General features: G+C 70.8%; 104 protein-coding genes and 1 tRNA gene (1 of these 105 cut by a window edge). 53 read left to right on the top strand and 52 right to left on the bottom strand.

What is annotated here, in order from left to right; genetic code table 11:
• The first annotated feature begins 227 nt into the window (after positions 1-227).
• Positions 228-1,814: a DUF6350 family protein gene (locus ACIBO8_RS11880; RefSeq protein WP_396115125.1), complete on the top strand. Its 1,587-nt coding sequence runs from the start codon at positions 228-230 to the stop codon at positions 1,812-1,814.
• A gap of 296 nt (positions 1,815-2,110) precedes the next feature.
• Here the strand turns inward: ACIBO8_RS11880 and ACIBO8_RS11885 are convergent, their stop codons facing one another.
• Positions 2,111-2,377, bottom strand: coding sequence for a DUF4190 domain-containing protein (locus ACIBO8_RS11885; protein ID WP_396115126.1), 267 nt, complete (start codon positions 2,375-2,377; stop codon positions 2,111-2,113).
• A 165-nt stretch (positions 2,378-2,542) separates the two neighbouring features.
• Between ACIBO8_RS11885 and purN the strand changes: the two genes are divergently transcribed.
• From purN to mdh, 4 genes are all read left to right on the top strand, one after another.
• Positions 2,543-3,160, top strand: a complete 618-nt coding sequence (purN, locus tag ACIBO8_RS11890; protein WP_396115127.1) for a phosphoribosylglycinamide formyltransferase — start codon at positions 2,543-2,545, stop codon at positions 3,158-3,160.
• Positions 3,157-4,713, top strand: coding sequence for a bifunctional phosphoribosylaminoimidazolecarboxamide formyltransferase/IMP cyclohydrolase (gene purH, locus ACIBO8_RS11895; RefSeq protein WP_396115128.1), 1,557 nt, complete (start codon positions 3,157-3,159; stop codon positions 4,711-4,713). The genes purN and purH overlap by 4 nt, the downstream gene beginning before the upstream one ends.
• Before the next feature lies 1 nt (position 4,714).
• Complete coding sequence (locus ACIBO8_RS11900; RefSeq protein ID WP_396115129.1) at positions 4,715-5,314, top strand: pentapeptide repeat-containing protein; 600 nt, start codon at positions 4,715-4,717, stop codon at positions 5,312-5,314.
• Positions 5,315-5,433: 119 nt separating this feature from the next.
• A complete protein-coding gene (gene mdh, locus ACIBO8_RS11905; protein WP_396115130.1) occupies positions 5,434-6,384 on the top strand; it encodes a malate dehydrogenase in 951 nt (316 codons plus the stop codon).
• Between the two features lie 265 nt (positions 6,385-6,649).
• On the opposite strand, the gene ACIBO8_RS11910 is transcribed toward mdh, so the two are convergent.
• Positions 6,650-6,904, bottom strand: coding sequence for a hypothetical protein (locus ACIBO8_RS11910; protein ID WP_396115131.1), 255 nt, complete (start codon positions 6,902-6,904; stop codon positions 6,650-6,652).
• A gap of 111 nt (positions 6,905-7,015) precedes the next feature.
• Between ACIBO8_RS11910 and ACIBO8_RS11915 the strand changes: the two genes are divergently transcribed.
• Positions 7,016-8,230, top strand: coding sequence for an NADP-dependent isocitrate dehydrogenase (locus tag ACIBO8_RS11915; RefSeq protein WP_396115132.1), 1,215 nt, complete (start codon positions 7,016-7,018; stop codon positions 8,228-8,230).
• 451 nt (positions 8,231-8,681) lie between these two features.
• Here the strand turns inward: ACIBO8_RS11915 and galT are convergent, their stop codons facing one another.
• The 4 genes from galT to ACIBO8_RS11935 all read right to left on the bottom strand — a co-directional run bounded on the left by galT (position 8,682) and on the right by ACIBO8_RS11935 (position 12,492).
• Complete coding sequence (galT, locus tag ACIBO8_RS11920) at positions 8,682-9,773, bottom strand: galactose-1-phosphate uridylyltransferase (RefSeq protein WP_396115133.1); 1,092 nt, start codon at positions 9,771-9,773, stop codon at positions 8,682-8,684.
• Positions 9,770-10,546 carry a DeoR/GlpR family DNA-binding transcription regulator gene (locus ACIBO8_RS11925; RefSeq protein WP_396115134.1) on the bottom strand — a complete coding sequence of 259 codons (777 nt, stop codon included), beginning with the start codon at positions 10,544-10,546 and terminating at the stop codon, positions 9,770-9,772. Before ACIBO8_RS11925 ends, galT begins: the two co-directional genes overlap by 4 nt.
• Positions 10,547-10,627: 81 nt before the next feature.
• A complete protein-coding gene (locus ACIBO8_RS11930; protein ID WP_396115135.1) occupies positions 10,628-11,542 on the bottom strand; it encodes a glycosyltransferase family 2 protein in 915 nt (304 codons plus the stop codon).
• Positions 11,542-12,492 carry a sulfotransferase family protein gene (locus tag ACIBO8_RS11935; protein ID WP_396115136.1) on the bottom strand — a complete coding sequence of 317 codons (951 nt, stop codon included), beginning with the start codon at positions 12,490-12,492 and terminating at the stop codon, positions 11,542-11,544. Before ACIBO8_RS11935 ends, ACIBO8_RS11930 begins: the two co-directional genes overlap by 1 nt.
• Positions 12,493-12,555: 63 nt before the next feature.
• Between ACIBO8_RS11935 and ACIBO8_RS11940 the strand changes: the two genes are divergently transcribed.
• Positions 12,556-13,332, top strand: a complete 777-nt coding sequence (locus ACIBO8_RS11940; RefSeq protein ID WP_396115137.1) for a WecB/TagA/CpsF family glycosyltransferase — start codon at positions 12,556-12,558, stop codon at positions 13,330-13,332.
• Here ACIBO8_RS11940 and ACIBO8_RS11945 read toward each other — a convergent pair.
• The 8 genes from ACIBO8_RS11945 to cysC form a co-directional block, all read right to left on the bottom strand.
• A complete protein-coding gene (locus ACIBO8_RS11945; RefSeq protein WP_396115138.1) occupies positions 13,301-14,317 on the bottom strand; it encodes a glycoside hydrolase family 26 protein in 1,017 nt (338 codons plus the stop codon). The two genes, ACIBO8_RS11940 and ACIBO8_RS11945, sit on opposite strands and share 32 nt — an antisense overlap.
• Positions 14,318-14,322: 5 nt before the next feature.
• Positions 14,323-15,054 (bottom strand): methyltransferase domain-containing protein, encoded by a 732-nt coding sequence (locus ACIBO8_RS11950; protein ID WP_396115139.1) that lies wholly within the window; start codon positions 15,052-15,054, stop codon positions 14,323-14,325.
• Entirely contained in the window at positions 15,051-16,589 is a 1,539-nt protein-coding gene (locus ACIBO8_RS11955) for a lipopolysaccharide biosynthesis protein (RefSeq protein ID WP_396115140.1), read from the bottom strand. The genes ACIBO8_RS11950 and ACIBO8_RS11955 overlap by 4 nt, the downstream gene beginning before the upstream one ends.
• A 5-nt stretch (positions 16,590-16,594) precedes the next feature.
• The gene (locus ACIBO8_RS11960; protein ID WP_396115141.1) at positions 16,595-17,473 is read right to left on the bottom strand and encodes a sulfotransferase family protein; all 879 of its coding nucleotides are present in this window, start codon (positions 17,471-17,473) and stop codon (positions 16,595-16,597) included.
• A 52-nt stretch (positions 17,474-17,525) separates the two neighbouring features.
• On the bottom strand, positions 17,526-18,752 hold the full coding sequence (locus tag ACIBO8_RS11965) for a hypothetical protein (protein WP_396115142.1): 1,227 nt from the start codon (positions 18,750-18,752) through the stop codon (positions 17,526-17,528).
• On the bottom strand, positions 18,742-20,118 hold the full coding sequence (locus ACIBO8_RS11970; RefSeq protein ID WP_396115143.1) for an O-antigen ligase family protein: 1,377 nt from the start codon (positions 20,116-20,118) through the stop codon (positions 18,742-18,744). Before ACIBO8_RS11970 ends, ACIBO8_RS11965 begins: the two co-directional genes overlap by 11 nt.
• A complete protein-coding gene (locus ACIBO8_RS11975) occupies positions 20,115-21,866 on the bottom strand; it encodes a Wzz/FepE/Etk N-terminal domain-containing protein (RefSeq protein WP_396115144.1) in 1,752 nt (583 codons plus the stop codon). The genes ACIBO8_RS11970 and ACIBO8_RS11975 overlap by 4 nt, the downstream gene beginning before the upstream one ends.
• Positions 21,867-21,977: 111 nt before the next feature.
• On the bottom strand, positions 21,978-23,501 hold the full coding sequence (gene cysC / locus ACIBO8_RS11980; protein ID WP_396115145.1) for an adenylyl-sulfate kinase: 1,524 nt from the start codon (positions 23,499-23,501) through the stop codon (positions 21,978-21,980).
• 147 nt (positions 23,502-23,648) lie between these two features.
• On the opposite strand from cysC, the gene ACIBO8_RS11985 reads away from it, so the two are divergent.
• Together ACIBO8_RS11985 and ACIBO8_RS11990 are read left to right on the top strand one after the other, a co-directional pair.
• The gene (locus ACIBO8_RS11985; RefSeq protein ID WP_396115146.1) at positions 23,649-24,935 is read left to right on the top strand and encodes a glycoside hydrolase family 26 protein; all 1,287 of its coding nucleotides are present in this window, start codon (positions 23,649-23,651) and stop codon (positions 24,933-24,935) included.
• A 71-nt stretch (positions 24,936-25,006) separates the two neighbouring features.
• Positions 25,007-25,960, top strand: coding sequence for a hypothetical protein (locus tag ACIBO8_RS11990; RefSeq protein WP_396115147.1), 954 nt, complete (start codon positions 25,007-25,009; stop codon positions 25,958-25,960).
• Between the two features lie 72 nt (positions 25,961-26,032).
• Here ACIBO8_RS11990 and ACIBO8_RS11995 read toward each other — a convergent pair whose 3' ends face one another.
• From ACIBO8_RS11995 to ACIBO8_RS12010, 4 genes are read right to left on the bottom strand one after another with little or no spacing between them, the layout of a single operon-like run.
• On the bottom strand, positions 26,033-26,743 hold the full coding sequence (locus tag ACIBO8_RS11995) for an ABC transporter permease (RefSeq protein ID WP_396115148.1): 711 nt from the start codon (positions 26,741-26,743) through the stop codon (positions 26,033-26,035).
• A gap of 1 nt (position 26,744) precedes the next feature.
• Positions 26,745-27,656: an ABC transporter ATP-binding protein gene (locus tag ACIBO8_RS12000; RefSeq protein WP_396115149.1), complete on the bottom strand. Its 912-nt coding sequence runs from the start codon at positions 27,654-27,656 to the stop codon at positions 26,745-26,747.
• Entirely contained in the window at positions 27,653-28,516 is an 864-nt protein-coding gene (locus tag ACIBO8_RS12005) for an ABC transporter permease (RefSeq protein WP_396115150.1), read from the bottom strand. The genes ACIBO8_RS12000 and ACIBO8_RS12005 overlap by 4 nt, the downstream gene beginning before the upstream one ends.
• Entirely contained in the window at positions 28,509-29,423 is a 915-nt protein-coding gene (locus tag ACIBO8_RS12010) for an ABC transporter ATP-binding protein (protein WP_396115151.1), read from the bottom strand. The genes ACIBO8_RS12005 and ACIBO8_RS12010 overlap by 8 nt, the downstream gene beginning before the upstream one ends.
• A 723-nt stretch (positions 29,424-30,146) precedes the next feature.
• Here ACIBO8_RS12010 and ACIBO8_RS12015 point away from each other — a divergent pair.
• On the top strand, positions 30,147-31,376 hold the full coding sequence (locus tag ACIBO8_RS12015) for an XRE family transcriptional regulator (RefSeq protein WP_396115152.1): 1,230 nt from the start codon (positions 30,147-30,149) through the stop codon (positions 31,374-31,376).
• Here ACIBO8_RS12015 and cutA read toward each other — a convergent pair.
• From cutA to ACIBO8_RS12045, 6 genes are all read right to left on the bottom strand, one after another.
• On the bottom strand, positions 31,373-31,735 hold the full coding sequence (gene cutA / locus ACIBO8_RS12020; protein WP_396115153.1) for a divalent-cation tolerance protein CutA: 363 nt from the start codon (positions 31,733-31,735) through the stop codon (positions 31,373-31,375). The two genes, ACIBO8_RS12015 and cutA, sit on opposite strands and share 4 nt — an antisense overlap.
• A 123-nt stretch (positions 31,736-31,858) precedes the next feature.
• Entirely contained in the window at positions 31,859-34,654 is a 2,796-nt protein-coding gene (ppc, locus tag ACIBO8_RS12025) for a phosphoenolpyruvate carboxylase (RefSeq protein ID WP_396115154.1), read from the bottom strand.
• A 116-nt stretch (positions 34,655-34,770) separates the two neighbouring features.
• On the bottom strand, positions 34,771-35,799 hold the full coding sequence (locus tag ACIBO8_RS12030) for a glycoside hydrolase family 6 protein (protein ID WP_396115155.1): 1,029 nt from the start codon (positions 35,797-35,799) through the stop codon (positions 34,771-34,773).
• A complete protein-coding gene (locus tag ACIBO8_RS12035) occupies positions 35,799-37,748 on the bottom strand; it encodes a galactose oxidase-like domain-containing protein (RefSeq protein ID WP_396115156.1) in 1,950 nt (649 codons plus the stop codon). Before ACIBO8_RS12035 ends, ACIBO8_RS12030 begins: the two co-directional genes overlap by 1 nt.
• The gene (locus ACIBO8_RS12040) at positions 37,745-39,559 is read right to left on the bottom strand and encodes a glycosyltransferase family 2 protein (RefSeq protein WP_396115157.1); all 1,815 of its coding nucleotides are present in this window, start codon (positions 39,557-39,559) and stop codon (positions 37,745-37,747) included. The genes ACIBO8_RS12035 and ACIBO8_RS12040 overlap by 4 nt, the downstream gene beginning before the upstream one ends.
• A gap of 78 nt (positions 39,560-39,637) precedes the next feature.
• A complete protein-coding gene (locus ACIBO8_RS12045) occupies positions 39,638-41,422 on the bottom strand; it encodes an enoyl-CoA hydratase-related protein (protein ID WP_396115158.1) in 1,785 nt (594 codons plus the stop codon).
• Between the two features lie 192 nt (positions 41,423-41,614).
• On the opposite strand from ACIBO8_RS12045, the gene mfd reads away from it, so the two are divergent.
• Genes mfd through ACIBO8_RS12065 form a run of 4 tightly spaced genes read left to right on the top strand, consistent with a single transcriptional unit; the run spans position 41,615 to position 48,646 of the window.
• Positions 41,615-45,253 carry a transcription-repair coupling factor gene (mfd, locus tag ACIBO8_RS12050; protein ID WP_396115159.1) on the top strand — a complete coding sequence of 1,213 codons (3,639 nt, stop codon included), beginning with the start codon at positions 41,615-41,617 and terminating at the stop codon, positions 45,251-45,253.
• A 13-nt stretch (positions 45,254-45,266) separates the two neighbouring features.
• Positions 45,267-46,055 carry a hypothetical protein gene (locus tag ACIBO8_RS12055; RefSeq protein WP_396115160.1) on the top strand — a complete coding sequence of 263 codons (789 nt, stop codon included), beginning with the start codon at positions 45,267-45,269 and terminating at the stop codon, positions 46,053-46,055.
• Complete coding sequence (locus tag ACIBO8_RS12060; RefSeq protein ID WP_396115161.1) at positions 46,055-47,020, top strand: nucleoside triphosphate pyrophosphohydrolase; 966 nt, start codon at positions 46,055-46,057, stop codon at positions 47,018-47,020. The genes ACIBO8_RS12055 and ACIBO8_RS12060 overlap by 1 nt, the downstream gene beginning before the upstream one ends.
• Before the next feature lie 9 nt (positions 47,021-47,029).
• Positions 47,030-48,646, top strand: coding sequence for a DUF885 domain-containing protein (locus ACIBO8_RS12065; protein WP_396115162.1), 1,617 nt, complete (start codon positions 47,030-47,032; stop codon positions 48,644-48,646).
• Between the two features lie 7 nt (positions 48,647-48,653).
• On the opposite strand, the gene ACIBO8_RS12070 is transcribed toward ACIBO8_RS12065, so the two are convergent.
• A complete protein-coding gene (locus ACIBO8_RS12070; protein ID WP_396115163.1) occupies positions 48,654-49,352 on the bottom strand; it encodes a hypothetical protein in 699 nt (232 codons plus the stop codon).
• A gap of 69 nt (positions 49,353-49,421) precedes the next feature.
• Positions 49,422-50,039, bottom strand: coding sequence for a hypothetical protein (locus ACIBO8_RS12075; protein WP_396115164.1), 618 nt, complete (start codon positions 50,037-50,039; stop codon positions 49,422-49,424).
• Positions 50,040-50,210: 171 nt separating this feature from the next.
• Here ACIBO8_RS12075 and eno point away from each other — a divergent pair, with 171 nt between their 5' ends.
• The 5 genes from eno (at position 50,211) to ACIBO8_RS12100 (ending at position 54,156) form a co-directional block, all read left to right on the top strand.
• Positions 50,211-51,494 (top strand): phosphopyruvate hydratase, encoded by a 1,284-nt coding sequence (eno, locus tag ACIBO8_RS12080; RefSeq protein WP_396115165.1) that lies wholly within the window; start codon positions 50,211-50,213, stop codon positions 51,492-51,494.
• Between the two features lie 108 nt (positions 51,495-51,602).
• Complete coding sequence (locus ACIBO8_RS12085) at positions 51,603-52,235, top strand: septum formation initiator family protein (RefSeq protein WP_396115167.1); 633 nt, start codon at positions 51,603-51,605, stop codon at positions 52,233-52,235.
• Positions 52,232-52,732 (top strand): DUF501 domain-containing protein, encoded by a 501-nt coding sequence (locus ACIBO8_RS12090; RefSeq protein ID WP_396115168.1) that lies wholly within the window; start codon positions 52,232-52,234, stop codon positions 52,730-52,732. Before ACIBO8_RS12085 ends, ACIBO8_RS12090 begins: the two co-directional genes overlap by 4 nt.
• A complete protein-coding gene (locus ACIBO8_RS12095; protein ID WP_396115169.1) occupies positions 52,729-53,241 on the top strand; it encodes an amino-acid N-acetyltransferase in 513 nt (170 codons plus the stop codon). Before ACIBO8_RS12090 ends, ACIBO8_RS12095 begins: the two co-directional genes overlap by 4 nt.
• Before the next feature lie 9 nt (positions 53,242-53,250).
• Positions 53,251-54,156 carry an exopolyphosphatase gene (locus ACIBO8_RS12100; RefSeq protein ID WP_396115170.1) on the top strand — a complete coding sequence of 302 codons (906 nt, stop codon included), beginning with the start codon at positions 53,251-53,253 and terminating at the stop codon, positions 54,154-54,156.
• 1 nt (position 54,157) lies between these two features.
• Here the strand turns inward: ACIBO8_RS12100 and ACIBO8_RS12105 are convergent, their stop codons facing one another.
• Positions 54,158-54,568: a MarR family winged helix-turn-helix transcriptional regulator gene (locus ACIBO8_RS12105; RefSeq protein WP_396115171.1), complete on the bottom strand. Its 411-nt coding sequence runs from the start codon at positions 54,566-54,568 to the stop codon at positions 54,158-54,160.
• Positions 54,569-54,622: 54 nt separating this feature from the next.
• Here ACIBO8_RS12105 and ACIBO8_RS12110 point away from each other — a divergent pair, with 54 nt between their 5' ends.
• From ACIBO8_RS12110 to ACIBO8_RS12170, 13 genes are all read left to right on the top strand, one after another.
• A complete protein-coding gene (locus ACIBO8_RS12110; protein ID WP_396115172.1) occupies positions 54,623-55,027 on the top strand; it encodes an MFS transporter in 405 nt (134 codons plus the stop codon).
• Positions 55,028-55,262: 235 nt separating this feature from the next.
• Complete coding sequence (locus ACIBO8_RS12115; protein ID WP_396115173.1) at positions 55,263-56,030, top strand: alpha/beta fold hydrolase; 768 nt, start codon at positions 55,263-55,265, stop codon at positions 56,028-56,030.
• 38 nt (positions 56,031-56,068) lie between these two features.
• Positions 56,069-56,398, top strand: a complete 330-nt coding sequence (locus ACIBO8_RS12120; RefSeq protein WP_396115174.1) for a PadR family transcriptional regulator — start codon at positions 56,069-56,071, stop codon at positions 56,396-56,398.
• Entirely contained in the window at positions 56,395-57,339 is a 945-nt protein-coding gene (locus ACIBO8_RS12125) for an HAAS signaling domain-containing protein (RefSeq protein WP_396115175.1), read from the top strand. The genes ACIBO8_RS12120 and ACIBO8_RS12125 overlap by 4 nt, the downstream gene beginning before the upstream one ends.
• 7 nt (positions 57,340-57,346) lie before the next feature.
• A complete protein-coding gene (locus tag ACIBO8_RS12130) occupies positions 57,347-57,685 on the top strand; it encodes a porin (protein ID WP_396115176.1) in 339 nt (112 codons plus the stop codon).
• A 14-nt stretch (positions 57,686-57,699) separates the two neighbouring features.
• Positions 57,700-58,437 (top strand): uracil-DNA glycosylase, encoded by a 738-nt coding sequence (locus ACIBO8_RS12135; RefSeq protein ID WP_396115177.1) that lies wholly within the window; start codon positions 57,700-57,702, stop codon positions 58,435-58,437.
• 47 nt (positions 58,438-58,484) lie between these two features.
• Positions 58,485-59,189, top strand: a complete 705-nt coding sequence (locus ACIBO8_RS12140) for a DUF4129 domain-containing protein (protein ID WP_396115178.1) — start codon at positions 58,485-58,487, stop codon at positions 59,187-59,189.
• Entirely contained in the window at positions 59,186-59,788 is a 603-nt protein-coding gene (locus ACIBO8_RS12145) for a hypothetical protein (protein ID WP_396115179.1), read from the top strand. The genes ACIBO8_RS12140 and ACIBO8_RS12145 overlap by 4 nt, the downstream gene beginning before the upstream one ends.
• A gap of 13 nt (positions 59,789-59,801) precedes the next feature.
• Positions 59,802-60,812 carry an AAA family ATPase gene (locus tag ACIBO8_RS12150; RefSeq protein WP_396115180.1) on the top strand — a complete coding sequence of 337 codons (1,011 nt, stop codon included), beginning with the start codon at positions 59,802-59,804 and terminating at the stop codon, positions 60,810-60,812.
• 2 nt (positions 60,813-60,814) lie between these two features.
• Positions 60,815-62,176, top strand: a complete 1,362-nt coding sequence (locus tag ACIBO8_RS12155) for a DUF58 domain-containing protein (protein ID WP_396115626.1) — start codon at positions 60,815-60,817, stop codon at positions 62,174-62,176.
• Between the two features lies 1 nt (position 62,177).
• Positions 62,178-62,741, top strand: coding sequence for a hypothetical protein (locus ACIBO8_RS12160; protein WP_396115181.1), 564 nt, complete (start codon positions 62,178-62,180; stop codon positions 62,739-62,741).
• A 109-nt stretch (positions 62,742-62,850) separates the two neighbouring features.
• Positions 62,851-64,206, top strand: a complete 1,356-nt coding sequence (locus ACIBO8_RS12165) for an NAD(P)/FAD-dependent oxidoreductase (protein ID WP_396115182.1) — start codon at positions 62,851-62,853, stop codon at positions 64,204-64,206.
• Positions 64,207-64,343: 137 nt separating this feature from the next.
• Positions 64,344-64,425, top strand: a tRNA-Leu gene (locus ACIBO8_RS12170).
• 371 nt (positions 64,426-64,796) lie between these two features.
• Here the strand turns inward: ACIBO8_RS12170 and ACIBO8_RS12175 are convergent.
• The 3 genes from ACIBO8_RS12175 to ACIBO8_RS12185 all read right to left on the bottom strand — a co-directional run bounded on the left by ACIBO8_RS12175 (position 64,797) and on the right by ACIBO8_RS12185 (position 67,476).
• Positions 64,797-65,828, bottom strand: coding sequence for an ABC transporter substrate-binding protein (locus ACIBO8_RS12175; RefSeq protein WP_396115183.1), 1,032 nt, complete (start codon positions 65,826-65,828; stop codon positions 64,797-64,799).
• A 9-nt stretch (positions 65,829-65,837) separates the two neighbouring features.
• Positions 65,838-66,587, bottom strand: coding sequence for an ABC transporter permease (locus tag ACIBO8_RS12180; RefSeq protein WP_396115627.1), 750 nt, complete (start codon positions 66,585-66,587; stop codon positions 65,838-65,840).
• A 91-nt stretch (positions 66,588-66,678) separates the two neighbouring features.
• Complete coding sequence (locus ACIBO8_RS12185; RefSeq protein ID WP_396115184.1) at positions 66,679-67,476, bottom strand: ABC transporter ATP-binding protein; 798 nt, start codon at positions 67,474-67,476, stop codon at positions 66,679-66,681.
• A 167-nt stretch (positions 67,477-67,643) separates the two neighbouring features.
• Here ACIBO8_RS12185 and ACIBO8_RS12190 point away from each other — a divergent pair, with 167 nt between their 5' ends.
• The 3 genes from ACIBO8_RS12190 (at position 67,644) to ACIBO8_RS12200 (ending at position 71,938) form a co-directional block, all read left to right on the top strand.
• Positions 67,644-69,233, top strand: coding sequence for an ATP-binding protein (locus tag ACIBO8_RS12190; RefSeq protein ID WP_396115185.1), 1,590 nt, complete (start codon positions 67,644-67,646; stop codon positions 69,231-69,233).
• Positions 69,230-69,892, top strand: coding sequence for a response regulator (locus ACIBO8_RS12195; RefSeq protein WP_396115186.1), 663 nt, complete (start codon positions 69,230-69,232; stop codon positions 69,890-69,892). Before ACIBO8_RS12190 ends, ACIBO8_RS12195 begins: the two co-directional genes overlap by 4 nt.
• A gap of 468 nt (positions 69,893-70,360) precedes the next feature.
• Entirely contained in the window at positions 70,361-71,938 is a 1,578-nt protein-coding gene (locus ACIBO8_RS12200; RefSeq protein ID WP_396115187.1) for a M4 family metallopeptidase, read from the top strand.
• A gap of 67 nt (positions 71,939-72,005) precedes the next feature.
• On the opposite strand, the gene ACIBO8_RS12205 is transcribed toward ACIBO8_RS12200, so the two are convergent.
• Together ACIBO8_RS12205 and ACIBO8_RS12210 are read right to left on the bottom strand one after the other, a co-directional pair.
• Entirely contained in the window at positions 72,006-72,674 is a 669-nt protein-coding gene (locus tag ACIBO8_RS12205; protein WP_396115628.1) for a response regulator, read from the bottom strand.
• Between the two features lie 28 nt (positions 72,675-72,702).
• On the bottom strand, positions 72,703-74,367 hold the full coding sequence (locus tag ACIBO8_RS12210; protein WP_396115188.1) for a sensor histidine kinase: 1,665 nt from the start codon (positions 74,365-74,367) through the stop codon (positions 72,703-72,705).
• Positions 74,368-74,559: 192 nt separating this feature from the next.
• On the opposite strand from ACIBO8_RS12210, the gene ACIBO8_RS12215 reads away from it, so the two are divergent.
• The 3 genes from ACIBO8_RS12215 (at position 74,560) to ACIBO8_RS12225 (ending at position 76,396) form a co-directional block, all read left to right on the top strand.
• Positions 74,560-75,384, top strand: a complete 825-nt coding sequence (locus ACIBO8_RS12215) for a Bax inhibitor-1/YccA family protein (RefSeq protein ID WP_396115189.1) — start codon at positions 74,560-74,562, stop codon at positions 75,382-75,384.
• A 69-nt stretch (positions 75,385-75,453) separates the two neighbouring features.
• The gene (locus ACIBO8_RS12220) at positions 75,454-75,759 is read left to right on the top strand and encodes a hypothetical protein (RefSeq protein WP_396115190.1); all 306 of its coding nucleotides are present in this window, start codon (positions 75,454-75,456) and stop codon (positions 75,757-75,759) included.
• A 34-nt stretch (positions 75,760-75,793) separates the two neighbouring features.
• Positions 75,794-76,396: an HAD-IA family hydrolase gene (locus ACIBO8_RS12225; RefSeq protein ID WP_396115191.1), complete on the top strand. Its 603-nt coding sequence runs from the start codon at positions 75,794-75,796 to the stop codon at positions 76,394-76,396.
• 61 nt (positions 76,397-76,457) lie between these two features.
• Here ACIBO8_RS12225 and ACIBO8_RS12230 read toward each other — a convergent pair whose 3' ends face one another.
• The 3 genes from ACIBO8_RS12230 to ACIBO8_RS12240 all read right to left on the bottom strand — a co-directional run bounded on the left by ACIBO8_RS12230 (position 76,458) and on the right by ACIBO8_RS12240 (position 79,736).
• Complete coding sequence (locus ACIBO8_RS12230) at positions 76,458-77,702, bottom strand: acetyl-CoA C-acetyltransferase (protein WP_396115192.1); 1,245 nt, start codon at positions 77,700-77,702, stop codon at positions 76,458-76,460.
• Positions 77,703-77,771: 69 nt separating this feature from the next.
• Entirely contained in the window at positions 77,772-78,578 is an 807-nt protein-coding gene (locus ACIBO8_RS12235; RefSeq protein WP_396115193.1) for an SGNH/GDSL hydrolase family protein, read from the bottom strand.
• 36 nt (positions 78,579-78,614) lie between these two features.
• Positions 78,615-79,736 carry an SGNH/GDSL hydrolase family protein gene (locus ACIBO8_RS12240; RefSeq protein WP_396115194.1) on the bottom strand — a complete coding sequence of 374 codons (1,122 nt, stop codon included), beginning with the start codon at positions 79,734-79,736 and terminating at the stop codon, positions 78,615-78,617.
• A 152-nt stretch (positions 79,737-79,888) separates the two neighbouring features.
• On the opposite strand from ACIBO8_RS12240, the gene ACIBO8_RS12245 reads away from it, so the two are divergent.
• Positions 79,889-80,245, top strand: coding sequence for a YkvA family protein (locus ACIBO8_RS12245; protein ID WP_396115195.1), 357 nt, complete (start codon positions 79,889-79,891; stop codon positions 80,243-80,245).
• A 53-nt stretch (positions 80,246-80,298) separates the two neighbouring features.
• Positions 80,299-81,657 (top strand): cystathionine beta-synthase, encoded by a 1,359-nt coding sequence (locus ACIBO8_RS12250; protein WP_396115196.1) that lies wholly within the window; start codon positions 80,299-80,301, stop codon positions 81,655-81,657.
• Positions 81,658-81,701: 44 nt separating this feature from the next.
• On the opposite strand, the gene ACIBO8_RS12255 is transcribed toward ACIBO8_RS12250, so the two are convergent.
• Positions 81,702-82,646, bottom strand: a complete 945-nt coding sequence (locus tag ACIBO8_RS12255) for a S1C family serine protease (protein WP_396115197.1) — start codon at positions 82,644-82,646, stop codon at positions 81,702-81,704.
• 176 nt (positions 82,647-82,822) lie between these two features.
• On the opposite strand from ACIBO8_RS12255, the gene ACIBO8_RS12260 reads away from it, so the two are divergent.
• The gene (locus ACIBO8_RS12260) at positions 82,823-83,137 is read left to right on the top strand and encodes a hypothetical protein (protein WP_396115198.1); all 315 of its coding nucleotides are present in this window, start codon (positions 82,823-82,825) and stop codon (positions 83,135-83,137) included.
• A gap of 278 nt (positions 83,138-83,415) precedes the next feature.
• Here the strand turns inward: ACIBO8_RS12260 and ACIBO8_RS12265 are convergent, their stop codons facing one another.
• The 4 genes from ACIBO8_RS12265 to ACIBO8_RS12280 form a co-directional block, all read right to left on the bottom strand.
• Positions 83,416-83,916 carry a GNAT family N-acetyltransferase gene (locus ACIBO8_RS12265; RefSeq protein ID WP_396115199.1) on the bottom strand — a complete coding sequence of 167 codons (501 nt, stop codon included), beginning with the start codon at positions 83,914-83,916 and terminating at the stop codon, positions 83,416-83,418.
• Complete coding sequence (locus ACIBO8_RS12270) at positions 83,888-84,817, bottom strand: ribonuclease Z (RefSeq protein WP_396115200.1); 930 nt, start codon at positions 84,815-84,817, stop codon at positions 83,888-83,890. Before ACIBO8_RS12270 ends, ACIBO8_RS12265 begins: the two co-directional genes overlap by 29 nt.
• Positions 84,818-85,111: 294 nt before the next feature.
• The gene (gene ppk2, locus ACIBO8_RS12275; protein ID WP_396115201.1) at positions 85,112-86,068 is read right to left on the bottom strand and encodes a polyphosphate kinase 2; all 957 of its coding nucleotides are present in this window, start codon (positions 86,066-86,068) and stop codon (positions 85,112-85,114) included.
• A 53-nt stretch (positions 86,069-86,121) separates the two neighbouring features.
• On the bottom strand, positions 86,122-87,549 hold the full coding sequence (locus ACIBO8_RS12280; protein WP_396115202.1) for a CHAD domain-containing protein: 1,428 nt from the start codon (positions 87,547-87,549) through the stop codon (positions 86,122-86,124).
• 65 nt (positions 87,550-87,614) lie between these two features.
• On the opposite strand from ACIBO8_RS12280, the gene ACIBO8_RS12285 reads away from it, so the two are divergent.
• Positions 87,615-87,791, top strand: coding sequence for a hypothetical protein (locus tag ACIBO8_RS12285; protein WP_396115203.1), 177 nt, complete (start codon positions 87,615-87,617; stop codon positions 87,789-87,791).
• A 111-nt stretch (positions 87,792-87,902) separates the two neighbouring features.
• Here the strand turns inward: ACIBO8_RS12285 and ACIBO8_RS12290 are convergent, their stop codons facing one another.
• The 6 genes from ACIBO8_RS12290 to ACIBO8_RS12315 all read right to left on the bottom strand — a co-directional run bounded on the left by ACIBO8_RS12290 (position 87,903) and on the right by ACIBO8_RS12315 (position 93,712).
• A complete protein-coding gene (locus ACIBO8_RS12290; protein ID WP_396115204.1) occupies positions 87,903-88,229 on the bottom strand; it encodes a hypothetical protein in 327 nt (108 codons plus the stop codon).
• A gap of 516 nt (positions 88,230-88,745) precedes the next feature.
• Positions 88,746-89,183, bottom strand: a complete 438-nt coding sequence (locus ACIBO8_RS12295; protein WP_396115205.1) for a hypothetical protein — start codon at positions 89,181-89,183, stop codon at positions 88,746-88,748.
• Between the two features lie 579 nt (positions 89,184-89,762).
• Positions 89,763-91,424 (bottom strand): AAA family ATPase, encoded by a 1,662-nt coding sequence (locus ACIBO8_RS12300; protein WP_396115206.1) that lies wholly within the window; start codon positions 91,422-91,424, stop codon positions 89,763-89,765.
• 744 nt (positions 91,425-92,168) lie between these two features.
• Positions 92,169-92,396, bottom strand: coding sequence for a hypothetical protein (locus tag ACIBO8_RS12305; RefSeq protein WP_396115207.1), 228 nt, complete (start codon positions 92,394-92,396; stop codon positions 92,169-92,171).
• Between the two features lie 185 nt (positions 92,397-92,581).
• Positions 92,582-93,250, bottom strand: a complete 669-nt coding sequence (gene msrA / locus ACIBO8_RS12310; RefSeq protein WP_396115208.1) for a peptide-methionine (S)-S-oxide reductase MsrA — start codon at positions 93,248-93,250, stop codon at positions 92,582-92,584.
• A 48-nt stretch (positions 93,251-93,298) separates the two neighbouring features.
• On the bottom strand, positions 93,299-93,712 hold the full coding sequence (locus ACIBO8_RS12315) for an HIT family protein (protein WP_396115209.1): 414 nt from the start codon (positions 93,710-93,712) through the stop codon (positions 93,299-93,301).
• Positions 93,713-93,736: 24 nt separating this feature from the next.
• Here ACIBO8_RS12315 and ACIBO8_RS12320 point away from each other — a divergent pair, with 24 nt between their 5' ends.
• Genes ACIBO8_RS12320 through ilvA form a run of 3 tightly spaced genes read left to right on the top strand, consistent with a single transcriptional unit; the run spans position 93,737 to position 97,539 of the window.
• Positions 93,737-94,888 carry a cystathionine gamma-synthase gene (locus tag ACIBO8_RS12320; RefSeq protein ID WP_396115210.1) on the top strand — a complete coding sequence of 384 codons (1,152 nt, stop codon included), beginning with the start codon at positions 93,737-93,739 and terminating at the stop codon, positions 94,886-94,888.
• A gap of 38 nt (positions 94,889-94,926) precedes the next feature.
• A complete protein-coding gene (locus ACIBO8_RS12325; protein WP_396115211.1) occupies positions 94,927-96,294 on the top strand; it encodes an amidase in 1,368 nt (455 codons plus the stop codon).
• A 21-nt stretch (positions 96,295-96,315) separates the two neighbouring features.
• The gene (gene ilvA, locus ACIBO8_RS12330; RefSeq protein ID WP_396115212.1) at positions 96,316-97,539 is read left to right on the top strand and encodes a threonine ammonia-lyase; all 1,224 of its coding nucleotides are present in this window, start codon (positions 96,316-96,318) and stop codon (positions 97,537-97,539) included.
• 313 nt (positions 97,540-97,852) lie between these two features.
• On the opposite strand, the gene greA is transcribed toward ilvA, so the two are convergent.
• Together greA and ACIBO8_RS12340 are read right to left on the bottom strand one after the other, a co-directional pair.
• Positions 97,853-98,347 (bottom strand): transcription elongation factor GreA, encoded by a 495-nt coding sequence (gene greA / locus ACIBO8_RS12335; protein WP_396115213.1) that lies wholly within the window; start codon positions 98,345-98,347, stop codon positions 97,853-97,855.
• Between the two features lie 277 nt (positions 98,348-98,624).
• A complete protein-coding gene (locus ACIBO8_RS12340; protein ID WP_396115214.1) occupies positions 98,625-98,942 on the bottom strand; it encodes a DUF4307 domain-containing protein in 318 nt (105 codons plus the stop codon).
• Positions 98,943-99,155: 213 nt separating this feature from the next.
• On the opposite strand from ACIBO8_RS12340, the gene mca reads away from it, so the two are divergent.
• The 4 genes from mca (at position 99,156) to ACIBO8_RS12360 (ending at position 106,885) form a co-directional block, all read left to right on the top strand.
• Positions 99,156-100,037: a mycothiol conjugate amidase Mca gene (mca, locus tag ACIBO8_RS12345; protein WP_396115215.1), complete on the top strand. Its 882-nt coding sequence runs from the start codon at positions 99,156-99,158 to the stop codon at positions 100,035-100,037.
• Between the two features lie 1,028 nt (positions 100,038-101,065).
• Positions 101,066-101,359, top strand: coding sequence for a hypothetical protein (locus ACIBO8_RS12350; protein ID WP_396115629.1), 294 nt, complete (start codon positions 101,066-101,068; stop codon positions 101,357-101,359).
• A 720-nt stretch (positions 101,360-102,079) separates the two neighbouring features.
• Entirely contained in the window at positions 102,080-104,719 is a 2,640-nt protein-coding gene (locus tag ACIBO8_RS12355; RefSeq protein ID WP_396115216.1) for an EAL domain-containing protein, read from the top strand.
• 117 nt (positions 104,720-104,836) lie between these two features.
• Complete coding sequence (locus ACIBO8_RS12360; protein ID WP_396115217.1) at positions 104,837-106,885, top strand: thioredoxin domain-containing protein; 2,049 nt, start codon at positions 104,837-104,839, stop codon at positions 106,883-106,885.
• A gap of 255 nt (positions 106,886-107,140) precedes the next feature.
• On the opposite strand, the gene ACIBO8_RS12365 is transcribed toward ACIBO8_RS12360, so the two are convergent.
• Both ACIBO8_RS12365 and ACIBO8_RS12370 read right to left on the bottom strand, forming a co-directional pair.
• Positions 107,141-107,428: a hypothetical protein gene (locus ACIBO8_RS12365; protein WP_396115218.1), complete on the bottom strand. Its 288-nt coding sequence runs from the start codon at positions 107,426-107,428 to the stop codon at positions 107,141-107,143.
• Positions 107,429-107,560: 132 nt separating this feature from the next.
• Positions 107,561-108,226, bottom strand: a complete 666-nt coding sequence (locus ACIBO8_RS12370) for a hypothetical protein (protein ID WP_396115219.1) — start codon at positions 108,224-108,226, stop codon at positions 107,561-107,563.
• 85 nt (positions 108,227-108,311) lie between these two features.
• Between ACIBO8_RS12370 and ACIBO8_RS12375 the strand changes: the two genes are divergently transcribed.
• Together ACIBO8_RS12375 and ACIBO8_RS12380 are read left to right on the top strand one after the other, a co-directional pair.
• Positions 108,312-108,887 carry a hypothetical protein gene (locus ACIBO8_RS12375; protein ID WP_396115220.1) on the top strand — a complete coding sequence of 192 codons (576 nt, stop codon included), beginning with the start codon at positions 108,312-108,314 and terminating at the stop codon, positions 108,885-108,887.
• A gap of 1 nt (position 108,888) precedes the next feature.
• Entirely contained in the window at positions 108,889-109,479 is a 591-nt protein-coding gene (locus ACIBO8_RS12380) for a hypothetical protein (RefSeq protein ID WP_396115221.1), read from the top strand.
• Positions 109,480-109,487: 8 nt separating this feature from the next.
• Here ACIBO8_RS12380 and ACIBO8_RS12385 read toward each other — a convergent pair whose 3' ends face one another.
• Positions 109,488-109,841, bottom strand: a complete 354-nt coding sequence (locus ACIBO8_RS12385; RefSeq protein WP_396115222.1) for a hypothetical protein — start codon at positions 109,839-109,841, stop codon at positions 109,488-109,490.
• A 227-nt stretch (positions 109,842-110,068) separates the two neighbouring features.
• Between ACIBO8_RS12385 and ACIBO8_RS12390 the strand changes: the two genes are divergently transcribed.
• Positions 110,069-111,244: a 5-(carboxyamino)imidazole ribonucleotide synthase gene (locus ACIBO8_RS12390; protein ID WP_396115223.1), complete on the top strand. Its 1,176-nt coding sequence runs from the start codon at positions 110,069-110,071 to the stop codon at positions 111,242-111,244.
• Positions 111,244-111,741, top strand: a complete 498-nt coding sequence (gene purE, locus ACIBO8_RS12395; protein ID WP_396115630.1) for a 5-(carboxyamino)imidazole ribonucleotide mutase — start codon at positions 111,244-111,246, stop codon at positions 111,739-111,741. The genes ACIBO8_RS12390 and purE overlap by 1 nt, the downstream gene beginning before the upstream one ends.
• A gap of 108 nt (positions 111,742-111,849) precedes the next feature.
• Here purE and ACIBO8_RS12400 read toward each other — a convergent pair whose 3' ends face one another.
• Positions 111,850-114,983, bottom strand: partial view of an SCO7613 C-terminal domain-containing membrane protein gene (locus ACIBO8_RS12400; protein ID WP_396115224.1) — the 3' portion only. 2,020 nt of this gene lie beyond the right edge of the window; the window shows 3,134 of its 5,154 coding nt (coding positions 2,021-5,154); its start codon lies off the right edge, out of view; the stop codon is at positions 111,850-111,852.

Below are 114,983 nucleotides of genomic sequence, written 5' to 3' on the forward strand. Positions count from 1 at the left end.
GGGCCCCCGGCCTTCTGGGGCGCCACCCCCCCGGGCGTCCCGGGGGGGTTTTGGGGCGTGGTATTTGGTTTTTTTGCGCCCCCCCCCCCCCGCCCCCCCCCCCCCCCCCCCCGGCGCCCGCCGGCCCCGCGTCCGCATCTGCCCGCGGGCCTTTTCGCGCGGCCGGACGCGGCGAGTCGCGGTTTCTGCGTCGCCGCGGGCCGTCCGGCGTGGAAAAGTAGTCGGCGATGCCGATCTCACCCGACCGTCCCGACGGTCGACCCGCCGGCTCGGGGGACCCGCTGGAGGCCACCGAGACCTCCGACGACGCTGCCCGCCGCACGCCCGGCGCCGCCACGGGCCCGGAAGACGAGCTCGACATCATCCGGGATCTCGCCCCGGCCGGCGTGCGCCCCGCGGTGCCCGGCCACACCACCGTCCGCGTCGGTCCGTCCGGTTCGCGGCCCGGCCCCGGCTCCGAGGCCAAGCCCGCGCAACCGGACCAGCACCGGCCCACGGTCGCGATCGATCCGCGCAACCATCCGACCGTCCGCGTCGACACCGGCAAGCACCCGACCGTCAAGCTGCCCGGCCAGCGCCGCCCGGCCGACTCCCGCAACCGCGCGCCCCTGCCGGTAGCCGCCGCCTTCGCGACCCTCTGGGCGGCGCTGCTCTCGTACGTGCCGGTGGCCGCGGTCATCGGGCTCGCGCGCAGCCTCGAGGGCCAGGGCGGTCTCGGCGGGGCCGCGCACGCCGGGCTCGCGGGGTGGCTGCTCGGGCACGGCGTACCCATTGGGACGTCGATCGGTCCGCTGGGCCTGGCGCCGCTGCTGCTCACTCTCCTGGTGGGCTGGCGGCTCAACCGTGCCGGCCTGCACGTCACCCGGGCCATCGGCGCCCGGCGCAGCGGATCACCCCGGGCCGCCGTGCTGGTCGCGGTCACCATCGGGGCCGCGTACGGAATCCTCGGTCTGCTGGCCGCCCTCGCCGTCGACGGCCGCGGCACGGACGTCTCACCCGGGCGCGCCGCGTTCCATCTCTTCCTCGCCGGGCTCGCCTTTTCGCTGATCGGCTCCCTGCGCAGCACGGATGCCCTGGTGGTGGTCGCCCGCCGCATCCCGCAACCGGCACGCCACGGCCTGCGCACGGGCGTCGTGGCGGCCCTGCTGATCCTCGTAGCCGGCGCCGCGTTCGCCGGACTGTCCATCGCAGTCGGCGGCGGTCAGGCCGCGGACATGATCGGCGCCTACCGGACCGGCGTCGCGGGCCAGACGGGCATCACCCTGATCAGCCTCGCCTACGGCGCGAACGGCGTCATCTGGGCGGCGGCCTACCTGCTCGGCCCCGGCTTCCTGCTGGGCACCGACTCCGCCGTACGCCTGACCGAGGTGACCGTCGGCCCCCTGCCGACCCTCCCCCTGCTGGCAGGCCTCCCCAACGGCCCGATGGGAGCGAGCGGCGCGGCGTTGCTGGCGGTCCCCGTCCTGGCGGCGATGGCAGCGGGCTGGCTGCTGACCCGCCGGCTGATGGGCGTGCACCACGTCGTGGGCGGGCACCTCCGGGACAACCGCCACCCGGTACGCCCCGGAGAGCCGGTGCCGGCCGAACCATCGTGGTCGCTGGTGCTCGCGTCGGCGCTGCTGGCGGGCCCGGTCGCGGGGCTGGTGCTGGGTGTGCTGTCGTGGCTTTCCGGCGGGTCGCTGGGCAACGGCAGGCTGGCGGAGATCGGACCGGTGCCGTGGCACGTCGCCCTGATCGCGACGGTGGTGGTCGGCGTGTCGTGCAGCATCGGAGCGGCGGCGGGACGGGCGTTCCGGGCGCCGGTCCACAAGTAGAACCGGGCCGACCGCGTCCCGGGCCGACCGAGCGTGGGTCGAGCTGGGGCGGGGCTTCGCGGCAGTTCGTTTGCTGGCGTGCGCCGAGTTGCGGCGGGGCTTCCCGGAGGCCCCTTTTGCCGGCCTGCGTCGAACCTGCCGCCCGGCCAGGGCTGTTCCTTCGGTGGCGTGCGCCGAACGGGCCGCTTGCTCCCCGGCCCCGCCTGCCGGGACGTGCCTCGTCGGGCGCGTCCCGGGGGTGGAAACGGCGACGGGCGCCCCGGCCGGAGCCGGAGCGCCCGTGCGGGCCCGCAGGATCAGGGCGAGGTGATGTTCGACAGCGCGCCGGTCGCGGCCAGGATGATGTTGATGATCAGGGCCAGGACGACGATGCCGAAGGTCACGTAGGCGAGCGTGGGCTGCTTGCCGACCTTGCGGGCCTCGAGCAGGCTCAGCACGCCGAACACGATGGCGAGCGGCCAGCAGCAGAACGCGAACACGATGCCGAGGACGCCCCAGAGCGTCGTCTTGTCGTTGCCGGCGGCAGCCGGGGGCTGCTGTCCGTAGTAGGGCGGTGGCGTCACGGGCGATTCCTCCAGATAACTCCGCGCTGGGGCGGTCGTGTGCAAATCCAGGCGCACGCGGACCATCGCGTGAGCGGGCGCAGCCTAACCGATGATCAGCTGTTTCCGCTGTCCGCGAATCGACCCGTTTGCGGCGGCGAACAGGCCCGGCGATAGGGTGCTCGCGTGACAGACCCCGCGCCCGCCCGCCTGGTCGTCCTCGTCTCCGGCTCCGGCAGCAACCTGCAGGCCCTCCTCGACGCCGCCGTGGATCCCGCGTACGGCGCGAAGGTCGTCGCCGTGGGCGCGGACCGGGACGGCATCGCCGGCCTCGATCGTGCCGCCGCTGCGGGAGTTCCCACGTTCGTGGACTCCGTCAAGGCGTATGCGACCCGGGACGACTGGGATGCCGCCCTCGCCGCGCACGTCGCCGAGCACAAGCCGGACCTGGTGATCTCGGCCGGCTTCCTCAAGCTCGTCGGCAAGCAGTTCCTCGCCGCGTTCGGTGACCGCTACGTCAACACCCACAACGCGCTGCTCCCCGCGTTCCCGGGCATTCACGGCCCGCGCGACGCCCTGGCGTACGGGGTGAAGATCGCCGGCGCCACCCTCTTCTTCGTCGACGCCGGAGTCGACACCGGGCCCATCATCGCCCAGGTCAGCGTGCCCGTGCTCGACGGCGACACGGAGGAGACGCTGACCGAGCGGATCAAGGAAGCCGAGCGCCGCCAGCTGGTGGAGTACGTCGGCAGGCTGGTCCGCGAAGGCTGGACCATCACGGACAGGAAGGTCACCATCCCATGAGCGCCGAAGGCCGACGCCCGATCAAGCGAGCGCTGCTGAGCGTCTACGACAAGACGGGCCTCGTCGAGCTCGCGCAGGCCCTGCACGCCGCCGGGGTGCAGATCGTGTCCACCGGTTCCACCGCGTCGACCGTCGAGGGTGCGGGCGTACCGGTGACCCGGGTCGAGGAGCTGACCGGTTTCCCGGAGTGCCTCGACGGCCGCGTCAAGACGTTGCACCCGCGGGTGCATGCCGGCCTGCTCGCCGACCTGCGCCTGCCGGCCCACGAGCAGCAGCTCGCCGAGCTCGAGGTGCAGCCCTTCGACCTGCTGGTCAGCAACCTCTACCCGTTCACCCAGACGGTGGCCTCGGGCGCGAGTGTGGACGAGTGCGTCGAGCAGATCGACATCGGCGGGCCGGCCATGGTGCGGGCGGCGGCCAAGAACCACCCGTCGGTCGCGGTGGTGACGGGCGTGGCGGCGTACCCGCTGATCCTGGACGCCCTGCGCGACGGCGGTTTCACGCTGACGCAGCGCAAGATGCTCGCGGCCCGTGCCTTCGCCGACATCGCGGAGTATGACGTCGCGGTCGCCAACTGGTGTGCGACGACCCTGGCCCCCTCGGAGTGGCCCGAGTTCGCCGGCCTGGCCCTCAAGCGGGACAACGCCCTGCGGTACGGCGAGAACCCCCACCAGCAGGCGGCCCTGTACGTCGACCCGAACGCGCCCGCCGGCCTCGCCCAGGCGCAGCAGTTGCACGGCAAGGAGATGTCGTACAACAACTACGTCGACGCGGACGCGGCCTGGCGCAGCGCCAACGACTTCACCGAGCCGTGCGTCGCGATCATCAAGCACGCCAACCCGTGCGGCATCGCGATCGGCGCGGACGTCGCCGACGCGCACCGCAAGGCCCACGCCTGCGACCCGGTGTCGGCGTTCGGCGGGGTCATCGCGGTCAACCGCGAGGTGACCCTGGAACTGGCGAAGCAGCTCGACGGCATCTTCACCGAGGTCGTCGTCGCCCCGTCGTTCGCCCCCGACGCGCTCGCGGTCTTCCAGGAGAAGAAGAACCTGCGCGTGCTGGTCGCCCCGGCCTGGAACCCGCCGCCGGCGGAGATCAAGCAGATCGGCGGCGGCGTGCTGGTGCAGATGGCCGACCGCATCGACGCCGAGGGCGACGACCCCGCCAACTGGACACTGGCGACCGGCGAGGCGGCATCGCCGGAGGACCTGCGTGACCTGGCGTTCGCCTGGCGGGCGATCCGCTCGGTGAAGAGCAACGCGATCCTGTTGGCGCACGACGGCGCCACGGTCGGTGTCGGCATGGGTCAGGTCAACCGGGTGGACTCGGCGCACCTCGCGGTCAACCGGGCCGGCGCGGACCGGGCCAAGGGCAGCGTGGCGGCGTCGGACGCGTTCTTCCCGTTCCCGGACGGGCTCGAGGTGCTGATCGCGGCCGGTGTCAAGGCGGTCGTGCAGCCGGGTGGGTCCATCCGCGACAACCTCGTGATCGAGGCCGCGGAGAAGGCCGGCCTCACCGTCTACCTGACCGGCACCCGGCACTTCTACCACTGACGTGCACGAGCCCGAGGTCGTCCGCAACCAGACCTTCTCCGGCAAGGACTGGGCGCTCGCCGACGTGGAACGCGCGGTGTACGAGGACTGCGCGTTCCACGACGTCGACTGGTCGGAGGCGCGGCTGAGCGGCTGCACGTTCACGCACTGCGAGTTCGGCAACGTCCGCTTCAACGCCGCCGAGCTGAGCACCTGCGCGATCCTCCAGTCGACGCTGCGCCGGTGCAATTTCTTCGACGCGAGGCTGAGCGACTGCAAACTCACCGGGAGCCAGTTCGTCGACTGTGGACTGCGTCCGCTGACCGTCGACGGCGGCGACTGGGGTTTCGTGTCGCTGCGTGGCCAGAACCTGACCGCCGTGAAGCTGGGCGGCCTGCGCCTGCGGGAGGCGGACCTCGAGGGGGCCGACCTGACCCGGGCCGATCTGCGCGGCGCGGACCTGTCGAACGCCCGGCTCAAGGACACGGTGCTGAAGGGCGCCGACCTGCGCGGAGCGGATCTGGACGGGGTCGCGCTGCGGGAAGCGGACCTCACCGGAGCGAAGATCGACATCGCCCAGGCGGGGCTGTTCGCCCGTGCGTACGGGGCGATCATCGGCTGACCTGCGGCCTCACGGGCGGGCGAGTGGCCTACTTCGCCGGATCCGGCCCTGCCGGGTATTGCGGCGTGAACCGACTGATACGGTCCGGAAAAACCGTCCCGCGGACTGGGAGTAAGAGCATGGGCAAGAAGGTCACCGTCGTAGGCGCCGGTTTCTACGGGTCCACGACCGCACAGCGTCTGGCCGAGTACGACATCTTCGAGACCGTGGTGCTCACCGACATCATCGAGGGCAAGCCGGAGGGTCTCGCGCTCGACCTCAACCAGTCGCGCCCGGTGGAGGGCTTCGAGACCAAGGTCATCGGCGCCACGACCGGCCCCAACGGCGAGGGTTACGAGGCCATCGAGGGTTCCGACGTCGTGGTGATCACCGCCGGCCTGCCCCGCAAGCCCGGCATGAGCCGCATGGACCTGCTCGGCGTCAACGCCAAGATCGTGCGCCAGGTGGCCGAGAACGTCGCGAAGTACGCCCCGAACGCCGTCGTGATCGTCGTCTCGAACCCGCTCGACGAGATGACCGCGCTCGCCCAGATCGCCACCCAGTTCCCCAAGAACCGGGTGCTCGGCCAGGCCGGCATGCTCGACTCCGCGCGCTTCACCAACTTCGTGGCCGAGGAGCTGAAGGTCCCGGTCGCCAGCGTGAAGACCCTGACACTGGGCTCGCACGGCGACACCATGGTGCCGGTCCCGTCCAAGTCCACGGTCAACGGCAAGCCGCTCGCCGAGCTGCTGCCCGCCGAGAAGGTCGAGGAGCTCGTCACCCGCACCCGCAACGGTGGGGCCGAGGTCGTGGCCCTCCTCAAGACCGGCTCCGCCTACTACGCGCCGTCCGCCGCGGCGGCTCGCATGGCCAAGGCCGTTGCCGAGGACTCCGGCGCGGTCATGCCGGTCTGCGCCTGGGTCGACGGCGAGTACGGCATCTCGGGCGTCTACCTGGGCGTCGAGGCCGAGATCGGTGCCGAGGGCGTGAAGCGCGTCGTCGAGACCGACCTCACCGAGTCCGAGCTGGCGGGCCTCAAGGAGGCGGCCGAGGCCGTGCGCGCCAAGCAGGCGGACGTCGCCGACCTCTGATCCACGTCGTCCGGCGCCGCACGCCGGCTTCGGAAGACCCTCTCGTCGAAGGCCGGGCCGTTTCGGTCCGGCCTTCACCCTTTTCCCGTACGGCTCCACACCGTTGCCAGGAGCAACACCGTGAGCAACGAGCCACAGCAGGCGATCCGCGTCATGGATGGGACCCTATCGACGCCGGCAGCGCCGCCCGGGGTTGTCCACAACGCGTGGTTATCCACAGGCCGTCCGGTCTCGCTGCGGCCGGGTCGCCGGGCATGCGAGGGTGTCAGGAGTGAGCGACGCCGAGCCCGAGGAGGATCAGACTGAGCGCGGCGGCCAGGATCGCGGCCGTCGACTTGGCGGCGAGCTCCGGTGACTGCTCCCGCAACACGTAGGCGGCCACCGGCACGACCGCGGCGGCCACGAGCCACAGGCTGTTCATCGTGACGGCGAGCAGGAACGCGAGCATCGCCGCCGCGATCAGGATCACCCTGGTCCGGGGCGGGTTGGGACGTTCGTCACGGTGCTCGGTGCGGTCCATCGGGAGAAAGCGTAGAACCCTCGCGCCAGGCCGGGGGCGACGGCGATCTTCAACCGACAGGCAGTACGCTCGTACTGCTAAGCATGAGTCCCGGGAGAGGAGCGCCGGCCGATGGCGAAAATCAAGGTCAACAACCCGGTGGTGGAGCTCGACGGCGACGAGATGACCCGGATCATCTGGAAGCAGATCCGTGAGCAGCTGATCCTGCCTTACCTCGACGTCAACCTCGAGTACTACGACCTGTCGATCCAGCACCGCGACGAGACCGACGACCAGGTGACGATCGACGCGGCCAACGCCATCAAGCGGCACGGCGTCGGCGTCAAGTGCGCGACGATCACGCCGGACGAGGCCCGCGTCGACGAGTTCGGGCTGAAGAAGATGTGGCGCTCGCCGAACGGCACGATCCGCAACATCCTCGGCGGCGTCGTGTTCCGCGAGCCGATCATCATGTCGAACGTACCGAGGCTCGTACCCGGCTGGACCAAGCCGATCATCATCGGCCGGCACGCCCACGGCGACCAGTACAAGGCGACCGACTTCGTGGCGCCCGGCCCGGGCAAGCTGACCCTGACCTTCACGCCGGCCGACGGCTCGCAGCCCATGGAGTTCCTGGTCAGCGACTTCCCGTCCGGCGGCGTCGCCATGGGCATGTACAACTACGACGAGTCGATCCGCGACTTCGCGCGCGCCTCGTTCCGCTACGGCCTGGCCCGCAACTACCCGGTCTACCTGTCGACCAAGAACACGATCCTCAAGGCGTACGACGGGCGCTTCAAGGACCTGTTCGCGGAGATCTTCGAGACCGAGTTCGCCGAGGACTTCAAGAAGGCCGGCCTGACGTACGAGCACCGCCTCATCGACGACATGGTCGCCGCCGCGATGAAGTGGGAGGGCGGCTACGTCTGGGCCTGCAAGAACTACGACGGCGACGTGCAGTCCGACACCGTGGCGCAGGGCTTCGGCTCGCTCGGCCTGATGACCTCGGTGCTGATGACGCCGGACGGCAAGACCGTCGAGGCGGAGGCCGCGCACGGCACGGTCACCCGGCACTACCGGCAGTGGCAGAAGGGCGAGAAGACCTCGACCAACCCGATCGCCTCGATCTTCGCGTGGACCGGCGGCCTCAAGCACCGCGGTGTGCTCGACGGGACCCCGGCCGTCACCGAGTTCGCGGAGACGCTGGAGAAGGTCTGCGTCGAGACGGTCGAGGGCGGCCAGATGACCAAGGACCTGGCCCTGCTCATCAGCCGGGACGCGCCCTGGCTGACCACCGACGAGTTCATGAACGCCCTGGACGAGAACCTGGCCCGCAAGCTGGCCTGATCCCGCTCCCGCAGAGGGCCCGCCGGCACCACGCCGGCGGGCCCTCGCGCGTCCACGGGGGAGTCGATGAGGCCGGGTGCGGTCGCGGGGTCGGTGACGCCGGGGCCGCGGTCGCGGGCTCGCGGAGTCGGTGGGGCTCGGGTGTGGGGGACGACCGCCTCATTCCTGCGGAGAGCCAGGGTCGCGAGCGTTCACACGGCCTATTTCCGTAAAACGGGCCGGTGACCCAAACGTGATGTTTAGGATGCGTAACCAGGGGGTACGCGGCTCGTTTCCCCTAGCAGAACGGATGACGGTCGCGTCGCACGAGGTGTCGCCCGCCGGTCCGGCAGCCTTGTCCCGGGCGCCGATCGGTTACCTCGAGCGTGGTGCGGCCTGTAGGCGGAACGCCTGCCGTCCCTTCCCTGCGGGGGGCCTTGTCCCGGGCCCCCCGCCCCCTAAATTCAGGCGGTCAGAGCGCGTCGCGCAGGATCTGCGCCGCCCTCTCCGGCACGATGTCGTTGATGAACGCGCCCATGGCTGATTCCGAGCCGGCCAGGAACTTCAGTTTGTCCGCTGCTCGGCGGATGCTGAAGAGCTGCAGGTGGAGGTAGCCGAGGTCGCGGCCGGGTCCGGTCACGGCCTGGTGCCAGGCCGCGATGTACGGCATCGGCTTGCCGAACAGGGCGTCGAAGCGCTCGAGGACGTCCAGGTACAGCTCGGCGAACGCGTCTCGTTCCTGGGCCGTCAGTGCCGGGATGTCCGGGACCTGGCGGTTGGGTGCGAGCTGCACCTCGAACGGCCAGCGGGCCGCGGCCGGCACGTACGCGGTCCAGTGGGCATTGGAGCCGATGACCCTGATCTCCGCCTTCTGTTCCGCGGCCAGGACGTCGGCGTAGAGGTTGCGGCCTCCGGTGCGGTCGGCGTGCTGCCGGGCCGCCTCGAGCATGGCCGCCGTGCGGGGCGGGACCACCGGGTACGCGTAGATCTGGCCGTGCGGGTGGCTGAGGGTCACACCGATCTCGATGCCACGGTTCTCGAACGGGAAGACCTGGGCCACGCCGGGCAGGGCCGACATCTCCTCCGTACGGTCGGCGAGGGCGTCGACCACCGTACGGATGCGTTCGGGTGACAGGGCTCCGAAGGAGCTGGTGTGGTCGCTGGTGAAGCAGACGACCTCGCAGCGGCCGACGCCCGGGCGGACCGGGACCATGTCCGTCAGCTCCGTGATCTCGTCCGGCTTCACCCGGTCGCTGAACGACGGGAACTGGTTCTCGAAGACCACGACGTCGTAGTCGGGCGCCGGGATCTCGCTGGCGAAGTCCGGGGTGGAGGGGCAGAGCGGGCACTTGTCCGACGGCGGCAGGAACGTGCGGGTCTGGCGGTGGGCCGCCACCGCGACCCATTCGTCGACGAGCGGGTCGTAGCGCAGCTGGGAGGTGGGCGGCGGCGGTGGCAGTTGCCGGGTGTCCTGCCACCGCATGCGGTCCTCGGCCGGGGATTCGTCGAAGTAGATCAGCTCACGGCCGTCCGACAGCTTGATCGCCGTCCGCTTCTCGATCACTGCGAGCTCACCACCACGAGTTCGTCGACCTGTTCGGCGAGGATCGCGCGGGCCGACTCGTCGAGGCCCTCGTCCGTGATCAGGACGTCGGCCCGGTGCAGCGGGACGATCGAGGAGATGCCGACCGTGCCCCACTTGGTGTGGTCGGCCAGGACGACGAGGCGTTCTGCCGCCTCCACGAGCGCCCGGTTGACGTCCGCCTCCATGAGGTTGGGCGTCGTGTAGCCGGCTCGTTCGCTCATGCCGTGCACGCCGAGGAACAGCATGTCGAGGTGGAGGGTGCCGATGGCGGCGACCGCGACCGGGCCGACCAGCGCGTCCGAGGGTGTTCTGGTGCCGCCGGTCAGCACCACCGTCTGGTCCGGGCGTCCCGCTCGGTAGAAGACGTCCGCGACCGGGATCGAGTTGGTCACCACGGTGAGTGCCGGGACGTCCACGAGGCGCTGGGCGAGGCCGGCGGTCGTGGTGCCGGCGGACAACGCGATGGCGTCGCCCGGTGAGACGAGGGCGGCCGCGCGCATGGCCATGGCCGCCTTCTCGGTGCGCTGGCGCACCGACTTCGCCGCGAAGCCCGGTTCGTGCGTCGAACCAGGGCTCACCGTGGTCGCCCCGCCGTGTACCTTCGCGAGAAGGCCCCGGTCCGCCAGGGACTCGAGGTCACGGCGGATGGTCATGTCGGACACGCCGTACTCGGCGGCGAGCTCGCTGACGCGGACGCCGCCGGCCGCACGGACCCGGTCCAGGATCGCGGCTTGACGCTGCTGGGCGAGCATCAGCAACCCCCCGAGGTGAACCGCACTATTTCGAACACGTGCGAACACTACCTGGTGATCGGGTGTGAGCAAAAGAGTGTGTTAGATACCTCGGCCGCGTTTGTGCAGGGCGGAGAGGACGTTCTCCACCTTCACCGCGCCGGTCATGGCCGCGAGGGCGATGGCCGTACGCGGTTCCTTCCAGTTGGCGCGGACCGCCTCCTTGCTGAACTGCCAGGCCTGGGAGCGGTTGCCGGTCGCCGCGGACCAGCACGCCAGCTGGCCGTACACGCGGGCCGCGCCCGGGCGGCAGCCGCTGATCTCGGGGTGGCGCTGCATCATCCACCTCAGCGACGAGATCTTCGTGGCGTACTCGTACGCGTAGTGCGAGGTGCGGCCCCACAACACCCGCACGAGCGGCTCGTCGAGGTGCACGATCGGGTTTCGGCGGGACGCCCGCAGCAGCAGGTCCCAGTCCTCGTTCTGGCTGCCCGGCGCGTCCTCGGCGACCAGGCCGATGGCGTCCTCGCGCAGCGCCTCGCGCCGTACGAGGAACGACGACGAGTGCAGCATCGCCATCCGCGAGCGGGCCAGCTCGTCGATGGTGACCCGGCTGCGCCCGGCCAGCCGGGGCGTGCACTTGCCCTCGTACTCGACCTCGATCGCACACGTGGCGAACTCGGCGTCGTCCTCGGCCACCAGGGCGGCGACCTGGCGGCGGAGCTTGTCGGGGGCCCACCGGTCGTCGTCGTCACAGAACGCCACGAGCTCGGTGTCCAGGGCCAGGATGCCGGTGTTGCGGGCGCCGGCCAGGCCGGACGTACGCCAGTTGGTCAGCACCAGGACCTGGATGCCCTCGGTGGAGGCGAGCAGGTAGTCGGGTTCCGTCTGGTCGTACACGACGACGATCTTGATCTCGCCCGGATAGCGCTGTTCGCGGACCGCGGCGATCGCCTTGCGCACGAGCTGCGGGCGGTTGCGGGTGGGGATCACGACGCCGACGGACGGCCAGTTCATCACGCCTCCTGGGGGGCTTCTGCGGGGTTGAGCGAATAGCCGTACGCGCGCAGCATCGGGGCGCACACCGCGCCGACGAGCCGCCGCTGGTTGCCGGGCAGGGCGCGGACCCAGGCGTCGTCGCGGCGCAGCGGCAGGCGCCCGACGGTGAAGCGCATGGGATTGCCGGCGGCGCTGTGGCCGACGCGCAGGTCCGCGTACCCGTCTCCGAGGAACGACAGGTCGCCGTCGGTGACCGGGACGCCGGCGTGGTCGGCCAGCTCGCGCAGGGTGCCGCGCGGATCGGTGAGGAACTGTTCGTAGCGGATGCGCCGGACCGGCACGCCGCGCCGCGCGAGCAGGCCGAAGGCCGCGTTGTGGGCGTTCCAGAGCAGCGCCGAGCGGCCGGGGGAGTAGCGCGTCATCTCCTCGCTGCCGTCCGTCTCCGGCCGGGCGACGGTCTTGGTCCACGAGTACGCGACCCCGCGCGCGTCCCGCACCACGTGCACGACCCGCAGGTCCACGTCCTCGGCCCAGCGCAGCACGTGAGCGAGCGCGCTGTGCTTGGAGGAGTCGACGACGACGGACGCGCCGGAGACCTCGGCCGCCGCGGCGTAGATCCGGGCGTAGAAGCTCGCGTATTCGCGGACGTCGGCGAGCTGGGCCGGGGGCAGCTGGGCCGCGGCGAGCCGGGGGATGAACCGGGTGCGTTCGACGGTGTCGCGCAGCGCGTGTACGCGGTCCACGTCGACGTTCTGCCAGCCGCCGTACGCCTGCTCGCCGACCCGCCGCCAGAACGTGCAGGCGGCGAAGCGTGCGCCGCACCCGCACCGCTCGTTGTCCCGGATGTCGCGCTGCCAGAGGTGGACGATCTCGCCGAGTGCGCACACCGAGGGCAGCTCGCCGAGCAGGCGTTCCACGAGCGTTGTCCCGCTCCGTCCCAATCCGCCCAGATAAACAACGCGTGCCACTTCTGCCCACCTTCGCTCGTTTCGCTCCTATAACGAGCGAACAAGCGCGAAGGAGGCGTTGGGGTGTCAATCGAGGCTTTCGACCGGGTCGAGCTCGACGGAACCGGCTTCGACCGGATCACCGAGGGCGAGGTGGTCGCCGTGGTCCGCGAGGCGATCTCGGCCGGGCGCGGGGGCCGGATCCTCACGCCGAACATCGACATCCTGCGGCAGTCGCGAGTGGACGACGAGGTGCGCACGTACCTCGACGATGCCGACCTCGTCGTCGCGGACGGCATGCCGCTGGTCTGGGCCAGCAAGCTGAGCGGCACGCCGCTGCCCGAGCGGGTGGCCGGTAGCAGCCTGATCTGGTCGCTGTCGCGCGGCCTGGGCCTCGACGGGCGGTCGATCTTCGTGATCGGCGGCAGCCCGGCGGGCGACGGTAAGGACGGCGCCACCCGGGCTGCCGACCGGCTCGCCGCGGAGTGCCCGGGCCTTCGGATCGCCGGAACGCTCTGTCCCGACTACGGCTTCGAGAACGACGAACAGGCGTACGCGGACCTCCGCGCGAAGGTCGCCGGCGCCGAGCCGGACCTGGTCTTCGTCGGCCTCGGCTTTCCCAAGCAGGAGGCGGTCGTCACGCGGCTGCGCGCCGAGATGCCGCAGGCCTGGTTCGTCGGCTGCGGCGCGGCGGTGAACTTCGTCGCCGGAGACGTCGAGCGGGCGCCGCGCTGGATGCAGCGCACCGGCCTGGAATGGGCTCACCGGCTCGGCACCGAGCCGCGCCGGCTGGCCGGGCGCTACCTCAAGCACGACGCCCCGTACGCGCTCAAGCTCCTGGCTCAGGCCCGTCGACGTTGAAGTAGGGGTCCCGGGTGAGCCGGGTGAAGGCCCGGAACGCGGGCCTGTCCCCGGCCAGCTGGAACTGCTGATTGGGCCCGTTCCCCGAGGGGTCCGACTCGAAGTAGACGACCGCCTTGATCTGCCGGTTGGCCTTGAAGGTGCGCTGGGCGTCCTGGAGCCAGGCCGCCCGGCCCGCCGAGCCCCACGCCTTCGCCACGCCGAACTCACCGATGATGATCGGTTTCGGGTGCTGCGCGGCGAACTGCAGGAACGGGCCCATGAGTTGGCCGATCGGCTGGAAGACGTTGCCGGCGTACACGTCCACGCAGGTCCAGTCGACCTGGTCGTCGCCCGGGTAGAAGGCTTGCGCGTCACCGCGGATGAAGCCCTCGGCGGTCGGGCACCACACCCAGGAGACGTTCCTGGCGCGCTCCTCGGCGAAGATCTCGCGGATGCGCTTGTACGCCGCGATGTAGTCCTCGGGCGACCACATCGTCGCGCGCAGGTTGGGCCGGTCCATCTCCCACCGGATGCGTAGCAGCACCGGCTTCTTCACCTTGCGGATCGCGCGCGCCTGCTCGCGGATCAGCTGGTCGTGCTCTCCCGCGGTGATCGAGCGGTTGTCGCCGGTCGCCCAGCTCACCATCAGCGTGGCGCCCCGGTCCAGGAACTCGGCGTCCGACGCGGTGCCGACCATCTGGTCGAAGCGGCGGTACGTGTTGACGATGTCCAGCGGCCGGCCGAGATCGTGCTCCAGGGCGTCGACCGCCTCCACGCGGCCGGCGTGGGTCAGGGCGTCCGGCTTGATCCACGCCCCCAGGTAGGCGCCCTTCGCCGGCGCCTCGAACGGTCCCGCCTCGAACGGCCCCGGATTCACCGCGACCGCGACCGGCGGGCTGGTCAGGTCGGGTGACGGCGTCGGCTCGGGCTCGGCCCGCCGGTGCGAGGTGCAACCGGCGAGCACGAGCGCGAGCAGCCCGGTCAGGGCGGCAGCACGGCGCACGGCGCTTACTTCTTCCGGCGCGCCGTGTACAGCACGTTGACCGCGAAACCGTCGGTGCCGGGCAGTGCGCGCGCCGCCGCGTCCGCGGCCCGGGCGAGGGGGATCTTGTTCAGCGACTCGGTCAGCATGGAGAAGCCGCGCCGCTCGACGATCTCGAAGCCGTGCCGGTCGAGCAGCTGCTCCACCTCGCCGTGCGAAAGCTCGGCGAACCACCGCTGACCGGAGTGCCGGCGGGCGCGCAGGTGCCGCAGGGAGCCGGCGTTGCCGTGGTTCTCCACCACCAGCAGGCCGGCGTCCGGTGTCGGCAGCGCCTTCGCGGCGAAGGCGATGGCCCGCTCGCGGACCTGCTCGTCGACGTTGAGCAGCAGCCGGAACATCGTGACGATCACCGGATGCCCCGCGGGCACCGGGTTCGGCACCGGGCCGTCGGCCGGGATCTGGTGCCACTCCGCCCGCGAGCCGACCTCCTCGGCCTTCGCCATCATCTCGGCCGACGTGTCGTAGCCGTGTGCCTCGCGGACCAGCCCGTGCAGGGTCCGGATGGCCCGGCCGGTCCCGCAGGCGAAGTCGTGCTGGACGGGCAGCTTAGCGCCGAACTCCCGCTGCACGAGCTTGCGCAGATACGCCTGCTGCCGCTCGTTGATCCGCGACGCGTAGCTGTCCGGCGCGTACGTGACGTGCTCGTACTTGGCGACGGCGTCGGCGTCCTGGAACACCTTGGTGTAGTCGGTGGTCAACCGGTCCTCCTTGACATGAGCTTGCGAGGCTTGAAGGCGTCGAGCGCGAGCGGTTCCCGCAGCAACCAGGCGCCGGCACCGAACACGGCCACGGCCAGGCCGGCCGAGAGCGCCAGGCCGAGGGGGCCGGTTCCGGTCACCGCGGTCACGATCCTGGGGAGTACGCCGAAACACCCGACCGACAACGCACCGGCGGTCAGCGTGCCGCGGCCGAACGGGTGCAGCCGCGCGGCGCGGGCCACCTGGACCAGGGGCAGCAGGTTGTTCGCGACCAGCGCGCAGGCCAGCCCGATCGCGGCGCCCGTCGCGCCGTACCGGGGAATCAGCAGTGCGTCGAGGCCGATCGTGACGACCAGAGCGACCAGGACGTTGTAGAGGTTCCACGACGTGCGCCCGGCCATCGCGAGAACCATGTCGACCATGCCGCACCCGGTGGCGACGAGCATCGCGCAGGCGAGCACCACGACCACCGGCGTCCCGCTGCGGTAATGGCTGCCGAACAGTCCGAGGTAGAGCGGCGCGAACAGGATCACCAGCAGGCTGATCGGCCAGGTCACCAGCACCAGCCAGCCGGTCGCCGTCCGGTAGAGGTGGTTGGCGGTGTCCCGGTCGCCGACCGCGAGCGCCTCGGCGAGCCGGGGCTGCACCGACTGCGAGATGCCCTGGTTGGCGAACTGGATGAGCACCACGAACCGCCCGGCGACCGCGTACACGGCGGCGGCCGCCAGGCCGCCCAGCGCGGCGACGAGCAGGACGTCGACCCGCTGCAGCGCGAGCTGCGCGACGCTGGCCAGCGCTCGCGGGCCGGTGAAGCGCCAGAACTCGCGGCGCAGGTCCAGGCGCTCGCTGCGGCGGGAGCGGAACCGCTCCGGCTTGCCCGCCAGATAGATCTTCCGCAAGGCGAGCGCCGCCAGGATGGACACCGGCAGGTAGGGCACCGCCCACGCGAAGGCGAACGCCGGGAGCGAGGCACCGGTCCAGAGGGCGGCCACCCCGGCCGCGCCGACGCACAGCAACTGCAGCGTGCTGCGCAGGACGCGGTCCAGGGTGACCGTGGGGCGCATCGCCTTGTACCCGCGGGTCGCCGTCAGCAGGGCGTCGGTGAGCGCTTGCAGGGGCAGGAAGACGGCGAGTGTCCGCAGCCCGGTGACCACGTCCGCCGAGCCGCCCGCGGTGAGGCGGGCGATCGGGGCGGCCCCGAACCACATCCCGGCCCCGAGCAGCGTCGCCAGCACGAGCACCGGGACGAGGCCGGTGCGCAGGCAGGCACCCAGCAGATGGTCGCGACCGGTGGCGCGCAGCCGGGCCGGCCAGTAGACCAGCCCGGTCTGGGTGCCCAGCTTGGCCAGACCGCCGATCAGCACGAACGCCGCCGTGGCCGCGAAGAACGCGCCGGCGTGCTCGGCGCCGAGGGCGCGCGCGACGATCCAGGTGACCACCACGCCGGTGCCGCCCGCGAGCGCCGATCCGGCCATGTTGGCCAGCCCGCCCCGCGCGACGCTCCGCGTCCCGTTCTTCGCCGGGGCCTCGGCCACCGCCGTCACGTCTGGCGCCAGATCGGGATACGCCCGAGCCACGTCATCAGGGCCTCGTCGTGCGAGGCGTAGTGGCTGCTGAGTTCTCGCCGGATACCGGGGTCCATGTCGGACTGCCGGGGCCGCGCGTTGTGCCGTTCGAACGGCGGGTGGCCGAGGTTGATCGGTAGCCCCAGGAACGCGCACACCTCGTCGTAGACCTGCTCCGGCTGGCTGAAGAACCGCTCGCTCTCCACCACGTGGATGCGTTCCCGGCCGACGTGCTGGGCCATGACGCTCAGGTATCGGGCGTACTCGCCGCGGGCCCGGTACGCCTGGTGCTGGTGGGCGAAGGAGTAGTACTTCGGGTCGGCCGCCAGCCGGTCCTCCTGGCGGTGCAGCCGGGCCGGCTCGAGGGCCAGCGCGTTGCCGAAGTCGCGTTCGTGCTCGAAGCCGCGCGCCACCTCGTGATGGTGCTGCGAGTACGCCCGCTCCACCGGGTCGCGCACCAGCACCACGAGCTTCGTACCGGGCAGATCGGCGGCGATCCGCGCGGCCGCCTGCGGGTGGTACATGTAGTACGGGCTCGACTCGAACGTCTGGGCCGGCACCCCGTACTGCTCGTAGACCTTGTCGGCCTGCTTCTGCAGCGGGAAGTGCGCCTTGTACCAGCCCATGCCGCGCTCGTACGAGACGTCGAAGTAGTGCACACCCTTGTGCAGCACGGCTTTCAGCACGGCCGGATGCGCTGCGAGCGCCCGGTAGAGCGACGTCGTGCCGCACCGCTGGCCGCCGCAGATGAGGAACGAGGGCGTCATGCGGCTGGGCGCGGTCAGCCGCCCGTAGGACCGCGACCCGAGGTGCACGACCCGCTTGACGGGCGCCGGAACCTTGCGAACATCCATCAGAGTGCCCTCCCGCCCTCGTGGCGTTGCGCTGCGTAGATCGCGAACGGGCTCACAGCTCCTCAACCCTTCGAATAAGTACGGGCAGCAGCCAAGTCCCCAACACACCCAGCCGAGCACCGGCCTCGGCCTGGCGGTCGGTCAGGTACCGGGCGGCCAGGTCGACCAGGTAGAGCAGCGCCGTCAGCTCCCGTGCCTCCGGGGCGACGCCGAACGGCTGGAGCAGCTCGTCGGCGCGGCGTACGGTCGCCTCGACGGCCCCGGCCGCGTCCCCGTTGGACTGGATCCGCCGCTGCAGCTCGTAGTGCACGGCGTCGAACCCGACCGGCACACCCTTGGCGAACCGTTCCCAGTCCCACACCAGCAGCGCGTCCGCGAGGTTCGCCATGTTCCACGGTGCCCAGTCGCCGTGCCATGCGCCGTACTGCAGGGTGGTGCTCCCGGAGTGCGTCGCGAGGAGCTCGGCCGCCGACATGAGGGCGGCCCCCTCGGACCGGTCCGTCACCGCGGCGAGCCGCCCGCGCAGCTCGGCCCAGTACGCGCTGCCGACCAGCGTCCCCGTGGTGTAGCCGCAGCAACCGGCGATGTCGACCATGGCGGCGGTGAGCCGGCGCGGGGTCAGCGGCGCCCGCGGCAGCCACACCGGCAGCGCCGACTGGATCAGCACCTGCGAGCCGCGCCACTGCCCGGCGTGCAGGACCGTCGGCACGGTCAGCTTGGTGAGCCCCACCGTGCCGAGCGCGGCCAGTGCGGCGGTCTCGGCCTTGACCAGGCGCTGCGTGAGCGGGCCGGTGCCGAGCTTGCCGAAGCCGAACGTTTCGCCGTCGGGGCTGATGAGCTGCAGCACCGGCTTGCGGTTGGCGCGTGCCGGTCCGATGTGGATGCTCACGGCCAGCTCCCGGCCCAGCGCCTCGCTCAGGTAGCCGTCGATGCTCTCCGACGCCGGGCCGGTGACCCGGATCCGGTCGCGCAGCAGCACGCTCGACGCGCCGGTGCGGACGGCGGCCACCACGGCGTCGCGCTTGAGCCGGGCCGCGCGGGACTGCGGCTCGGCGTAACGGCGGACCGCGGCGGCCGACACGCGGCGCGACGTGGTCGGTACGAGGAGCCGGGGCCGCCGCGCGTCCGGCACGACGAGGTACTCGGCGATCGGCTCGCCGCGCCGGTCGTCGGTCGAGCAGGGCTCCGGATAGAGCAGGGCGAGTACCTCCGCGAGGTACTGCGTGCGCAGCGCCGAGTCGCCGGCGGTCAGCTCCGCCGGCGCGGTCTTAACGGGCATGTGCGTCCCCCTCTATGTGGTTGCGCCACAGCAGCGCGTAGGCCAGGAACATGAACGCCAGCGGGGTGGGGGTCGCGTTGTACCAGAGCATCGCGGAGAACGAGCTCACGATGGCGGCGCTGCCCGCGATGCCGATCGCCGTACGGTCGCGGCGGAAACGCCACAGGCCGTAGCAGAAGAACCCCAGGTACGCGACCGTGCCGACGGTGCCGTGGGCGTACATCAGCTGCCAGAGCTGGCCGTTACCGCCGACGGTGAAGTTGCCGCAGCGCTCGCACTCCGAGCTTTCGCCGACCGCGATCGAGTTGCGGCCGCCGATGGTGTTGCGGGTCGAGCCGTAGCCGATGATCGGGGACTCGACGAAGCCGTCCACCGCCCGCTGCACCAGGAACGAGCGCACGCCGTTGGACTTGCCGTTGTCCAACCGGGCGTTGACCACGTCGCCCAGCGGGGTGGCGAGCAGGGCGATGACCAGCCCGGCGGCGGCCAGCCCGACCGCGCCGATGATCCACAGGCGGCCCATGAGGACGTACCGGACGGCGACGTAGAGGACGACGACGCCGATGCCGATCCAGAGGCCGCGGTTGAGGGAGACCACCGCGGGCACGATCGCGATCCCGAGGCAGAGCACGGCGAGCAGCTTGGTGCCGGCGCGGCGGGTCGCCCACGCGGCCACCACCAGCCAGCCCATCAGCAGGCAGAAGTTGTTGCCCCACGTGTTGGTGTAGCCCCACGGCGCGGCCGGCCGGGGCTTCTCGCCGCCGACCAGGTCCATGATCTGCGCCGCGTACGGGTGCACCAGCGACTGCACGAAACCCTTGCCGCGTACCCCGCTGGGCAGCAGCCACTCGACCGGCGAGGTGAACTCGAACCGGCCCGCGACCATGCCCAGCAGGCCGCCGGCCACAGTCACCACGAACAGCCAGCCGAGCAGTCTCACCAGGCGCCGCCGGGGCAGTTCCGCCTCGGTCAGATTGCCGGTGTAGACGAGCAGGACGGTCAGGGACGCGTACATGCCGAACCGGTAGACGACCGCGACCAGGCGGTCGGTCGCGTGTTCGACCACCGTCCCGGCCGGATCGGCGCCCAGCGCCGCGATGCTGATGACGACCGCCGCCAGGAACAGCGCCCACCAGCCGAACCCGGGCGGCAGCCGCAGCGCGCGCCCGGCCGCCCGCCGGCGCACCAGCATCACCAGCATCGGCACGGCCATGATCGGGAAGATCAGCACCCCGAGGCCGAGCGCCCACCACAGCGGATAGAGGGCGAGGATGCTCGCGGCCGGCCACGCCGGCAGCCAGGTGGGTCGTTCCGGTGCCCTGCTGTGTGCCGCCCGCTGCGCCGCGCCGGGGACGACCAGCGTCACTTCTTCTCGTCCGGCTTCTCGGTGGTCGTGACCGCCGAGGACGACGGCTTGGTGGCGGGTGTCAGGTCGATGATCGCGGTGACCTCCTCGGTGCCGTCACCTTGCCGCGGCGGCCGGACCGGACCACCCTGCGGCAGCCGCAGCGGCTGGGTCCGGTCGCCGTCGATGACCGCCGTCTCGTCCGGCTTCTGTGCGCTCAGCGCCACCACCGGCAGGTTCTCCGCGGCGGTGACGCGCGGTACGGCACTGAGCTGCGGCAGGACCACGGCCCCCAGCAGCGGCGTGCCGACGCGGCTCAGCTGCTCGGCGGCGTCCAGCAGGGCCGGGCGCTTGGCGCGGCGCAGCTCGACCGCCAGGATCGCCGCGTCGGCGAGGCTGGCGAGGCTCTGGGCGTCGGCGCTGCTGCTGGTCGACGGTGCCTCGATGACCACGTATCCGGTCTGGCGGCGCAGCGCGTCCAGGGTGTCGCGCAGCCGCTGGGACTGCATCAACCCGGCCGCGGTGGCGGCGCCGCCGGTCGTGATGACCCGCAGCGAGGGGATCCGGGGGGTGCGCTGCAGCGCCTTCGCCAGGCCGATCCGGCCCGCGAGCAGGTCGGAGAGCCCCGGCATCGCGGCCACCCCGAGCATGCGCGCCAGCGGCGCGGCATCGACCACGCTGTCCGGCAGGTGCGCCCCGATCAGGACGACGTCGCTTCCGGTACGCGCGAGCGCCGCCGCCAGGTTCGCGGCGACGAGCGTGGTGGCCGACCCGCGGCTGGCGCCGGTGACGACGATGATCTGGTCGCCGGCGTTGAGGCTGGCCAGCACCTCGTTGCGGAGCCGGTTGAACACCCGCCCGCCCGGCCCGTACGGCTGGAGCACGTCGTCGAAGTGCGGGGTGGTCCGCTCGTCCAGGGCGGCGAGGACCGGGATGCGCCCGCGGTCGCGTACGTCGGCGGCGGTCCGCAACCGGCGGTCGAACCGTTCGCGCACGAACGCCAGGCCCAGCCCCGCGAGCAGGCCGATCATCGTGCCGCCGGCGATGTTGAGCATCGCGTTCGGGCTGGTGGGCTCCTCCGGCAGGCGGGCGTCGCTGATGATGCTGCCGGCGCCGACCGTGGCGGTGGTCAGCACGTTGAGCCGGCCGGTCAGGTTGTTCAGCTGGTTCTGCGAGTTGTTCCGCAGACTCTCCAGGTTGCTGCGTTCGGAGCTGCCGTTCTCCGCCTTGGCCAGCCGGTTGTTGATGCCGGTCAGGTTCGTGGTGAGCTGCCGGACCTTGAGGTTCAGGGTCTTGATCTGCTGGTCCAGCCCGGAGCGGGCGGTCTCCTCGCGGTTGCGCAGGTACGCCTCCGCGAAGGCGTGCGACCCGGCCTGGGCGTCCTTCGGGTTGTCGGCCTCGAACCGGATCACCAGCACCGTGGTGTTGGCCGGCACCTCGACCGAGACGCTCTTGGCCAGCTCGATCGGCGAGACCGGGGAGCGCAGCAGCGCCGCCGCCTTCGCCGCCACCGCGCCGGAGCCCACGAGCTGGGCCTCGGTGTCGAGGTTGATCGTGCCCTTGGTCCGGCCGCCGGAGGCGTTGGTGTCCCCGTCGACGGCCTGGACCAGCACCGACGTGGAGGATTCGTAGACCTTCGGCAGTGCCTGGGTGACGGTCGCCCCGACCGCCAGGCCGGCGCCGGTGGCGGCCAGCACGACCCACCAGTGCCGGCGGAACACGCCCAGGTAGTGCGAGAGGTCGGCGGACACCGGGCGAGTCGCTTCCATCGGTACGGCGGCCCTTTCGCAGGCGGAGTAGGAGTTGTCGGCTATCGGGCGTTTCGCCCCCGAGGGGTAAACGGCCCGTGCGCCGATGCGTAACTACTCCGCCGCCACCGGTTACTTCATCTCCGGCTCCACCCAGCCGTTCTCCACGAGGTACGCGAGCACCAGATCGATGGCCTCGGGCACGGTCATGTCGGTGGTGTCGACCACCAGCTCGGCATCCGTCGGCGTCTCGTACGGGTCGTCCACGCCCGTCATGCCGCGCAGCTGCCCGGCGCGGGCGCGGGCGTACAGGCCCTTGCGGTCGCGCTGCTCGCACACCTCCAGCGGGGTGGCGACGTGCACGAGGATGAACCCTGCCCCGGCCTCGGTGGCCATTCGGCGTACGGCGGCGCGGGCGTCCGCGTACGGGGCGATCGGGCAGGCGACCGCCATGCCGCGGTGGCGCGCGACCTCGGCCGCCACCCAGCCGATGCGCCGCACGTTGCGGTCCCGGTCCGCGCGGCTGAACCCCAGCCCGGCCGAGAGCTCACGCCGGACCACGTCGCCGTCGAGGAAGGTGATGGTGCGCTCGCCGCTCTCGCGCAGGGTGTCGGCCAGCCCGCGGGCGATCGTGGACTTGCCGGACCCGGAGAAGCCGGTGAAGAAGACGACCAGGCCGCGGTGCCGGCGCGGCGGGCGTACCCGGGTGAGTTCCTTCGCCACGGCCGGCGGGGTGTGCCACTCGGGCAGCGGGAAGCCCCGATCCAGCAGGTCGTTCACCTCGGCGGCGGACATGGCCAGGCGGCGGTTGCGCGGCGGGATGTCGTCGCGCCAGCGCCACTGACCGTCGCGGTTGTCGTACGCGAGCTCCCGCGGCACCAGCACGCGCAGGCCGGCCCCGGAGAGCATGTCGCCGGTGGACAGTACGTGGGTGACGCCGTACGCGGTGGCGACCTTGGCCCGCAGCAGCGCGTCGCGCATCTCGTCGCCGCGCGTCATCAGCGGGACGGCGACGATGGTCGCCGGCGGCATCCGGTCGCGGGCCGCGAAGATCGCCCGGACCAGCGCCTCCGGCGGCAGCCCGTCGGGGCCCGGGCCGGTGACCGGGATGAAGATCAGCAGGTGGGCCGCGAGGGTACGGGCGGCGTGCGCGATCTGGGCCAGCTGGGGGCGGTGCAGCGGACGGTCGGCGATCACGCCCAGCACGCGCCCCGGGGGCAGGAGCGCCTTGACCTCCTCGGGGGTCCGGCGCAGCCGCTGGAACGGCCCGTGGCCACCGTCGCCCATCCGGCGTACGGTGCCGCCGATCGCGTAGCGGCCCTCGGTCGTCGGCCAGGCGTCGGTGATCTCGATGGCGGCCACCGGCGCGCCCTCGGGGTCGGTGAGCACCACGGTGCGCCGCCGCGGGTCGTCCAGGTCGAGGCCGGTGGCGAGCTCGGCGGGGATCTCGCACGTCACGGCGACCGGCCAGGACGTGCCGTCGGCGAGCCGGCCACGGCGGCGTACGGACTGCAGGTCGGCGCGGCCGAGGAAGCCGGTCAGCGGCGCGTACGCGCCGGCCAGCAGCAACTCGAGGTCGGCCAGTTCGTGCGCGCGCGGCGTGTACGACGGCGCGTCACGCAACACGTCCTCGGGCAGCACAGAACCGTCGTTCACCTAAGACTCCCCCTGCAGTGACTTGAGGGACAGTTTCGCAGCCGGACCCCTCGGGGTCGAGCGCGGCCTCAGGCCCCGACCATGTCAGACGGATGCTCTGCGTCGGGTAGTCGACAAAACGGACTTTAGGTCCGATACTGGGCGATCGTGAGACGTCGACCCCGCCGCAACCTGTTCCTGCACCTCGCCGCCATCACGGCCGTCTTCAGCATCTCGGCCGTCGCCACGCTCTCGTGGGCCTGGACGGGTGGCGTCGACCAGCTCAGCCTCCCGTACGGTCCCGAGCCCGTGCTGATGCCCGGACCCGCCGTCACCGGGAAGGCCGGAGCCTCGCGAGGTGCGCCGTCGCCGGCCGAGCCCGGCGTGCCGATGTACCCGGGGTCGCCGTCCGCGCCCGGCTCGGCGCGCCCGTCCGGATCCACGTCGCCCGCCGCCGACCCGGCCCGTGTGGCGCCCCGGGCTCCGGTGCCGGCCGGCCCGTGCCGTACCGGGAAAAAGCTCGTCCCGACCTGCGGGGTGCTCTGGGGCGTGGCGCCCGGGGCCTTCACGGACGCCCGCGGCAAGCAGGCGCTGGCGGCCTTCGAGGAGAAGACCGAGCGCCACCAGGACATCTACCACGCCTACCACCGCGGCAACGGGCAGCTCTTCCCCACCAAGGACGAGATCGCCATCGCCCGCGAGCCAGGCCGTGAACGCCTGCTGTTCCTCAACTGGAAGCCGCGAGGCGCGTCCTGGGCCAAGATCGCTAAGGGCGACCCGGCCACGGACAAGTTCCTGGACAAGCTCGCCGCGCACATCAAGAAGGACTTCCCCGAGCAGTTCTTCTTCACGGTCCACCACGAGGCCGAGGACAACATCCGGGAGAAGGCCGGCTCCGGCTACACGGCGAAGGACTACGCCGCCATGTACCGCCACGTCGTCACCAGGCTGCGCGCGCACGGCGCCGACAACATCGTCACGGTGCTGGTGCACATGGCGTACGTGCCGCACACCAGCAAGAAGTGGTTCGCCGACATGTACCCCGGCGACGACGTGGTCGACTGGATCGGCTTCGACACGTACGCGTACAGCGAACCGGGCTACGGCCACGGCGACTTCGCCGAACTGCTGAACCGGCAGTCGTCGGCCCGGCCCACCTGGCCCGGCTTCTACAACTGGGCGACCGCCGAGCACCCCGACAAGCCGCTCATGGTCGCAGAATGGGGCGTCTGGTCGTCGAAGAAGAACCCGGGCCACAAGGCCGAGTTCTACCGGGAGGTCGGCAAGCAGATCCCGCGCTTCCCCGGCATCCGGGCGATGGTCCACTTCGACACGCCGCACAACCAGGAGGGCCGCGAGTCGTCCGTCGACTCGACGCCGGAGTCGCTCGCCGCGTACCGCCGGCTGGGGCGCCTGCCGATCTTCCAGGTGGAGGTCAAGCCCGCCCTGCCGTGAGGTGCGGACACTCACCGTTGCGTTCCCCCCGTTGATGCGCTGCAATTTCTGAAGGCGCTCGAGGGGGGATCGTGACGGAGGCGGACGTAAACGAGCTCGGGATCGCCCGCTCGGCCGTCACTCGGAAGATCCTCTATTCCGCCGCCTCGGGTGGGCTTACGTTCCTGATCGCCAACACTCTGGAACAGCCGGTCGCGACCAGCGTGACTCTTGCGATCCTGATTGGTGGCATCGCGCTCGTGATGCGCTCACTCGTGGACATCGAGCGGCGCCTGGCATCGGTGGAACGGCGGGAGCGCGCTGGACGGGAGAGACTGGAGCGCCTGGTCGTCGAGTCGTTCTCGAAGATCGGCGACGCCACCGAGCTGATGCAGCTGATCGAGGCGTCGACCATGGCGCCGGGCCTGGTGGAAGAACTCGTCCGGCACTCCGCGAGAATCGCGCCGGCGGCACCTGCGATCATCTCGCGCTTCGCCAACGACCACCTGGCGGAGACGTCGGAACTCCTCAAACAACTCGCCGAGGGTGGCAGAGCGACCCGCTACGGCGAGGATCGAGACTGGCTTCTGGCACTCACCCGATCGTCGGCCGTCTCGATCGATGCGGTCAGCCTGGCCGATGTGGACCGCGGACTCTGGTACAGCGAGATCGGGCAGCGGTATGCGGAGGCTCAGCGGCAGGCTGCCGAAAGAGGGGTCGTCATCCGGCGGATCTTCCTTCGCGATCCGAAGGCCGGCGATGAGGCCGACATCGTCCGGGCATGCCGGGAGCAGCAGCGGTTCGGGATTCGAGCCCGGATGGTGGAACGCGACCGGATCCCGTCCACGCTCCACGTCGAGGTGCTGGACTCCATCGTCTTCGACGGGGTGGTCAGCTATGAGACGACGCCGGCCCCGGTGGCGGCGGAGGCCGGTCGCCCCGCCATCGCGGAGACTCAGCTGATTCTGCGCGAACCGCGGGTGCTTCGCCGGGTCGAAGTCTTCAACGCGCTCTGGGAAGTCGCCGTCGAGCCCGACTCGGCCTAGGGCAATGAGCGAGCCGGACCCGGCACGAAGGCCTCCTGCCGGCGGAGCGCTAGCGGCAGGAGGCCTTCACAACTAGCTGGTCTCGCCGGCCATCGAGAAGGACCGCAGCCGGTCCACCGAGAACACCGCACAGCCCACCACGAAGATCGCCGCCATCACCGCGGCGACAGGTACGGACACCTTCGACTCCAGCAGGCCCGTCGGGGCGATCTTGTCGGCGATGCTGATGACGTACTGCTCGATGGAGAGCACCCGGGTGCCGCTGACGAAGCGGCCCAGGAGCCCCTCCCACACCAGGATGTAGACCAGGCCCAGCAGCACCGGGCGCCGCGTCAGCAGGCTGAGCAGCAGGAACAGCGCCGAGTACGCGAGCGCGCCCACCACCGCGGCCACCGCGAGGGCGCCGCCGAGCCGTACGGAGTCGGCCAGCCAGCCCGCCAGGAAGAGCGGGATCGCGGACGTCAGCGCGCTCACGCCGACCGCCACGCCGAGCTTCGCGGTGATGATGTCGCGGCGGGGGAGCGGCTTGGTCAGGATGTGCACGATGGTGCCGTCGTCCACCTCGGAGCCCAGCACGCCGGTGCCGACGATCAGGGACACCACCGGCAGCAGCACCGCCAGGCCGAGGCCCACGAGCACGGGCGTGCCCCAGTCGGAGGGCCTGACGTCGTACGCCCGGCACAGCGCGGCCAGGCCCACCAGCAGGATGGGCAGGGGCAGCAGGAGCAGGACCCGCCGGCGGCCGAAGAGGCCCCGGGCGGTGATCCACGCGACCGTCGACATGTCAGGCCTCCAGCAGGTAGGAGAAGACGCTCTCCAGGGATTCGTCGGACGGGATCAGCTTGCGCAGCCGGATGCCCGACTCGAGGGCGATGCGCGGCAGGGCGCGGGTGAAGCTGCCGTAGTCGCCGGCCCGGACCGTCATGCCGGTGCCGTCGATCTCCACGCCGGTGACGGACTTCTCGGCGATCAGGGCCACGGCCAGGCGGCGGTCGTCCGACGACTGCACCGCGAAGACGTGCGGGCGGTTCGTCATCAGCCGGCGGATCTTGCGGTAGTCGCCCGAGGCCGCGAGCCGGCCGGCCACGATCACCTGGACCGTGCCGGAGACCTGCTCGACCTCCTCGAGGATGTGCGAGCTGAACAGGATCGTGTGGCCGCGGTCGCCGAGCTCATGGAGCAGGCTCATCATGTGCATGCGCTGCCGGGGGTCCATGCCGTTGAACGGCTCGTCCAGGAGCAGCACCTGCGGGTTGTGCACCAGCGCCGCCGCCACCCGGGTGCGCTGGCGCATGCCCTTGGAATACGTCTCGATGCGGCGATCGGCGGCCGGCGCCATCTCGACCATGTTCAGCGCCCACTCGGTGGCGGCCTTCGGGTCGGACAGCTTCTGCATCTTCGCCGACGCCAGCACGAACTCGCGGGCGGTGAGGAACCCGTGCACCGCCTCGCGCTCCGCCACCAGGCCGAGCTGCCGGTAGACGGCCGGATTGCGCCAGGTCGGCGTGCCGTCCAGGGTCACCGTGCCCTTCGAGGGCGCCAGGAAGCCCGCCATCATGTGCAGGACGGTGGTCTTGCCCGCGCCGTTCGGGCCGAGCAGGCCGGTCACTCCCGGCTCGAGAGCCAGGCTGATGTCGTTGACGGCCACGACGTTGCCGTACCAGCGTGACACGTTCTTCAGGTCCACCGTGGTCACAGCGCGGCCACCCTCCGGTAGCGGGCGAGTAGGAGCAACAGGCACGTCACGACCAGGGTGAGCGCCTCGATGGCGTACACCGGGCCGTACCGGCCGATCATCAGACCGGGATGGGCGGACGGGACCAGCCACTCGCCGACGCCGCTGACCAGGCTCATCGGGCTGGCCAGGCCGGCCATCTCCTGCGCGTCGGTGGACGGCAGGATCGACAGCACGCCGACCACCGGGGTGGTCATCAGGAACACCGCGACGATGCCGCCGGCGGCGAACGCACGCTTACCGGTCAGCGAGGCGACCAGCAGGCCGATGCCGGTGAACACCAGCGCCCAGAGCAGGCTGTAGCCCCAGCCCGGCAGCAGGTCGCCGAGCTCGTGCCAGACGTCCGACATGCCCTTCTTGGTGGTGAAGGCCGCACCCAGGAACATGATGAATTGGGGTACGGCGAGCAGCGCCCAGACCGCCGTCACCATGGCGGCCACCTTCGCGCCGATGTAATCCGCGGCCCGCAGCGGCCGGCTGAAGTAGAGCGGCAGCACGCCGGCGCGCAGATCCCGGGAGACCAGCTCGGGCGCGACGATGGCCACGAAGAAGATGATCAGCCAGCTCATCGCGTCGGCGAACTCGAGATAGCCCAGCGGCACGATGCCGGTCTGCGACCGTACGGCCGCCAGGATCACCGCCACCAGGGTGACGATGCCGACCACCAGCCACGGGAAGATCTTGGCCTTGGCCGAGCGGCCGAGCCCGTACGCGGCCCGCAGCCCGTGCACGTAGATCGCGCCGAACACCGCGCCACGGCCCAACCGCGGGCCGGTGTAGCGCTGGTAGCCGATGTCATGGATGACGCTGGACTCAGACATCCGCGGTCTCCCTGGGGGCGAAGAGCTCGGCCACCCGGTGGCGTCGCTGGTCGAGGCGGTGCAACGGCAGGTCGAGGTCGGCCACCGCCCGCAGGATGCGGTCGTAGGTGTCCTCGTGGTCCAGCGGTACGAGCAGCAGCCGCCCGTCCACCTGAGGGGTGAGGCCGAGGCCGGTGAGCGCGGCCGCGAGTTCCTCCGTACCCTCGGAAACCTCGACCGCGAGCACGTCGCTGGCCGCGGTCATGGCCGAGATGCGGTCGGCGCGCAGCAGCCGGCCGCCCTCGATCGCGATGAGCGAGTCGCAGATCCGCTCGACCTCACCGAGCAGGTGCGAGCACACCACGACGGAGATGCCGAACTCGGTGCCGATGCGGTGCACCAGGGCCAGCATGGCGTCGCGGCCGGCCGGGTCGAGTCCGTTGGTCGGCTCGTCGAGCAGCAGCAGATCGGGGTCGTGCACCAGCGCCTGGGCCAGCTTGACCCGCTGCTTCATGCCGGTCGAGTAGCCACCGATCTGCCGGTAGCGCTCCTCGTAGAGCCCGACGTGCCGCAGCGCCTCGGAGGCCCGCTCCCGGGCGGCGGTGCGCGGCAGGCCGCTGATGCGGCCCAGGTGGGTGACGAACTCGGCCGCGGAGACGTCCGGCGGGAGCGCGTCGTGCTCGGGCATGTAACCGACCTTCGACCGGACCCGGTCCGGGTCGACCGTCGGATCGATGCCGAAGACCCGGACCTGCCCGCCGGAGGGTGGGATCAGGCCGAGCAGAATCTTGATGAAGGTCGACTTGCCGGCGCCGTTCGCGCCGACCAGTCCGATGATCCCGGGTTCGACGGAGACGCTCAGCTCGTGCAGGGCGGTCACCCGCCCGCCGTACGTCTTGGTCAACCCTTGGGTTTCGATGAGGCTCACGGGTGTCAGCCTAGGAAGAGAAGTCACCTGTACGGATCAGGTAATGACCCCGACTCACCCCTGAGTCGCCCCTATGCCTCAGGGTGGGTGGAGCTGGGCAGGCTCCGTAGCCGCGTCATGCGATCCACCCTGCGAATCGGTCGGACAGATCCCCCGGTATTGACCCGCAGGCCGCGAAGTCATCGAACGCTTCCCACTGGCGCAAGGCGAGGTAGACCCGCAGGGCCGATCGGCTGGTCAGGTACTCACTCAGCAGATCGGCCTTCGCGCTGGGGCACGGCCAGGTTCGCCCGCACTTGCCGCAGTCCCACGAAGGCCGTTCGGGAAGGTGCTCTCCCGGCTGTTGCGGAACCGGAAGAGGCCTCGTGATCATTTTGGCGGACGTGACCGCGCTCCCGAAGTGGTCTCGGGGACTGCCACATTGGTCAGCGAGCCACAGCGCGGGCACCATCGCTGTTTGACCTTGAACAGGCATAGTCCGGCTAGGAAGCCGACAACGAAGAACGCGACTGCTGTGCCTAGCATTGGTGCCCCCGACCGTGTGACATTCGATGTGGACTCGGACCACGATGCACGCCGGCAGGGACTGTCCTCTTCCCACTCGTGGGGGTACCCATGAAGGGGATAGGGAGGTCGGCCGCGGGCATTGCGAGCGGAGGCGTACGAGTGAGTACGGACAGGTCGCCCACCGGCATACCGGCACACGTTCTTGATCGCCCAGACATGAGCGATGCTCTTGCCCGGCACGACTTCGGACAGGTGTTCGCCCTGGCGAAGAAATGGGCCGGTTTCAGCTATTCCAAGATTGGTGCTGCCTGTGGCATGAAACCCGAACGAGTCGGGGCTCTGGCGCGCGGATCGGGAATTGTCACGTCGTATGAGAAAATAGCGCGGATCGCTGACGCTCTACGCATTCCTGGCCATATGGTTGGTCTCGCTCCCCGGGCGTGGGAGAGCGGGCGACAGGACGGAGGTAGTGGCGTGTTCCGCAGGGATTTGCTCAAGGCCTCCGCTGCTGTCGGAGCGGGATTCGCAGTCGGTCCTGGGCTTCAGGACGGAAGGCGTAGGCTCGGCTCGGAACTCCCGGGCATCCTGAGACAACGCGCGGCACGTCTCAGGCGCCTCGACAATGTGCTCGGCGGCGGCGACACTTTCCGCATCTATGCGGCCGAGTATCAAGCCACGGAGGCTCTTCTCAGCGACGGGTTCTGTTCGGACAAAACCCGCACCGGATTGCTGTCGGTGCTGGCTGAGCAAGCGCAACAAGCAGGATGGGCCGCATTCGATGCCGGCAACCACTCTGAAGCCGTGCGACTTTACGGCGCAAGCCGTGCAGCGGCGGGGCAGGCTGAAGACCGGCTGCTCGCCGGCAATGCCCTCGCCTTCCTCGCGTATCAACAGCTATCGGCCGATCCGGCCGCCGCTGTCCAGCTCGCCACGGCCTCGTGCGAGGTTGCCGGCTCGGCTGCGGTCGGTTCGGCCGGTGCCTTGTTGCATGAGCGTCGGGCCTGGACGCACGCGGTTCTTGGAAACGCGAGCCAGGCGGCGCGGGCGCTCGAAGACGCACAGACGGCCCTCGTGGCCGGGGGTTCGGATCCAGACCCGGACTGGTCGGCATGGGTCGACGAGACTGAGCTTCACATCATGGCGGGACGCTGCTGGACGGAATTACGGCGACCGCTCCGAGCCGTCCCGATCCTCAAGACCGTGCTCGCCGACTTCGATGACGCGCACGCCCGTGACAAGGCTCTCTATCTGTCATGGCTCGCGGACGCCTACCTCGATGCGGGAGAGGTCGAGGAAGCTGCCGTCACCGTGAGCCGTGCCCTCGACCTCTCGGCAGGCGTCGCCTCGGTCCGCCCCCGGCAGCAGCTTTCCAGGGCGCTCGATGCCCTCAGCGAACACCAAAATCTGTCCGAGGTGGCGCAGGTTTTCGAGAAGATTCGCGCCTAGCTTTCGGCACCGCGCGTCGATGCGCGGATCCATTCGAGGCACTCCGATGAGCCCGCGAGGATCTGCGTTGCGATGATTTCAGGATTCTTCCACGGGTGGTTCTGCATGAGCTTTTCCTGCAACTCTTCGAACAGATCGAGTCGTGTTCGCAGGGCGAGGCGCCATTCTTCACCGGTTCCGAACTCACCGAGATGCCAGAACACCGAAACGGCGGGTCCCGTGATCTGCGCCCCGGCGGCGAGGCGAGATTCGACGGCCATCCGAGCAAGCGCGACAGCGGCGTCCCGGGACTCGGTAGCCGTGGTTACTTCGATGTAGACCGTACCGGATTCCCCGTCGGGTCTTGCAGTCGTCGTCATTCAGCCATTCTCGCCGATCGGCCGGCGCTCGGCACTCGGTGCTTTGCGCCCCGCAGGCGGCCGGCCTGAAATGACCAGTGGCCGGGACACCACGAGGTGCCCGGCCACTTCGCAACCTAAGGTTCAGCCGGTGTTGCGCATGCCGGCGGCGATGCCGTTCACGGTGGTGAGCAGCGCCCGTTCCAGTGCCGTCGAGTCCGACGGGGCGCGGCGGGCGCCCGGCGCGGTGGCCATCTGCCGGTCGACGTCGCCGAGGTCGCGGTACTGCCGCAGCAGCGCCACCTGGAGGTGGTGCAGCGGCTCGAGGTAGGTGTCGCGGACCCCGAGTGTGCGGGTCAGCTCCGGCTGAGCGGACAAGAGCTTCTCGTTGCCGGTGATCGCGAGGACTTCCTGGACCGTCTTCTCGTACTCCTGCTCGATGGTCGCGAAGATCGGTTGGAGCCGGGCCGGCACCAGCGTCTCGACGTAGCGCCGGGCGATGGTCAGGTCGGTCTTGGTCAGCATCATCTCCACGTTCGAGATGAAGGTGCGGAAGAACTGCCAGTCGGCGAACATCTCCCGCAGGACGTCGCCCTGGCCGGCTTCGCGGACCGCGGCCAGGCCGGTGCCGACGCCGAACCAGCCGGGCACGATTTGACGCGTCTGGGTCCAGCCGAAGACCCACGGGATCGCCCGGAGGCCGCCCAGGCCCGCGTCGGCGTTGGGCCGCTTCGCCGGGCGGGAGCCGATGTTCAGGGCACCGAGCAGCTCGGTCGGGGTCGCCGCCCAGAAGTACGCCGGCAGGTCCGGGTTCTCCACCAGCTCCCGGTAGCGGCGGAAGGCCGCGCCCGAGGCGGTGTCCATGGCCGCGTCCCAGCGGGCCAGGGAGGTCAGGTCGACCGAGGGCTCCTTGTGCAGCAGGGTCGCCTGCAGCACCGCGGCCACGGTCAGTTCCAGGTTCTCCCGGGCCAGGGCCGGCAGCGTGTACTTGTCCGAGATGACCTCGCCCTGCTCGGTGACCTTGATCGGGCCGTCGAGCGTGCCGTACGGCTGGGCCAGGATCGCCTCGTGGGTAGGGCCGCCGCCCCGGCCGACCGTGCCACCACGGCCGTGGAACAGGCGCAGCCGGACGCCGTGCCGCGCCGCCACGTCGCGCAGCGCGCGCTGGGCCTTGTGGATCGACCACTGGCTGGTGGTGATCCCGCCTTCCTTGTTGCTGTCCGAGTAGCCGAGCATGACCTCCTGGAGGTCGCCGCGCGCCCGGACGATCTCGCGGTACGCCGGGAGGGAGAGCATCTCGTCCAGCAGCTCGCCACCGGCGTCCAGCTCGGCCGGCGTCTCGAGCAGCGGCACGATGCCGATCCGCGCGCGCCCGCTGTGGATCTCGATCAGCCCCGCCTCGCGCGCCAGCACGGCGGCGGCGAGCACGTCGTCGACGCCGAGGGTCATCGAGATGATGTACGACTCGATGACGTCCGAGCCGAATCGGTCCTGGGCCTCGCGGATGGTGTTGAAGACGTCGAAGGTCTTGCGGGCCGACTCGGTGAGCGGGGTGTCCGCCGACGACAACGGCCGGCGTCCGCCCAGCTCGGTGGCGAGCAGCTTGGTGCGCTCCTCGCGGCTCAGCGACGCGTAGTCGCCGACCTCGCCGACCTGCGTGTACATCTGGGCCAGCACCTCGTGGTGCTTCTCCGCGTGCTCGCGCACGTCGAGGGTGGCCAGCTGGAGGCCGAACGCCGAGACGGTCCGGATGGCCGACGCGACCGTGCCGACCGCCGTGAGCTGGCCGGAGTTGCGGGCCAGCGAGGCCCGGATCAGCTCCAGGTCGGCGATGAGCTCGTCGGTGCCCAGGTAGTCGCGGCCCGGTACGTGGGCGGTGCCCTGCCGCAGCCGCATGCGGGTGTTGGCCAGCTTGGCCTTCACGCAGCGGACCTTCAGGCGGTACGGCTCCTCGGCGTTGACCCGCCGGAACCGCGGCGCCACCTCGGGCAGCGCGTCCAGGTCCGCCGCGAGGCTCGCCGAGAGGTCGAGAGAGACGCCGCGTAGCCGCCGCGACACCGAGAGCTCGTCGATGAGCGCGTCCATCGCCGCCTCGGTGGCCTGGATGCCGTGCTCGTGCTGGATGATCAGCACGTCCTTGGTGACGGCCGGGGTGACGAACGGGTTGCCGTCACGGTCGCCGCCGATCCAGGAGCCGAAGGTCAGCGGCCGGGCGGTCGGCGCGGTCTCGACGCCGAGCTGGCGCAGCGTCTCGGCGAGGTCGTCGAGCACCTGCGGCGCGGCCTCGGCGTAGAGGTCCTTCAGGTAGTAGACGGCGTTGCGGGCCTCGTCGGTCGGGTCCGGCCGGTCCAGGCGCAGCTCGTCGGTCTGCCAGAGCAGGTCGATGAGCTCGGCGAAGCGGCGGGTCGAGGCGGTGGTGTCCGACGCGCCGTAGAGGACCGCGGCGGCGGCCTCGGCGTCCAGCGAGTCGGCGAGCTGGCGCAGCTTGGACAGGATCGAGCGGCGCGCGGCCTCGGTGGGGTGGGCGGTGAAGACCGGGCGTACGGCCAGCCGGCGGGCGGCCGCGGCGATCTCGTCGGCCGGCACACCCCGCTCGGCGATCCGCTTGGCGGCCTGGTCCAGCCATCCGCCGTCGCGGGCGCGGCGGCGCTGCAGGTCGCGGGCCCGGTGCACCTGCTCGGTGATGTTCGCCAGGTGGAAATACGTGGAGAACGCCCGCGCCAGCTTGGTGCCGGTCGTGACGTCCATGGCGGCGAGCCGGCCGGCGGCGGCCGTGGCGTCCGCGCGGACCAGCGCACGAACCTCCTCGACCAGGTCGAGCAGGGGCTTGCCCTCCTGCCGGGCGAGGGTCTGGCCGAGCAGCGTGCCGATGCGGCGGATGTCGGCGCGCAGGGCGGCGTCGGGGCCGTCGGGGTCGAGCTGGCCGTGCTGGTCTGTCACCGGGGCGCTCCTTTGCATGACGTGCGGAGGACAGCGCTGTCCCGACTCCCGCGATCGTATCGGTGCCGTGCCCCGGCTGCGTCATTTGAGGCAAGTCTCATAGCCCCTTACAGGGCTCAGCGGGCGAGTGCGAGGGCGTACTCGGGCCACCATCGGCCCGCTTCGGGAGCGCCGCTGCCGCAGGCGCCGTCGGACTCGCCCGGCCGCTTCACCCACAGGTACGCGTCCACCAGCGGCACCCCGGTCCGCATGGTGGGCGGCTCGCCGAGCGCTCGCCCGGTGGGGTTGCACCAGTGCCGGTCCCCGGCGCCCTTCTGCGCCGGGCCGTTGCCGTTGCGGCTGGTGTCCACGACGAAGTGGGCGCCCCCGAGCAGGGCGGACAGCCGGGTCCCGTACGCGACGTTGTCGGCCGTCGTCTCGAAGTTGGCGACGTTCAGCGAGAAGCCCGTGGCGCGGCCTATGCCGGACTTGCGCAGCGCGGACAGCATCTCGGCGGGCTCGGCGATCCAGCCCGGGTTGCCGGCGTCGAGGTAGACGAGCACGCCCGGGGTGGCCCGCAGCGCGCCGACCGCCTCCGCGAGCAGCTCGTAGCGTTCCCGGGTGTCCTGGTCGTCGAGGCAGCCCCGGACGGCCTGCGGGATGGCGTCCGGCTCCAGCACGATCAGGGCCCGGTGCCCGTGCAGGGACGCCGCGATCGCGCGTACCCATGCCCGGTAGGCCTCCCCGTCGGCGGCGCCGCCCGCCGACTGCCCGGAGCAGTCCCGATCGGGGATGTTGTAGAGCGTGAGCACCGGCAGCCGGCCGGCCGCGGTCGCGGCCGTGACGAGCTGCCGGACCCGGTCGGCGTAGCCGGGGCTGTCGTCGGCGAACCAGGTGGCCACCGGCCGGTCCGCGATCCGGCGGATGACGGCGGCGTCGGCGTGCCGCCCGGCCGCCTCCCACTTCCGGGCCTGCTCCGCGGCGGCACCGTTCGGGTCGACGTAGAGCTCGGCGCGGGGTGCGGGCGCGCTGGCCCGCACCGCCGCGGGCCCGGCGACCACCGGCCAGTCATCGCCGCGCCTCGAGAGCACCACGATCGCGGTGAGAACGAGGGTCAGGGTCAGACCGGCGGCGGCAAGCGACCACCGGGCGGCGTGCCTCGGCATCAGCGCACCTGGATCCAGCGGGCCACGGACGGCACGCCCTTGCCGTCGACGAGGAACAGCATGTACCAGCCCGACGGCACCAGACCCTTGGCTTTCGGTACGGACAGAGCCAGCCCGCCCGTCGCCGGCGTGATGTCGAGCGCCACCGAGCGCTGGTCGAGGTCGGTGACGTGGGTGACGGCGCTGGGCCGCATCAGCCGGGCCGCCCGGATCCGGGCCGCGTCGCGGGTGGCGACGGCGAAGGTGGTCCCGCGCTGCACGGACTTCGGTCCGCCGCTGATCACCGGACGCGGGCCCCGGAACAGGTACGGCGGGGAGTACACCTCGATCCGCTGCTCGAACGTGCCCGGGTTGCGCCCGCTCGGGTCGTACAGCGGGTCGGACCCCATCGTGACGACCCGGCCGTCGGGCAGCAGCAGCGCCTCGGAGTGGTAGTTGCGCCCGACCGTGGAGTCCGCCGCCGTCTCGAACTTGCCGGTGGCGGGACGGTAGATCTGCGCGTTGAACAGGTCGCTGCGGGTCTTGGTGCCGTACCGGCCGCCGCGGTAGCCGGAGGAGCCGCCGGTGGTGAAGACGGTGTCGTCGGGAAGCAGCACCGTGCTGAGATAGCGGGCCGGCCGCGGCAGGTCCGGGCCGGGCCGATACTCGGGCTTCGGCTCGTCCAGGTCGGCGATCGCCGTGCGGGCGGTCGAGACGGCCGACTCACCGACCTCCCCGCCGCCGAAGATCATCACCCGCTGGTCCTGCGCCGGCGGCAGCAGCACCGACGAGCTGGTCTCGGTCATCCGCGGGTCGCGCAGGCCGGGCACCTCACGGAAGGTGTTGTTCTTCAGGTTCCAGAGCCCGGGGGTACGTCCCTCGGTGTCGGAACCGTATCCCGCGTTCGAGCCGGAGAAGAACAGCTTGCCGTCCTCCATGAGGTGCAGCGCGGGGTACGTCGGGAAGACCCGCTTCAGCTCGGGCGCGTCCACCCAGCGCTTCTGGTCGCGGACGTAGCGCTCGTTGCGGCCGGGCAGCATCCGGCCGAACTGGTCCAGGCCGGAGACGGCGAGAACGTCCCCGCCCGGCAGTTCCGCCAGCGTCGGGTACCACCGGTGCTGCACCATGTCGCCGGTGCGGACATAGCGCTCGGCTCGCGGGTCGAACTCGTACGACGTGTTGTCGCCGCCGTACTCCTGCTTCTCCCGGGTGATCTTGTCCGCGAGGCCGTACACGTTCCGCTCGTCCTCGCCGGTGAGCCCGGCGACCGTGTACTGCGCCGGGTTGTCCACGACCGGCCCGTCGCCGGCCTCGACGGCGTCGACCCAGACCTCGGCCTCGCCGGCGTGGGTCATCACCTCGTCGCCGTGATTCATCGTGGTGGCGGCCGGCACGGTCAGATCGTCGCGGGTGCGGTAGGCGGTCCCGTCCCGGGAGAGCAGGGTCGTGCCCTTGGGAAAGGTACGCGGCCCGCCGTCCGGGTCCTCGTTCTTGATCTTCATGACCCCGGCCGCATGGGTGATGTTCTTCTCCAGCACCTCGTACGACTTCGTCCCGCCCGCCACCAGCAGGTTGCCGTTGGGCAGGAACGTGTGCCCGGAGCAGAACACGTCGGTCGGCGTCGGGACCTCGTTGAACGCGTCCTTCGCGGGGTCGTACAGGACCGTACGGAACGTGCCGGCCTCGAAGTTGTCGCGGTTGTTGCCACTGCCCGCGATGATCAGGACCTTGCCGGTGCTCAGCATCGCGGCGTGGATGGCGTTGACCCGGAAGCCCGTCGGTACGGGCAGCCGCGACCAGTGGCCGTACTTCTCCTTGTAGGACTCGCGGTTGATCGTGAAGTCGTGGTAGGCGTCGGCGCCGAAGGCGACCATCGGCCGGTTCACGAACACGAGCACGCTCAGGACGACGACGGCGATCCCGGCGCTCAGCAGGCGCCGGGGCGTCGACGGGCGGGGACGGGGTTTCATGCGTACGACTCCACGGCTTCTTCGGTGTTGTTGGTGTCGGCGGTTTGCGGCGCCCTTCGGCGCTGGAGTTCCTGCCCGGCCCAGATCGCGGGCGGAGCGAGGCAGACGATGAGGTTGAGCACGGGCCACAGCGACATCGCGCCGTCGACGTGGCCGCCGATCGGGGCCGAGATCAGCAGCGCGACGTAGAAGGCGGCCCAGCGCAGGCTCTGATGGAAGGTCAGCAGCCGGTCCGGGCTGGCCGAGTCGCCCTTCGGCGTCACGACGAACCCGGTACGGCGGCCCAGCAGCGCTCCGATGAACGAGGAGACGTAGACGGGCGTGGACAGCGTCGAGATGACCATGCCGGCGAGCCCCGACGACCCGGCCTCCTCGTGCGGGCTCGTGTTGTGCCGGCGGTTCCACAGGTAGAGCCCGATCTGGATCAGCGCGGCGTCGACGTACAGCATCAGCCACACCTGCTGCGGCACCTGGACGCCCTTGGCTCCGAGCACGAGGTAGCAGACCGCGTTCATCGCGCCGAGCAGCCAGGCCAGCGCCGTCAGCGGGTAGTACGACATCAGCAGCGCATAGTGCAGCCCCCGGCGGAACCCGAGCCGCCAGGCGAACCGCGCGAACGACCGGACCACGACCTCGTCGGTCCCGCGCGACCACCGTTGCTGCTGGGTGAAGTAGTCGGTCCACGACGAGGGTCCCTCGCCGACCGCGAGCACGTCCGGCGTGTAGACCGAACGCCAGCGCTCGCCGGACTCGGGGTTGCGGGCACTGTGGACGGCCAGGCTCGTCGCCATGTCCTCGGTGATGGAGTCCTGCAGGCCACCGATGGCGCGCAGGGCCGCGATCCGCACGGCGTTGTTGGTGCCGACCAGCATCGAGATCCCGAGCCGGTTGCCCGCCCGCTGCAGCAGCGAGTGGAAGAGGTACTGCTGCGACTCCGCCCAGCGCGTCACGACGTTGTCGTAGTTGCCGTAGATCTGCGGGCCCACGACGAACGCCACGTCCGGGTCGCGGAAGTAGCCCAGCAGCCGCTCGCAGAAGTTCGGCGACGGCACGTGGTCCGGATCCACCGAGACGAAGACGTCGTAGTCGTCGCCGTGCGCATCGACCCACGAGTTGTAGTTGCCGTGCTTGGTCTTCGCCTTGTACGCGCCCGCCTCGGTGTTGTAGCGCTCGACACCCTTGCGGCTGAAGTGCTTGGCCCCGATCCGGGCGCACATCGCCTTCACCGCGTCGTCGTCGCCCTCGTCGAGCAGCCAGACGTCGTACGGCCCGGCGTGCCGGATCACCCGCGCCGCCCGGAGCGTGCGCTCGACCATCTCGATCGGTTCCTTGCCGGGCACGATCGTCGTGAGGAACGCGACGCGCAGGCCGGCGTCGGGAACCATCGGCACGGGATCGCGGGCCCAGAGGGTGGCAAGGCAGAGCGTGACCACGTTGACGAGCCGGAACAGTTCGATCAGGCCGGTCGCCGCGATCATCACGACGGTCGCCGCGTACAGCCAGAGATGCAGGCCCGCGTCCGGAACCTCCATCGAGGACAGCAGCCAGGCGAAGAACGTGCTCTCGAAGGCGAACGCGAACAGCGTGATGAGGACGGTGAGCACCGGGCGGCGCTGGGCCAGCGGGCGCATCCGCACCCGCTGCGGGCCGTCCCCGGGCACCTCGGCAGGCCCGGCCAGCACGCTGTACCCGCTGTACTCGTAGCGGCCCGGCAGCAGCTCGGTGGGGGCGTTGAGGGCCCGTACGAGCGCGGGATCCGCCGGCGTGCGCGGCGCGGGTATCTCGGTGGAAGGGTGGGCAGGGTCGCTCATCGCGTCCTCTCGCATCGAACCCGGGCAGCAGGAGACGAGCACGGCGGATCACCGCCGTGCTGCATCTGGTGTGGACTGTCAGGCGGACAGCGGGATGGCGGACCGGACCCGCACCGGGGCCTCGGCCACCGGGGCGGCGTTGCGCGCCCGGCCGATCTGACGCGGCCGGGCCGCATCCTTCGCCCCGGCCGGCAGGAGGCGGGCGGGGGTGGTCGTGGGCTTCGCCTTCGTGACGAACGCGTGGCGGGCGGCGGCGAAACCGGAGCGGTCGCCGAACATGTCGCTGCTCATCTCCGCGAGCTCCCGCGATTCGTACACGTCGAGCGGCACCCGTTCGCCCGCGAGCCGCCGGGACTTGTCCGCCCGGAGCTTGCGGGCCGTACGCGCGTCGGCGCACTTCATGGCCAGCGCGGTCAGCCACTCGGCGTACGCCTCGGGGTGCCGCGGTCCGACCTCGTCGACCAGCCCGAGCGAGCGCGCCTGCTGGGCGCTGACCGGGAGCTTGTCGTCGATGAGGCGCTGGGCGGTCTCGGCCCCCACGCGCCGCGGCAGGGTGTAGGTGTGCAGCTCGGAGCCGTACAGGCCCATGTCGTAGTAGGGGTTCAGCACGATGCCGTCGCGCGCGGCGACGACGTCGGCCCCGAGGCCGAGCATGGCGCCGCCGGCTCCGGCGCTGCCCGCGTACGCCGCCACGACGACCTGCCGGGTGCAGCGGATGAGCTCGGTGCAGACCTCGTTGATGGCCCGGATGTTCGCCCACGCCGAGGCGGCGGGGTCGGTGGCCGCCTCGATGACGTTGAGGTGGATGCCGTTGCTGAAGGCGTCGGTGCCGCCGCGCAGCACGAGCACCCGGGTGTCCTGGGCGGCGGCATGCCGCAGGGCGGCCAGCAGTCGCCGGCAGTGCCCGCTGGACATCGCGCCGTTGTAGAAGTCGAACGCCAGCCAGCCGACCGGCCCGGTGCGCCGGTAGCGGATCTGCCGGTACGACGGCGCCTCCGGCTCGATCCCGGCGGGCAGCGGCGACTGCGGTACGCCGCGCAGCCGCTTGCCGAGCAACGTGGTGGCGGGCAACTTGAACCGGCCCGGCTCGGACGCGTCACGCAGATGGCCGAGCCAGACGCTGCCGTCGCCCGTACCGACGAGCACGGCGCCCTGCCGGCGTGCGGCGATCGTGCCGGGACGGATGCCGCGGGTCAGCGCCAGGTGCACGTCGTACGCGAAGACCTCCAGCCCCGCCAGCTGCGTCCGTACGCCCGGAGCGCCGTCGGCCGCCCGGATCCGCCGGACGATGTGGTCGGTGGGCGCCGACCAGTCGAAGGCGCGGTCGGCCTGCTTCATCGCCGGCCGCGGCCGGGCGCCCTGCACCTCGACGGTCAGCTCGGTGGCGGCGGTGGGCCGGAACGCCGGATCGGCGGCCTTCGCCACGACCTCGAGGGCGCACTCCAGCGCCGCGTCGGCGACCGGGCCGTTGTAGAGCGAGGACTTGCGCGGTGCGGCGGGAATGGGGAAGGTCCGGGTGGCCCAGATCGGGCCGGCGTCCATCTCCTCGACCGCCTGCAGGGCGGTGACGCCCCAGGTCGAAGCCCCCTCGGTGATGGCCCAGTCGAGCGAGGACGGCCCGCGGTCGCCGACCGGGCCGGGGTGCAGGATCACGGTGGGGATGTGCTGCCAGACCTGCGCGGGCACGCGTTCCTTGAGGAACGGGCACAGGATCAGCTCGGGCCGGGCGGCGCGGACTCCCTCGATGATGTCCTGCGAACCGGTCGCGAGCAGAACGCCGACGTCATGGCCGGCCTCCCGCAACGCGCACCACACCCGCTGACTCAGCCCGTTGAACGCGGACACGAGAAGAAGAACCCGCACATTGCCTCCCCAGACAACACTTCCCCCAGACAAACGGGCAGTGTTGACTACCTGTTTGCCGCTATGTCGGACATGTTGTCCGATAGTGGTCCGTCACACCGGCCACCCGGTGCGGCGGACTAAGCTTGGGGGCATACCCCCCGTCCAACTGGCGTCGGGGTTTTTCGATGTGCCTTCGAGAGAGTCTTTTTCATGCAACTCAGTGGCCTCGTCCCGGCCGCCCTGCGTGACCGCGGGCTGGCGCGGGCCCGCGACCTGGCCCGCAAGGGCGGGGTCGACTCCGACGCGCTCGACCTGACCGCACCCGCCTCGCTGCGGCCGTTCGTCGTGGCCGCGGTCGCCGGACCGGCCGACATCGGCGGTGCCGACCGTCCCGTGCTCGCGGTGACCGCTACCAGCCGGGAGGCCGACGACCTCGCCGACGCCCTCGGCTGCCTGATCTCCGCCGACCGGGTCGCCGTCTACCCGTCCTGGGAGACGCTGCCGCACGAGCGCCTGTCGCCGCGCTCGGACACGGTCGGGCGGCGCCTGGCCGTCCTACGCCGGCTCGCCCATCCGGCGGAGGCCGGGGGCAGCCCGCTGCAGGTCGTCGTCGCGCCCGTCCGGTCGCTGCTCCAGCCGCAGCTCAAGGGCCTCGGCGACCTCGAGCCGGTCGAGCTGCGGCCCGGGGGAGAGGCCGAGCTGGAGGAGGTCGCGCGCCGCCTCTCCGACATGGCGTACGCCCGCGTCGACCTGGTCACCAAGCGCGGCGAGTTCGCGGTGCGCGGCGGCATCCTCGACGTCTTCCCGCCCACCGACGAGCATCCGTCCCGGGTGGAGTTCTGGGGCGACGAGGTGGAGGAGATCCGGACCTTCGCCGTCGCCGATCAGCGCACCATCGACCCCGCCGAACGCCTCTGGGCGCCGCCGTGCCGCGAGCTGCTGCTGACCCCGCAGGTGCGGGCCCGCGCGGCCGAGCTGGCGGCCCAGCATCCCGAGCTCGCCGAGATCCTCGACAAGCTGGCCGAGGGCATCCCGGTCGAGGGCATGGAGTCGCTAGCCCCGGCGCTGCTGCAGGGCACCGACAGCATGGAGCTGCTGATCGACTGCATGCCGGCCGGCACCCACGTGCTGCTCTGCGACCCGGAGCGGATCCGGACCCGGGCCCACGACCTCACCCGTACGTCCGACGAGTTCCTCGAGGCGAGCTGGGCCGCGGCGGCCGTGGGCGGGCAGGCGCCGATCGACGTCGGCGCCGTCGCCTTCCGCACCCTCGCCGACGTGCGGGCGCACGCCGCGACGATGCGCCAGCCGTGGTGGACGATCTCGCCGTTCGGCCTGGCCGAAGCCGACGAGAAGCCCGTCTCCGACCAGCCCTGGCTGGAGACCCCGGAGGTCGAGGTCAGCCCCGACACCGGCGACGCCGTCGCCCTCAAGGCCCAGCCGGTGCCGCTCTACCACGGCGACACCGCGCGTCTCGCCGGCGACCTGCAACGCTGGGCCGCCGACGGGTGGGCCATCACGCTCGTCTTCGAGGGCCACGGCACCGCCCAGCGCGCCACCGAGCTGCTGCGCGACGCCGGCCTCGGCGCCACCCCGGTCGACTCCGTGGCCGCCGCCGTCGAACCCGGCCAGATCCTGGTCACCTGCGGCGGCCTGAACCACGGCTTCGTCGACGACAGTTCCAAGCTCGCCGTCATCACCGGCAACGACATCAGCGGCGGCCGCGGCGCGTCCACCAAGGACATGCGCAAGATGCCCAGCCGGCGGCGCAACACCATCGACCCGCTGGAGCTCAAGCCCGGCGACTTCGTGGTGCACGAGCAGCACGGCATCGGCCGCTACGTCGAGCTCGTGCAGCGCACTGTCAACGGCGCCGACCGCGAATACCTGGTGATCGAGTACGCCCCCAGCAAGCGTGGCCAGCCCGGGGACCGGCTCTTCGTCCCCACCGACCAGCTCGACCAGCTCTCCCGCTACGTCGGCGGTGAGTCGCCGTCGCTGCACAAGATGGGCGGCGCCGACTGGCAGAAGAGCAAGGCGCGTGCCCGCAAGGCCGTCCGCGAGATCGCGGCCCAGCTCATCCAGCTGTACGCCGCCCGCCAGGCGTCCAAGGGCCACGCGTTCGGCCCGGACACGCCGTGGCAGCGCGAGCTCGAGGACGCGTTCCCGTACACGGAGACCCCGGACCAGCTGGCGGCGATCAGCGAGGTCAAGCACGACATGGAGCTGGCCGTACCGATGGACCGCCTGATCTGCGGCGACGTCGGCTACGGCAAGACCGAGATCGCCGTCCGCGCGGCCTTCAAGGCCGTGCAGGACGGCAAGCAGGTCGCCATCCTCGTGCCCACCACGCTGCTCGTGCAGCAGCACTACAACACGTTCGCCGAGCGGATGAGCCAGTTCCCGCTGAACATCAAGCAGCTCTCCCGGTTCCAGACGCCCAAGGAGGCGGCCCTGGCGCTGGAGCAGGCCGCCGACGGCACGGCGGACATCGTCATCGGCACCCACCGTCTGCTGGCGAACTCGACCCGGTTCAAGAACCTCGGCCTGATCATCGTCGACGAGGAGCAGCGCTTCGGCGTCGAGCACAAGGAGCAGCTCAAGGCCCTGCGAGCCTCCGTCGACGTGCTGACGATGTCCGCGACCCCGATCCCGCGCACCCTGGAGATGGCGATCACCGGCATCCGGGAGATGTCCACCATCGCCACTCCGCCGGAGGAGCGGCACCCGGTGCTCACGTTCGTCGGGGCGCAGGACGACAAGCAGGTCGCCGCCTCGATCCACCGTGAGCTGCTGCGCGACGGCCAGGTCTTCTACCTGCACAACCGGGTCGAGTCCATCGACAAGGCCGCCCGCAAGCTGCGCGAGCTGGTGCCCGAGGCCCGGGTCGCGGTGGCGCACGGGCAGATGAGCGAGGAGCAGCTCGAGAAGGTGATGGTCGGCTTCTGGGAGAAGGAGTTCGACGTCCTGGTCTGCACGACCATCGTGGAGTCCGGCATCGACATCCCGAACGCCAACACCCTCATCGTCGAGCGCGCCGACCTGCTCGGCCTCGCCCAGCTGCACCAGATCCGCGGCCGGGTCGGCCGGGGCCGGGAGCGGGCGTACGCGTATTTCCTCTACCCGCGCGAGAAGCCGCTGACCGAGCAGGCGCACGAGCGGCTCGCCACCATCGCCCAGCACACGGAGCTCGGCGCCGGCATGTACGTGGCGATGAAGGACCTCGAGATCCGCGGCGCGGGCAACCTGCTCGGCGGCGAGCAGTCCGGCCACATCGAGGGGGTCGGCTTCGACCTGTACGTCCGCATGGTCGGCGAGGCCGTGCAGGCGTTCAAGGGCGAGCGGCCGGAGGAGGAGCCGGAGGTCAAGGTCGACCTGCCGATCGACGCGCACCTGCCCACCGACTACATCGCCGTCGAGCGGCTGCGCCTGGAGATGTACCGCAAGCTCGCCGAGGCCCGCGACGACGCCCGCCTCGACGAGGTGGTCGCCGAGATGACCGACCGGTACGGCACCCCGCCGGAGCCCGTCGCCAACCTCATCGCGGTCGCCCGGTTCCGGCTCGTGGCCCGGGCGTACGGCCTCACCGACGTCTCGGTGCAGGGCAAGCACCTGCGCTTCTCGCCGCTGCCGCTGCCCGACTCGAAGCAGATGCGGCTCAAGCGCTACCACCCCGACTCGGTCTACAAGCAGGCGAACGACCAGGTCAGCGTGCCGCGGCCGAGCACCCGTCGGATCGGTGGGGAGCCGCTGCGCGACCAGGCGCTGCTGCAGTGGTGCACGCAGCTGCTCAAGGACGTATTGGGTGACATTCCGGCCCCCGTGCCGAGCGTCACATCCGGAGCGTGAGAGAGTCTTGACCATGCAGCGTGCTCGCCGACTCGCATCCACCGCCGTCGTCGCCGTCCTCGCCGTCAGCGGCCTGACCGCCTGTCAGCAGTCGCCGGACGTCGCCGCGTACATCGCGGGCGGCACGATCACCGAGGCGCGGATCCAGGGGATCTACGACCAGGTACGCGACGAACTGACCGCCGCGCGCACCAAGGCGCAGCAGCAGGGCGAGGCGAACGGTGCCTCGGCCGCGCCGCTGCCGCCGCTGACCATGCCGATCAAGCAGCGGGACATCCTGAACACGCTGCTGAGCGTGGACGTGCTGCGCAAGTCCGCGCAGGAGCACGGCGTGCAGCCGGCTGATGCCCCGACGGTCGAGCAGGTGGCCCAGGCGCGCAACTACTCGCCCCAGTGGGAATACACGCAGCTCTACGCGGAGACGTACAGGCTGCGTACCGCCCTGCAGAAGGCGATGACCCCGGCGCAGCTGACCGACGCCGACCTGCGCGACGTCCACCAGCGGCTGGTCCAGGGCGGCGCCGCCGACCCCAGCACCACGTTCGAGCAGTTCAAGAGCACCCTGTCGGAGCAGAACAGGGCGCTGCTGCAGTCGTACGTGGCCATGCGCACCGAGCTGGAGAAGATCGTCGAGAAGGACCACGTCAAGCTCAACCCCCGGTACGGCGCCCAGCAGGTCAGCCTCCTGTCGGCGCAGTCGGCGGACGGCAACGACGTGCCGCTGGTGGTGCTGACGCTGGCCGGCTCGGGCGGCGACGAGCCGTACGTCACCGACGTCTCCGCCGTGACCCGCGTCTCCTGATGCCGGAGGCCGCCCGGATCGTCCTGCTGGTCACCTCGCCGAGGCTCCCGGCCGGACTGCTCACGGCGGCCGCCTGGGATCTCGTCCGCGCCTGGCCCGTGTTCGCCGCGGCCGACAGCGACCAGGCCGCGGCCCTGAACGCCGCCGGGGTCACCGTCACGGTCGTCGAGCCGGACCCCGAGCGGCTGATCGCCGCGCTCGCCACCCACTCCACGGTCGTCTGGCTCGCCGGCGCGGCCGGTGACGAGGATTTCGCCCGGCGGCTGGGGCTGCGGCTGGCGCGCGAGCCCTCGCTCGCCGAGCTCGAGCTCTGCTACGGCTCCTGGGACCCGCCCGGCGCCCGGTTGCTCGACGCGGTCGCCGTCATGGACCGGCTCGCCTCGCCCGGCGGCGACCCGTGGAAGCGGCAGCAGACGCACGAGAGCCTGGCGCCGTACCTGCTGGAGGAGAGCTACGAGGCGTACGACGCCATCGTCTCGCACGACCTCGCCGCGCTGCGCGAGGAACTGGGAGACGTGCTGCTCCAGGTTGTGCTGCACGCCCGGCTCGCCGAGGAGCTGCCCGAGGACGAGCGCTGGACGGTCGACGACGTGGCCGGCGGGCTGGTGGACAAGATGGTGCGCCGCAACCCGCACGTCTTCGCCGGTGAGGCGGTCGACGGCGTCGAGGCGATCATCGACAACTGGGAGCGGATCAAGCGGCAGGAGAAGGCGCGCGACTCCGTCCTCGAGGGCATCGCGCTGAGCCAGCCCGCCCTGTCGCTCGCCGCCAAGATCCTGCAGCGGGCGAACCGGGCCGGGCTGGACGTACCCCTGCCCGCCGGTCCGGACCTCGGTGCCACGCTGCTACGGCTGGTGGCGCAGGCCCGCGCGGACGGTCTGGACCCCGAGGCCCTGCTGCGGCAGGCCGCGCTGAGCTACGCCGACGCCGTACGGACACGCGAAAGTGTCGGACCCGCCGAGTAGATTTCCCCCATGCCGGAGTTCGTCCCGCTCGCCGAGCGCATCGTCGACGCCATCCTCGACAGTGACCCCGCCCTGGCCTCGTCCGCAGGGGATCACCGCTACGACGACCGGCTGCCCGACCACTCACCCGGAGCCGTCGCCGAGCGCGTCACCATGCTCCGCGACGCGGCCGACGCCTTGGCCGGCATCGACCCGGACACGTTCGACCCGCAGGACCAGGTCGACCACGCCATCCTCACCGCGGTGGTCGAGCGGGGCGTGTTCGAGCTGACCGACGTGCGCGAGCACGAGTGGAACCCGCTCGCCCACAACCCCGGCCCGCTGCTGCACGCCCTCATCGCCCGCCCGTTCGCCCCCGTCGAGGAGCGGCTGGCGGCCCTCGGCGGTCGGCTCTCCGCGATACCCGACGCCCTCGCCACCGCCCGCGCGGTCCTGCGCGACGTGCCCCGCCTGCACGCCGAGACCGCCGTCGGGCAGTTCGCGGGGGCGGCGGCGCTGATCCGCGGCGAGCTGCCCGGCCTGCTCGCCGAGGCGCCCGGCCTGCGCTCCGCGATCGAGCCGGTCGCGGCCGCCGCCCTGGACGCGCTGGCCGAGTTCGACGGCTGGCTCGGCGCCCGGCTGGAGAGCGGCGAGCCGGGCCGTGACCCGCGCCTCGGCCGCCCGCTCTGGGAGGCGCGGCTGTGGCACACCCTCGACACCGAGCTACCCGCCGCCGAGATCCTGTCCCGCGCCCGGCAGAACCTCGACGAGGTCGGTGCGCAGCTCCGCGAGGCGGCGGCCGAGCTGGTCGGCGGCCCGGCCACCGACGAAACCGTCCGCCGCGCCCTCGACACCCTGGCGGCGGAGCACCCCGACGACGCGACGATCGTCGACCTGGCCAAGGTCACCATGTCCGAGGCCACCGACTTCGTCCGCGAGCACCACCTGATGACGCTCATCGACGACCCGTGCGTCATCGAGGAGATGCCCGAGTTCGCCCGCGGCGTGGCGGTCGCCTACTGCGATCCGCCGGGCCCGCTGGAGACGGCGGAGGTCCCGACCTTCTACTGCATCGCGCCGGCCCCGTCCGACTGGCCGCCCGAGCGGGTCGAGTCCTTCTACCGCGAATACAACGACCACATGCTCCGCAACCTGACGGTGCACGAGGCCATGCCGGGCCACTTCCTCCAGCTGGCCCACTCCCGCCGGTTCCGCGCCGCCACCCGGGTCCGGGCGCTCGGCTTCTCCGGTCCGTTCGTCGAGGGCTGGGCGGTGTATGCCGAGGAGCTCATGTCCGGGCTGGGCTTCGGCGGCCTGCCGGTCCGCCTCCAGCAGTTGAAGATGCAGCTCCGGATGAGCCTCAACGCGGTGATCGACCAGCTCGTGCACTGCGAGGACCTGCAGGAGTCCGAGGCCATGCACATGCTGACCGCCCAGGGTTTCCAGGAGGAGGGTGAGGCGGCGGGCAAGTGGAAACGGGCGCTGCTGACCTCGACTCAGCTCTCGACGTACTTCGTGGGCTACACGGAGGTGTCGGCGATCGCGGCAGCCCGCCCCTTCGGGGCAACACCGAAGGCCTGGCACGACGCGATGCTGGCGCACGGGTCCCCGCCGCCCCGGCACCTGCGGTTCCTGCTCGGCGTCTGACCGCCGCTCAAGAGCCGCGGCGGTCGATCAGCTTGGCGGCCTTGGGCATCGCGAAGACGTCGTCGGCCACCTGGTCCGCGTAGTGGGTCATCGCCACGTCGACCTGGGTCTGGTTGAGGACCCCGCTGAAGCTGCCCAGCACGCCCTCGTTCGTGATGCAGGTGCCGAAGTCGCGTGCCGCGGCGCCGTCCACGCCTTTCAGGTCGAGGCAGGTGGCGTGCCGGCCCGCGATGGTCGTGTCGTGCTGGTCGACCTCGAGGTCCGGGTCCAGGACCGCCCTGTTGAGCAGGCCCAGCACTGTGGCGGGCGTCACCATGCCCTTGGCATCGGCGCTGCGGAAGACCGCGGGCGGGGGCGGGCTGGTGGGGGTGGCCGGCGACGTCATGGTGCAGGTCGCGGGCTTGGCCGTGGTGCGGCACTCGGTCGTGGCGTCCACCGTGACGAGGACCTTGCCGCCCGGGTAGACGTACGCGGCCCGGGCGGGCTTCTGCGCCTGGGCGATCGTCGCCGTGCGGCCGCCGGAGAGCTGGTAGGTCGCCTCGTAGGTGCGGCTGGCCGCGCCGGCGAGCTGGGTGGCGAGATCCGCGACCAGGTCGGTGCGGCTCAGGCCCTGCTCCGGCGTCTCGTCCAGGTCCGAGCAGCCCGCCGCGGAGGCGAGCAGGAGGGCGGCCGCCACGAGGCAGAGGCGGGACTTGGGCGCGAGCACGTGCCCACCTTTGCCGATCCGCGCAACCCGGCGCAAACCGGTAATCAGGCGGTTGCGGAGCGTCTCCGGTCAGGCCCGCGAACGGCTGAGCAACTGCTGGCGCATGACGTACCGGCGGATGATCCGGGCCATCGACTCCTCGGTGTCGAAGATCGCGACGATCTCCACCGACATCGGGCCCGGCGGGACCTGCTGGGGCAGCATCGCCACGCGGGACGCCACCGCCGGGATGTCGACGATCTCGTTGCCGAGCTGGATCCAGAGCTGCACGTCCTCGCCCTCGGCCACGTTCGTGCCCTCGAAGTGGGCGCGCATGCTGTGCTCGCTGATGTCGCGGATCCAGCCGTGGGCGTCGTTCCAGCCGGGGCGGCGCATGATGACGCGCTCCCCGCCTCCGCCGCGGACGAAGTGCCGGTGCTGCTCGACCTCGGCCTCGCCGGACGCGCGCACCTCCACCTGGTTCTCCTGGATGCCGACCACCGCACAGGGCAGGGCGAACCTGCCGCGCGGGGCCGCCGACCAGCGCAGGGTGATCTCGTCCCCCACGTGCGGAACGTCCGCCAGCGGCGCCGACAGGGTCAGTCCCTCGTCCTCGGCGTGGAGCACGCGGACGCGGGCGGCCTGCTCGTCGGTGGCGGTCATCTCCACGTACGAGCCGGGATCGGGGAGGTGCGCGGGAGTAGTCATGGCAACCGGGGTGATCGGCACCGGCGCGCCCGGCATGAGGCAAGTGGCCGCCGAAGTTCACCGGCCGCCGCCACGGCCGCCATCCCGGCTCGATACCCTCAGGGTCGTGGTCGGCCGCAGGGTCGCGGTCTGAGGAATCCATCCGTACGAACAACTGAGGAGCCACGACAGATGGCCACCATTGAAGCGATCGTCGCCCGGGAGATCCTCGACTCGCGGGGCAACCCGACCGTCGAGGTCGAGGTCGGGCTGGACGACGGCACGATCGGCCGCGCCGCGGTCCCGTCGGGCGCGTCGACCGGCGCGTTCGAGGCGATCGAGCTGCGCGACGGCGACAAGGGCCGCTACCTCGGCAAGGGTGTCGAGAAGGCGGTCAGCAACGTCGAGGACAAGATCGCCGACGAGCTGATCGGGTACGAGGCCAGCGAGCAGCGCCTGATCGACGAGAAGATGCTCGACATCGACGGCAGCGCCGACAAGTCCGAGCTCGGCGCGAACGCGATCCTGGGTGTCTCCCTCGCCGTGGCCAAGGCCGCCGCGCAGAGTGCCGAGCTGCCGCTCTTCCGCTACGTCGGCGGCCCGAACGCGCACGTGCTGCCGGTGCCGATGATGAACATCCTCAACGGTGGCGCGCACGCCGACTCGAACGTCGACGTGCAGGAGTTCATGATCGCCCCGATCGGCGCGGCCTCCTTCCGCGAGGCGCTGCGCACCGGCGCGGAGGTCTACCACGCGCTGAAGTCGGTCCTCAAGAAGAAGGGCCTGTCGACCGGCCTGGGCGACGAGGGCGGCTTCGCCCCCAGCCTGCCGTCGAACGCCTCCGCCCTGGACCTGATCGCCGAGGCCGTGCAGGCCGCCGGCTTCTCCCTGGGCACCGACATCGTGCTGGCGATGGACGTCGCGGCGACCGAGTTCCACAAGGACGGCGCGTACGTCTTCGAGGGCTCGCCGAAGTCGACCGAGGAGATGATCAACTACTACGCCAAGCTCGCGGAGACGTACCCGATCGTCTCCATCGAGGACCCGCTGTCGGAGGAGGACTGGGCCGGCTGGTCCGCGATGACCGCGCAGCTCGGCGCGAAGCTCCAGATCGTCGGTGACGACCTCTTCGTGACGAACCCCACGCGCATCGGCCGGGGCATCGCCGAGGGTGCCGCCAACGCGGTCCTCGTCAAGGTCAACCAGATCGGCTCGCTGACCGAGACCCTGGACGCCGTGGACATGGCGCACCGGGCCGGCTTCAAGACCATGATGAGCCACCGGTCCGGCGAGACCGAGGACGTCACCATCGCCGACCTGGCCGTCGCCGTCGGCAGCGGTCAGATCAAGACCGGCGCGCCGGCCCGTTCCGACCGGGTCGCGAAGTACAACCAGCTCCTGCGCATCGAGGAGGAACTCGGCGACGCCGCGCGGTACGCCGGAGCGGGCGCGTTCCCGCGTTACCGCACCGCGTAACGCTGCGTCGACAGATCATGGAGTTGTGGCTCCACGTTCCGTGGGCATAGTGTCCTGGAGCAGGTGCCGCAACTCCATGGTCTTGGCGAGTGCCGGGGGAGGGCAGGGATGACGCAGCGCCGCACACCGAGTGGGCAGGGGCCGTCGCGCCGCCCCACCGGCCACGCGGGGCGTCCGGGGGTCCGCAGCGGGGCCCGGCCCACCCGTACCCGGGACACCGGGGCGACGCGCATCGAGCCGCGACGCAATCCCGCCACCCGGACCACCGGCAGCATCGGCCGCTCCGGCAGCAGGCCCGCGGCCGCTCGGCGGGCCGCCGCCTCGGGAGCCACCAAGCGCACCGTCGCCACGCGACCCAAGGCCTTCACCGGGCGCGCCACCGTCCTCATCGTCGTGCTGGTTGCGTTGGCCCTCGCGTACACCTATCCCGTGCGCGTCTACCTCGCCCAGGAGTCCCAGATCGCGCAGATGCAGGCCGCCCAGGCCGCGCAGCAGGCGCGGATCAAGGGTCTCGAGGAGGAGGTCGAGAAGTGGAAGGACCCGGAGTACGTCCGCATCCAGGCCCGTGACCGGCTCTTCTACGTCAAGCCGGGCGAGGTGCCGCTGCTGGTGCTGAACGACCCGGCCGGTGCCGCCCGCGACGCGGGTCAGGGCACCGCGGCGAGCACCCCCGACCGGTGGTACGACACACTGTGGGGAAGCGTCGCCGCCGCCAATGCAGAATCCGCGAAAGACAGATGACGACTCCTTCCGAGACCGATCTCGAGATCGTCGCCGAGCAGCTCGGCCGCCGCCCCCGCGGCACCCGCGCCGTCGCGCACCGTTGCCCCTGCGGCAATCCCGACGTGGTGGAGACCGAGCCCCGCCTGGACGACGGCACGCCGTTCCCCACGATGTTCTATCTGACCTGCCCGCGGGCCACGGCGGCGTGCAGCCGCCTGGAGTCCGCCGGGGTCATGCGCGACATGCAGGACCGGCTCACCACCGATCCCGAGCTGGCGAAGCGATACCAGGCGGCGCACGAGGACTACCTGGCCAGGCGCGAGGCGGTGCAGCACGTGCCGGAGATCGAGAAGATCTCCGCCGGCGGCATGCCCGACCGGGTCAAGTGCCTGCACGTCCACCTCGGGCACGCGCTCGCGGCGGGTCCCGGCGTCAATCCGTTCGGCGACGAGGTACGCGCCGCGGTCGAGCCGTGGTGGGCCGGGGGGCCCTGCGTGGACCCGGAGGCCCGGTGACCCCGGTGCCGGTCGAGATCCGCCGCGCCCGTACGACCGATGTGAAGGCCATCCGCGCGCTCGTGGACACGTACACGGCGGACCGGCGGCTGCTCAGCAAGGCCACGGTCACCCTGTACGAAAGCGTTCAGGAGTTCTGGGTCGCCGTGGACACCGGCCAGGACCGGGTCGTGGGGTGCGGTGCCCTGCACGTGATGTGGGAGGACCTGGCGGAGATCCGTACGGTCGCCGTCGACCCCGCGTACCGCGGCCAGAAGATCGGCCACCGCATCGTCACGGAGCTGCTCGGCGTCGCCCGTGAGCTCGGCGTGGCCCGGGTCTTCTGCCTGACCTTCGAGACCCGCTTCTTCGGCTCCTTCGGCTTCGCCGAGATCGACGGTGCCCCGGTGCCGCACGCCGTCTACGAGCAGCTGCTCCGCTCGTACGACGAGGGTGTTGCGGAGTTCCTCGACCTCGAACGGGTGAAGCCGAATACGCTCGGCAACAAGAGGATGTTGCTGCATCTATAGGAGTCCAGCGTGAGAGTCGCCGCCATCGACTGTGGCACCAACTCGGTCCGCCTGTTGATCGCCGATGTGGCGGGCGGCTCGCTGACCGAGGTCGCCCGGCGGATGGAGATCGTCCGGCTCGGCGAGGGCGTCGACCGCACCGGCCGGCTCGCGCCCGAGGCGATCGAGCGCACCCGCAAGGTCCTCGTCGGGTACGCGGCGGAGATCGCTGAGCTGGGCGTCTCCCGGGTTCGCATGTGCGCGACCTCGGCCTCGCGCGACGCCTCCAACGCCGAGGACTTCCGCGCGATGGTCCGCTCGGTGCTCGGCGTCGACCCCGAGGTGATCACGGGGGACGAGGAGGCGCGGCTGTCGTTCCGCGGGGCCCTGCACGGGCTCAACGCGGAGCCGCCGTACCTGGTCGTCGACATCGGCGGTGGCTCGACGGAATTCGTGGTGGGCTTCGAACGGGTCGAAGCCGCGGTCTCCGTGGACATCGGCTGCGTGCGCATGACCGAGCGCCACCTGCACGGCGACCCGCCCACCGCGGCGGAGGTGGCGGCCGCCGAGCGCGACATCACCAAGGCCGTCGACAACGCGCTGCGCAAGGTCTCGGGCCACGGCGCGATGACCCTCGTGGGCCTGGCGGGCTCGGTGACCACGGTCGCGGCGCTGGCCCTGCACCTGCCCGAGTACGACGCCACCCGCATCCACCACGCCCGGATCCCGTACGACGACGTGGCAAAGGTGACCGCCGACCTGCTGGGCTCGACGGTGGCCGACCGGCTCGACCTGCCGGTGATGCATCCCGGCCGGGCGGACGTGATCGGGGCGGGGGCGCTGATCCTGCGGGTCATCATGGACCGCGCGGGCAAGGCGTCGGTGGTCGCCAGCGAGCACGACATCCTGGACGGGATCGCCTTCTCGCTGGCCTGAGTCACCGGGCGAGCAGCCGGGCCAGCAGGTCGCCGAAGGTCTGCAGCTCCTCCTCCGAGAGCCCCGAGAACGAGTCCACCAATGCCGACCGGACCAGGTCTGCGCCGCGTCGCCGCAGGTCGTCGCCCTTCTCCGTGAGCCGATGCCGCACGGCCCGGCCGGGGCCCGGTATCCGCTCGATGAGTCCCCGCTCGATCATGCGGGTGGCCAGCGTGCCGAACGACTGATCGCGCTGGAAGGTCAGCTGAGCGAGGTCGTGCAGCGAGGCACCGGGGTTCTCGTGCAGGTGGCGCAGGGCGTCCCACTGCACGATCGAGATGCCGAGCGGGGCCAGCCGCTCATTGATGCTGCGGTGGTGCCGCATCTGCAGGCGCTTCACGGACAGGCCGATCTCGCCGATGTCTCGGGGCATGGGCAGCACAATACCAGGTTGCTTATATCAGCATACTGATCTAAGGTTCCTGATATGCTGATCTCGTACCTGCCGTTCAGCGCCGCGACCGGCGCGGATACGCCGGATCTGCCGTGGGTCACCGACGCCTTCGCCGTCGTCCTGGGCGCCACCGTCCTGTCCGCCGGCGTGCTGGGCGACCTGTTCGGCCGCCCCCGGATGGCCCTGCTCGGCCTGGTCCTGACGGTCGCCGGCGCGGCGCTCGACGTGGTGGCCGGCACGACGGCCACGCTCCGGCTCCTGTGGACCGGGCAGGCCGTCGCCGGCGTCGGCGGTGGCATGGTCATGTCGGCCACCCTGGTGCTCATCCCGGCGCGTCCGCGCGCCATCCCGCTGTGGGCCGTGGTCGCCGGCCTTGGCGGTCGTCCGCGCCCGAGGGCCGGCGACTGGACGTGCCCGGCCAGGTCGTCGCCGCGCTGACGTTCGCCGTCATCCACGGTTCGCCGGCTGGGGCTCCCCGGCCGCCGCTCGGCGCCCTGAGCCTGTTCACCGTCGAAGCGGGGTCGCGCCTGGGTGCGTACGCCTGGCGCCTGGTCGTCCTCGGCGCCGGCGCCGACCTGCTCGGCGCCGTTCACGCTGCCGCTGTCCTGCTGGCCGTCGTCCTCGCGGTCGCCGCGGCGGCCACCCTTCTGATCACCTCCGAAAGGACCGCATCATGCCCCCCGAGATCATCGACATCGCCGGCACGCCCGTCCCCGTCACCTACACCGAGACCGGAGAGGGTCGCCCGTTCCTCTTACTCCACGGCGGTGGTGGTCCGCAGACCGTCGCCGGGTTCGCCGACCGGCTGGCCGCCGAGCGTCCCGCCCGGGTGATCACCCCGATTCATCCCGGCTTCGGCGGCACGCCGCGTCCCGGCGAGGTCGCCACCATCGGCCGGCTCGCCGAGCTGTACGTTGCCCTGCTGGAGCGGCTGGCCCTCGACGACGTGGCGGTGATCGGCAACTCGATCGGTGGCTGGATCGCCGCCGAGATGGCGTTGCTCGACACCGCCCGGATCGGCAGCGTCACCCTGGTCGACGCCGTCGGTATCGAGGTGCCCGGCCACCCGGTGGTCGACTTCTTCGCGCTGACCTTCCCGGAGATCGCCGAGCGCAGCTACTACGAGCCCGCCAAGTTCCTCATCGACCCCGGCGCCATGACCTCGCAGCAGCAGGCGGTGCTGGCCGGCAACCGGGCCGCCCTGACCGCGTACACCGAGAAGACGTCCATGATGGACCCCACCCTTGCCGGGCGGTTGTCCGCGGTGACCATCCCGGTTCGCGTGATCTGGGGTGACCACGACCGCATCGCCGACGCGGACTACGGCCGTGCGTACGCCGACGCCATCCCGGGGGCCGAATTCGTCCTCCTCGCCGAGACGGGTCACCTCCCGCAGATGGAGTCACCGGAGCGGCTCGTCGCCGAAGTCTGGAGGCATTGATTGGACACTACTTCGCACCGCGCACTACTGTGCCACCCGTGGATACGACCCAGCTCCTGAAGGGAGTCCTGGATCTCGCCGTCCTCGCGGCCCTCCGCGAGGACGACGGCTACGGCTACGACATCCTCCGCCGGCTGCGGACCTCCGGACTCACCGAAGTCGGCGACGCCAGCGTCTACGGCACCCTGCGCCGGTTGTTCAATGCCGGCTTCCTCAACACGTACGTCGTGCCGAGCGTCGAGGGGCCGCACCGGAAGTACTACGCGCTCAATGCCGCCGGCCGGGCCGAGTTGCAGCGGTCAGGCAAGATCTGGCACGAGTTCGCATCAACGATGGACGATCTGCTTCGCGAGCGGGAGACGGCGTGAAACCCACGGCTCAGGACGAGATCACCGCGTACGTGTTCGCGGTCCGCGCAGCCCTCGGTGACCTGCCCGAGGCTCAGCGTGAGGAACTGCTCGAGGACCTGCACGAGCATTTGACCGAGGTCATGGCCGACGGCGAGGGGTCGCTGGTCGATCGGCTGGGCAGCCCGGAGGCGTACGCGGCGGAGCTGCGCGGCACGGCACCGTTCGTGGGCGGCTTCCCCGACCCGCCCCCGAGCCGGCACAACCCCCTGGCGGACCTGCAGGACCTGGTGGTTCCGCAGCTGCGCGAGCACGTCATGCCGAAGGTGCGGGCCGCCGACGCCCGGCTGGGCAAAGTCATCGGATACGAGCACGCCAGCGACTTCCTCGCCCTGCTCCGCCCGGCCTGGTGGATCCTGCGCGGCTACCTGGCCGCCATGGTCGTCGCCGCGATGCTCGACGACAGCGGTCAGCCGATCGGCCTGCTGCCGCGCATCGGAGGTAGCGATGCGGTGGCCCTCGTCCTGCTCGCCGCCGCGATCTTGGGCTCGGTGTGGCTGGGCCGCCGGGTGCCGCGTCTGCCGCGGGTTCCTCGCCTCTTCCTGTACGCGGGTTCGGTCGTCCTGGTGATGGTCGCGCTGGCCGGCTTCTTCGAGGCGGACAGCAGCACCCGCGACTCGTACTACTCGGACGTCAACTACGAGAACCCGTACAGCGGGGTCGAGGACGTCTTCGTCTACGACGAGCAGGGACGGCTGGTCACCAACGCCCGGCTGTTCGACCAGAACGGGCAGCCGATCCACCTCGGCAACGCGTACTGCACCGACGACGAGGGCAACTACGTCGAGAAGGACGGCGGCGTCTACCCGTACTGTCCGAGCCAGGCACCGTTCCGCATGCCCGGCGCGACGTCGTCCGCCAAGCCGAGCCCGAGCGCCTCGCAATCGAAGACTCCTCGTTGACAGACATGTGAGAGAACGGCATCTGGCCGCCGCGGTCGTCGTCCTCGCGGTCGCCGTGACCGTCGGGGTCCTCTCGGCGGGCGAGGACGAGGCGAAGGACGCCGCCGTCGGCGACTGCCTGGCGACCTCGGCGCGGGTACGGCAGGGCGAGGACGCGCAGGCCGACGCGACGGTGGTCGGCTGCTCCCAGGCGTCGGCCGCGTACACCGTGGTGGGCCGCGTCGACGGCCAGAGCGACTCCCGGAGCCGGGCCTGCGAGTCGTTCTTCGCCGCGGACGAGGAGTACTTCGTCTACAGCAGCACCGCCGGGGACGGATACCTGCTGTGCCTGCGGCGGGTGGGCTGAGCGATGCTGGACGCGTGCTCAGCCGTACCCCTGAGGACGTCGCCGCCCACGCGGCCGCGGCGCCCGGCCTGACCGCGCTGGACGCGGACGTAGCGGATTGTTTCGCCTGCCCACGGCTGGTCGCCTGGCGTGAGGAGGTCGCGGTCACGAAGCGTGCCTCCTTCCGCGACCAGGAGTATTGGGGGCGGCCCGTGCCGGGCTTCGGGCCCGCCGGCGCGTCGATCGGGATCCTCGGGCTGGCCCCGGCCGCGCACGGCGGTAACCGCACCGGACGGATCTTCACCGGCGACCGGTCGGGCGACGTGCTCTTCGCCGCCCTGCACCGGGCCGGCCTCGCCAACCAGCCGACGAGCGTCGCCGCCGACGACGGGCTCGCGCTGCGGCACACCCGGATCTTCTCGGCGGTCCGGTGCGCGCCGCCGGACAACAAGCCGCTGCCCGCCGAGCGGGACACCTGCGCGCCGTGGCTGCACCGCGAGGTGTCCCTGATCAGACCCACACTGCGGGTGGTGGTCGCGCTGGGCGGCTTCGCCTGGGCCGCGTGGTGGCCGATCCTGCGCCACGTGTACGCCCAGAGCCCGCCCGTACCGAGGCCCGCATTCGGCCACGGCGCCCACGTGACGATGGCCGGCCTCCCCGATCTCCTGGGCTGCTATCACGTGTCGCAGCAGAACACCTTCACCGGCCGGCTCACCCCCGCCATGCTCGACGACGTCTTCGACAGTGCGAAACGGCTCGCGGGCCTGGCATGATTCGTGTCCTGCCGACTTTCCCGCCGATCCGGATCAGGGCCTGAGCATTGGAACTCGCCGCACTGCGTCGCTGGTGGCCGCTCGCCGCCGTCCTCGCGCTGCTCTTCCTCGCCTCGCTCGCGGCCACCCGGTCGGCGCCTCAGCTCGAGCGCTTCAACCCGGACGCCGGTGCCGAGGCGGCGACGACCGCCGCGCCGCTGCTGCCGCCGAGCCCCGAGCCGATCCGGTCGGCCACCCCCGAGCCGGTCGAGGCGGCCCGCGGCCTGCCCGACTGGGTCGGCACCGCGGCCGCGATCGTCATCGGCATCGCCCTCGTCGCCGTTCTCGTGCTGGTGGTCTGGGCCGTGCTGCGGGAGCAGGGACGCCGGCGGGCGCGGCGCACCGGCCGCCGGGTCGCCCCGCGCACCGAGGCCCGTACGGCCGAGGACCTCGTCGCCGCCCTGGACGCCGGCCTGCAGGAGCTCTCGGACACCGACCGTGACCCGCGCCGGGCGGTGATCGCGTGCTGGGTGCGGCTGGAGCAGGCCGCGGCGGCGGCCGGCACCCCCCGGCACGCCGGTGACAGCCCCACCGACCTGGTCGCCCGCCTCCTGGCCGAGCAGCGGGTCGAGGCCGCCGTGCTGACGCCGTTCGCGGACGTCTACCGGCAGGCGCGATACGCGACCCACACGGTCGACGACCAGATGCGCCGCCAGGCGGTCAGCGCGCTGGAGCGGCTGCGCGCCGACCTGGACGCCGGGGTGCCGTCATGAGCCGCGACCCCGACGGCGGCCTCGAGGACCTGTTCGGCGGTGTCGCCGAGCGTTCCCCGGCCGAGGAACCGCTGGTCGCCGAGAGGAAACCGCGCTCACGGGCCTTCCGGATCGCCGGCAATGTGCTGCTGGTCGTCCTCGCCACCGTGGTCACCGTCGCGGTGCTGCGCTCGCGGGGCATCTCGGTCTCGGTGCTGCTGATCGTGGCCGCGTTCGCGGCGCTGCGCCTGCTCATGCTCGCGGTGTCTGAAGTGGCGCCGCCACCGCTGCCGCGCGTGAACCGCCGCCGCGGGGAGGAGAACGGCGACTATCGATGGGCCGGCAACGACACGCTGCGCGTCGCCGTACGCCGCTGGGAGCAGCAGCTGGACCGGGCGCAGCACGACGGCGAGCGCTTCTCGCGTATCGTCCAGCCGGCATTGGCGGAACTCGCGGACGAGCGCCTGCGGCTGCGGCACGGCATCACCCGCGCATCGGATCCGCGGCGGGCGCGCGAACTGCTGGGCGAGCCGCTGTGGCAGGTGCTGGACGACCCGGGACGGCGGCTGCCGAAGGCCCGGGAGCTGTCGGCGTACGTCGACGCGCTGGAGAGGATCTGAGAAGGGTGGATCGGTGACGGACGCGAGCGTGGAGGCCCTGCCGCCCTATGAGGTGGGCAGGCTGGCCGGCGCGGTCCTCGACTCGGTCGGCAGCGTGCTGGTCGGCAAACGGGACGCCCTCGAGCTCGTGCTCGCCGGCATCCTGGCCGGCGGCCACGTGCTGCTCGAGGACCTGCCCGGCCTGGGCAAGACGCTGACCGCCCGCTCCTTCGCGCAGGCGCTCGGCCTGGACTTCCGCCGGCTGCAGTTCACCCCGGACCTGCTGCCCGCCGACGTGACCGGCTCCTTCCTGTACGACCAGCGCAAGGGCGATTTCGCCTTCCGGGCCGGTCCGGTGTTCACCAACATGCTGCTCGCCGACGAGATCAACCGCACGCCGCCGAAGACCCAGGCCGCGCTGCTGGAGGCGATGCAGGAGAAGCAGGTGTCCGTCGAGGGCGTCACCTACCGCCTCGACCCGCCGTTCCACGTGCTCGCCACCGCCAACCCGATCGAGTACGAGGGCACGTACCCGCTGCCGGAGGCGCAGCTCGACCGGTTCATGCTGCGTGTCTCGTTCGGGTATCCGACCCAGGACGAGGAGTGGGAGGTCTTGCGCCGGCGCATGTCCCGCCGCCGGGAGGACGCTCAGCTGGCGCCGGTGGTGAACGCCCGCACCCTCCAGTCGATGCAGGCCGCGCTCGAGTCGGTCGCGGTCGAGGACTCCATCGGCCGCTACATCGTCGCCCTCACCGCGGCCACCCGCGAGCACGCCTCGGCGCTGGTCGGCTCGTCACCGCGCGGCTCGCTGGCGCTGCTGCTGCTCGCCCGGGCCCGGGCCGTGATGGCCGGCCGCGACTACGTGGTGCCGGAGGACGTCAAGGACGTCGCCGTGCCCGCCCTCGCACACCGGATCACCCTGCGGCCGGAGATGTGGCTGCGCCGGGTCGACCCGTCGTTCGTGGTCCAGGAGGTGCTGCAGAACGTCCCGGCCCCGGCCAGCGGCGCGCTGCCGACGTACGCCGGCGGGTACGCCGAGCAGTGACCATCACCGATCCGCCCCCGCTGCGGGCCGCGGTGCCTCCGGCGGAGGCGGCGGCCGACGAGGGCTGGGCGCCGCCGGTCTGGGTGCCCACCCGCGCGCTGGGCCGTACGGTCCTGCTCACCGGCCTGCTGCTGGTGCTCGGCGTCGCGCTGGGCCGGGTCGACCTGGTGCTGCTCGGCGCGCCGTTCGCCATCGGGGCGGCCGTCGGGTTGCGCCGCATGCCGCGGTCGGCGCCGGAGCTGCGGATCGACGCGGACGAGGACCACATCGTCGAGGGCGGCGCCGTGGAAGCCTCGGTGACTGTCACCAATCCCGACGTCATCAACTACGACCTCGTCGTGGTCCGCACCCGGACGTCGCCGTGGCTGCGGCTGGAGGACGCGGACCGCCCGTTCGCGATCAGCGTGGCGTCCGACGGCTGGACCGCGGTGGAGCTGCCCGGCACCGCCAACCGGTGGGGACGCCACGACGTGGGCCCGGCGGCCGCCCGCGTGGCCGCGTGCGGCGGCCTGCTCGCCTGCCGCCCGGTCGTGGTGCCGGCCCGGGGGGTGCGGGTCTACCCCGAGACCGAGCCGTTCGCGGCCACCGAGGCGATGCCCGCGGCGGCCGGCCTGGTCGGCAACCACCGCTCGCGGCGGCCGGGTGAGGGCGGCGAGCTGGCCGGCGTACGCCCGTTCGCGCCCGGCGACCGGCTGCGCCGCATCGACTGGCGGGTGTCGCTGCGTACCCGCGACCTGCACGTGGCCTCCACCCTGTCCGACCGGGACGCCGAGGTCCTGCTGCTGCTCGACGTCCTCGGCGAGGCCGGGGTGTCGGGCGGGGTGAAGGGCAAGGCGTCAGTGCTGGACACGACCGTGCGCGCGGCCGCCGCCATCGCCGAGCACTACCTTCAGCGCGGCGACCGCGTCTCCCTCGCCGAGTACGGCTCGACCGCCCGCCGCCTGCGCCCCGCCACCGGCCGCCGCCAGTACCTCACCGTCCTCGAGTGGCTGCTGGACGTCCGGGCCGACACCACCGACCAGGAGCCGTACGAGCACGGCTTCGGCGCGCACAACGTCTCGTCGGACGCCCTCGTGGTGGTGCTCACCCCGCTGGTGGATCCCCGGGCAGCCGACATGCTCGCGGGGCTCGTCCAGTCGGGCCGCTACACGGTGGCCGTCGACACGCTGCCGGAGGGCGCCGCGCCGCCGCAGCGCAGCCAGTGGACGCCGCTCGCCACCCGGCTGTGGCGGATGGAGCGGGAGAACGTGCTCGGGCGGCTGCGGGAGCACGGCGTACCCGTGGTGACCTGGGCCGGCGCGGGCAGCCTGGACCTCGTCCTGCGAGACGTCGCCCGGCTCGCTTCGGCCCCGAGGGGACGCTGACGTGCTCGGCGGCGTGGTGGGCCGCATCGACCGGGCGCGGACAGCGGTCAGCCGCGCCACGGTCATGCCCGTCCTCCTGCGGGGCGGGATCGGTCTGGCCTTCCTGGCCGCGATGCTCGTTGCATGGCCGGTCTCGCTGGTCCTGAGCCGAGTCGTCGTCCTCCTCGCGATCGTCGCGTGCTTTCCCGCGTTCGCGCCGCGCGGCAGGGGCGTCACCGTCACTGCCCTGGCCGTCGTCGGCGGCTGGATCCTGGACACCACCTGGTACGACGCCCGCGTGGCGCTGTGGCGGGTCCTCGCCGTGGCGACCCTCCTGTACGCCGGCCACAGCCTCGCGGCGCTGGCGGCGGTGCTCCCGTACGACGCGATCGTGAACCCGGACGTGGTGACGTCCTGGCTGGTCCGCGCCGGCGCGGTGATCCTCGGCTCGGCGGTGCTGACCGTCGTCGCGCTGGGCCTGACCGCCGAGCTGGCCGGGGGAGCGTTCGTCCTCGCGACCCTCGTGGGCCTCGCGGCGGCCGTCGGCGTGACGCTGCTCCTCGCCCGGCTGCTCCGCCGGCCGTAAATTCTCAGCGAAATGCAACCGAAACACGGGCGTTACGACTCTTGACTTTTGGACTTGTGATTGGTCACAGAACGAGGCACGGAGTCGGCCCGGCCACGACAATGAATACGTGAACCCGCAACGCATCGTGGTGGTAGGCGCAGGACACGTCGGCTTGTACGCGGCCCTTCGCCTGTCGAAGAAGCTCAACGCCCGCCGGGCCGAGGTGATCGTCATCGACCCTCAGCCGCACATGACGTACCAGCCGTTCCTCCCGGAGGCCGCGGCCGGCAACATCTCGCCGCGCCACTCGGTGGTGCCGCTGCGTCGCGAGCTGAAGCGCTGCCACATCGTCTCCGGCGAGGTCACGAAGATCGAGCACGCCCGCAAGACGGTCACCGTGCAGCCGATCGAGGGCCCGATCAAGGAGATTGCCTACGACCACATCATCGTGGCGCCGGGCTCGGTCTCCCGCACCCTGCCGATCCCCGGCCTGCGCGAGCGCGGCATCGGCTTCAAGACCATCGGTGAGGCCATCTACCTGCGCAACCACATCCTCGACCGGCTCGACGTCGCCGCCGTGACGCCGGACCCGGAGGTGCGCCGCGCATCGCTGGCCTTCGTCTTCGTCGGCGGCGGCTACGCGGGGGTCGAGGCGCTGGCCGAGATGGAGGACGTCGTCCGCGACGGCCTGAAGTACTACCCGGAGCTCAAGAAGGAGGAGGTCCGCTTCGTCCTGGTCGAGGCGTCCAACCGGATCCTCCCCGAGGTCGGCCCCGAGATGGGCGCCTATGCGGCCCGCCAGCTCCAGAAGCGCGGCATCGACATCCGCCTCGAGACCCGCATGGAGTCCTGCGTCGACGGCGAGGTCCACCTCTCCGACGGCGACGTCTTCCGCGCCGAGACGATCGTGTGGACGGCCGGCGTGAAGCCCTCGCCGATGCTCGACCACACCGACCTGCCCCGCGGGCCCCGCGGCCACGTCACCTGCCTGCCGACCCTGCAGGTGGTCGACGGCGACCGGGTCCTGGACGGCGCCTGGGCGGCCGGCGACTGCGCCCAGGTCCCCGACCTCACCAGCCCGGGCGCCTGGTGCTCGCCGAGCGCCCAGCACGCCGTCCGGCAGGCCGCGGTCCTCGCCGACAACATCCGCCAGGTCGTCTACGGCGGCGTCCCCAAGAACTACAAACACAAGTACGCGGGCAGCGTCGCCAGCCTCGGCCTCTACAAGGGCGTGGCGAAGATCTACGGCGTGAAGCTCAAGGGCCTCCCCGCGTGGCTGATGCACCGGACGTACCACATGAGCCGGATCCCCTCGTTCAACCGCAAGGTCCGCGTCCTGGCCGACTGGACGCTCGCCTTCGTGCTGAAGCGTGAGGTGATCTCGCTGGGGCAGCTGCACACGCCCCGCGAGGAGTTCACCCACGTCACGCCGCCGCTCGGCGACGACCGGGCGGCCGAGCCGGTGGGCGCCGGCTCGCGCTGACGAAGACTCGGCCCGCCCGGTGGTTCACCGGGCGGGCCGTGCACCATTTCCGCCCGGCCTGCCCGGGTGACCGATTCCGGCCGGTCCGGCGTCGTGCCGGGTGGGCGCCACCGGATACGGTGAGCATCAGCGCACCGGCCCGGGTGGTGGAACGGCAGACACGGCCGCCTTAAAAGCGGCTGCCCAAAAGGCGTGCGGGTTCGAGACCCGCCCCGGGCACACTGAGTAACCGCACGGAGATCATCAGCCGTTGGTTGAGGTCCCTGGCGCGCCCCACTGGGGGCACGCCACGGATTCGCAACGGGCTCGGGCGTGCCGTCGGGCGAGTCGAGGATTGCTTGCGCGGTGGCGCTGAGCATGTCTCCGGTGGGAGCTGGCCTTGCTCGGTGAGTTCTGCGAGCAGGCCAATCTTTTTCGTAGGTCGGCGAGGATTGTCCGGCACCGTTCCCGAATCCGACACCGCCATACGTGGTCGAAGCTCTCGCCTCCGGACGGCTCGGACTTTTCGAGCTCAGTGCTGAGGTTGGTCTGGCGGCGCTGAAGAGCGGCGATCTCTTCCGGCGTGCCCGTCTCCGGAATCGGTGGATCCTTCAGCCGGCCACCTTCGAGGTGTACTCGGTGGTGTAGGTCTTGCTCAGGTCGACTTGGTCCTTCTTGCCCTTGACGTTCGGGGAGAACCGGCTGAGCACCTCGAGGACGTTCTTGGCGCCTTCCTCCTTCATCAGGCCGTCGCCGTTGAACATGCCGATGCTGTCGTGGACCGCCTTGGCGTACAGCGTGGGATCGCCGGCCGCGTACTCCGCCGGCATCTTTGCAGCGATCTCCTCCGCGTCATGGCCCTTGATGTAGCGCAGGGTCTTGACCAGAGCGTTCGCCAGCTTCTGCACCTGCTCCTTGTGGCCGTCCACCCAGGCGCAGTCCATGTAGAGCGAGCTGGCTGGATAGAGCCCGCCGAGCGTGGCCCGCGCACCCGCCTCGGTCCGCATGTCCAGCAGGACCTTGCCCTTGCCGGTGCTGAGCAGTTTCGCTGCTGTCGGGTCGGTGGTCATCCCGGCGTCGATTCCGCCGTTGTCGATCGCCGCGATGAACGTCTGCCCGGCCCCGGCCTTGACCGTCGTGTAGTCGGCGCTGGTCAGCCCGCCCTTGGTCGCCAGGTACTGGGTGAGGAAGTCGGTGGACGAGCCGGGGCTGGTCACGCCGAGCTTGCGACCCTTGAAGTCGGCCGGGCCCTTGAGCGAGGCTGCCTGCGCGGTCGAGACGATCTCCACCTCTCCGGGCACGTCGGCGAACTGCACGACGCTGGTGATGCATTTGCCCTTGGTCTGAAGGTCGATGGTGTGGTCGTAGAAGCCGACCACTCCCTGCACGTCGCCGGCGATGAGCACGTTTTCCGCGGTCGCGCCGGACGGCTCGGTGAGCAGCTGCACGTCCAGGCCTTCGGCCTTGAAGCCGCCGAGCTGTTCGGTCAGCTTCGCGGGCAGGTAGATGACCTTGTCGATACCACCCACCATGATCTTGATCTGCTCGTTGCCGCCGCCGGCCTTCGCATCGTCAGGACTGGTTCCACGGCAACCTGCTACCGCGAACGCGACGACGCCGGCCACGGCCAAGAATTTACGCACGGAGGTCTCCTAGATTTGATTCGGTTCGGCTTGCATAGGGGGGCGCCACCGGAGCAACCGGCCCTCGAGCAGGGTGAGAAGCCATTCGGCGAGTAGCGCCACGACGGTGATGACGATCATTCCGGCGTAGATTCCGGCCGCGTCGAACGTGCCCTGTGCATTGGCGATGAGCAGTCCGAGGCCCTTGTCGGCGCCGGCGTATTCGCCGACCACGGCGCCGATCAGTGCGAATCCGAACGCGGCGTGCAGCGACGCGAAGATCCAGCTGGTGGCGCTGGGGACCACGATCGACGTGAGGACTTGAGTGCGCGAGGCGCCCAGGATTCGGGCGTTGTTGACCAGGTTCCGGTCAACTTCGCGGGCGCCCTGGAAGGCGTTGAAGAAGACTGCGAAGAAGACCAGCACGACCGCGGTGGCCACCTTGGAGGTCAGGCCGAGGCCGAACCAGATGATGAACAGCGAGGCCAGCACGATCCGGGGCACTGCGTTGGCGGCCTTGATGAAAGGTGCGGCAACCTCGGCGACGAAGCGGGCCCGGCCCAGCAGGATGCCCAGCACGACGCCGGCCAGCGCGCCGATCACGAAGCCGAGTACCGCCTCCTCGAGCGTTACGAACAGTTGTGTCCAGACCGAGCCGAACGCGGTGCCGGTGGTGAACCAGTCGACCAGCCGGTCCCAGATCGCCGACGGTCTCGAATAGAAGAACGGATCGATCCAATGGGTCGCGGCCAGCTCCCAGCCGGCCAGCCACAAGACCACGAGGACACATCGAACGGACCACAATTTCGTACGTCGATTGACTCTCTTCCTGGTTGCGACCGGAGCGACGTCAGGTGCGGTGGTGGTCATCTCAGCCTGCACGGCTAGCCTCCTGCCGGGCGCGCGCCACCTCGTCGCGGAGGCTGTCCCAGATCTCGCGGTAGGTGCTGATGAACGCCGGCGTCATCCGGATCTCCTCGACGTCCCGCGGCCGCTGCAGCGGCACGTCGAAGATCGCTTTGATGGTGGCCGGGCTCGAGGTCATCACGACCACCCGGTCGGCAAGCGCGATTGCCTCCTCGAGGTCGTGGGTCACGAAGATGACCGCCGCGCCGGTGCCCTGCCACAGCCGCAGCAGCTCGTCCTGCATCAGCTGCCGGGTCTGCACGTCGAGCGCGCTGAACGGCTCGTCCATCAGCAGGATCCGCGGCTCGTTGACCAAGGTCTGGGCGAGCGCGACCCGCTTGCGCATGCCGCCGGAGAGCTGGTGCGGGTAGTAGGCGGCGAACCCCGCCAGCCCGACCCGCTCGACCCAGACCATCGCCTTCTGCCGCGCCTCGGCCTTGGTCGCTCCGCGGTAGCGCGGTCCGGCTGCGACGTTGTCGACCACCGAACGCCACGGCAGCACGGCGTCGGCCTGGAACATGTAGCCGACGCCGTCCGGGATGCCCCGCACCGGCACCCCGTCCACGTCGACCTCGCCACTGGACGCCGGCTCCAGGCCGGAGACCAGCGACAGCGTCGTCGACTTACCGCATCCGGTCGGACCGACCACCGCGACGAACTCGCCGGCCTCGACATCGAGGGTGAGGTCCCGGACGGCGGTGTGCGGTTGACCACCTGTGCCGGGGAAACGCTTGGTAGCGTTCCGTAACGCTATTACCGTCAAGGTCAGCGCCTCCTGACTGTTACTCCGAAATTGCGTTTCCGAGACGGTAGGAAGTCCGGTCGCGGGCCGGAATCCTTGTGCAGGTTGCGGCGCTAACCCGCGTTGACCGCGTATTGCGCGTTTTGCTCAGCTGCTCGGATCGGTGTCACCGGCGTTACAGTGCCGTCATGTTTCGCCGCCCCGTCTCCGTCGCCTGGCAGGTCCTCGGCCTGCAGGTCGGTCTGCTGGTGGTCGTGTTCGGGATGGGCTGCACGCTGATCGGCTGGCTGTTCAACACCGAACTCACCGAGCAGTACGGCAGCCGTGCGCTGGCCGTCGCGCACACCCTCGCCGCCGACCCGGCGATCCCGGCAGCCGCCGCGGCCGGAGACCCGGCAGGTCTGCTTCAGGACCGGGCCGAGGCCGCCCGCAATGCCAGCGGCGCACTCTTCGTGGTGATCACCGATCGCAACGGCATCCGGCTGGCCCACCCGAACCCGGAACGTCTGCACGAACCGGTCAGCACCGACCCGTCGGCGGTACTCGCCGGCCGCGACACGATCAGCGTGGAACGCGGCACCCTGGGCCTGTCGGCCCGGGGCAAGACTCCGCTGCGCGCCGCCGACGGCAGCATCGTCGGCGAGGTCAGCGTCGGATTCCAGGCCGCGGAGATCCGCGGGTACGTGTGGCGCCAACTCGGCCTGGCCGGCGTCGTTGCCGGCTGCGCGCTGCTGCTCGGGGTGGCCGGTTCCGCGCTGCTCAGCCGCCGCCTCAAGCGGCTCACCTTGGGTCTCGAACCGGCTGAGCTCGCCGAGCTCATGCGCGAGCGCGAGGCCGTGCTGCGCGGCATCAGCGAAGGCGTGCTCGCCGTCGATGCCACCGGCCGGGTCACGGTCTGCAGCTCCGAGGCGGTACGGCTGCTCGGCACCGGCCCGGCACCCGGCTCCCCGGTCACCGCGGCCGGACTGCCACCCGGGTTGGTGACGGTCTTCGAACGGCGCGAGGCCGACAACGAGATCACCATCGCCGGCGACCGGGTCCTGGTCGTTAACTACCGCACGGTCCGCCGCAACGGCCGCGACCTGGGCGGCGTACTCACCCTGCGGGACCGCACCGACCTGGAGAACGTCACCCGGGAACTGGACTCGGTGCGCCAGCTCAGCAGCGCTCTGCGGGCGTCCCGGCACGAGTTCGCGAACCGCCTGCACGTACTCTCCGGACTGCTCCAGGGCGGTCACCGCGAGGAAGCCCTGGAATACCTGCACGCCGTCTCGGGCAGCGCGCTCGCCGCGGCTGGCCCGGTCGGGGCGGTCGACGATCCGTACCTGCAAGCGTTCGTCGCGGCCAAGACCGCCGAGGCCGCCGAGAAGGACGTACGCCTGACCTTGTCGGACACCAGCTGGGTCGGCGCCCGGGTGACCGCACCCGTCGAGGTCACCACGGTGCTGGGCATCCTGGTCGACAACGCCCTAGACGCGGCCCGCCGCGGCGCCCGCCGGCCCGCCTGGATCGACCTGGCTCTGCTATCCGACGACGACGCCCTGCACATCTCGGTCGTCGACTCCGGCGACGGGGTCGACCCGGTCCTCGGCGAACAAATCTTCACGGCCGGGATCACCACGTGCGCCGAGGAGGGACGGGGCCTCGGCCTGGCACTGGCCCGGCAGGCCGCGAGGCAGCTCGGCGGCGACGTCAGCCTGAGCGCCCCGGTCGGCGACGGCCACGGTGCAGTCTTCGAAGCCCGGCTGCCACACGCCCTCGTCGCGGTCTCCGCGTGATCCGGGTACTCGTCGTCGAGGACGACTTCCGAGTCGCGCAGGTGCATGTCGGCTTCACCACCCGGGTTGACGGATTCACGGTCGCCGGCACCGCCCGCACCGCAGCCGAAGCCCGGTCGTTCCTGGCCGCACAACCCGTCGACCTGGTGCTGCTGGACAGCTACCTGCCGGACACGCCGGGCCTCGACCTGCTCGCCGAGCTCAGCGTCGACACGATCATGCTGACCGCGGCCTCGGACACCACCTCGGTGCGTCTGGCGCTGGCTCGCGGAGCATTGAACTACCTGGTCAAACCATTCACCGCGGAACAGTTGGGCGACCGGCTGGCGGCCTACCGCCGATACCGGGCGGTCTTCGCCGGGCGACACAACCTGGCCCAGGACGAGATCGACCGGGTCTGGCGGCTCCTGCATGACGGTGACCGCCCGGCCGTCCCGAAAGGGCAGTCGCCGGTCACCGTGCACCTGGTCATCGAGGCCCTTCGGCACGCCGCCGAACCGCGCACGGCCGCCGAGATCGCCGACGAGTTGGGCATTTCCCGCGCGACCGCGCAGCGCTATCTGGCCGCACTGGCCCGCGACGGGGCGGCCGAGATGCGACTACGCTACGGCGCCACCGGGCGTCCCGAACACCGCTACCGCTGGCTGGCAGCCAGCTGATATTCCGATCGCGGATACACCGGCGCGCTGGGGCCGGGCTCTGCGTGACCCGCCCGGGCACGCAAGACCGACGGCACCGCTGTCCCATAGCCGATCGGGCGGGCTCGCGCAACTGCAGACCGTCTCGATCGCGGGGCGGGTCGTACCGCTTCCGTGCCGCACGAGTATGTCCCACTGCTGTGTGCCGTAGCCATTCCGGCGCACTTTCCTATGCCGGGCCGGTCGTATTGATCGACAGCGTGGTCCATTTCATTCCTGACGCGAATTGCCTGCGTTGAATCCCGCGATACTCGATTCCGTAGCGCACATCCACCGGAAGGAGAGATGGTCATGAAATGCCGCGTCAAACCTTCGGCGGTCGCTGTCACGGGACTGGCCCTGATGCTGAGTGCCGCAGCGGCGACCGCTCACGCAAGCACTCAAAGGGCACCGGCTCCCTCCGCGCCGTCTTCGCCGCGGAATGCTGCCATGGCAGCGTTGGAAGCGAACGCCGCGGAGATCGGCCGTGGACCGGGTGACCGGTTCACGGCCATGTCGATGACCACATTGCAGGGCGGCGCCGGACGTTCCTCGGCCTGGACGACCATGCGCTATGCCCGTACGTACCGGGGGCTGCCGGTTCTCGGTGGCGAAGTGGTCGTCAGTCTTCGCCCCGACCGGACCACGCAGCTCGTCTCCTCGTACCTGCACAGGGCTATCACGATGGGCACCGCACCAAAGCTGACCGCCGCGGCGGCGTCCCGTCGGGCCCGGGAACGTGTCCCCGGCGCCGGGCGGACGACCTCGGCGCCCCGGCTGGTGGTCGACGCCTACCACGCCGAACCCCGGCTCGCCTGGGAGGTTGTCGTTGCGGGCCACCGTCGTGCGGGGATCCCCTCCCGCGTCCATCTGACCGTGGACGCGCTGACCGGCGCGACGATTACGAGATACGACGAGGTCAAAGCCGCCGGCACCGGCGACTCGTTTTTTCACGGCACCGTAAGAATGAACACTGCACCGGGCGAATCCGGCTTCGAATTGCGCGACGAGGACCGCAGGTTCAAGGTCGGTGACGACAACAATCGCCAGGATCCCGCGGCGCCGTTCGGCGATCTGTTCCTCGACGAGGACAACAGGTGGGGCGACGGCAGTCAGGACGACCGGGCGACCGCGGGGGTGGACGCCTTCTTCGTCGGCCAGAAGACCGCCGACTATCTGACCGAGGTCCTCGGCCGGCCGGGACTGCCGTGCGGGCAGGACGACACACCGCTGTCGGCACATCTGGGTGAAGACGTGTTCGATGCGTTCTGGACCGGTTGCCAGGGTGGCGCCCACTTCGGCGACGGCGGAGCGCAGACCCGCAACAAGCCGATGGTGGCCTTCGACGTGGTCGCCCACGAGATCGGGCACGGGGTCGCGGAGCCCACCCTCGGAAACGCGACCCTGCAGAGCGCGGGGCTCCACGAGGCGACCGGCGACGTCCTGGGCAGCTCGGTGGAGTGCTGGGTCAACGAGCAGACCCCCATGCCGAAAGACCCGTGCGACTACCGGGTGGGCTCCGGGTTGGGCTTTGTCATCCGGGCCATGAACAAACCGTCGAGCGTCGACGGCCATCCGGACTGCTTCTCCGACAAGATCGATCAGTTGCAGGACGAGCATGAGGTGGCCGGTGTCGGGAACCACTTCTACTATCTGCTCGCCTTCGGTACGAGTCCCGGCGACGACCTTCCGGACAGCCCGACCTGCAACGACACCCGTCTGACCGGCATCGGCCGCGACGAGGCCACCAAGATCTGGTTCGGCGCGATCGACCTGGCCCAGGGTGAGGAGACCTACGCCAGCTTCCGGGGCAAGACGCTGGCGGCGGCGGAACGCCTGTACGGACGCGCCAGTGTGCAGTACGAGGCCGTACAGGCCGCCTGGGCCGCGGTGAACGTCGACTCCGGTGACGACCGCGGAGCGGGCAACCCCGACGGACCCGGCGGTTCGGATCAGCCCGGTGGGTCGAGGGAGCCGGGCGGCTCGGACCACCCGGACTACCCCGGCGATGCCGGCGCAGACGACTGACCTGACGAGGCGGTATCGGGCCGGGTGACGCGGATCGCGCCCCGGCCCGGCCGGCATGGGGCGACGCCTATTCCCCTTGCTCGCGGAGAATGCCGGCATCGTGGGCGAGCAACGCCGCTTGCAGCCGGTTGGCGCAACGCAGCTTGACGAGGACATGGCTGACGTGCGTCTTGACGGTGCCCTCGCCCATGTACAGCCGGTGGGCGATCTCGGCGTTGGACAGCCCGGCGCCCAGCATGACGAGCACCTCGCGCTCGCGGTCGGTGAGCGCGCCGATCAGTTTCCGCGCCTCGCCCGCCCGCGCCGCCAGCGCGCCGGTCACCGCCAGATAGTCGTCGACGATCTCTCTGGCCAGGCGCGGGGACAGGATCGCGCCACCGCTCGCGGCGCCGCGTACCGCTTGGATCAGTTCCTGGGGGCCGGTGTTCTTGAGGATGAAGCCGGTGGCGCCGCTGCCCAGCGCCCGCAGCACGTTCTCCCGCTCGCCGAAGGTCGTGAGCATGACGACCTTCACGCCGGGCGCCTGCTGGGCGATGCGCTCCATGGCGGTCAACCCGTCCATGACCGGCATGCGGATGTCCACCAACGCGACGTCGATCGCATCGCGGCACGCGATCTCCACCGCCTGCCGCCCGTCGCCGGCCTCGGCGACCACCTCGATGTCGCCGGCGTGCCGCAGCACCAGCCGGATGCCGGCGCGCACCAGCGCCTCGTCGTCGGCCAGCAGCACCCGAATCGGCCGCGCCGGCGGATCGCCGGGCCACTCAGGTGCGGAGGTTGCGCCCACGGAACTCCGTCCTGTTCGTCGGTACGGGGAATCGCGCCTTCTCGATGAGCTGGTCACCGCGGAAGCAGAACCGGTCCACGCTGGCGCTGTCGGCGCGGTGGAAGAGCGCGTACATGCAGAAGTCGGCGCGCGCCGGGCGGGCAGACTCCAGCTGGGCAGCGAGGAATTCAGCGGCCGGGTCGTTGCCCCCGGTCAGGTCCTCGAGGTAGTCCCGCGACGCGCCGACGGGAATCGCGGCGAAGTCGGCTCTCCGGACCGGAATCGAGTTGAACGTCACGATGACCACGGCGACCGCACCGATCACACCGAGCCCGAGCACGGCCCGCATGCCCAGGCGGGACCAGCGGCCGTCCAGCGTCAGGGCCGGCGGGGGCACCGCCGGAACCTGCTCGGGCCGCAGCACGTCACCGGTCGGGTCGGCCTCGGTGGTCGGCCCGGCGGTCGCCGCGATGCGCAGCGGCAGCTCCACCAGGAGCCGGAATCCGCCGTCCCGCGTGGGTCCGGCCTCGAACACCCCGCCCAGCAGCCGGGTCCGCTCCCGCACGCCGGCCAGTCCCCAGCCGGTCCCTGCCGTACGCACGGGCGGCAGCGGGAACGCGGCCGGTGCGACGCCGTTGGAGACCATGAGCCGGAGGCGATCGCCGGAGTGGTCGACCACCACCGTCGTCGGGGCACCGCCCGCGTACCGGCTGACGTTCGTGAGGCCCTCTCGCGCCACCCGGTGCACCGCGTGGCGTACCGGGTGGGGAATTCCCGTCAGGTCCGTGCCCAGCCACACCAGATCGACCGGAAGGCCGGCGGCCCGGAACTGTTCCACGATCTCGGTCACCTCGGCCCGGGTGCCGATCCGGTCGGCCGGCTGCACACCGTTGGTGCGCGTGTCCGAGCTGCGCAGGATGCCGAGGATCGAGTGCAGCTCTTCCATGGCCGTCTGTGCCGTGCCCCGGATGACCCGCGCCTCCTCGTTCACGGCGTGCGGCGCCGCCTCGGCATCCAGCTCCAGCGAGCCCGCGTGCAGCGAGATGAGGCTGAGCCGGTGGCCGAGCAGGTCGTGCATCTCCTGGGCGATGCGGGAACGTTCCTGTGACCGCGCGACCGATGCGGCCAGCCGGTGATTCGCCTCCAGGAAGCTCGTCTGCCGGCGTAGCGCCTCGACCAGCCGCTCGCGCTGTCCCAGCAGGCCCTGAACCAGGCCGGGGCCGATCAGGCAGGCCACGACGTTGATGCCGACGATGGCTACGGCCGGACGCCACTGGGGGCCGGCGGCCACGACAGCGACCGCGAAGCAGACGGCGGCCGCCACACCCAGGGCCAGCGCCGGCCGTAGCCGAGGGCGGTCACCACTGACCCGGTGCGCGGTCACCACGAGCGCTGCGGCGGTGGACGGAAGCCAGGCCGCCAGCATGGCCGCGGCGAACAGCGCGGGCACGGGCGCCCGGCGGCGCAGCGCGGCCGCTGCCATCGCGGCCGCGACGATCACCGGCAGGAGATGGTCGTTTCCGAGCCACCACGGCTCCCAGGCCGCCGACACGTATTGCCACGACAGGAACGTCACCCCACCGACGAAGCACAGCATGACGAGCTCACCGCCGGCCCGGCGTGGCCGCCCGCCCTGGGTGACCGCCGAAGCCCGACCATGCACGCCCTCCACCCCAGGAAGTACGCAATTCCCCGCCGAAAGTTTCACCACGACCGCCCCGGCACCCGGGATAGCCCGCACGTGCGGGGTTTTTCAGGTCGTTCACAGCTTCTGCGGACCGTTCCGAGCTGCTGGTGCGCTTACCCTGGAAGGGCACGACCCCTGCGTGCCTCGACCCCAAGGGAGCTGGACACAGTGAAGACGACGAACCCGGTGCTCTCGCGCCTCGGCCAGGCGGCCGAGCGGGAGCGCGCGGCCGGATACGGACCGTACGGACCGCCCGCCGGTCAGCCGGGTTACGGTCAGCCGTACCCGTCGGCCACGGGCTATCCCGCAGCCCCGCCCGCCGTGCAACCCATGACGATCGACGACGTCGTCGTCAAGACGGTGACGCTGCTGGGCATCACGGGCGTCTCCGCCGTCGCGGCCTGGAACCTGATTCCCACCAGCCTGATGGGCGCCGCCTGGATCGGCGCGGCCGTCGTCGGTCTGGTGCTCGGCTTCATCATCTCGTTCAGCCGGATGGCCAACCCGGCCCTGGTCGTCGCGTACGCGGTGGTCGAGGGGGCCTTCGTCGGCCTGGTCAGCAAGTTCTTCCAGGAGATCGCCGGCTACCAGGGCGTCGTCCTGCAGGCGGTGATCGCCACCTTCGGCGTCTTCTTCCTGATGGCGTTCCTCTACAAGGCCCGGGTGATCCGGGCGACGCCGAAGTTCGTCCGCGGCATGATCGCCATCATGGCGGGTCTCTTCGCCGTCATGCTGATCAACTTCGTGCTGGCGCTCTTCGACGTGCACACCGGCCTGCGTGACAACGGCCCGCTGGGCATCGTCTTCAGCCTCGTGTGCATCGTCGTGGCGTCGCTGAGCTTCATCCTCAGCTTCAACGAGATCGAGGAGGGGGTCCGGATGGGCCTCCCGCAGCGTTACTCGTGGACCGCGGCGTTCGGCATCCTGGTCAGCCTGATCTGGCTGTACATCGAGATCCTGCGCCTGCTGAGCTTCCTGCAGGGCGACGACTGATTGTCGGCCCCCGCACCGCCCGGCCCGCCTCGCGCGGGCCGGGCGGTTTTCTTTCGGTAGGGTCACCGCGTGGCAGCCGAGGAACTCCAAGTCGCCGTCCAGCGCCTGCTCTCGCAGGTCGGGCACTGGGAGACGGGCCGGTGGAGCGCGCCCGCCGGCTCCGGCACCCGCGGTGACCTCGTCTACGAGCTGGTCCAGCGCCTCGCCGACCACGCCGCCGACGCGGAGCACCGGCCCCGGCGGGCGGTGCCCCGGGAGCCGGACATGGTCCTGCCGGACCAGCTCCGGGTGATGACGGCCGACCTGACCGCCGCTTCCGACGCGATCCTCGAGGCCGCCACGGCTGACGTTCTTTCCGTACGCAAAAAGCTTTGACCTTGACCCTGGGGTAAGCCGCAGGGTGAACCACATGACGGAACGTTGTGTGCTTCTCGACATCGGGGGCGTCCTCGAGATCACCCCGCCGACGGGCTGGGGGGCGCGCTGGGAACGGCGCCTGGGACTGCCCTTCGGTGAGCTGAATCGCCGGCTCGCCGACGTGTGGGCCGCCGGCAGCGTCGGCGCGATCACGGAGGGGCAGGTGGGGCGGCGGATCGCCGAACGGCTCGGCCTCGACGACGCTGCGCTGGCCGCGTTCCTCGGCGACCTCTGGGAGCAGTACCTCGGCACCGCGAACGAGGAGCTCATCGACCACGTACGCGGGCTGCGGGGGCGCTGCCGGCTGGGGATCCTCAGCAACAGCTTCGTGGGGGCCCGTGAGCGTGAGGAGCGGGCGTACGCCTTCGGCAGCCTCGTCGACGAGATCGTCTACTCGCACGAGGCCGGGCTGCTCAAGCCCGACCCGGCGGTCTTCGCCCTGGCCTGCGACCGGCTCGGCACCCGCCCCGCCGACTGCCTCTTCGTCGACGACCACGGCCCGCACGTCGCCGCCGCCCGGGCCGCGGGCCTGCACGCGGTGCACTTCACCGGCAACGCCGGCACCATCAGCGCGATCGGGGAGTTCCTGAAATGAGATCCGCCGGAGCCGGCGCCCCGTTCGGCAGCCGGACCCGGCGGAAGATCGTGATGCGGTGTCAGCTGAGGCGCTCGAGCACCATCGCCATGCCCTGGCCGCCGCCGACGCACATCGTCTCCAGGCCGATGGACTTGTCGTGCCAGTCCAGCGCGTTGAGCAGCGTGCCGGTGATGCGGGCGCCGGTCATGCCGAACGGGTGGCCCACGGCGATCGCGCCGCCGTTGACGTTCAGCTTCTCCAGCGGGATGTTCAGCTCCCGGTACGACGGGATGACCTGCGCGGCGAACGCCTCGTTGATCTCGACCAGGTCGACGTCGTCGATGGTCATGCCGGCCCGCTTCAGCGCCTGGCGGGACGCCTCGACCGGACCCAGACCCATGATCTCGGGGGAGAGGGCGGTGACGCCGGTCGACACGATCCGGGCCAGCGGGGTGATGCCGAGCTCGCGGGCCTTGGTGTCGCTCATGATGACCACGGCCGCGGCGCCGTCGTTGAGCGGGCAGCAGTTGCCGGCGGTGATCCGGCCGTCGGGGCGGAAGACCGGCTTGAGCCCGGCCACGGCCTCCATCGTCACGCCCGGGCGGGGGCCGTCGTCGGTCGAGACCACCTTGCCGTCCGGGGTGGTCACCGGGGTGATCTCGCGCTGCCAGAAGCCGTTGGCGATGGCCTTCTCGGCGAGGTTCTGGCTGCGGACGCCGAACTCGTCCATGTCCGCGCGGCTCACGTCGTACGCCTGGGCGAGGTTCTCCGCGGTGTAGCCCATGCCGAGGTAGATGTCGGGGAGCTGGCCGTCCTCGCGGGGGTCGTGCCAGACGCCGCCGTTCGTGGCCGCCTCGGTGGTGCGTACCCGGGCCTCGGCGAACTTGGGGTTCTCCCAGCCGCCGCCGACGACCGCCTGGGCGTCCGGCGGGAGCGCGTCGGAGTTGCCGCGGAAGTAGCGGGAGACGGTCTCCACGCCGGCGGAGACGAAGACGTCACCCTCGCCGGCCTTGATCGCGTGGAACGCCATCCGCGTGGTCTGCAGCGAGCTGGCGCAGTAGCGGGTCGTGGTGGCGCCCGGAAGCCCGTCGAGGCCGAGCAGCGTCGCGACCACGCGGGCCATGTTGAAGCCCTGCTCGCCGCCGGGCAGACCGCAACCGAGGTAAAGGTCCTCGATCAGGGTCCGATCGAGCTGCGGCACCTTGCTGAGGGCGGCGTCGATGATGGTGGCGGCGAGATCGTCGGGGCGCAGGTCCTTCAACGAACCCTTGACGGCCCGGCCGATCGGGGAGCGGGCGGTGGCGACGATGACAGCTTCCGGCATGAGCCAACGTTAACGCGCCGGTAACTTATTGCGGAAGCGCCACTTCGTCACACCGTTATGTCTGTTTGATCACTCCTGGATCGAGCGCCTGCCGGCCGCCTGTGCCGCGTCCAGAACCGCCGGGAAGAGCGCGTGCGCCCACACCCTGTACCCGTCCGCGGAGGGGTGGAAGCCGTCGTAGCAGAGGGTGCCCGCGTCGGCCCGGAACACCGCACCGGTCTCGTCCGCGAGGTCCACGACCACACCGCCGGCCTCCTGCACCGCCGCCGCCTGGGCGCGCGCCACCCGGCGTCCCAGCCAGCCCGTGACCTGCCGCAGCGGCTGGGCGATCGAGCGTACGGCGCCGAGGTCGGGGCACGTGCCGACGACCACCTGCACGCCCGCGTCGCGCAGCCGGCGTACGGCGTTGCCGAGGTGCTGGGCCGCCTCCTCGGGCCCGCGCAGGCCGGTCGCGTCGTGGGCGCCGATCAGCACCACCGCCACGTCCGGGCGGTCGCCGAGCAGGGCCCGGGCCACCTGGGTGGCGAGGTCCGTCGACCGGGATCCGGCGACGCCGACGCTGGACAGCAGCACGTGGCGCTTCCCCGACTCCGGGGTGCCGTCGGCGAGCAACCGGGCCAGCTGGCCGCCGACCGTCTCCGACAGCCACTCCACGCCGACCCCGATCGCGGCCGAGTCGCCGAGCAGCACCAGGCGCAGCGCCGGGGCGGCCGACGGGCCCATCGACGTGCGCAGCGCGAGCCCCATGGTGGGCTTGGCGTACCGCCGGCTCTTCGCGGCGAGCGCCTCGCCGGCGAGCAGGGCGACCCCGCCCACGGCCGAGGCGAACAGCGTGGTCGCCGCCGCCCTGCCGATCCGTCCCGTCAGGCCCGTCATGTCGCCTCCCTGCCGCGTGGGGTGCTCGCCCGGCCGTCAGTCCACGGCCGCTTGATGATCCTCCGGAGTCCAGCCTACGGCGCCGGACGCCGCCCGGCTCGACCCACGCGTAACACCGGACCACCCGGGAATGCCCGAGGAGGTGGACAACAGCGCCGCCGCCCGGTTGCCGAACCAGGTGTGCGGCTCGCCGAACCACGGGTGCCGGCGCAGCTGCGCCCACCGGCCCGCCGGCCCGCGCTCCCGGCCGTCCACCTTCGCCGCGCTGACCTCGGTGCCGGCCGCGCGCACCGCCTCGTGGGCCGCCTGCGGGAGGCTGCGCACCCCGTCGGGCCCGGTGGCCGGCGACCGGTCGTCCTCACCGAGCACCGCCATCAGCGTCGGCATGATGACCGCCGCGGCCCGGGCGTACCCCTCGACCGACGGGTGGAAACGGTCGGCGCCGAACATCCGTACCGGATCTGCCACGAAATACGGGCCGAGCAGGTCGCCCAGCGAGACCGTACGCCCGCCCGCCTCGACCACCGCGACCGTCTGCTGCGCGGCGAGCTGGCGGCTCCAGGTGCGCGCCAGCCAGCGCAGCGGCGGCTTGATCGGCTGGATCGCGCCGAGGTCGGGGCACGTGCCCACGACGACCTTGCAACCCACGGCACGCAGGCGCCGCACCGCGTCGCTGAGATGGCGGATCGCGGCGGCCCGGACGGAGACGTGGGTGACGTCGTTGCCGCCGATGATGATGACCGCGACCTCGGGGTCGTACTCCAGCGCCGCGTCCACCTGGTGCGGCAGCCCCGCGGAGGTGGCGCCGACCACGGCGACCCGGTGCAGGCGCACCGGCCGGCGCAACCGGCGGGAGACGCCGGTGGCGAGCAGGGCGCCGGGCGTCTCGCGCGGCCGGTGCACGCCGTAGCCGGCCGCTGTGGAATCCCCGATGATCACCATGCTCAGCGGCTTGCCGGGGAACTTGGCGCCGTACAGCCCGTCGCCGCGTGGGGGAGGGGCCTCGGCCATGGGAATGACCCGGCGTGCGTCGGCCGCCTGGCGCAGCAGCACGCCCGCGGAGAGGAGCGTGAATCCCGCCGCGGCCCCCGTGACCCCGCCGGCCACCTGGCCGGCGAGCCTGATCCGGCGTCGATCCGCCTCTGTCCAGTTGCGCACCTTCTGCACGCTATCCCTCGCTCTCGCTCGAGTTCCGGCGATGGTGGGGTCTTCGAGATTAACGCGGGCGTGCGACAGAAGCCTGAACCCCGTGCCTAGCGGGCATAACTAGCGCATGGACGTCATGCTGAAACCAGCGAAAGGGGACGACCATGGCTAGGACCTTGCACCGCACCGCCGCCTTCACGGCGCTCGGGAGGGCCCTCATGAAGGGCTCACGCGGGGGCCCCTCGGTCGGCAAACGGCTGGCAGCGCTGCCTCGGATGATGATGGCGACCGCGCGCGGCGAGTACGACGGCGGGATGCGGGTGGCCATGATGGCCGCAGCCACCGCGTACGTGGTCTCGCCGATCGACGTGGTCCCCGAGCTGTTCCTGTGGATCTTCGGGCTGGTCGACGACGCCGCGATGATCGCCTGGCTGGCGGGCACCGTGCTCAGCGAGACGGACCGCTTCCTGGAGTGGGAGAGGCAACGCGCCACCATCCTGCCCGGGACAGTCGTGTCCTGAGTCGTAGGCTGGCCTGACAACTCACTGGTCAGCACCGAGAAGGGCACAAAGACGTGCGGTACTACGACAACGTCGTCGAGATCATCGGGGACACCCCCCTCGTCCGGCTGCGTAGCGTCACCGACGGCATCGCGGCGACCGTCCTCGCCAAGGTGGAGTACTTCAACCCCGGCGGCTCGGTGAAGGACCGGATCGCCCTGCGCATGGTCGAGGATGCGGAGAAGGCCGGCATCCTCAAGGAGGGCGGCACGATCGTCGAGCCGACCAGCGGCAACACCGGCGTGGGCCTGGCCCTGGTCGCCCAGCTGCGCGGCTACCGGTGCATCTTCGTCTGCCCCGACAAGGTCAGCGAGGACAAGCAGAACGTGCTGCGGGCGTACGGCGCGGAGGTCGTGGTCTGCCCGACCGCCGTCGCCCCCGAGGACCCCCGCTCCTACTACAACGTCTCGGACCGGCTGGCCCGGGAGATCCCCGGCGCGTGGAAGCCCGACCAGTACAGCAATCCGGCCAACCCGCGTTCGCACTACGAGGAGACCGGCCCCGAGATCTGGAAGCAGACCGAGGGCCGGATCACCCACTTCGTGGCGGGCGTCGGCACCGGCGGCACGATCAGCGGCGTCGGGCGCTACCTCAAGGAGCAGGGCGGCGTACGGGTCGTCGGCGCGGACCCGGAGGGCTCGGTCTACTCCGGCGGCACCGGCCGGCCGTACCTGGTGGAGGGGGTCGGCGAGGACTTCTGGCCCACCACGTACGACCGCAGCATCTGCGACGAGGTCATCGAGGTGTCCGACTCGGACTCCTTCGAGATGACCCGCCGCCTCGCCCGCGAGGAGGGCCTGCTGGTCGGCGGCAGCTGCGGCATGGCCGTGGTGGCGGCGCTCGAGGTGGCCCGCAAGGCCGGCCCGGACGACGTGATCGTGGTCCTGCTGCCGGACGGCGGCCGCGGCTACCTCTCCAAGATCTTCAACGACACCTGGATGGCCCGGTACGGCTTCCTCGCCACCGGCGACGGCTCCCCGACGGTGGCCACCGCCCTGGAGGCCAAGGGCGGCTCGATGCCCCCGCTGGTCCACGTCCACCCGACCGAGACCGTTCGCGACGCCATCGACTACATGCGTGAGTACGGCGTCAGCCAGCTCCCGGTCCTCAAGGCCGAGCCGCCCGTCGTGACCGGCGAGGTGGCCGGCTCGATCGCGGAGAAGGCCCTGCTGGACGCCCTCTTCACCGGCCAGGCGCACCTGCACGACACGATCGAGCGCCACATGGGGGAGCCGCTGCCCATGATCGGCGGCGGCCAGCCGGTCAGCGAGGCGGTCGCGCTGCTCGAGAAGGCGGATGCGGCGATGGTGCTGGTCGACGGCAAGCCCGCCGGCGTCCTCACCCGCCAGGACCTTCTGGCCCATTTGAGTTGAGGTAGCTCTGCGCCGGGTGCGGGACGTTCCGCACCCGGCCTTCCTCAGTTGAGCTCGGTGGGGACGGAGACGACGTCCACGAGCGCGTTCCTGCGGAGAACCGTGATCGGGAGGCTCTTGCCGATCGCCGGTCCGAGCATGAGGCGTTGCAGGGCCTGCACGGTCTGGACCTTCTCGCCGCCCGCGGTGATGAGGATGTCGCCGAGGTAGATGCCTGCGGTGCCGGCCGGGCTGCCCGGGACGACCTCGACCACGCGGAGGCCCAGCTTCTGTCCGAGCCGCTCGGCGAGCGGCGGCGGGAGCGGGGTCGGGATCCCGGCGACCCCCAGCCACGCACGCCGGACCCGGCCCGTGGCGACCAGCTCACCGATGATCTGCCGGGTCGTCCGGTTGACGGGTACGGCCAGACCCAGGCCGTAGCCCGCCACGGCGGTGTTGACGCCCACCACCGTTCCCGCGGAGTCGGCAAGAGCACCGCCGGAGTTGCCGGGGTTGAGGGCGGCGTCGGTCTGGATGACGTCGTCGATGATGCGTACCCGCCGGCCGTCGCGGGCGGGCAGGGAACGGCCGAGGCCGGAGACCACGCCCGCCGTCACCGAGCCGGCCAGGCCCATCGGGTTGCCCACGGCGACGACAAGCTGACCGATGCGCAGCCGGTCCGCGTCCCCGAGCGGAGCGGCCGGGGCGCCCGGGTTGTGCACCCGTACGACGGCGAGGTCGGAGAGGGAATCCGCGCCCACCACGTCGAACCGGGTCTCCGTGCCGTCCGCGAACGCGGCCGTGCCGCCCGTGGCACCGGCCACCACGTGGGCATTGGTGATCAGGAACCCGTCATCGGTGAACGTCACCGCGGAACCGGCGCCCGCGCCGCGAGCGGTGCGGACACTCAGCGCGGCAACGGAGGGAAGCAGGCCGCCGGCGACGCCGGTGACCACCTGGCTGTAGGCATCGAGCGCCTCCATGTCGACACCCGTGTGTTCGGTATCCATGACCGCAGCAACAGCGCGCCCATCGGCATCGATGCCCGTGCCCCGTCCGCCCACGGCGAACAACCCCCATCACTCATAGTCGCGAAGGTCGCACACTCAGTCCGATCGACGTCCCGGGGGCGGGGGTTGTATGGGGTACGACAGCGCCGCGCTCGCAGGACGGAGGTTCGTACACGATGGTCATCGTCGACCAGGCCGCGCCGGCCGGCATCGTGGACCGGCTGCTCTGGCAGGACGCCCAGCGGATGCTGGGGCGGCACGCCGAAGCGGGACACGACGGCAACTGTGTCTGGTGCGGATGGCGGTGGCCCTGCGCCCCCCGGCGCATCGCCGAGCGCGCGGACGCCGCCTCCCGGCGCCCGTGGCGGGAGGCCTGGACGCTGCGCCACGACCTCAACAGCATGCGTGACATCCCCGGCGTGTTCGACGACAACCGGGTCCGCCGGGAGACGCGCAAGAACGACGACCTCAACCGGGGCCGCTTCGACTGACTTGCTCAGGCGTCGACCGGGACCTTGACCGTCCCCCGGCAAGGATCCGACTCTCCTCGGCCCGGACCGACGCCGTACCGCGGTGACATCCCCGCAGCCCCGCCAGCGCGAGCGATGTCCCGCACCCGGACCCGCCCCGCCGATCGACCGGCACGCCTCCGCCGGTCGGCGCCTCCGGCCAGGCGCAAACCCGGCAGGGGCGGGCGCGGTAGGCGGGAGTGCGTGACCACAGGTTCCCCCGCATTCACTCGGTCACGCGCTCCCGCCCTCCCTCCGCCTCAGACCGTTCGTGAATAGCGGACCTGGTCCACCGGCTCGTTCCCGATCGCCTCGACGCGGGTCACGCCGTCCGCGACCCACCCCCCACGCTCGTAGAAGCACCGCGCGCGGCTGTTGGCCGCCAGCACCCAGAGCACCGCCCGCGTCCCGATGCGGCCCAGCTCGGGCAGCGCGTCCAGCATCAGTGCCCGCCCGACCCCTTTGCCGACGAAGGCCGGGTCCGCGTGGATCGCGCTGAGCTCGGCGACCCCGTCCTCCTCGGCCGGCCCCAGATAGGTGAAGCCGGCCAGCACGTCGCCGGCGACCGCGACCGTGAGGCGGTGGGTGTCGCGTTCCCAGTGCCACCGCTCCGACCACCACTCGCCCAGCGCGGCCGGACTGCCGAACGTCAGCGCGTCAGGAGAGACGATGCCGGCGTATGCGCAGGCTCGGGACCGGTAGTGCAGATCGCCGATCGGGAACAGGTCATCGTCAGCCGCGGGCCGAAGCTGCACGCTCATGCGACGAGCCTAAGCGCGGGGGCACCGGCACCCGCATGAGGTCCTCGGCGAGCACGATGTCGCCGTCGAACTCCGCCCGGGCCTCGTCGAGGAAGCGGGTGCTGTCGGCGTACCGCTGGGAGAAGTGGGTGAGGACCAGCGTGCGCACGCCCGATTGCCGGGCCACCGACGCGGCCTGCCCGGCGGTGAGGTGGCCGACCTGGGCGGCCATCGCGGCGTCCTCGGCGAGGAACGTCGACTCGATCACGAGCAGGTCGGCGCCGTCGGCCAGGGCGAACACGTTGTCGCACAGGCCGGTGTCCATGACGAAGGCGAACCGCTGGCCCGGCCGCGGCGCGCTGACGTCGTCGATCGTGACGGTGCCCGAGCGACCGGTCCGCTGCAGCTCGCCGACGGCCGGGCCGGTGATTCCGTACGCCTCCAGCAGCGCCGGAACCATCCGGCGCCCGTCCGGTTCGGCCAGGCGATATCCGTACGTCTCGATGGAGTGCCGTAGCGGCAGAGCGGTGAGCGTGCCCGCGGTGGTCTCGGCGCGGAAGCCGTCGGAGACAGGCTCGGGAAGGAGGTCCGCGACGTCGTAGAAGCTGGTCGCGTGCCGGAGCCGGTCGAAGTAGTCGCGGCCGCCCGCGGGGAAGTGGACGCGGACCGGGTGCGGCACCTTGTCGAGGGAGATCCGCTGGATGACGCCCGGCAGGCCCAGCGAGTGGTCGCCGTGGAAGTGCGTGATGCAGATGCGCGTCAGCGGGGTGACGGCCAAGCCGGCCATGAGCATCTGGCGCTGGGTGCCCTCGCCCGGGTCGAAGAGGATCACCTCGTCGTCCCAGCGCAGCTGGTAGCCGTTGTGGTTGCGGTGCCGGGTCGGCACCTGGCTGGCCGTACCCAGGATCGTCAGCTCACGCATCGGTGCGCTCCCCGGAAATGAAGCGACCCCCGGGGACTTCCACGCGCCTCGCGGTGCGTGGTCCGGTCGGACTAGGCCGGATCCCCGGGGGTCGGGTGGCTGTCTGGTATTCGCCGCACCGCTGCCACACGGTCTCGACGTTATTGCAGAGAACTTTCTCGAAGCTGTCGAGGACAGCGGCTAGCGGACAGCCACCTCACGAGTCCCGTTGCTATACAACTTCGGACCACCTCCCTTCACGTGTACGGCCACGTTAACCACCCGGGGAGGCTGTCGACAACGCCTTATTTCTCACTACAGGCGCGGGAATACTCGAGGAGACAATTCGGTCCCCTCGACCGCCAGCGAGGCCGGTCCGACGATCTCCGGATCCGGGGTGCCGACGACCTCCGGGTCCTTGTCGTCGTAGTGGAAGCGGTTGAGGACGTAGCGCATGGCCTCCAGCCGGGCCCGCTTCTTGTCGTTGCTCTTCACCACGGTCCACGGGGCGTCGGCGGTGTCCGTGTAGAAGAACATCGCCTCCTTGGCCTCCGTGTAGTCGTCCCACTTGTCCAGCGACTCCAGGTCCATCTTCGAGAGCTTCCACTGGCGTACCGGGTCCACCTGGCGGATCGCGAACCGGGTGCGCTGCTCGCCCTGGGAGACCGAGAACCAGAATTTGACCAGGTGGATGCCCGAGCGGACGAGCATCCGCTCCAGGTCGGGGGCCTGCCGCATGAACTCGAGGTACTCGGCGCGGGTGCAGAAGCCCATCACCCGCTCGACGCCGGCCCGGTTGTACCAGGATCGGTCGAACATCACGATCTCGCCGGCCGCCGGCAGGTGCTTGATGTAGCGCTGGAAGTACCACTGGGTGCTCTCGCGCTCGTTCGGCTTCTCCAGCGCCACCACAGAGGCACCACGCGGGTTCAGGTGTTCCATGAAGCGCTTGATCGTGCCGCCCTTGCCCGCCGCGTCCCGGCCCTCGAACAGGATCACCAGCCGTTCGCCGCTGGCCTTGCACCAGTTCTGCAGCTTGAGCAGCTCGATCTGCAGCAGGCGCTTGTCGTGGTCGTACTCCGGCCGGGAGAGCCGTTCGTCGTACGGGTAGTCCTCGCGCCACGTGTCGACCGGGCTGCCGTCGGCGTTGAGCAGCACCGGGTCGTCGTCATCGTCGTCCGCGACCCGGTATCCGCCGAGCTCCTTGATCGGCCCCGCGTACGGAGGAGTGGTGATGTCCTCCTGGGGCTGCTGGTCGTTCTCGGGCTCCATACCCCGCTTTCATACCCACGGACGGCGACGTACCACCTAACGGCGCATGAACGTCAGCCCAGCCATGACCGCAGCTTCTTCCGGCGCGACGCCGCGATCGCCTCGGGCAGCTCGTGGAAGGTCTCCTCTCCGACGCGTTCCTGGCGGGCGTAGAGCACGCCGTACTCGAAAGCGTCCGGGGCCGTCCCGGCCACCTCGCGCAGCACCTCCCGGGCGACCACCGAGTCCTGGTGGGCACCCAGCACGTCCTGCAGCGAGGTCAGCGCGGAGACGAGCTTCTTGCCGGGCTTGCCGGCGGCCGGCGCGAACACCTCCACGGCGTACCGGGCCTGCTTGTACTTCTTGCGGGCCTCGTGCAGCTCGGCGTCCACCCCGTCGGCGACGGCCGTGTCGAGCAGGGCGTCGGCACGGTGCAGCACCTTGCGTACGCGGCGCAGCGCACCCCCGTCGTCCGGGCGGGCCTCGTCGACGAGCGTGTCCATGGCGTCGAGCATGCCGAGGTACCGGTCGCTGTCCAGCGCCGCCACCAGCTCCTCCCGGCCACGGGTCACGTCGTCGTCCAGCTTCTGCCGGATACGGCCCGCGACCTGCGGGTACGCCTCGGCGGCGGCCACCAGCTTGTGCGACAGGACCTGGCCGTCGCGGACCGCGCCGAGACAGTCCGCGAGCCACTTCAGCTCGCCCTTGAGGAATTCCGCGTGGTCGGGGTCGAACGCGTCCTTGAACGTCTTCAGGGTGCTGCGCAGGCGGCGGGTGGCCACCCGCATCTTGTGTACGCCGTCCGCGTCGCCGGCTCGTACCGCCGGGTCCTGGGCCTCGATGGCGTCGCGCTGCTCCCGGGCGTACCCGAGAACGGGGTCCGTCTTGCGCCGTTTGCCGGTCTTCGGCGTGGCCAGGCGATCACCCAGCGCCCGGGCGAGCTTCGACGGCCCGGCCGCCGGAGTGGCCCCGGCCGCGCTGAGCAGGCCCTCCACGGCCTCGAGAACCTCCGGGCCGCCGTCGACGAGCTCGACCTCGAGCTCCTGCCACCGCTGCGTGCCGTCATCGGTCTCGGCGGCGACCTCGTCCTGAGCGACCAGCGCGAGCGTCCGCCCGTCCGCGTCGCACAGCGGCGTCTCGACGCGACGGGTCCGCAGCTTCGCCACGGGCCGCAGCGGCCGCGTCCGCACGATGGTCCGCACCTCGGCGGCGAGCTCGGCGGGCACCTCGTCGCCCTCGGTCAGCGGCAGCCGATGCTCGGTACGGGCGGACCCCGCACCGGGCGTCTTCAGATGCCACCCGGCGTCGTTCCCCCCGGTACGCCGGCGCAGCGTGTGTTTGTTACGAGCCAGCCGGAGATCGTCGGTGTCGAAGTACGTGGCGTCGAGCTCGTGCGTCTCCGCCTCGCCGGCCCGGCTGACGCCACAGGCGCCGGCCAGCTCGGGCAGGGCGAAGCCGGACGGGACGTCGTACTTGCGTTCGTTCTCCGTGGCGGTCTGCATCCCCCAAGTCTGGCGGATGTGAAGCGGCTCAGCGACCTCTCAGGAGCGCGCGGCACCCTTGCGCCATGCACGAAACGGATCGACGCAGAGTGTCGCTCGCCGGCCTCGGCCTCATCGGCGCCGGCGCGGTGCTCGGTCTGGCCCTGGCCGGCCCGGGCGACCAGCAGGACGACAAGCCCGCCGGCCCGCCGACCGCCACGGCCCCCGCCGACCCACCGCGCTCCCCGCCGGCTCCCAGCTGATCCGAGGCTCGCGTTCAGCGGTTTCTCAGACGACGCTCGCACACTGGCTGCAGGTTCCTGGGGAGTTCGGCGCTCGTCCCCCGTGCGTGCACCGGCTCTCCAGGAGCCGACTTACACCCGGGCTTCCTCGCCCCGACTGCGCAGATACTGCGCGCGCGAGTAATGAGCGGCGGCGGCGCCGTAGTACATCGTCGCCAGCGACACGTGGAAGCTGTTGTCGGTCAGCGCATTCTTCGCATTGGCGGTCTCCGACCACCGGATCTCGGCGTCGGACGCACTGATGCCCCGCCGGGCGCACCGAAGCCGATTCAGCTCCTTACCGATCCGCCACGTCTCGAGGGCGCTCTCGGCCTGCCGCATCATGGTCCGCGCCTTCTCGATGAGGGACTCGGCCAGGACCCAGGCGGCCTGCTCCTCATCGTTGTGGAATGTGGGCATCGTGACACCTCCCGAGGGCTACCTCCTGAATTGTCGGTCCATTCAGTGTGTGAGGAGCTGTCGGCAGCTGTCGATCTTTTCCACCCGCACGTGTTACGGCCGCCGCCCAAACCTGACCGGTCGACGGAGGTCAGCGGATCATCGAGCCTCTGGTCATAGACGCGGCGCCGACTCACTGCTGGGGTGCGAACTTCTTGCGTAGAAGGTCGATGTGCGCACGGTCGGTTATCCACTCCCGGACCAACCCGCACTGCAGGCAGATCCCGCGGGAAACCAGCAGTTCCGGATGATCACCTGCCCGGATCCCCGCCGACGATGCACGGCCTTACGCAGGCGATCACGGAGTGCAAACGAGGGGACGGCGACTGACGCGCTCGTCGCTGTCCCCTCGCCGGGGTGCCTTATCCGCTGGTCAGTCGGTACGGGCGACGCCCACCGGGCAGGTCATCCCGTTTGGGACAAGCCTCTAGATATGTGACCCTAGAGCGCCCGCCTCTTCCTGTCCGCCGACAGGCGCTAGTACTCCGGCAGGTTGCGGGTGCTGTAGCGCAACTGTTCGGCGGCACTGTGAAGCGCCTGAGCCTTCGCTCCAAGGTCCATGGAGCCGAGGACGTCTGCCGCTTCGGCCAGACGGCCCGCAGCCTTGCCAAGATTCAGCGCTGAATAGATGTCGGCGGCCTCTCCCAGCGCTCTTGCCGACTCGGCCAGGCGGTACGAATCAGTTTCCTTCAGCATGCCAACGACCAAGCGTAGTTCTGCGACGTTATCGGTGGTGATCTGTCCTGTCTTGGCAGCCTGCGTCGTGATCTCGTCGAGTCGGCCCACTAGCTTCGCGAGGCGCTCGCTGGGTTCTTCGAAAAACTGGACTAGCAAGCGCTCCATGCCGTCCTCGGTCAACGGCGCGCCTACAACGCCGCCGAACCTTCGCTCCCTCTCCGCCTTCCACTGCAACATGCAGGATGCCGGAGGATTCCGGCCGGATGCGAACCCCCAGGGAAGTGGAGATCTTGGCTCAGCGCGGCTCTCAGCGGGCCGCGCAGGGGCCCGCAGAGACATCGACCCCTCCATCCTCGCCCCCATCCGCAACGCAGCACCGGGAGGCCGTCACCGTGCGACTCAGGGCCGTCGACAGCACCATAGAGACCGCCGCAGAAGCGGACTCGATCGTCAGCCGAACGCCCCAATGTTTCAGCGAGGAAGCGACCTCTCGGCCGCTGGCGCTTGTCGATCAAGGTCGCCCGACGAACACGGCGCGAGTGCCGGCCAACATCGATCAAATCCGAGCGATGGTGACGCGATCGAGGGCAGAACAGGGGCTGGCCCCGACTATCGAGGACGCCGACGTCCTTGAGAAAGTCGCGGCGATCTTCAAACTTGCTGTGGAGCTCTCCACCGCCCCGTCTGCTCGTTCTTATCCCGGCCGCAGGGTCGCCTAGCAGGCGAAGAGCGGAACTCCCCGACCTTAACCTGGTCGGGGAGTTCGTCGTTGTCAGGACGTGTTGTCGAGCCAACATGGTGCTGCGAAGAGGCGATTTAATTCGGAAGTGCTCCGACCTTGTCTCTCAGCTTTTGTACAAGCTGGAGGTCCGACTCTAGCCGAGTGCGGACCGCTGACTGGTAGTCGTCAACCGATAGGTATCTCAAAGCCCTTGCAATCCTTCCTCTCATGGGTGTGTCGCGTATCGGTGCCAGCTGAACCAGCCCGTCAAGGTCACCTGCGGCGAGGAGAGAGTTAATGCGGCTTAGCAGGGCGGGATAGGGGGATGGCATGGCGACTGAGATTGGATCTATCCCGCCGATCAGGCCATTCTTGTCAGGTAGGCCGTCGAACACTTTCCGGCCGATTTCCTTGACTGCGATAGAGGCCGCCAGGTGTTCGGGGATCCCACTCTGTCGCACGGAAGCTAAAGCGTCCTCAGTTGCCTTTCTCACCATGTCGTCTTTTGGGACTCCGAGTGCGGCGCTCTGTTGCTCTGCCATCGCCTCGATGGCCTCGCTCCCGTAATACAAGCTCTCAATTTCGCTCACCGGCAAGACAAGGATGCCCTTATTGGCGAGGGTTCGAATTTCGTCAGTTGATCTGCCGTCTCCGTCTACGATTCCTTTGGCGTGAACCCAATGTAGATTCTCATTCGAGGTAAGGCCAGTGACGGATCTGATTACGTGGTCGCAGCTTCCCGACGGGGTCGGAGTCCAGTCCGGGAAAAGAATCCTGTAGAGGCTCACATCGAGGCTTTGTCGCTCGCCCTCGACAAAGAGGATCTGGCGACGCCCGCCAAGAATCTCCCTTCGTGCCGCCTCGGGAAGGGTCTCCGATAGGTCGGCCCTGGCCAGGCTCCACCCGATAGGTGTGGTGTCCAGCCATTTGCAAGTGCCCAGCACATAGACTTGAGTTTCCGAAGCGGGCAATGCCGACGCGAGTTCCAAATCGTGTGTGAGGACAATGAAGGAACAATCGGGGCGCGATGCAATCACGGCTGCGATCAGTGATGCCGAGATGCGACGGTGCACGTGACGTTCCGGCTCGTCAATTATGAGGATGCTGCCCTCTTCCGCCGATAGCACTTCAGCCGCTAGTAGGACGGCGCTTTTCTCTCCGTCCGACATCATGAAGATGGGATATTCTGGGCCTGTGTTCGATTTGACGACGCTGAACGTAGAGGTGGCGGTTAGCGCAAGCTGGATATCGAGCCCAGACCGAGCGAGAATTCCGTTTAGCAGAGTAAGCGGCGAAGGCTCCACCTGCATAGCAATCTCATCGTGCGATGCGCCGCTGTCGTGCAATGCAGCAAGGTTGCTGTTGCGGTAATTGATCGTTGACAATAAGTCGAACAGAACGATTTCAGACCGCAAATCCGCTGCGTGGTCCAGATAGCGCGAATTCTCTTGCATGTTCCACGTCTTAATGTTCGCCGCGGCGCTATCTCGGCGAGCGGGGGTGATATTTGGACCGGCGTTCTCGAACCACAATTTGCGGTGAGCGATCAGTCGCTTAACCTTGGTTCCAGTCGCTTTGGTGTCAAGCCAAAGGCCGAGTGCAGACTTGCCAGATCCATTTGCCCCGAGGATCATTGTTGTGCGACCAGCTTCGGCCGCTAAGGCTACAGAAGCGCCTGGCTCTAGGCTCGGTATGTTCCACATAAAAAGCGCGGTGGATGCAGCCGGGGGCGCCGCCGCAGTGGAGTTGCTCGTCATGGTTGCACAATAGCTACCATGCGACTAGCCGACCAACTCTGAGAATTGAACTGCAACATCAACGACCGAAGCCCAGTACGGATACGGCTGGACTGAATTCTCTGCCAAGGAGCTTGGCGCTTAGAGCTCGCGTGGGTGGTGAAGTTCGGTCGCGGGTTGTTCTGGCCGACGAGGGGCGAAGGGCGCCATCGTCAGCCGCCCAGACGTCAAACCGCCCGGAGAGGTGCTGGCGTAACGCTGCCACCTCGGAGCACGGGATGCTGGGATCCAGGTCGTCGTGCCTACGTGGAAAGTTCGTGAACGCCCCGATGGCCCACCCGCCGGCGACCCACCAGCGGCCGCAGTAACCCTCGAACAACGCGGCAGCGTCCCGTGGAGTGCGGGCCTTCCATGGCCCGTACAGCCGAACCATCTCGTCGTGGCCGAACACTCGGTGCAGAGTAGACGACAAAAGGTGCTATCCACGAGCGCACTCTCATGCCGCCGTCCGTGCTCGGTGCGCCGATCGGACCTAGCTAGCAATGAGATAGTGGAACGCCCCGACCGGGTAGGTCGGGGCGTTCGTCGTTGTCATGGCGTGCTGTCGAGGCCGAGGTTAGGGGCACAGTACTTAAGCCCTGTAGGTGCAAGATGCAGTTACCCTTCCAGAGGGAGCACGTCGAGAGTTCGACTGAGTCGGTTAAGCGCGGAGTGCTTTCACATGCCGATGAGCGAACGCGCGAGGTGCCCCTGCGCCGACTGAGCTCACCGCTTGGGGCCGAACTTCTTGCGCAGAAGGTCCAGGTGGACACGGTCGGTAATCCACTCGCGGACCAACCCGCACTGCAGGCAAATCACGCGAGAAAACGGGATCACTCGCAAGGCGCTCACCGCAATGCCACTGCGGTTGAAGCCGTCGTTCATGCTGCTCGGCACACAGACGATCTCAGCGCTTCCGCAATGCGGACACAGCCCGAAGTTGATCTCACCCATGAACTTGATGATCGCAGCAAGTACCAGCGGGCCGGAGAAGGAGGCCGAGTCCTTACACTTACCCGGGCATGCCCGCCATGACCTGATCAGCCGCGCGGGTTTGCCGCCGTCCGTGCTCGGCGGGCCTGATACGGAGCAGGGGATGACAGAACGCCCCGGCCGTTGGTCGGGGCGTTCTGCAGCCATCAGGGTGTGCTATCAAGCCCGAGGTTGGGGGCACAGTACTTGAGTCCTGTAGGGCCGTGGTTGCAGTAGCCGCCCGGATTCTTGCTGTCGGACAGGTACTGCTGGTGGTAGTCCTCCGCGTAGTAGAACGCGTCCAGCGGCTTGATCTCCGTGGTGATCGTGCCGTGGCCCGCCTTGCGCACCACCGGCTGGAAGGCGTCAAGCGACGCCTGAGCGAGCCGCTCCTGCTCCGACGTCGTCGTGTAGATCGCCGAGCGGTACTGCGTACCGACGTCGTTGCCCTGCCGCATGCCCTGTGTCGGGTCGTGGTTCTCCCAGAAGGCCTTGAGCAGGTCCTCGTAGCTGATCTTCGCGGGGTCGTAGACCACCTGGACGGCCTCGGTGTGCCCGGTCGTTCCCGAGCACGTCTCCTCGTACGTCGGGTTGCGGGTGAAGCCGCCCGCGTAACCCACGGAGGTGGAGTACACGCCCGGCAGGCGCCAGAAGATGCGCTCGGCGCCCCAGAAGCAGCCCATGCCGAACACGGCCGTCTCGAGGCCGGCCGGCCAGGGGCCCTTCAGCGGGGTTCCGAGCACCGTGTGCTTGTCGGCCACCGGCATCTCGATGAGGCGGCCGGGGGCGGCCTGGTCGGGGGTGGGCAGCTCGAGCTTCTTGTACCGCAGGAACACGGTGTCTCCCTTCGTCCGCCGGGTGTAACACCATCCACCCGGGGTTCCTTACCCGAGCGCGTCGCCGATACGGGAAGCGTAGGCAGCCGCCTCGTCGTCCGAGTCGTACTTGTGCCGCGGCCAGAAGAACCCGCGCAGGCCGTCGCCCTTCGTCCGGGGTACGACGTGGGCATGCAGATGGGGGACCGATTGCGACACGACGTTGTTCATCGCGACGAATGTTCCTTTTGCCCCGGTCGCGGAGGGGACAGCGGCGGCTACCCGCTGCACCAGCGCGAAGAATCCGGGCAGGAGATCCTTTTCAAGAGCGGTCAATTCGGGTACGTGCGGTCGCGGCACCACCAGCACGTGGCCCTTGAACACGGGCCGGATGTCGAGGAAGCCGACGCCGTCGGGGCTGTCCACGACCTTGAATGCGGGAACGGCGCCCGCCACTATCCCGCAGAAGAGGCAGTCGGCCATCAGCGCAGACTAGCCTTGCCCCTCATGACGGGTAACGAGTACGGCTTCGACACACTGGCCATCCACGCCGGGCAGGATCCCGACCCGCGGACGGGTGCCGTGGTGCCGCCGATCTACCAGACCAGCACGTACGCCCAGGACGCCGTCGGTGCGCCCCGGCTGGGCTACGAGTACAGCCGCTCGGGCAACCCGACCCGCGACGCCCTGCAGGAATGCCTCGCCGCGATCGAGGGCGGCCGGCGCGGTCTCGCCTTCGCCAGCGGGCTCGCCGCCGAGGACACGTTGCTGCGCACGGTCTGCCGCCCCGGCGACCACGTGGTGATCCCGGACGACGCGTACGGCGGCACGTACCGCCTCTTCAGCAAGGTCGCCGAGAACTGGGGCCTGGACTGGACCGCGGTGGCGCTGAACGACCTCGACGCGGTCCGGGCGGCGTTCCGTCCCGGCCACACCCGGCTGATCTGGGCCGAGACGCCGACCAACCCGCTGCTCAACATCGCGGACATCCCCGCGCTGGCCGGCCTGGCCCACGAGTACGACGCCATGCTGGCCGTGGACAACACGTTCGCGTCGCCGTACCTGCAGCAGCCGATCGCCCTCGGCGCCGACGTCGTGATCCATTCCACGACCAAGTACCTCGGCGGCCACTCCGACGTCGTCGGCGGCGCCCTGGTCACGGCCGACGTGGACCTCGGCGAGCAGCTCGCGTTCCACCAGAACGCGATGGGCGCGGTCAACGGGCCGTTCGACGCGTGGCTGACGCTGCGCGGGATCAAGACTCTCGGCGTACGGATGGACCGGCACTGCGACAACGCCGAGCGGATCGTGGCCTACCTCGAGACCCACGCGAAGGTCGGCCGGGTCCTCTATCCGGGCCTCGAGTCGCATCCCGGACACGAGACCGCCGCCAAGCAGATGTCGCGCTTCGGCGGGATGATCTCCTTCCGCACCAAGGGCGGTCCCGAGCAGGCCATCGAGGTCTGTAACCGGACGAAACTCTTCGTCCTCGCCGAGTCGCTCGGCGGCGTCGAGTCGCTGATCGAGCACCCCGGCCAGATGACACACCTCAGCGCCGCGGGCTCACCGCTTGAAGTCCCCGCCGATCTCGTGCGACTGTCTGTCGGCATCGAAACCGTTGACGATCTGCTCGCGGATCTCGAGCAGGCGCTCGGCTGAGGCGCTTTATAGACACAGTAGACAGGCGGAGACGGGCCATGGACAACCTGGCGACCACGTGGGTGGGTGCCACGGCGAAGCAGATCTCCCGGGCGGTCCGCCGCGGCGACACGAGCGCCACCCAGGTGGTCGCCGACCACCTCGAGCAGATCGCGATCTCCGAACCGTCGCTCACCGCGTTCCGCGTGGTGCGCGGCGGGGAGGCGATCGTCGAGGCCGAGAAGGTGGACGAGCAGGAGGACCTGGCCAACCTGCCGCTCGCCGGCGTACCCGTGGCGGTCAAGGAGAACACCCCGGTCGCGGGCCTGCCGACCTGGCACGGCTCCGCGGCCGCCCGGACCCCCGTGGCCGAGGAGGACCACGAGGTGGTCCGCCGGCTGCGGGGCGCCGGCGCGGTCGTCGTCGGCGTCACCCGGATGCCCGAGATGGGCCTGTGGGGCACGACCGACGGCCCGGACGGCGCCACCCGTAACCCGTGGTCGCTCGACCGTACCCCCGGCGGCTCGTCGGGTGGCTCGGCCGCCGCGGTCGCGGCCGGCCTGGTCCCCATCGCCCACGGCAACGACGGCCTCGGCTCGATCCGCATCCCCGCGGCCTGCTGCGGCCTGGTCGGCCTCAAGCCCGGCCGCGACGTGATCCCGTGCGACCTGGGCCTGGACGGCTGGCTCGGGCTCGTCGAGCACGGCATCCTGGCCACGACCGTCGGCGACGCCGCCCTCGGCTTCAGCGTCCTGGCCGGGCGCGCACCGGCGAAACTCACCCCGCCGGGCAAGCTGCGGGTCGGTGTCTCCTTGCGTTCCCCGGTCGCAGGGGTACGCCCGGACGAGCCGAACCGTGGTGCCGTGGCGACAGCGGCCAAGCTCCTGGTCGGCGCGGGCCACGACACCGTGACCGCGGAGCCGGCGTACCCGACGGCGGTCGGCCTCGCCGGGCTGCTCACCTGGTTCGCGTCGGCCTACCGCGAGGCGGACGCCGCCGGCATCGACCTCAAGGCGCTGCAGCCGCGTACCCGTCGGCACGTCCGTCTGGGCAAGATCGCCTGGAACCGCGGCTGGGTCCGGCAGGAGCAGCGCGACGGCTGGCGCGAGAAGAGCATCAAGTTCTTCGAGGACAGGAAGATCGACGTCCTGCTGACCCCGGCGCTGGCGGCCACCCCGCCGCCGGCCGACGGTCACTCCGCCGGCCGCTGGCGCCGCAACATCCTCGACAACATCCGGTACGCGCCGTACGCCGCCCCCTGGAACATGGCCGGCCTGCCCGCGATCGTGGTGCCGATCGGCCTGCGCCCCGACGGCCTCCCGGTCGGCGTCCAGTTCGTCGGGCCGCCCGACTCCGAGCTGCTGCTGCTCTCGATCGCCGGCCTCCTCGAGGTGGCCAATCCCTGGCCGCGCCACGCGTTCGTGTGAGCGGATGGCACGATCACAGCCATGAGTGACCTGCTTTCGCTCGCCGACGTCGAAGCCGCCCGGGCGCTGCTCACCGGCGTCGTCCGCACCACGGCCCTCGAGCACTCCGCGCCGCTGACCCGCACGCTGGGCGTCGAAACCTGGCTCAAGTGCGAGAACCAGCAGCGGGCCGGCTCGTACAAGGTGCGCGGCGCGTACACCCGGATCTCCCGCCTCTCGGACGCCGAGCGGGCCCGCGGCGTGGTGGCCGCCAGCGCGGGCAACCACGCCCAGGGCGTAGCGCTCGCGGCGGGCCTCCTGGGCGCCAAAGCCACGGTCTTCATGCCGCAGAACGCCCCCCTCCCCAAGGTCTCGGCCACCAAGGGCTACGGCGCCGCGATCGAGTACGCCGGCAACACGGTCGACGACTCCCTCCGAGCGGCCCGCGAGTACGCCGACCGGACCGGCGCGATCCTCATCCACCCCTTCGACCACCCCGACGTGATCGCCGGCCAGGGCACGGTAGGCCTGGAGATCCTCGACCAATGCCCGGACGTCGGCACGATCATCACCGCGGTCGGCGGCGGCGGCCTCATCTCGGGCGTAGCGGTCGCGGCCAAAGCCCTGAAGCCCGACGTACGCATCATCGGCGTCCAAGCCAGCGGCGCCGCGGCGTACCCCCCGTCCCTGGCCGCGGGCGCCCCCGTGACGCTGACGGAGTCGGCAACCATCGCGGACGGCATCGCGGTGATGCGCCCCGGCGACCTCACGTTCTCCCACGTCAGCGAACTCGTCGACGACATGGTCACGGTCACCGACGAAGACCTGTCGGCGGCCCTGCTCTCCCTGCTCGAACGCCACAAGATGGTGGTGGAACCCGCCGGCGGTGCGGCGGTCGCAGCCCTGCTCACCGGCAAGGTCGACGTGACATCACCGGTCGTCGCCATCCTGTCGGGCGGCAACATCGACCCGATGCTGTTGATGCGGGTGATCGAACACGGCTTGGCATCGGCGGGACGCTTCCTGCGCCTGTCGGTCCAGACGGGAGATCAGCCGGGCGAGCTGGCCCGGCTGCTGACCGAGATCGCCGGGCATCGGGCGAACATCGTGGATGTGCTGCACTCCCGGCACAATCCGCGGTTGAGCTTCGGGCAGGTGGAGGTGCAGCTCTCGGTGGAGACGCGAGGCCCGGACCACTCGGCAACGCTGATCGGGGCGCTCCGCAATTCCGGGTACGCGGTGACCCTGCTGTCCGGGACGCCCTGAGCGTCGGCGCTTGCCCTGCCGTTCGCGCGAGCGGCCGGCGTGGCCCGCGTTCGGGTCCTGTTGGCGGGCGGCGTGGCCCGCGCGCCGGTCCTGTGGGCAGCTTGGGTGGCTGCCTGCTGAGCGCTTCCGTGTCGGGCCGGTTCTGGGCGGCGCCTTCCCGGACGAGCCGCATGCCGTCCAGGGGTCGTCGGGGTTCGCCGACGACCACATTCGCCCGGGTCGTCCGGCTGCCGGGGGAACGCCGGGGTTTGTCGGGGCCGTTGTGGTCCGGACGGCCGGCACGCTCGATGCGCGCCGGCCGTTGCGGGGTGGGTCAGGCGCCGAAGGGTGAGAAGTCCACGACGGTGACCTTGATGTCCGCGCCGCTGGGGGCGGTGTAGGTCACGGTCTGGCCCTTGCCGGCGCCCAGGATCGCTACGCCGAGGGCCGACTCCGGGCTGTACACCGTGAGGTCGGTGGTCGAGGCGATCTCGCGGGAGCCGAGCAGGAACTTCTCCGTGTCGGTCTTGTCCTCGTCGAAGTAGATCGTCACCACCATGCCGGGGGCGACCTTGTCGGCCGTCGGGGCCTCGCCGACCTCGGCGTTGCGGAGGAACTCCTTCAAGTAGAGGATGCGGCCTTCCTGCTTGCCCTGCTCCTCACGGGCGGCGTGGTAGCCCCCGTTCTCCCGCAGGTCGCCCTCCTCGCGGCGGGCGTTGATCTCGGCGGCGATGGCCGGCCGGGCTGCGATCAACTCGTCGAGCTCGGCCTGCAGCCGGTCGTAAGCGTCCTGGGAGAGCCAGGTCTTCGACGCTTCGGAACTGGTCACAGACTCTTCTCCTTGCAGCGGGACAGGCGTACGGAGCGAATCACCAAGCTTACCAGCGGTGGACTCACGTCCGGTTTTGCGATGACGCAGAGTTATACGCGAGGTGGCGGTCGCCTTGGCCGTTCTTTTGTATCCCGGGGGTCCGACACTTTTCCCGGGCGCCGCCGGCTGCTGGACCTTCGGCAACCTCAAGCGGCGGCCGTAGCGGCCAAGTCCAAGCCTCTGACCTCGTCTTTTGTAGGTGGAGCCCACCTGGCGCTCCCGGAGGCGCCGCGCGTCAGCTTTGGGCGCGGCAGCCGAGAACCTCGCCCACGAAGGCCTTCGCGGTGGTCGGGACGACCTCCGACACCTCGATCGTGGGCTTTCCGTCGGCGGCCCGTACCGTGACTGTCCGAGTTCCGACCACGTTGCCGTCGTAGTCGCGCGCCCGGAGGTTGCAGGTGGCGACTCCGCCGGGCGGTATCCGTACCGTGAAATCGACCGTGATCTGGGTTTGGGTCACCCCGGTCCATCGGACTATCTGGGCGTCGTAGGCGGGGTCGCCGTATTGGTGGTAGAGGCGTACGGCCAGAGCCACCGCCGCGACCGCAACCACAATGCCGACGATGATCGGTCCCGCCAGGCGTCGGCGGCCGTCGCGCCGCCGGCCGTAACGACCCGGCGGGAATACCGGCGCTGTGGCGCGCGTCTCGCTCACCAGGGGGACCTCTCCTGCGAAAACTGTCGGTGCCATCGGCCAGAATGGCCGTGTCCATCTTCGCAGCCGGAGCCGGGCCCGCTGAACGAGGTCCGGTCGAGGGAGATATCAGTGGCTGAGCAGTTGCGTCTCATGGCGGTGCACGCGCACCCCGACGACGAATCCAGCAAGGGCGCGGCCTCCATGGCGCGCTACGTCGCGGAGGGCGTCGACGTCCTGGTCGCCACGTGTACCGGCGGCGAGCGCGGCAGCGTGCTCAACCCGAAGATGGACCGGCCCGAAGTGCTGGCGGACATCGCCAACATCCGCCGCAAGGAGATGGACCTCGCCCGCGAGATCCTCGGCGTCAAGCAGGCCTGGCTCGGCTTCGTGGATTCCGGCCTGCCCGAGGGCGACCCGCTGCCGCCGCTGCCCGAGGGCTGCTTCGGCCTGGTCGACCCCGCCGAGGGTGCCCTCCCGCTCATCAAGCTGATCCGGGAGTTCAAGCCGCACGTCATGACGACGTACGACGAGAACGGCGGCTACCCGCACCCCGACCACATCATGTGCCACAAGATCTCGGTGGTGGCCTTCGAGGCGGCCGGCGACCCGGAGAAGTACCCGGAGCTGGGCGAGCCGTGGCAACCGCTGAAGCTCTACTACAACTCGGGCTGGAGCCGCGCCCGCATGCTGGCGCTGCACGAGGGCATGCTCGCGGCCGGCCTCGAATCGCCGTACACGGAGTGGCTCCAGCGGGCGCAGGAGCGTCCGGACCGCGGCGACAAGATCACCACGCGGGTGGAGTGCGGGGAGTACTTCGAGGTACGCGACAACGCGCTGCGCGCCCACGCCACGCAGGTGGATCCGGACGGGTTCTGGTTCCACGTGCCGCTGGAACTGCAGCAGAAGGTATGGCCGACGGAGGACTTCGAGCTGGCGCGATCACTGGTGGACAGCTCGGTGCCGGAGTCGGATCTGTTCGCGGGGATCCGGGAGTCCGTCGAGGCTTGCTGAGGCTCAAAGTCTGAGCGTCGGCCGGTCGCCTCTCGCGGGTGGGGCGGGCGGCTGTCCAGTGCGCCTGATCAAGGCGTGCTGCGCGGACGAGTCGCGGCGGGGCGTTTCGTTGTTGGCCGGAGCCTCTCCCGGTGTTGCGGGCGCTCGTCGTGCGGGCAGGCGATTCTGGGTGGTGGCTCGACGGTTTCGGGGTGTCGACGTGCCCAGGCACGGATGGGACGAATCGACCTGGGCCGGGCGTCGCCGCGGTGAGTCGACCCGAGCCGGGCGCCGCCGGGAGGAGTCGACCTGGGCTTGGCGCCGCCGGGAGGAGTCGACCTGGGCTTGGTGCCGCCGGGACCGGTGGGTCGGGCGCTGGACGGTGGGCCGGGTCGATCCGGCGTTGCATCGCGGCTCATGACCGTGTCGGCGGCCTCTGCGTCGAGCGCGGGCTGGGGCGGCCCCGGTGAAGCGTGCGTCCGCCCTTCGGCCTCGCGTCCGTCCTTCCTTCCGTCCCGCGTCGCGTTGGCCGCTACGAGGCGTCTTGCGGTCCTGCGAGGCGGGATTCTGCCGGGAGGGCTCAGGCCCTGTAGGGCGGTGTGCTGCCGGGACGGCTGGTGCTCTGCAGGGCGGTGTGCTGCCGGGACGGCTGGTGCTCTGCAGGGCGGTGTGCTGCCGGGACGGCTGGAGCTCTGTAGAGCGGTGTGCTGCCGGGGAGGCTCGAGCTCTGCGGGGCGGCGTTCAGCCGGGTGCTCGAGGGCGTGGACCGCCGTCGCTGCATGGTCGAGTTCCCCACTGGTGCGGTGGGCGATGGCTCTGTCGGCTCAGAGGATTAACTGCAAGCAATGCTGACATTACTCACGGTCACCGAAATGGGTTGGCCGGAGCGGTGGAGCCGACGAGGGCCTTCTCGCGGATGGCGGCGGATTGGGAGGTGTGCGGGATCCCGTGGCCGGGCGGGGCGGCGGTGGGCGTACCTTTGACGGGTGAACTTTTTCGTGGCGGTCAACAACTTCGGAGACACCCGGTCGGGCGGCCTGGCTGGGCCGATGGGGCTGTTCATCATCGTGTTGATGTCGGTCGCCACGGTTTTGCTGATCCGCAACATGAACAAGCGGTTGCGTCGGCTTCCCGACAGTTTTGCCGATCCCAAGGACGCGGCGCGGGAGGCGGAGATCGCCCGCCTGGATGCCGATCTTGCTCGTAGCGACGTTACTCCGGGTATTCCTGCCGGTGACGGTCTCCGGTCCGATGAGGACGGTGTCACCACGGAGGGCGAGGTCACGCGGTCGGGCGACGGCGACTCCACAGCGGAGCGGCCGGGATCGGGCGAGCGCGGCTAGTTACTGCGGGCTTCTTTCCACTTTGTCAAGTTGCCTTATTAAGGCGCCGCGGTGACGGATCGCCGTCCGAACATCGACAGTGCTTCCGGGTCAACCCCTGTTGCGTTCCGCCGGTTTGGCTTAGCCTTCCGCCGGGGGGCTTGACGTCCCTCGACCCTGCGCGGAAAGGGGGCCGTCGATGACCAACATCCGCCCCCGGCCTTCGCCGCTGCAGATGCACGTGCATTCTCCTGTGCCGCTGGTCAGCGGTTTGCGGTATGACCTCGGGCGAGATCCGGAAGAGCGTTTCGCGGCCTCGGGCCGGCGACGCTTCCGGACCCTTCGGTGCCGTTCTTCTCGGCCGTCCGCGGAGGCCTTCCGCATTGCTGTCGAGGGGCGAGACCCACGTACTGGTAACGGCTTCGACGGCCTGTCGGATCACTGTGACTTCGTCGGGTGTGCACAGTGTGCCAATTCAGGCTCCGCTGGTCGGACGCGCCGTCGTCAGTCCGTTCAATTCGTGGATTCGGCCGATCGGCGACGGAGCGCCTCGCGGGCGGGAAGACTCGCTCCCTCGTGTCTGTTGTGCTCAGCGGGCCGACCGGTCGTCGCCCTCCCCGGCACCCCGGCGGGCCTGCCGACCGGGGCGGAACGGCAGACGACCCCGGACCCGACAGGTGGCCGTAAGACGGCGTCGATCACCTCCGGCGCCCGGCGGCACCGGATCGGTGAGGAGGTGGCATGACTTCGCCTTCCGCTGCCTCCTCCCCGGGACGCCGGGATGCCGGTGCTGCGGTCGGCCGGCGCTCTCTCGGCGTACGTGTGATGACCGGTGTTGTTCTCGCCGCCGCAACCGTCCTCGCCGTTCTCGGAGCGCTATCGCCGTTGCAGCGGGTCGAGACGCTCGCGCATCCGTCGGTTGCCGGGGTCGGCGTGGCCCTTGCGCTTGCTTTCGTCGCGCAACTTGCCCGGTTGCGGTTCCGGATCGGACGGGGAACCGTCAGCATCTCCTGGGGCGAGACGGCGTTCATCGTCGGGTTCGCGCTCGCACCGCCGGGGTGGCTGCCCGCTGCCACGCTGGTCGGGGCCGCGGCGGCCTGGTTCCTGATCACCTGGCTCAACGGTCAGCGGGCCGCCGCCGACATCCTCCACCTGGCCGCGTCGCTCAGCCTGGGAACTTCCGGCGCGACCGCGGTCGCCTACATGCTTGCCGGTCCTGGAGCGCCGGCGGGGAGTTCCCGTACGCAGGTGGGCTTGATCGCCGGTGCCGCGACGTACCTCGTCATCACGCTGGGTCTGGCCGTCCTCACGCTTTCGCTGCACCGGGATGCGACGCCCGCGCAGATCGCCGGGCGTACGTTGCACGCCAAGCTGCCGATGTTCGTGGGCAACGTGCTGGTCGGGCTCTCCGCCCTGTACGCCGTGATCAACGAACCGTTGTGGCTGATCGCGTTCCCGCCCGTCCTGTGGCTGCTGCAGCGCACCTACCGCTACCACCTGCGGGCCGAGGAGGAGCGGCGGGTGTGGGAGGCGTTCGCGCGGGCCACGCGTACGCTCGGCGGTTCTACCGAGGCGGCCGTCGCTCAGGCGGGGCTTCGTGGTGCGCTCGACGTCTTCGGTGCGCTGCGTGTGGAGATCGAGGTGACACTCGAGCATCATGCCGGTGGGCAGCCGGTGTCGATGCCGAGTAGTGGCACCGCGCCGTTGCCGCGACGGACTCGGCCGGAATTGTCCATAGAGGCCGATCCGGTGCGCTACGGCAGCCGGCGCTATGTCGACGATGCTCCGCAGGATCCGCTGCCCGGTGCGGCGCCGGGGCCGGTCATCACGCGGTCCATGGCGGTGGGCGGTGCGACGGTCGGGGAGATCACCGTCTGGCTGGCCGAGCCGACGTTGCCTGCTGCCCGCGACGAGCTCGCTGTGTCGGCGTACGCAGATGCTCTGGCCGGCGCGCTGCATGATGCCGCCGCTCATGAGCGTCTGATGCTGCTGGACGCCCAGGTGGCCCACGACAGCGTCCACGACCAGCTCACCGGGGTCGCTAATCGCCGGGCGTTGCTCGCCGACGGCGAGCTCCTGCTCCAGGAGCAGGATCGCGACCAGCCGGTCGCGGTGCTCCTGCTGGATCTCCACAACTTCCGGGAGATCAACGGCACGCTCGGTCATCGGGCCGGCGACGAGGTTTTGCGTACGGTCGCAGCCAGGCTCACCGATCTCGCTCGCGAGCGCGAGCTGGTGGCCCGCCTCGGCGACGACGAGTTCGTCGTGCTGCTCCCCACCGTCGCCACCCTGACCGATTCCGCGACGCCGCTGCGCGAGGTGCCGACTCCGCTGCCGCAGGCCGTACGCCGGGCCCGCGAAGTCGTCGACGCCATCGGCCGGCCTGTTCAGATCGGGGGCGTACGGCTCGCCGTGGACGTCGCCGTCGGTGTCGTGGTGGAGAAGGCGGGCCACGCCGACCTCGGGGAGCTGATCCGGCGCGCCGGTATCGCGCTCGACCAGGCGAAGGAGCTGGGCATGGGCGTCGCTGCGTACGACAGCGCCCGCGACGCCAGCAGCACCGACCACCTGGCGCTTCCCGCCGAGCTGCGCGACGCGCTCACCGTGGACGACCAGCTGGTCCTGATGCTCCAGCCGGAGGTGGACCTCCAGAGCGGCGCGCCCACCGGCGTCGAGGCGCTGATCCGCTGGAACCACCCGCGGCGCGGCATGCTGACGCCCGATTGCTTCGTGGGCACCATCGAGCAAGGGGAGTTGCTGGCCCCGTTCACACGGTACGTCCTCGACCACGCGCTCGAGGCCGCCGCGGGGTGGGCGGCGGCGGGTGTCGACGTACCCGTCTCCGTCAACATCTCCGCCCGCAGCCTGCTCGACGCGACCTTCCCGGCCCAGGTCGCGGACGCCCTGCGTCGGCACCGGATGCTGCCCGCGCAGCTGGTCCTGGAGATCACCGAATCGATGGCGGTGAGCGATCAAGGTGTGGTCGACGAGGTGCTCGCGGCGCTGCGGGAGCTGCAGGTGCAGATCTCGGTCGACGACTTCGGGACCGGGTTCTCGTCGCTCTCGTTCGTGACCCGGGTGCGGGTCGACGAGCTGAAGGTGGACCGCTCCTTCGTCACGGATATGACCGAGTCGCCCGCAGCGGCGGCGGTGGTGCGCGGCGCGGTCGAACTGGGTGCGCGGCTCGGGGCGCGGGTGGTCGCCGAGGGCGTCGAGACGGCCGACCAGCGGGCGGCGCTGCAGGCGCTGGGGTGTACGGCGGCGCAGGGGTACCACTTCAGCCGGCCGCTTCCGGCGGAGAAGATCGTTCCGGCGTTGCGGCAGCTGGCGGATGCTGCTCCCGCCAAGATCGTGCCGCTGCGCGCGGACGGTGCGTCCTAGCTGTCGGTCTGCGTCGGCTGTCTTGCGGTGAACTCCCATTGGCGGGCAGACGGGGTCGCTGCCGACCGTCGGCGCTTCGTAAGGTTTGCCGGCGGCGGTCGGGGCTAGGTTGAGGTCATGGCCAACCGACTGGCGACCGCGACCTCGCCCTACCTGCTCCAGCACGCCGACAATCCCGTCGACTGGTGGCCCTGGTCGGACGAGGCGTTCGCCCAGGCCCGGGAGCGGGACGTGCCCGTGCTGATCTCCGTGGGCTATGCCGCGTGCCACTGGTGCCACGTCATGGCGCACGAGTCCTTCGAAGACGACGGCATCGCCCGCCAGATCAACGACGATTTCGTCGCGGTCAAAGTGGACCGTGAGGAGCGTCCCGACGTCGACGCCGTCTACATGACCGCCACCCAGGCCATGACCGGCCAGGGCGGCTGGCCGATGACGGTCTTCGCCACGCCGGAGGGCGAGCCGTTCTTCTGCGGCACCTATTTCCCCAAGGCCCAGTTCTCCCGCCTGCTCGAGTCGGTCACCACAGCCTGGCGAGACCAGCGCGAAGGCGTCGTCAAACAGGGCTCGGCGGTGGTGCAGGCGATCGGGGGAGCCCAGCTGGTCGGCGGCCCGACCGCCCCGATCTCGGCGACCCTGCTCGACACCGCCGCGGTCCAGCTCGCCAAGGACCACGACGACACGTACGGCGGCTTCGGCGGCGCACCGAAGTTCCCGCCGCACATGAACCTGCTGTTCCTGCTCCGCCACCATCAGCGCACCGGTTCGGCCGAGGCGCTCGAGATCGTGCGCCACACCGCCGAGCAGATGGCGCGGGGCGGCATCTACGACCAGCTGGCCGGTGGCTTCGCCCGCTACGCGGTGGACAACACCTGGACCGTGCCGCACTTCGAAAAGATGCTGTACGACAACGCGCTTCTGCTCCGCGTCTACACCCATCTGTGGCGGCTGACCGACGATCCTCTCGCGCGCCGCATCGCCCGCGAGACCGCCGCGTTCCTGCTGCGCGACCTCGCCACCCCGGCCGGCGGCCTCGCCTCGGCGCTGGACGCGGACACCGACGGAACGGAAGGCCTGACGTACGCATGGACGCCCACCCAGCTCACGGAGGCGCTGGGCGAGGAAGACGGCACCTGGGCAGCGGACCTGTTCCGCGTAACCACCAAGGGCACGTTCGAACACGGCACCAGCGTCCTGGTCCTGGCCCGAGACATCGACGGCGCCGAGGAAGAACTGGTGAACCGCTGGCGCGACGTCCGCCGCCGGCTGCTGGCGGCGCGCGATGAACGGCCGCAACCAGCGAGGGACGACAAGGTCGTGGCCTCCTGGAACGGTCTGGCGATCACCGCCCTGGCCGAGCACGCACTGTGGCTGGAGCTGTCGACCCCGAGCAGCACCGCGACCTCGGATGACGCCGCTGATTCCGCCGGGTGGGCGAGTGACGTGCGGCGTGCTGCGGTTGCGCTGGCCGAAGTCCTGGCCGAGCGGCACATCGTCGACGGGCGGCTGCGCCGGGTGTCCCGGGACGGCGACGTGGGCCAGCCGGTCGGCGTGCTCGAGGACTACGGCGCGGTGGCCGAGGCGTTCTGCGCGGTGCACCAGCTCACCGGGGAGGGCCGATGGCTGACGCTGGCCGGCTCGTTGCTGGACGTGGCCCTCGCCCACTTCGGCACCGGTCAGGGCGGCTTCTACGACACGGCGGACGATGCCGAACGCCTGGTGACCCGGCCGGCCGATCCCACCGACAACGCGACGCCCTCCGGGCTTGCGGCCGTCTGCGCGGCCCTGATCGCCTACTCGGCGCTCACCGGTGAGACCCGCTACCGCGAGGCGGCGGACGCAGCGCTCGAGACGGTGGGGCCGCTCATCGGCAGTCACCCCCGGTTCGCCGGGTACTCGGCAGCCGTGGCCGAGGCGGCGCTGGCGGGCCCGTACGAGATCGCCATCGCTACCGAGAACCCGGAGGATCCGCTGCTGGCGACGGCATACCGGCACGCTCCACCAGGGACGGTGATCGTCGCGGGGCCTCCGGACAAGCCGGGTGTGCCGTTGCTGGCGGACCGGCCGTTGATCGACGGGCGAGCGGCGGCCTACGTATGCCGAGGCTTCGTCTGCGATCGCCCGGTGACGACCCCCGAGGAATTGGAGGAGCGACTGGCCGGGTGACCAGCCAGGGGTCCGGCGGGCACATGCGGGCCGGCTGACGCGCCGTGGGTCCGGCGGGCACATGCGGGCCGGCTGACGCGCCGTGGGTCCGGCGGGCATATACGGGCCGGCGGACGCGGGCCGGTAGGCACGTCCGGACCGGCTGACGCGCCGTGGCCCGGCATGAACGGACATTGTGTCAATGTGAGCGTGAATCGGTCGGACGAAGGTCCAGGCTGGCGGCCCTTATCGTCACCCGCTCGCCCCCGGCCACGGTCAGAGACGTCCGAGGCGCGCTCGCGCCGGGTCACGTGGACGTGCCGGCGCCGCCATCACTGTGGCGCTCGGGGTGGTCGCGGCGATCACTGTGGCGCCCGGGGTGGTCGCGGCGATCACTGTGGCGCTCGGGGTGGTCGCGGCGATCACTGTGGCGCCCGGGGTGGTCGCGGCGATCAGTGTGGCGGCCAGGGCGGTCTCGGCGATCAGGGTGGCGGCCTGGGCGCACCGCGGTTCCTGCCGTGGTCGGCGCGCACCGCGTTCACTTGGCGGATGTGGCCGCAGCATGGTCTCAGCAGCCGGCTCGGCAGATATCGCGCGAATCATCGAGGGTCTGCCCGGGACAACCGACGTTGGCGTAGTGGGCCTGGATCACCGCTGACGTCAGCGGGCCGGGCGTTGCGCCTTCCGTGGAGCGCGTCAATGGGCTGTGGCCGCCGGTGAAGGGGAGGGTGCGGCCTCCACTGACGGCTTTATGACACGTTCCCGGACCATGTATTCCAGGCAGAAATGAATCAAGCGCTCCCGGGCCTCGTCACGGCGATCGGACTGCGGGTCGGTGCTGAATGTCTTCATGGCCTCGACCACCTTTTTCATGACGGCGGCTTTGGCGATCTTCGGCACCATTGCGGTCGGCTTCGCCTTGATCTCGTAGATGAGATCACGGGTGACTGCGAGCAACTCTCGATCTTGCAGGCCGTGCAGATAGATCGACGCCTCGTGGCGGAGGACGTGATCGAGCAGCTCCGTCGACCACTCGATTCCTTTTCCGAGAATGGATGCCACGTGGTGCATCTCGCGCGGTTCGGTCGTTGATTTGCTGCTGAAGTCCGCGCGTACCGTTAAAGATCCGGCCAGGCCGAAGATCATGCCGTCGAGCCAGGCGTTTCCTGTCGGCGAGAGCCGACTCAGATGTGCGGGGAGCCAGCCGATCAAACCCGCGCCGAATCCCGCGAAGGCGACGTAGATCAGCACGCCGAACGCCGCTCCCTTGCGGCTCCAGCTGTACCAGCACTGGTAGAAGCGGTACGGGAATCCGAAGACGGCAAAGATCGCCGACACGGACAGCGCCGAAACGATCGACATTGCGGCCTCGCACGGGGCGAAACGGGGTGGACAACGGACGTAGCATAGACGCCGTCCGGGCCGGGAAGGCAATCACCTTTTATTTGTGACGGCTCTTCGAGGTGGGCGGGTAGTGGTGGATCAAATAGTGCGAGCCGCAGACCGGGAGTCGTTTGACGGCCGGGAAGAAGTGCTGCTCGGAGAGCTGTGCCGGCATGCCGCCGAGCGATTTCCCGGGAGGATCGACTCGCCGGCCGTGCGGTCGATCTGCGGGAGAGTCCTGATCAAATGGCGGGGGCGCCCGTCGCGGGACACCGACGGGGCCGTCGTGCCGGGTCTGAAAGCCGACATCATCGGTGCCGTTCTGGCCTGGTTGCGGGACAACGGAAAGATTCCGCCGGGCAGCCGTGAGTATGACGAACTGTTCACCGAAACGGTTTTCAACGGCCGATTCGACGCCGCCGAGATTCGCCGGGGCATGCGTACGCTCGTGCGGCGTGGCCAGGTGCTCGACGTCCTGATCGTCACGTACTACCTCGACATGGCCGAGATCGACGGGTCCCCGCCGCATCCCGCCGAGGTCGTGGAGCGACTGCGCGGGCCGCGCCGGACCATCGACCGGGCCTGCGTACGCGAGACCGTCCTGGAGTTCTACCAGCTCCTGTGCCGGCAGGCGGCCTGACGTGAAAGTCGGGAAGGATCCGTTGCTGGACCTCGTGACCGCCCTCATGGCGCCCGAGGCCCAGGTGCCGCAGCAGGTTTTCCGCGAGGGCATCGCGGCGCTCCGGGGATACCTGCGGCGGCGCTACAGCCCACCCCTCACGGCCGCGGACGTCGACGAGGTTGCGGGGGATGCGATCAGCCGCCTGTACGAAGCGTCCGAGCGCCGTTACGTCTCGGAGCTGGGCAACCCCACCGGCTACCTGATCGCGATCGCCAACCGGATGGCCCTGGCGGCGATCAAGGCTTCGCACCGCACCGTACCCGTGGACAGTTCCCTGCCCGGCTCGCTGACCATGACCGACGAGGCAGCGGCGGCGCGCCTCGATCGCTTGGCGAACGTGTCGATCGTGCGCCAGGCCATGGCGGACGCCCGGCGGGACAAGGACGCCACCGCGGTACGGCTGGCCGCGTATCTGCTCGACGAGATCCAGTGCACGGGAGACGTGCCGAGCAGCCGTACGGCGGCCCGCGCGCTCGGCATCAGCCACGTCGGAGTGGCCAAGGCCCTGCGACGCCTGCGCGCCTACCTCGTCGAGGCCGACCGCGAATAGGCGCGGAGTCACGGGCAGCTGTGTTCCGCGACGATCGCCGAGGCCGTGTCGGCCAGCTTGTCCAGGCCCCCGGCCTCCACAGGCGCGGCGGCTTCGGCCATGACCTCCCATGCCAGGGGTGTCAGCTGGAGCCCGGTCTCACCGGCCGGTCCGGCGCCGCTCCCATCGGCGGTGGCCAGGCCCGTGGCCAGCAACGCCGAGCGGGATCCGAACGGCAACACCTGTACGGCCGCCTGCACGATCGACATGGGCGCTCCGTCCATGTCCGCCAGGAACTGCACGAGTCCCGGAGTCAGATACTGCATCGCCTCGGTGGCGGTGAGCTGCTCGCCGGCGATCGGTACGGTGTGCCCGTCTCTCATGGCAGGTCCTTCGTGGCTTCGGGTACGACTACCTGTACGAGCGAGCCGGCCCGTGGCTTGGTAACCCGGGAGCCAAGATTCTTTCGGCGGAGCCGTGAGGACCACGGAGGCTCGCACCGGTACTAGGGCCCGGCGGGGCCTGGTGGAAACCCGGGCGGTCAGGTTTCTCGCGTACCAGGCCAGCCGCCTCACCAGCGGGAAAAGGCGGTCGATAGGCTGGGGCCGCGATGGATACTCGAACCGGCCTTCCCGTTGTCGGCATGGTGGGCGGCGGGCAGCTGGCCCGGATGACCCACCAGGCCGCGATCGCCCTTGGTCAGTCGTTGCGTGTGCTGTCCGTGCACCCGGCTGACAGCGCCGCCCTGGTCGCCGCCGATGTGCAGATCGGCACTCACACCGATCTCGCCGCGCTGCGGGAGTTCGCCAAGGGGTGCGACGCCGTCACCTTCGACCACGAGCATGTGCCCAACGGGCATATCGCCACGCTGGCCGCCGAGGGCGTGAAGATCTACCCGGGCGCGGAGGCGATCGTCTTCGCCCAGGACAAGCAGCGGATGCGGGAGCGGCTCTCCGAGCTGGGCGCCCCGGTCCCGCGCTGGCGGCCGGTGTCCACCGCGGCGGACATCGCCGACTTCGCGGCCGAGGTCGCCGCCGCCCCGACGTCTGCCGACGGGACCGCCTGGCCGGTCGTGGCGAAGGCCGTACGCGGTGGTTACGACGGCCGCGGCGTGTGGATGCTTTCCGATCTCGCCGCCGCCGAGGAGCTGGTCGCCACCGGGACGCCGCTGATCGTCGAGGAGCGCGTACCCCTGCAGCGGGAGCTCGCCGCCCTCGTCGCCCGGTCGCCGTTCGGGCAGGTTGCCGCCTATCCCGTTGTCGAGACCGTGCAGCGGGACGGCATCTGTGTCGAGGTTCTTGCGCCCGCTCCGGATCTCTCCGAGGCGCGGGCCCTCGAGGCTCAGCAGCTGGCCATCGACCTGGCCAACGCGCTCGGGGTGGTCGGGCTGCTCGCCGTCGAGTTGTTCGAGACCGCGGACGGGCTGGTCGTGAACGAGCTGGCGATGCGCCCGCACAATTCGGGGCACTGGACGATCGAGGGGGCGCGTACCTCTCAGTTCGAGCAGCATTTGCGTGCCGTGCTCGACTATCCGATGGGGGAGACCTCGTTGGCGGCCCCGGCCGTGGTCATGGCGAACGTGCTGGGTGGGCCGCCCGGCGGGATGCCGATCGACGAGCGGCTGCATCATCTGTTCGCCGCCGATCCCGGCGTCCGGGTCCATCTGTACGGCAAGCAGGTGCGCCCCGGCCGCAAGATCGGGCATGTCACCGTGCTCGGTGACGACATGGCATCGGTACGCGCGCGGGCGGTCCGCGCCGCCCGCCGTCTCCAGGAAGGCGAATGATGGCACCGCTCGTCGGCGTGATCATGGGTAGCGACTCGGACTGGTCCACGATGGAGGCGGCGGCGCTGGCCCTCGCCGAGTTCGAGGTGCCGTTCGAGGTCGGTGTCGTCTCGGCGCACCGTACGGTGCAGAAGATGGTCGACTATGCGACGTCCGCGGCGGACCGTGGCCTCAAGGTGATCATCACGGGTGCGGGTGGGGCGGCTCATCTGCCCGGCATGGTCGCGGCGCTCACCCCGCTGCCGGTGATCGGGGTGCCGGTGCCGCTGAAGTACCTGGACGGCATGGACTCGCTGCTGTCGATCGTGCAGATGCCGGCCGGCGTGCCGGTGGCGACCGTTTCGATCGGTGGTGCCCGCAATGCCGGGCTGCTGGCGGTGCGGATGCTGGCCGCGTCGGACCCGGCGCTGCTGAAGAAGATGCAGGCCTTCCAGGCCAACCTCGAACAGGTCGTCGCCGAGAAGGACGAAGCCCTCCGCCAACGCCTCATCGGCTGAAAGCCGGCCGAGCCGCCGAAGCCGGCCGAGCCGCCGAAGCCGGCCGAGCCGCCGAAGCCGGCCGAGCCGCCGAAGCCGGCCGAGATCCAGAAAGCCGGCGGAGGGCAGTCAGCGCATCCGGACCAGCGCGCCCCGCAAGCGTTCCTGAGTACGGCGGCGGTTCTCGTTCGTCGCCCCCAGGAAGAGCAGCACCACCCCGACCGGCACCAGCACCAGCCACGGACCCACCAGCGTCGTGGCGAAGTGCAGCGTCGCCACCGCCGTGACCGTTGCGCCGATCACCACCGGTGCCTGCTGCTGCAGGCGGGAGCCGATGATCAGTGTCGTCACCGCGCCCAGCAGCAGCAGGAGTTCGCGCAGGTCGCCGGCTTCCGTGGCGATCACCAGGCCGGTCGTCGGGACGAATGCGGCGAGCAGTGACGGCCCGTACGCGGCCCAGCTGCTCAAGTCCGGCCGCTGGCGTGCCTCGAGGATGCCGACCAGCAGCGCCAGCGCCGCGAACGGAAGCGTGTACGCCTCCGGCAGCGCCACGTCGGCCAGGGCCACGAACAGCCAGATGCCGATGACCTCGAAGCCGACCGCCAGCCAGAACAGGTTGCGGCGCTGGTTCGGGCTGCGGTCCGGGCGGGTCGCCGCGAGGCCGAGGACCGCGCCCCAGGCTGCCAGCAGGGCCGCCAGGTGCGACGGGGAGTTGTACGCGAGGGCGCCCGCCAGCAGCGCCGACCCGTAGCCGCTCCACTCGACGGTGGTCGCCTCCAGGCGGTACTCCGGCAGGGCCAGGCGCGGCATGGCGGCCTCGAGGATCAGCAGCGCCGCGCCGACCGCCAGCACGCCGAACGCCGCCCATTCCCGCGTCAGGCCCGCGACCAGCGCGACGGTGAGGACGAAGAACTGGCCCTGCGCCGCCGCGAACAGCCAGCCCAGCACCCGGGCGTGCCGGCTCTTACCGGCGATAGCCGCGACGAGGCCGACTCCGATCGCGCAGCCCAGCGTGAACAGCGTCAGCCGCTGCGTGGCGAGGCTGCCCGCGAGCCCGGCCCCGCCGGCCAGCAGCCCGATGATGAAGACGATGGTGCGGGTGTAACGCAGCAGCGTCGCCCGGGTCGCCACCGGCGGCGGCGTCAGCGCCAGCCCCAGCATCGAAATCGTGAAGACCACGAGCGCGGCCGACGTCGACGCGGGCCACTGCGCATTCAGCGCGATGGGCGCGATCAGCAGGGTGATCGCAAGACCCGGCAGGATCACGGGTACGGCCTCAGCCGGCTTGCCGCCGAACCCGAGTGCCGCCAGCGCCGCCGCCACGGTCAGGAGCACGGTCGCGAGCACGCTGGTGCCGTCGACGCTGCCCGAAGCCGGATTGGTGAGGGCCTCGATCGGGCCGTCCCAGATCGCGCGGAGTTGCGCCATCGGGTCGACGAGCGCCGCTCGCAGCGCCGGGGCGATGGACAGCAGGGCGAGCAGGGTCGGCAGGGCCGCGACGACGACCGCGCCGGTGGCCGGGTCGACGAGCCAGCGCCCGCGCAGGCCGCTGGGGCGCAGGCCGGCTCGCCGCGTACCGATGAAGCGGGTTTCTCGCCAGGTGTGGGGCGGCGCGAGGGTGAGTCCCGGTGCCGGGACCGCGCCGCGGAGAAGCTCCGCGATGACGCCGAGCAGTGCGGCCGCGGCGGCGTAGAGGGCGGTCGGATAGTCGCTGGGTATGGAGGCCACTGCGGTGACGGTGGCGCCGCCGACCAGGCCGATCGTGGCCCACGGCAGATACTGCGGCACCGAGCGGCCCGCCAGGGCGAGCAGGGCCAGCATCACGCTCGACCCGGCCAGCGCCGCGGTGAGGACCACCTGGGCGGTGCGGCCCTGCTCCGCCGCGATCGCCGCCAGCACGCCCGGGGCCGCGAGCAGCGCGCCCATGGTCGCCGCGCCGCCGATCTGGGCACGGTGCCGCGGCATGCCGGTGTCGTCCAGGGTGTACGCGAGGATCTCGTCGGCCTCGGCCCGTTCCGCCCAGCCGAGCCGCGCGGCGGGCGTCAGGTCGGCGCGGGCCAGCCACGCCACGAGGGCGCCGGTCAGCACGATGAGGCTCAGCGCGACCGCGGTCGACCAGGGCCGGATGAGACCCGCGCCGGCCGCGTGCAGCGCCACCACGGCGGCGACCCCGGCGCGGGACAGCGCGGCTCGGGGGTCGGCGGCGGCCACGGCGGCGACGCCGTACCCGACGGTGACCGCTCCGCCGATCAGCAGCGGTGACCACCAGGGCAGGCCGAAGGCGGCCGGTGCGGCGACCGTGGCGAGGGCGACACACACCGCGCTGACGTCGTAGCGGGCCGGGCGGGGGAGGGCCGTGGTGGCGGCGACGGCGATGATCAGCAGGGCGATCGGCGCCTGCCAGGCCCCGGGCGTCGCGGTGTCCGGGTAGCCGCTGATGTCGGACGCCCAGATCGGGCCCGGGGCGGCGACGATCCGCAAGCCGTCCGCCACCGCCTGCCAACCGGCGATCGCGCCGACGACGAGACCGGCCAGGCCCACGCCGCGGACCGGGCCGCGGCGCCAGTCCTCCGGCAGCGCCCGTACGCCGAAAGCCACGATCAGCACCACGACGGCCCCGACGGCGAGCGGCGCGTCCGGGAAGGCGAGAGCGGTGACCCGGGCGAGCGCGCCGCAGACCGCCACGGTGGCCGCCGCGGCGGCGATGTCCGGGCCGTCGAGCAACCGGTCCGCGCGCCGCCCGTTGTCCAGCGACTTGGCGAAGAACAGCAGGCCGGCGGCGACGAGCAGGAGCGCGCCGACCCAGATGTCGGCGGCAGTCGAACCCGGCGAGAGCAGCGCGGCCAGGGCGAGGGCCACCGCACCGAGCCCGGCCCCGGCGGTCAGCGGCAGGCTGATCTCGCGGCGCGCGACCTGGAAGACCGCCGCGTACGTGAGGGTGCCCGCCACGGCGAGGAAGCCCAGCGCCAGCGCGGGCACGGTGACCGCCTCGGTGGGCGGGGGCCCGCCGCCGGGATCGTTGACCGCGAGCACGGCCGTCGTCACGGCACCGGGGATGGCCAGGGCGGCCGCCCCGGAAGCCCAGTCTCCGACCAGCCATGCGTACAGGCGTACCGGAATCTGGCGGGCAGCGACCGCGACCATCACGCCCGCCCCGGCCAGAGCGGTGAGGACCGCGGCGGTGAGCCACGACGCGCTCAGCGCGGCGCCGAAACCGAAGAGACCGACCACCCCGGCCGCGGCGATGTGCGCGACGGCGACCC

The organism is Actinoplanes sp. NPDC049681, from assembly GCF_044465265.1.
Lineage (GTDB): Bacteria > Actinomycetota > Actinomycetes > Mycobacteriales > Micromonosporaceae > Actinoplanes.

Excerpts from the sequence above, each read along its gene's own strand:
- ACIBO8_RS11880 (WP_396115125.1), top strand. The coding sequence starts at position 228 with ATGCCGATCTCACCCGACCGTCCCGACGGTCGACCCGCCGGCTCGGGG.
- purH (WP_396115128.1), top strand. The coding sequence starts at position 3,157 with ATGAGCGCCGAAGGCCGACGCCCGATCAAGCGAGCGCTGCTGAGCGTC.
- mdh (WP_396115130.1), top strand. The coding sequence starts at position 5,434 with ATGGGCAAGAAGGTCACCGTCGTAGGCGCCGGTTTCTACGGGTCCACG.
- ACIBO8_RS11910 (WP_396115131.1), bottom strand. The coding sequence starts at position 6,904 with ATGGACCGCACCGAGCACCGTGACGAACGTCCCAACCCGCCCCGGACC.
- ACIBO8_RS11915 (WP_396115132.1), top strand. The coding sequence starts at position 7,016 with ATGGCGAAAATCAAGGTCAACAACCCGGTGGTGGAGCTCGACGGCGAC.
- ACIBO8_RS11925 (WP_396115134.1), bottom strand. The coding sequence starts at position 10,546 with ATGCTCGCCCAGCAGCGTCAAGCCGCGATCCTGGACCGGGTCCGTGCG.
- ACIBO8_RS11930 (WP_396115135.1), bottom strand. The coding sequence starts at position 11,542 with ATGAACTGGCCGTCCGTCGGCGTCGTGATCCCCACCCGCAACCGCCCG.
- ACIBO8_RS11960 (WP_396115141.1), bottom strand. The coding sequence starts at position 17,473 with ATGGATGTTCGCAAGGTTCCGGCGCCCGTCAAGCGGGTCGTGCACCTC.
- ACIBO8_RS11965 (WP_396115142.1), bottom strand. The coding sequence starts at position 18,752 with ATGCCCGTTAAGACCGCGCCGGCGGAGCTGACCGCCGGCGACTCGGCG.
- ACIBO8_RS11975 (WP_396115144.1), bottom strand. The coding sequence starts at position 21,866 with ATGGAAGCGACTCGCCCGGTGTCCGCCGACCTCTCGCACTACCTGGGC.
- ACIBO8_RS11995 (WP_396115148.1), bottom strand. The coding sequence starts at position 26,743 with ATGTCGACGGTCGCGTGGATCACCGCCCGGGGCCTCTTCGGCCGCCGG.
- ACIBO8_RS12005 (WP_396115150.1), bottom strand. The coding sequence starts at position 28,516 with ATGTCTGAGTCCAGCGTCATCCATGACATCGGCTACCAGCGCTACACC.
- ACIBO8_RS12015 (WP_396115152.1), top strand. The coding sequence starts at position 30,147 with ATGAGCGATGCTCTTGCCCGGCACGACTTCGGACAGGTGTTCGCCCTG.
- cutA (WP_396115153.1), bottom strand. The coding sequence starts at position 31,735 with ATGACGACGACTGCAAGACCCGACGGGGAATCCGGTACGGTCTACATC.
- ACIBO8_RS12030 (WP_396115155.1), bottom strand. The coding sequence starts at position 35,799 with ATGCCGAGGCACGCCGCCCGGTGGTCGCTTGCCGCCGCCGGTCTGACC.
- ACIBO8_RS12035 (WP_396115156.1), bottom strand. The coding sequence starts at position 37,748 with ATGAAACCCCGTCCCCGCCCGTCGACGCCCCGGCGCCTGCTGAGCGCC.
- ACIBO8_RS12040 (WP_396115157.1), bottom strand. The coding sequence starts at position 39,559 with ATGAGCGACCCTGCCCACCCTTCCACCGAGATACCCGCGCCGCGCACG.
- mfd (WP_396115159.1), top strand. The coding sequence starts at position 41,615 with ATGCAACTCAGTGGCCTCGTCCCGGCCGCCCTGCGTGACCGCGGGCTG.
- ACIBO8_RS12055 (WP_396115160.1), top strand. The coding sequence starts at position 45,267 with ATGCAGCGTGCTCGCCGACTCGCATCCACCGCCGTCGTCGCCGTCCTC.
- ACIBO8_RS12060 (WP_396115161.1), top strand. The coding sequence starts at position 46,055 with ATGCCGGAGGCCGCCCGGATCGTCCTGCTGGTCACCTCGCCGAGGCTC.
- ACIBO8_RS12065 (WP_396115162.1), top strand. The coding sequence starts at position 47,030 with ATGCCGGAGTTCGTCCCGCTCGCCGAGCGCATCGTCGACGCCATCCTC.
- ACIBO8_RS12075 (WP_396115164.1), bottom strand. The coding sequence starts at position 50,039 with ATGACTACTCCCGCGCACCTCCCCGATCCCGGCTCGTACGTGGAGATG.
- eno (WP_396115165.1), top strand. The coding sequence starts at position 50,211 with ATGGCCACCATTGAAGCGATCGTCGCCCGGGAGATCCTCGACTCGCGG.
- ACIBO8_RS12085 (WP_396115167.1), top strand. The coding sequence starts at position 51,603 with ATGACGCAGCGCCGCACACCGAGTGGGCAGGGGCCGTCGCGCCGCCCC.
- ACIBO8_RS12090 (WP_396115168.1), top strand. The coding sequence starts at position 52,232 with ATGACGACTCCTTCCGAGACCGATCTCGAGATCGTCGCCGAGCAGCTC.
- ACIBO8_RS12105 (WP_396115171.1), bottom strand. The coding sequence starts at position 54,568 with ATGCCCCGAGACATCGGCGAGATCGGCCTGTCCGTGAAGCGCCTGCAG.
- ACIBO8_RS12110 (WP_396115172.1), top strand. The coding sequence starts at position 54,623 with ATGCTGATCTCGTACCTGCCGTTCAGCGCCGCGACCGGCGCGGATACG.
- ACIBO8_RS12115 (WP_396115173.1), top strand. The coding sequence starts at position 55,263 with ATGCCCCCCGAGATCATCGACATCGCCGGCACGCCCGTCCCCGTCACC.
- ACIBO8_RS12145 (WP_396115179.1), top strand. The coding sequence starts at position 59,186 with ATGAGCCGCGACCCCGACGGCGGCCTCGAGGACCTGTTCGGCGGTGTC.
- ACIBO8_RS12190 (WP_396115185.1), top strand. The coding sequence starts at position 67,644 with ATGTTTCGCCGCCCCGTCTCCGTCGCCTGGCAGGTCCTCGGCCTGCAG.
- ACIBO8_RS12200 (WP_396115187.1), top strand. The coding sequence starts at position 70,361 with ATGGCAGCGTTGGAAGCGAACGCCGCGGAGATCGGCCGTGGACCGGGT.
- ACIBO8_RS12225 (WP_396115191.1), top strand. The coding sequence starts at position 75,794 with ATGACGGAACGTTGTGTGCTTCTCGACATCGGGGGCGTCCTCGAGATC.
- ACIBO8_RS12230 (WP_396115192.1), bottom strand. The coding sequence starts at position 77,702 with ATGCCGGAAGCTGTCATCGTCGCCACCGCCCGCTCCCCGATCGGCCGG.
- ACIBO8_RS12235 (WP_396115193.1), bottom strand. The coding sequence starts at position 78,578 with ATGACGGGCCTGACGGGACGGATCGGCAGGGCGGCGGCGACCACGCTG.
- ACIBO8_RS12245 (WP_396115195.1), top strand. The coding sequence starts at position 79,889 with ATGGCTAGGACCTTGCACCGCACCGCCGCCTTCACGGCGCTCGGGAGG.
- ACIBO8_RS12255 (WP_396115197.1), bottom strand. The coding sequence starts at position 82,646 with ATGGATACCGAACACACGGGTGTCGACATGGAGGCGCTCGATGCCTAC.
- ACIBO8_RS12260 (WP_396115198.1), top strand. The coding sequence starts at position 82,823 with ATGGTCATCGTCGACCAGGCCGCGCCGGCCGGCATCGTGGACCGGCTG.
- ACIBO8_RS12265 (WP_396115199.1), bottom strand. The coding sequence starts at position 83,916 with ATGAGCGTGCAGCTTCGGCCCGCGGCTGACGATGACCTGTTCCCGATC.
- ACIBO8_RS12270 (WP_396115200.1), bottom strand. The coding sequence starts at position 84,817 with ATGCGTGAGCTGACGATCCTGGGTACGGCCAGCCAGGTGCCGACCCGG.
- ppk2 (WP_396115201.1), bottom strand. The coding sequence starts at position 86,068 with ATGGAGCCCGAGAACGACCAGCAGCCCCAGGAGGACATCACCACTCCT.
- ACIBO8_RS12280 (WP_396115202.1), bottom strand. The coding sequence starts at position 87,549 with ATGCAGACCGCCACGGAGAACGAACGCAAGTACGACGTCCCGTCCGGC.
- ACIBO8_RS12285 (WP_396115203.1), top strand. The coding sequence starts at position 87,615 with ATGCACGAAACGGATCGACGCAGAGTGTCGCTCGCCGGCCTCGGCCTC.
- ACIBO8_RS12290 (WP_396115204.1), bottom strand. The coding sequence starts at position 88,229 with ATGCCCACATTCCACAACGATGAGGAGCAGGCCGCCTGGGTCCTGGCC.
- ACIBO8_RS12295 (WP_396115205.1), bottom strand. The coding sequence starts at position 89,183 with ATGTTGCAGTGGAAGGCGGAGAGGGAGCGAAGGTTCGGCGGCGTTGTA.
- ACIBO8_RS12300 (WP_396115206.1), bottom strand. The coding sequence starts at position 91,424 with ATGACGAGCAACTCCACTGCGGCGGCGCCCCCGGCTGCATCCACCGCG.
- ACIBO8_RS12305 (WP_396115207.1), bottom strand. The coding sequence starts at position 92,396 with ATGGGTGAGATCAACTTCGGGCTGTGTCCGCATTGCGGAAGCGCTGAG.
- ACIBO8_RS12315 (WP_396115209.1), bottom strand. The coding sequence starts at position 93,712 with ATGGCCGACTGCCTCTTCTGCGGGATAGTGGCGGGCGCCGTTCCCGCA.
- ACIBO8_RS12320 (WP_396115210.1), top strand. The coding sequence starts at position 93,737 with ATGACGGGTAACGAGTACGGCTTCGACACACTGGCCATCCACGCCGGG.
- ACIBO8_RS12325 (WP_396115211.1), top strand. The coding sequence starts at position 94,927 with ATGGACAACCTGGCGACCACGTGGGTGGGTGCCACGGCGAAGCAGATC.
- ilvA (WP_396115212.1), top strand. The coding sequence starts at position 96,316 with ATGAGTGACCTGCTTTCGCTCGCCGACGTCGAAGCCGCCCGGGCGCTG.
- ACIBO8_RS12350 (WP_396115629.1), top strand. The coding sequence starts at position 101,066 with ATGGGGCTGTTCATCATCGTGTTGATGTCGGTCGCCACGGTTTTGCTG.
- ACIBO8_RS12355 (WP_396115216.1), top strand. The coding sequence starts at position 102,080 with ATGACTTCGCCTTCCGCTGCCTCCTCCCCGGGACGCCGGGATGCCGGT.
- ACIBO8_RS12360 (WP_396115217.1), top strand. The coding sequence starts at position 104,837 with ATGGCCAACCGACTGGCGACCGCGACCTCGCCCTACCTGCTCCAGCAC.
- ACIBO8_RS12365 (WP_396115218.1), bottom strand. The coding sequence starts at position 107,428 with ATGCTGCGGCCACATCCGCCAAGTGAACGCGGTGCGCGCCGACCACGG.
- ACIBO8_RS12370 (WP_396115219.1), bottom strand. The coding sequence starts at position 108,226 with ATGTCGATCGTTTCGGCGCTGTCCGTGTCGGCGATCTTTGCCGTCTTC.
- ACIBO8_RS12385 (WP_396115222.1), bottom strand. The coding sequence starts at position 109,841 with ATGAGAGACGGGCACACCGTACCGATCGCCGGCGAGCAGCTCACCGCC.
- ACIBO8_RS12390 (WP_396115223.1), top strand. The coding sequence starts at position 110,069 with ATGGATACTCGAACCGGCCTTCCCGTTGTCGGCATGGTGGGCGGCGGG.
- purE (WP_396115630.1), top strand. The coding sequence starts at position 111,244 with ATGGCACCGCTCGTCGGCGTGATCATGGGTAGCGACTCGGACTGGTCC.